This window comes from Pragia fontium DSM 5563 = ATCC 49100, assembly GCF_900112475.1.
Taxonomy (GTDB): Bacteria; Pseudomonadota; Gammaproteobacteria; order Enterobacterales; family Enterobacteriaceae; genus Pragia; species Pragia fontium.
Genome location: NZ_FOLW01000002.1, coordinates 115344 through 229986 on the forward strand (window position 1 = coordinate 115344; position 114643 = coordinate 229986).

General features: G+C 44.4%; 112 protein-coding genes, 1 tRNA gene, 1 other RNA gene and 3 pseudogenes (2 of these 117 only partly in view). 64 read left to right on the plus strand and 53 right to left on the minus strand.

Translation table 11 applies throughout. The annotated features are described in order from the left end of the window. On the plus strand, positions 1 to 1126 hold the 3' portion of the coding sequence (gene amtB / locus BMZ28_RS03610) for an ammonium transporter AmtB (protein ID WP_074820753.1). Its footprint begins 161 nt before the window's first position; only the last 1126 of its 1287 coding nucleotides appear in the window; its start codon lies beyond the left edge, outside the window; the stop codon is at positions 1124 to 1126. Between the two features lie 67 nt (positions 1127 to 1193). Here the strand turns inward: amtB and BMZ28_RS03615 are convergent, their stop codons facing one another. Beyond that, the gene (locus BMZ28_RS03615; RefSeq protein WP_083399628.1) at positions 1194 to 2495 is read right to left on the minus strand and encodes a serine/threonine transporter; all 1302 of its coding nucleotides are present in this window, start codon (positions 2493 to 2495) and stop codon (positions 1194 to 1196) included. A gap of 501 nt (positions 2496 to 2996) precedes the next feature. After that, the gene (gene tesB, locus BMZ28_RS03620; RefSeq protein WP_047780432.1) at positions 2997 to 3863 is read right to left on the minus strand and encodes an acyl-CoA thioesterase II; all 867 of its coding nucleotides are present in this window, start codon (positions 3861 to 3863) and stop codon (positions 2997 to 2999) included. A gap of 255 nt (positions 3864 to 4118) precedes the next feature. On the opposite strand from tesB, the gene BMZ28_RS03625 reads away from it, so the two are divergent. Next, positions 4119 to 4544: a YbaY family lipoprotein gene (locus BMZ28_RS03625; RefSeq protein ID WP_074820755.1), complete on the plus strand. Its 426-nt coding sequence runs from the start codon at positions 4119 to 4121 to the stop codon at positions 4542 to 4544. An 18-nt stretch (positions 4545 to 4562) separates the two neighbouring features. Here BMZ28_RS03625 and BMZ28_RS03630 read toward each other — a convergent pair whose 3' ends face one another. Then, positions 4563 to 4886, minus strand: coding sequence for an MGMT family protein (locus BMZ28_RS03630; RefSeq protein ID WP_047782547.1), 324 nt, complete (start codon positions 4884 to 4886; stop codon positions 4563 to 4565). Positions 4887 to 5061: 175 nt separating this feature from the next. Here BMZ28_RS03630 and ffs point away from each other — a divergent pair. After that, positions 5062 to 5158, plus strand: an RNA gene (gene ffs / locus BMZ28_RS03635) — signal recognition particle sRNA small type. 164 nt (positions 5159 to 5322) lie between these two features. On the opposite strand, the gene BMZ28_RS03640 is transcribed toward ffs, so the two are convergent. The 6 genes from BMZ28_RS03640 to BMZ28_RS03665 all read right to left on the minus strand — a co-directional run bounded on the left by BMZ28_RS03640 (position 5323) and on the right by BMZ28_RS03665 (position 14378). Continuing rightward, positions 5323 to 5829: a hypothetical protein gene (locus tag BMZ28_RS03640; protein ID WP_074820757.1), complete on the minus strand. Its 507-nt coding sequence runs from the start codon at positions 5827 to 5829 to the stop codon at positions 5323 to 5325. Then, positions 5816 to 6625 (minus strand): winged helix-turn-helix domain-containing protein, encoded by an 810-nt coding sequence (locus tag BMZ28_RS03645; RefSeq protein WP_074820760.1) that lies wholly within the window; start codon positions 6623 to 6625, stop codon positions 5816 to 5818. The genes BMZ28_RS03640 and BMZ28_RS03645 overlap by 14 nt, the downstream gene beginning before the upstream one ends. Before the next feature lie 282 nt (positions 6626 to 6907). Further along, positions 6908 to 8575: a GGDEF domain-containing protein gene (locus BMZ28_RS03650; RefSeq protein ID WP_074820764.1), complete on the minus strand. Its 1668-nt coding sequence runs from the start codon at positions 8573 to 8575 to the stop codon at positions 6908 to 6910. Between the two features lie 369 nt (positions 8576 to 8944). Continuing rightward, positions 8945 to 9901 (minus strand): iron exporter MbfA, encoded by a 957-nt coding sequence (gene mbfA / locus BMZ28_RS03655; RefSeq protein WP_047780441.1) that lies wholly within the window; start codon positions 9899 to 9901, stop codon positions 8945 to 8947. A gap of 120 nt (positions 9902 to 10021) precedes the next feature. Next, on the minus strand, positions 10022 to 13171 hold the full coding sequence (locus tag BMZ28_RS03660) for an efflux RND transporter permease subunit (protein WP_047780442.1): 3150 nt from the start codon (positions 13169 to 13171) through the stop codon (positions 10022 to 10024). Between the two features lie 19 nt (positions 13172 to 13190). After that, the gene (locus tag BMZ28_RS03665; RefSeq protein WP_074820766.1) at positions 13191 to 14378 is read right to left on the minus strand and encodes an efflux RND transporter periplasmic adaptor subunit; all 1188 of its coding nucleotides are present in this window, start codon (positions 14376 to 14378) and stop codon (positions 13191 to 13193) included. Positions 14379 to 14529: 151 nt separating this feature from the next. Between BMZ28_RS03665 and acrR the strand changes: the two genes are divergently transcribed. Genes acrR through BMZ28_RS03680 form a run of 3 tightly spaced genes read left to right on the plus strand, consistent with a single transcriptional unit; the run spans position 14530 to position 16144 of the window. Further along, complete coding sequence (gene acrR / locus BMZ28_RS03670; RefSeq protein ID WP_074820769.1) at positions 14530 to 15207, plus strand: multidrug efflux transporter transcriptional repressor AcrR; 678 nt, start codon at positions 14530 to 14532, stop codon at positions 15205 to 15207. A gap of 2 nt (positions 15208 to 15209) precedes the next feature. Further along, entirely contained in the window at positions 15210 to 15563 is a 354-nt protein-coding gene (locus BMZ28_RS03675; RefSeq protein WP_047780445.1) for a DsrE/DsrF/TusD sulfur relay family protein, read from the plus strand. A 35-nt stretch (positions 15564 to 15598) separates the two neighbouring features. Then, positions 15599 to 16144 (plus strand): hypothetical protein, encoded by a 546-nt coding sequence (locus BMZ28_RS03680; RefSeq protein WP_126467201.1) that lies wholly within the window; start codon positions 15599 to 15601, stop codon positions 16142 to 16144. A 1-nt stretch (position 16145) separates the two neighbouring features. Here the strand turns inward: BMZ28_RS03680 and BMZ28_RS03685 are convergent, their stop codons facing one another. Then, a complete protein-coding gene (locus BMZ28_RS03685; protein ID WP_047780447.1) occupies positions 16146 to 16307 on the minus strand; it encodes a DUF2496 domain-containing protein in 162 nt (53 codons plus the stop codon). Positions 16308 to 16645: 338 nt separating this feature from the next. Further along, on the minus strand, positions 16646 to 17182 hold the full coding sequence (gene priC / locus BMZ28_RS03695; RefSeq protein WP_047780448.1) for a primosomal replication protein PriC: 537 nt from the start codon (positions 17180 to 17182) through the stop codon (positions 16646 to 16648). Positions 17183 to 17382: 200 nt separating this feature from the next. On the opposite strand from priC, the gene BMZ28_RS03700 reads away from it, so the two are divergent. From BMZ28_RS03700 to hemH, 8 genes are all read left to right on the plus strand, one after another. Further along, positions 17383 to 17763, plus strand: a complete 381-nt coding sequence (locus tag BMZ28_RS03700; RefSeq protein ID WP_074820776.1) for a DUF454 family protein — start codon at positions 17383 to 17385, stop codon at positions 17761 to 17763. Between the two features lie 152 nt (positions 17764 to 17915). Continuing rightward, the gene (gene apt, locus BMZ28_RS03705) at positions 17916 to 18467 is read left to right on the plus strand and encodes an adenine phosphoribosyltransferase (RefSeq protein ID WP_047780450.1); all 552 of its coding nucleotides are present in this window, start codon (positions 17916 to 17918) and stop codon (positions 18465 to 18467) included. Positions 18468 to 18543: 76 nt separating this feature from the next. Next, positions 18544 to 20532 carry a DNA polymerase III subunit gamma/tau gene (gene dnaX / locus BMZ28_RS03710; RefSeq protein ID WP_074820780.1) on the plus strand — a complete coding sequence of 663 codons (1989 nt, stop codon included), beginning with the start codon at positions 18544 to 18546 and terminating at the stop codon, positions 20530 to 20532. Between the two features lie 72 nt (positions 20533 to 20604). Beyond that, entirely contained in the window at positions 20605 to 20934 is a 330-nt protein-coding gene (locus BMZ28_RS03715) for a YbaB/EbfC family nucleoid-associated protein (RefSeq protein WP_047780452.1), read from the plus strand. Continuing rightward, positions 20934 to 21539, plus strand: a complete 606-nt coding sequence (gene recR / locus BMZ28_RS03720; RefSeq protein ID WP_047780453.1) for a recombination mediator RecR — start codon at positions 20934 to 20936, stop codon at positions 21537 to 21539. Before BMZ28_RS03715 ends, recR begins: the two co-directional genes overlap by 1 nt. Positions 21540 to 21962: 423 nt before the next feature. Continuing rightward, positions 21963 to 23840 carry a molecular chaperone HtpG gene (gene htpG, locus BMZ28_RS03725; RefSeq protein ID WP_074821486.1) on the plus strand — a complete coding sequence of 626 codons (1878 nt, stop codon included), beginning with the start codon at positions 21963 to 21965 and terminating at the stop codon, positions 23838 to 23840. A gap of 258 nt (positions 23841 to 24098) precedes the next feature. Continuing rightward, on the plus strand, positions 24099 to 24743 hold the full coding sequence (gene adk / locus BMZ28_RS03730; protein ID WP_047780454.1) for an adenylate kinase: 645 nt from the start codon (positions 24099 to 24101) through the stop codon (positions 24741 to 24743). A gap of 444 nt (positions 24744 to 25187) precedes the next feature. Continuing rightward, complete coding sequence (hemH, locus tag BMZ28_RS03735; RefSeq protein WP_074820782.1) at positions 25188 to 26147, plus strand: ferrochelatase; 960 nt, start codon at positions 25188 to 25190, stop codon at positions 26145 to 26147. Between the two features lie 76 nt (positions 26148 to 26223). On the opposite strand, the gene ybaL is transcribed toward hemH, so the two are convergent. The 5 genes from ybaL to copA all read right to left on the minus strand — a co-directional run bounded on the left by ybaL (position 26224) and on the right by copA (position 34166). Continuing rightward, positions 26224 to 27918, minus strand: a complete 1695-nt coding sequence (gene ybaL, locus BMZ28_RS03740) for a YbaL family putative K(+) efflux transporter (protein WP_074820784.1) — start codon at positions 27916 to 27918, stop codon at positions 26224 to 26226. Between the two features lie 221 nt (positions 27919 to 28139). After that, on the minus strand, positions 28140 to 29360 hold the full coding sequence (locus tag BMZ28_RS03745) for an MFS transporter (protein WP_047780457.1): 1221 nt from the start codon (positions 29358 to 29360) through the stop codon (positions 28140 to 28142). Positions 29361 to 29647: 287 nt separating this feature from the next. Beyond that, positions 29648 to 30133 carry a Cys-tRNA(Pro)/Cys-tRNA(Cys) deacylase YbaK gene (gene ybaK / locus BMZ28_RS03750; RefSeq protein ID WP_074820787.1) on the minus strand — a complete coding sequence of 162 codons (486 nt, stop codon included), beginning with the start codon at positions 30131 to 30133 and terminating at the stop codon, positions 29648 to 29650. A gap of 26 nt (positions 30134 to 30159) precedes the next feature. Next, positions 30160 to 30996, minus strand: a complete 837-nt coding sequence (locus BMZ28_RS03755; RefSeq protein ID WP_074820789.1) for a TraB/GumN family protein — start codon at positions 30994 to 30996, stop codon at positions 30160 to 30162. A 233-nt stretch (positions 30997 to 31229) separates the two neighbouring features. Continuing rightward, positions 31230 to 34166, minus strand: a complete 2937-nt coding sequence (copA, locus tag BMZ28_RS03760; protein WP_074820792.1) for a copper-exporting P-type ATPase CopA — start codon at positions 34164 to 34166, stop codon at positions 31230 to 31232. A gap of 368 nt (positions 34167 to 34534) precedes the next feature. Here copA and cysJ point away from each other — a divergent pair, with 368 nt between their 5' ends. From cysJ to cysC, 9 genes are all read left to right on the plus strand, one after another. After that, complete coding sequence (gene cysJ, locus BMZ28_RS03765; RefSeq protein WP_074820794.1) at positions 34535 to 36343, plus strand: NADPH-dependent assimilatory sulfite reductase flavoprotein subunit; 1809 nt, start codon at positions 34535 to 34537, stop codon at positions 36341 to 36343. Continuing rightward, positions 36343 to 38052, plus strand: a complete 1710-nt coding sequence (gene cysI / locus BMZ28_RS03770; protein WP_074820797.1) for an assimilatory sulfite reductase (NADPH) hemoprotein subunit — start codon at positions 36343 to 36345, stop codon at positions 38050 to 38052. Before cysJ ends, cysI begins: the two co-directional genes overlap by 1 nt. A 9-nt stretch (positions 38053 to 38061) precedes the next feature. Further along, on the plus strand, positions 38062 to 38796 hold the full coding sequence (locus tag BMZ28_RS03775) for a phosphoadenylyl-sulfate reductase (RefSeq protein WP_074820799.1): 735 nt from the start codon (positions 38062 to 38064) through the stop codon (positions 38794 to 38796). Positions 38797 to 38915: 119 nt separating this feature from the next. Then, positions 38916 to 39233 carry a type II toxin-antitoxin system CcdA family antitoxin gene (locus BMZ28_RS03780; protein ID WP_373876060.1) on the plus strand — a complete coding sequence of 106 codons (318 nt, stop codon included), beginning with the start codon at positions 38916 to 38918 and terminating at the stop codon, positions 39231 to 39233. Positions 39234 to 39235: 2 nt separating this feature from the next. Further along, positions 39236 to 39544: a CcdB family protein gene (locus BMZ28_RS03785; RefSeq protein ID WP_074820802.1), complete on the plus strand. Its 309-nt coding sequence runs from the start codon at positions 39236 to 39238 to the stop codon at positions 39542 to 39544. A gap of 386 nt (positions 39545 to 39930) precedes the next feature. Further along, on the plus strand, positions 39931 to 41361 hold the full coding sequence (gene cysG, locus BMZ28_RS03790) for a siroheme synthase CysG (protein ID WP_074820806.1): 1431 nt from the start codon (positions 39931 to 39933) through the stop codon (positions 41359 to 41361). A 32-nt stretch (positions 41362 to 41393) separates the two neighbouring features. Next, positions 41394 to 42302 carry a sulfate adenylyltransferase subunit CysD gene (gene cysD / locus BMZ28_RS03795; RefSeq protein ID WP_047782550.1) on the plus strand — a complete coding sequence of 303 codons (909 nt, stop codon included), beginning with the start codon at positions 41394 to 41396 and terminating at the stop codon, positions 42300 to 42302. Positions 42303 to 42312: 10 nt separating this feature from the next. Then, positions 42313 to 43770 (plus strand): sulfate adenylyltransferase subunit CysN, encoded by a 1458-nt coding sequence (cysN, locus tag BMZ28_RS03800; RefSeq protein ID WP_373994767.1) that lies wholly within the window; start codon positions 42313 to 42315, stop codon positions 43768 to 43770. Positions 43771 to 43776: 6 nt separating this feature from the next. Continuing rightward, a complete protein-coding gene (cysC, locus tag BMZ28_RS03805) occupies positions 43777 to 44373 on the plus strand; it encodes an adenylyl-sulfate kinase (RefSeq protein WP_074820808.1) in 597 nt (198 codons plus the stop codon). 55 nt (positions 44374 to 44428) lie between these two features. On the opposite strand, the gene BMZ28_RS03810 is transcribed toward cysC, so the two are convergent. Together BMZ28_RS03810 and BMZ28_RS03815 are read right to left on the minus strand one after the other, a co-directional pair. After that, on the minus strand, positions 44429 to 47824 hold the full coding sequence (locus BMZ28_RS03810) for an autotransporter outer membrane beta-barrel domain-containing protein (RefSeq protein ID WP_074820811.1): 3396 nt from the start codon (positions 47822 to 47824) through the stop codon (positions 44429 to 44431). A 675-nt stretch (positions 47825 to 48499) separates the two neighbouring features. Continuing rightward, entirely contained in the window at positions 48500 to 48952 is a 453-nt protein-coding gene (locus tag BMZ28_RS03815; RefSeq protein ID WP_047780468.1) for an SgcJ/EcaC family oxidoreductase, read from the minus strand. Between the two features lie 379 nt (positions 48953 to 49331). Here BMZ28_RS03815 and tam point away from each other — a divergent pair, with 379 nt between their 5' ends. From tam to pcp, 7 genes are all read left to right on the plus strand, one after another. Beyond that, the gene (gene tam / locus BMZ28_RS03820; RefSeq protein ID WP_074820815.1) at positions 49332 to 50105 is read left to right on the plus strand and encodes a trans-aconitate 2-methyltransferase; all 774 of its coding nucleotides are present in this window, start codon (positions 49332 to 49334) and stop codon (positions 50103 to 50105) included. 463 nt (positions 50106 to 50568) lie between these two features. Then, entirely contained in the window at positions 50569 to 51225 is a 657-nt protein-coding gene (gene pxpB, locus BMZ28_RS03825) for a 5-oxoprolinase subunit PxpB (protein ID WP_047782552.1), read from the plus strand. Next, positions 51219 to 52148, plus strand: coding sequence for a 5-oxoprolinase subunit PxpC (gene pxpC, locus BMZ28_RS03830; RefSeq protein ID WP_047780470.1), 930 nt, complete (start codon positions 51219 to 51221; stop codon positions 52146 to 52148). The genes pxpB and pxpC overlap by 7 nt, the downstream gene beginning before the upstream one ends. Further along, positions 52138 to 52875 (plus strand): 5-oxoprolinase subunit PxpA, encoded by a 738-nt coding sequence (pxpA, locus tag BMZ28_RS03835; protein ID WP_047780471.1) that lies wholly within the window; start codon positions 52138 to 52140, stop codon positions 52873 to 52875. The genes pxpC and pxpA overlap by 11 nt, the downstream gene beginning before the upstream one ends. A gap of 92 nt (positions 52876 to 52967) precedes the next feature. Then, the gene (locus BMZ28_RS03840) at positions 52968 to 53696 is read left to right on the plus strand and encodes a DUF969 domain-containing protein (protein ID WP_047780472.1); all 729 of its coding nucleotides are present in this window, start codon (positions 52968 to 52970) and stop codon (positions 53694 to 53696) included. Beyond that, the gene (locus tag BMZ28_RS03845; RefSeq protein WP_047780473.1) at positions 53696 to 54706 is read left to right on the plus strand and encodes a DUF979 domain-containing protein; all 1011 of its coding nucleotides are present in this window, start codon (positions 53696 to 53698) and stop codon (positions 54704 to 54706) included. The genes BMZ28_RS03840 and BMZ28_RS03845 overlap by 1 nt, the downstream gene beginning before the upstream one ends. A 16-nt stretch (positions 54707 to 54722) precedes the next feature. Then, positions 54723 to 55370 (plus strand): pyroglutamyl-peptidase I, encoded by a 648-nt coding sequence (gene pcp / locus BMZ28_RS03850; RefSeq protein ID WP_074820818.1) that lies wholly within the window; start codon positions 54723 to 54725, stop codon positions 55368 to 55370. Between the two features lie 85 nt (positions 55371 to 55455). Here pcp and BMZ28_RS03855 read toward each other — a convergent pair whose 3' ends face one another. Further along, entirely contained in the window at positions 55456 to 56445 is a 990-nt protein-coding gene (locus BMZ28_RS03855; RefSeq protein WP_074820822.1) for a sulfate ABC transporter substrate-binding protein, read from the minus strand. Between the two features lie 177 nt (positions 56446 to 56622). On the opposite strand from BMZ28_RS03855, the gene BMZ28_RS03860 reads away from it, so the two are divergent. From BMZ28_RS03860 to cueR, 3 genes are all read left to right on the plus strand, one after another. Beyond that, entirely contained in the window at positions 56623 to 57006 is a 384-nt protein-coding gene (locus tag BMZ28_RS03860; RefSeq protein WP_047780476.1) for a hypothetical protein, read from the plus strand. 27 nt (positions 57007 to 57033) lie between these two features. After that, a complete protein-coding gene (locus tag BMZ28_RS03865) occupies positions 57034 to 57435 on the plus strand; it encodes a lysozyme inhibitor LprI family protein (RefSeq protein WP_074820825.1) in 402 nt (133 codons plus the stop codon). 106 nt (positions 57436 to 57541) lie between these two features. Then, positions 57542 to 57958, plus strand: coding sequence for a Cu(I)-responsive transcriptional regulator (cueR, locus tag BMZ28_RS03870; RefSeq protein ID WP_074820827.1), 417 nt, complete (start codon positions 57542 to 57544; stop codon positions 57956 to 57958). Between the two features lie 50 nt (positions 57959 to 58008). Here cueR and BMZ28_RS03875 read toward each other — a convergent pair whose 3' ends face one another. The 3 genes from BMZ28_RS03875 to BMZ28_RS03885 form a co-directional block, all read right to left on the minus strand. Then, on the minus strand, positions 58009 to 58476 hold the full coding sequence (locus BMZ28_RS03875) for an NfeD family protein (RefSeq protein ID WP_047780479.1): 468 nt from the start codon (positions 58474 to 58476) through the stop codon (positions 58009 to 58011). Next, entirely contained in the window at positions 58476 to 59390 is a 915-nt protein-coding gene (locus tag BMZ28_RS03880; RefSeq protein WP_047780480.1) for an SPFH domain-containing protein, read from the minus strand. Before BMZ28_RS03880 ends, BMZ28_RS03875 begins: the two co-directional genes overlap by 1 nt. Positions 59391 to 59488: 98 nt before the next feature. Beyond that, the gene (locus BMZ28_RS03885; RefSeq protein WP_136655852.1) at positions 59489 to 60091 is read right to left on the minus strand and encodes a hypothetical protein; all 603 of its coding nucleotides are present in this window, start codon (positions 60089 to 60091) and stop codon (positions 59489 to 59491) included. 446 nt (positions 60092 to 60537) lie between these two features. Here BMZ28_RS03885 and BMZ28_RS03890 point away from each other — a divergent pair, with 446 nt between their 5' ends. Beyond that, positions 60538 to 61749, plus strand: a complete 1212-nt coding sequence (locus BMZ28_RS03890) for an MFS transporter (RefSeq protein ID WP_071845547.1) — start codon at positions 60538 to 60540, stop codon at positions 61747 to 61749. Positions 61750 to 61912: 163 nt separating this feature from the next. Here the strand turns inward: BMZ28_RS03890 and BMZ28_RS03895 are convergent, their stop codons facing one another. From BMZ28_RS03895 to tesA, 3 genes are all read right to left on the minus strand, one after another. Then, positions 61913 to 62767: a co-chaperone YbbN gene (locus BMZ28_RS03895; protein WP_074820834.1), complete on the minus strand. Its 855-nt coding sequence runs from the start codon at positions 62765 to 62767 to the stop codon at positions 61913 to 61915. Between the two features lie 78 nt (positions 62768 to 62845). After that, the gene (locus BMZ28_RS03900) at positions 62846 to 63622 is read right to left on the minus strand and encodes an SDR family oxidoreductase (RefSeq protein ID WP_074820837.1); all 777 of its coding nucleotides are present in this window, start codon (positions 63620 to 63622) and stop codon (positions 62846 to 62848) included. A gap of 26 nt (positions 63623 to 63648) precedes the next feature. Further along, positions 63649 to 64299 carry a multifunctional acyl-CoA thioesterase I/protease I/lysophospholipase L1 gene (gene tesA / locus BMZ28_RS03905; protein ID WP_074820840.1) on the minus strand — a complete coding sequence of 217 codons (651 nt, stop codon included), beginning with the start codon at positions 64297 to 64299 and terminating at the stop codon, positions 63649 to 63651. Between tesA and ybbA the strand changes: the two genes are divergently transcribed. Together ybbA and ybbP are read left to right on the plus strand one after the other, a co-directional pair. After that, a complete protein-coding gene (gene ybbA / locus BMZ28_RS03910) occupies positions 64270 to 64956 on the plus strand; it encodes a putative ABC transporter ATP-binding protein YbbA (RefSeq protein WP_047780485.1) in 687 nt (228 codons plus the stop codon). The two genes, tesA and ybbA, sit on opposite strands and share 30 nt — an antisense overlap. Next, positions 64953 to 67388 (plus strand): putative ABC transporter permease subunit YbbP, encoded by a 2436-nt coding sequence (gene ybbP / locus BMZ28_RS03915; protein ID WP_074820843.1) that lies wholly within the window; start codon positions 64953 to 64955, stop codon positions 67386 to 67388. The genes ybbA and ybbP overlap by 4 nt, the downstream gene beginning before the upstream one ends. 77 nt (positions 67389 to 67465) lie before the next feature. Here ybbP and purK read toward each other — a convergent pair whose 3' ends face one another. The 4 genes from purK to ppiB all read right to left on the minus strand — a co-directional run bounded on the left by purK (position 67466) and on the right by ppiB (position 70514). Continuing rightward, on the minus strand, positions 67466 to 68533 hold the full coding sequence (gene purK / locus BMZ28_RS03920; RefSeq protein WP_074820846.1) for a 5-(carboxyamino)imidazole ribonucleotide synthase: 1068 nt from the start codon (positions 68531 to 68533) through the stop codon (positions 67466 to 67468). Further along, positions 68530 to 69039, minus strand: coding sequence for a 5-(carboxyamino)imidazole ribonucleotide mutase (gene purE, locus BMZ28_RS03925; RefSeq protein WP_074820852.1), 510 nt, complete (start codon positions 69037 to 69039; stop codon positions 68530 to 68532). The genes purK and purE overlap by 4 nt, the downstream gene beginning before the upstream one ends. A 229-nt stretch (positions 69040 to 69268) precedes the next feature. Continuing rightward, positions 69269 to 70003, minus strand: a complete 735-nt coding sequence (gene lpxH / locus BMZ28_RS03930; RefSeq protein WP_074820855.1) for a UDP-2,3-diacylglucosamine diphosphatase — start codon at positions 70001 to 70003, stop codon at positions 69269 to 69271. 10 nt (positions 70004 to 70013) lie between these two features. Then, positions 70014 to 70514, minus strand: coding sequence for a peptidylprolyl isomerase B (gene ppiB / locus BMZ28_RS03935; RefSeq protein WP_047780490.1), 501 nt, complete (start codon positions 70512 to 70514; stop codon positions 70014 to 70016). Positions 70515 to 71117: 603 nt separating this feature from the next. On the opposite strand from ppiB, the gene BMZ28_RS03940 reads away from it, so the two are divergent. Both BMZ28_RS03940 and cysS read left to right on the plus strand, forming a co-directional pair. Beyond that, complete coding sequence (locus BMZ28_RS03940; RefSeq protein ID WP_197723516.1) at positions 71118 to 71561, plus strand: RidA family protein; 444 nt, start codon at positions 71118 to 71120, stop codon at positions 71559 to 71561. 179 nt (positions 71562 to 71740) lie between these two features. Continuing rightward, complete coding sequence (gene cysS, locus BMZ28_RS03945; protein WP_074820858.1) at positions 71741 to 73132, plus strand: cysteine--tRNA ligase; 1392 nt, start codon at positions 71741 to 71743, stop codon at positions 73130 to 73132. Between the two features lie 70 nt (positions 73133 to 73202). Here the strand turns inward: cysS and folD are convergent, their stop codons facing one another. After that, positions 73203 to 74063, minus strand: coding sequence for a bifunctional methylenetetrahydrofolate dehydrogenase/methenyltetrahydrofolate cyclohydrolase FolD (gene folD / locus BMZ28_RS03950; RefSeq protein ID WP_047780492.1), 861 nt, complete (start codon positions 74061 to 74063; stop codon positions 73203 to 73205). 355 nt (positions 74064 to 74418) lie between these two features. On the opposite strand from folD, the gene BMZ28_RS03955 reads away from it, so the two are divergent. From BMZ28_RS03955 to BMZ28_RS03965, 4 genes and pseudogenes are all read left to right on the plus strand, one after another. Continuing rightward, a tRNA-Arg gene (locus tag BMZ28_RS03955) sits at positions 74419 to 74495 on the plus strand. A 135-nt stretch (positions 74496 to 74630) separates the two neighbouring features. Beyond that, positions 74631 to 75057: pseudogene (locus tag BMZ28_RS03960) on the plus strand (tyrosine-type recombinase/integrase); the annotation flags it as partial. 67 nt (positions 75058 to 75124) lie between these two features. Continuing rightward, complete coding sequence (locus BMZ28_RS17635; protein WP_261821613.1) at positions 75125 to 75253, plus strand: hypothetical protein; 129 nt, start codon at positions 75125 to 75127, stop codon at positions 75251 to 75253. Between the two features lie 152 nt (positions 75254 to 75405). Next, complete coding sequence (locus tag BMZ28_RS03965) at positions 75406 to 76191, plus strand: hypothetical protein (protein WP_074820865.1); 786 nt, start codon at positions 75406 to 75408, stop codon at positions 76189 to 76191. Positions 76192 to 76544: 353 nt separating this feature from the next. Here the strand turns inward: BMZ28_RS03965 and BMZ28_RS17325 are convergent. After that, positions 76545 to 76666, minus strand: a pseudogene (locus BMZ28_RS17325) (integrase); the annotation flags it as partial. 795 nt (positions 76667 to 77461) lie between these two features. Here BMZ28_RS17325 and BMZ28_RS03975 point away from each other — a divergent pair. After that, a complete protein-coding gene (locus BMZ28_RS03975) occupies positions 77462 to 78319 on the plus strand; it encodes a hypothetical protein (protein WP_074820868.1) in 858 nt (285 codons plus the stop codon). A 94-nt stretch (positions 78320 to 78413) separates the two neighbouring features. Here the strand turns inward: BMZ28_RS03975 and BMZ28_RS03980 are convergent, their stop codons facing one another. After that, positions 78414 to 78809, minus strand: a complete 396-nt coding sequence (locus tag BMZ28_RS03980) for a hypothetical protein (RefSeq protein ID WP_074820871.1) — start codon at positions 78807 to 78809, stop codon at positions 78414 to 78416. 259 nt (positions 78810 to 79068) lie between these two features. On the opposite strand from BMZ28_RS03980, the gene BMZ28_RS03985 reads away from it, so the two are divergent. After that, positions 79069 to 79779 (plus strand): hypothetical protein, encoded by a 711-nt coding sequence (locus BMZ28_RS03985; RefSeq protein WP_126467345.1) that lies wholly within the window; start codon positions 79069 to 79071, stop codon positions 79777 to 79779. Positions 79780 to 79982: 203 nt separating this feature from the next. On the opposite strand, the gene BMZ28_RS03990 is transcribed toward BMZ28_RS03985, so the two are convergent. Next, positions 79983 to 80297 carry a BON domain-containing protein gene (locus BMZ28_RS03990; RefSeq protein WP_047780568.1) on the minus strand — a complete coding sequence of 105 codons (315 nt, stop codon included), beginning with the start codon at positions 80295 to 80297 and terminating at the stop codon, positions 79983 to 79985. Between the two features lie 263 nt (positions 80298 to 80560). Next, positions 80561 to 80794 (minus strand): YnaE/YdfK family cold shock protein, encoded by a 234-nt coding sequence (locus BMZ28_RS03995; RefSeq protein ID WP_047780569.1) that lies wholly within the window; start codon positions 80792 to 80794, stop codon positions 80561 to 80563. Between the two features lie 121 nt (positions 80795 to 80915). Here BMZ28_RS03995 and BMZ28_RS17665 point away from each other — a divergent pair, with 121 nt between their 5' ends. After that, positions 80916 to 81080, plus strand: coding sequence for a YnfU family zinc-binding protein (locus BMZ28_RS17665; RefSeq protein ID WP_217639203.1), 165 nt, complete (start codon positions 80916 to 80918; stop codon positions 81078 to 81080). A 138-nt stretch (positions 81081 to 81218) separates the two neighbouring features. Here BMZ28_RS17665 and uspF read toward each other — a convergent pair whose 3' ends face one another. Next, positions 81219 to 81656 (minus strand): universal stress protein UspF, encoded by a 438-nt coding sequence (gene uspF / locus BMZ28_RS04000; protein ID WP_047780570.1) that lies wholly within the window; start codon positions 81654 to 81656, stop codon positions 81219 to 81221. Between the two features lie 322 nt (positions 81657 to 81978). Between uspF and BMZ28_RS04005 the strand changes: the two genes are divergently transcribed. Together BMZ28_RS04005 and BMZ28_RS04010 are read left to right on the plus strand one after the other, a co-directional pair. Next, a complete protein-coding gene (locus BMZ28_RS04005; protein ID WP_047780571.1) occupies positions 81979 to 82395 on the plus strand; it encodes a structural protein in 417 nt (138 codons plus the stop codon). Between the two features lie 618 nt (positions 82396 to 83013). Then, positions 83014 to 83202 (plus strand): hypothetical protein, encoded by a 189-nt coding sequence (locus tag BMZ28_RS04010; protein ID WP_047780572.1) that lies wholly within the window; start codon positions 83014 to 83016, stop codon positions 83200 to 83202. A gap of 266 nt (positions 83203 to 83468) precedes the next feature. Here the strand turns inward: BMZ28_RS04010 and BMZ28_RS04015 are convergent, their stop codons facing one another. Beyond that, complete coding sequence (locus BMZ28_RS04015) at positions 83469 to 83687, minus strand: hypothetical protein (RefSeq protein ID WP_047780573.1); 219 nt, start codon at positions 83685 to 83687, stop codon at positions 83469 to 83471. 973 nt (positions 83688 to 84660) lie between these two features. Here BMZ28_RS04015 and cspE point away from each other — a divergent pair. The 4 genes from cspE to alkB all read left to right on the plus strand — a co-directional run bounded on the left by cspE (position 84661) and on the right by alkB (position 86581). Further along, the gene (gene cspE, locus BMZ28_RS04020; RefSeq protein ID WP_047780574.1) at positions 84661 to 84873 is read left to right on the plus strand and encodes a transcription antiterminator/RNA stability regulator CspE; all 213 of its coding nucleotides are present in this window, start codon (positions 84661 to 84663) and stop codon (positions 84871 to 84873) included. Between the two features lie 170 nt (positions 84874 to 85043). Beyond that, entirely contained in the window at positions 85044 to 85241 is a 198-nt protein-coding gene (locus BMZ28_RS04025; protein WP_047780575.1) for a YgdI/YgdR family lipoprotein, read from the plus strand. A 387-nt stretch (positions 85242 to 85628) separates the two neighbouring features. Then, a complete protein-coding gene (locus BMZ28_RS04030; protein ID WP_047780576.1) occupies positions 85629 to 85889 on the plus strand; it encodes a putative hemolysin in 261 nt (86 codons plus the stop codon). Positions 85890 to 85927: 38 nt separating this feature from the next. After that, the gene (gene alkB / locus BMZ28_RS04035) at positions 85928 to 86581 is read left to right on the plus strand and encodes a DNA oxidative demethylase AlkB (RefSeq protein WP_047782566.1); all 654 of its coding nucleotides are present in this window, start codon (positions 85928 to 85930) and stop codon (positions 86579 to 86581) included. A gap of 109 nt (positions 86582 to 86690) precedes the next feature. On the opposite strand, the gene BMZ28_RS04040 is transcribed toward alkB, so the two are convergent. From BMZ28_RS04040 to copC, 5 genes are all read right to left on the minus strand, one after another. Continuing rightward, positions 86691 to 87938 (minus strand): c-type cytochrome, encoded by a 1248-nt coding sequence (locus BMZ28_RS04040; protein ID WP_074820877.1) that lies wholly within the window; start codon positions 87936 to 87938, stop codon positions 86691 to 86693. Then, complete coding sequence (locus tag BMZ28_RS04045) at positions 87935 to 88489, minus strand: (2Fe-2S)-binding protein (protein WP_074820880.1); 555 nt, start codon at positions 88487 to 88489, stop codon at positions 87935 to 87937. Before BMZ28_RS04045 ends, BMZ28_RS04040 begins: the two co-directional genes overlap by 4 nt. Beyond that, positions 88486 to 91275, minus strand: a complete 2790-nt coding sequence (locus tag BMZ28_RS04050) for a xanthine dehydrogenase family protein molybdopterin-binding subunit (RefSeq protein WP_074820883.1) — start codon at positions 91273 to 91275, stop codon at positions 88486 to 88488. Before BMZ28_RS04050 ends, BMZ28_RS04045 begins: the two co-directional genes overlap by 4 nt. A 113-nt stretch (positions 91276 to 91388) precedes the next feature. Further along, entirely contained in the window at positions 91389 to 92270 is an 882-nt protein-coding gene (gene copD, locus BMZ28_RS04055; protein WP_074820886.1) for a copper homeostasis membrane protein CopD, read from the minus strand. A gap of 3 nt (positions 92271 to 92273) precedes the next feature. Continuing rightward, on the minus strand, positions 92274 to 92663 hold the full coding sequence (gene copC / locus BMZ28_RS04060) for a copper homeostasis periplasmic binding protein CopC (protein ID WP_074820888.1): 390 nt from the start codon (positions 92661 to 92663) through the stop codon (positions 92274 to 92276). A gap of 394 nt (positions 92664 to 93057) precedes the next feature. Here copC and leuE point away from each other — a divergent pair, with 394 nt between their 5' ends. The 4 genes and pseudogenes from leuE to BMZ28_RS04080 all read left to right on the plus strand — a co-directional run bounded on the left by leuE (position 93058) and on the right by BMZ28_RS04080 (position 95159). Beyond that, the gene (gene leuE, locus BMZ28_RS04065; protein ID WP_074820890.1) at positions 93058 to 93702 is read left to right on the plus strand and encodes a leucine efflux protein LeuE; all 645 of its coding nucleotides are present in this window, start codon (positions 93058 to 93060) and stop codon (positions 93700 to 93702) included. A gap of 126 nt (positions 93703 to 93828) precedes the next feature. Then, a pseudogene (locus tag BMZ28_RS04070) lies at positions 93829 to 94140 on the plus strand (hypothetical protein). 168 nt (positions 94141 to 94308) lie between these two features. Then, the gene (locus BMZ28_RS04075) at positions 94309 to 94692 is read left to right on the plus strand and encodes a hypothetical protein (protein ID WP_074820893.1); all 384 of its coding nucleotides are present in this window, start codon (positions 94309 to 94311) and stop codon (positions 94690 to 94692) included. A gap of 233 nt (positions 94693 to 94925) precedes the next feature. Then, positions 94926 to 95159, plus strand: a complete 234-nt coding sequence (locus tag BMZ28_RS04080) for a YceK/YidQ family lipoprotein (RefSeq protein WP_047780584.1) — start codon at positions 94926 to 94928, stop codon at positions 95157 to 95159. A 164-nt stretch (positions 95160 to 95323) separates the two neighbouring features. Here the strand turns inward: BMZ28_RS04080 and BMZ28_RS17710 are convergent, their stop codons facing one another. After that, entirely contained in the window at positions 95324 to 95536 is a 213-nt protein-coding gene (locus tag BMZ28_RS17710) for an ECs_2282 family putative zinc-binding protein (protein ID WP_412178050.1), read from the minus strand. A gap of 376 nt (positions 95537 to 95912) precedes the next feature. Between BMZ28_RS17710 and endA the strand changes: the two genes are divergently transcribed. After that, positions 95913 to 96623, plus strand: coding sequence for a deoxyribonuclease I (gene endA / locus BMZ28_RS04085; protein WP_074820896.1), 711 nt, complete (start codon positions 95913 to 95915; stop codon positions 96621 to 96623). A 240-nt stretch (positions 96624 to 96863) separates the two neighbouring features. Next, on the plus strand, positions 96864 to 97178 hold the full coding sequence (locus BMZ28_RS04090; protein WP_074820899.1) for a hypothetical protein: 315 nt from the start codon (positions 96864 to 96866) through the stop codon (positions 97176 to 97178). Positions 97179 to 97324: 146 nt separating this feature from the next. Here BMZ28_RS04090 and prfH read toward each other — a convergent pair whose 3' ends face one another. From prfH to BMZ28_RS04105, 3 genes are all read right to left on the minus strand, one after another. Continuing rightward, positions 97325 to 97939 (minus strand): peptide chain release factor H, encoded by a 615-nt coding sequence (gene prfH, locus BMZ28_RS04095; RefSeq protein ID WP_074820903.1) that lies wholly within the window; start codon positions 97937 to 97939, stop codon positions 97325 to 97327. Then, complete coding sequence (locus tag BMZ28_RS04100; protein ID WP_074820905.1) at positions 97936 to 99075, minus strand: RNA ligase RtcB family protein; 1140 nt, start codon at positions 99073 to 99075, stop codon at positions 97936 to 97938. Before BMZ28_RS04100 ends, prfH begins: the two co-directional genes overlap by 4 nt. A 211-nt stretch (positions 99076 to 99286) precedes the next feature. Further along, complete coding sequence (locus tag BMZ28_RS04105) at positions 99287 to 99928, minus strand: YiiX family permuted papain-like enzyme (protein ID WP_083399630.1); 642 nt, start codon at positions 99926 to 99928, stop codon at positions 99287 to 99289. Between the two features lie 258 nt (positions 99929 to 100186). Between BMZ28_RS04105 and BMZ28_RS04110 the strand changes: the two genes are divergently transcribed. The 7 genes from BMZ28_RS04110 (at position 100187) to tatA (ending at position 106264) form a co-directional block, all read left to right on the plus strand. Further along, entirely contained in the window at positions 100187 to 100789 is a 603-nt protein-coding gene (locus BMZ28_RS04110) for a CDP-alcohol phosphatidyltransferase family protein (RefSeq protein WP_074820907.1), read from the plus strand. A gap of 15 nt (positions 100790 to 100804) precedes the next feature. Beyond that, on the plus strand, positions 100805 to 101725 hold the full coding sequence (locus tag BMZ28_RS04115; protein ID WP_074820910.1) for a phosphatidate cytidylyltransferase: 921 nt from the start codon (positions 100805 to 100807) through the stop codon (positions 101723 to 101725). A gap of 18 nt (positions 101726 to 101743) precedes the next feature. Further along, positions 101744 to 102382 carry a lysophospholipid acyltransferase family protein gene (locus BMZ28_RS04120; RefSeq protein ID WP_074820913.1) on the plus strand — a complete coding sequence of 213 codons (639 nt, stop codon included), beginning with the start codon at positions 101744 to 101746 and terminating at the stop codon, positions 102380 to 102382. Continuing rightward, positions 102379 to 104139, plus strand: a complete 1761-nt coding sequence (locus BMZ28_RS04125) for a bifunctional alpha/beta hydrolase/class I SAM-dependent methyltransferase (RefSeq protein ID WP_074820916.1) — start codon at positions 102379 to 102381, stop codon at positions 104137 to 104139. The genes BMZ28_RS04120 and BMZ28_RS04125 overlap by 4 nt, the downstream gene beginning before the upstream one ends. A 61-nt stretch (positions 104140 to 104200) precedes the next feature. Beyond that, positions 104201 to 105526: a phosphatase PAP2/dual specificity phosphatase family protein gene (locus BMZ28_RS04130; RefSeq protein ID WP_074820919.1), complete on the plus strand. Its 1326-nt coding sequence runs from the start codon at positions 104201 to 104203 to the stop codon at positions 105524 to 105526. Continuing rightward, on the plus strand, positions 105480 to 105944 hold the full coding sequence (locus BMZ28_RS04135) for a hypothetical protein (RefSeq protein ID WP_126467355.1): 465 nt from the start codon (positions 105480 to 105482) through the stop codon (positions 105942 to 105944). Before BMZ28_RS04130 ends, BMZ28_RS04135 begins: the two co-directional genes overlap by 47 nt. 122 nt (positions 105945 to 106066) lie before the next feature. Then, positions 106067 to 106264: a Sec-independent protein translocase subunit TatA gene (gene tatA / locus BMZ28_RS04140; protein ID WP_047780593.1), complete on the plus strand. Its 198-nt coding sequence runs from the start codon at positions 106067 to 106069 to the stop codon at positions 106262 to 106264. Between the two features lie 81 nt (positions 106265 to 106345). Here the strand turns inward: tatA and lipA are convergent, their stop codons facing one another. The 8 genes from lipA to mrdA form a co-directional block, all read right to left on the minus strand. After that, positions 106346 to 107311: a lipoyl synthase gene (gene lipA, locus BMZ28_RS04145; protein ID WP_047780594.1), complete on the minus strand. Its 966-nt coding sequence runs from the start codon at positions 107309 to 107311 to the stop codon at positions 106346 to 106348. Beyond that, positions 107304 to 107972: a lipoyl(octanoyl) transferase LipB gene (gene lipB / locus BMZ28_RS04150; protein WP_175474932.1), complete on the minus strand. Its 669-nt coding sequence runs from the start codon at positions 107970 to 107972 to the stop codon at positions 107304 to 107306. The genes lipA and lipB overlap by 8 nt, the downstream gene beginning before the upstream one ends. A gap of 157 nt (positions 107973 to 108129) precedes the next feature. Beyond that, complete coding sequence (locus BMZ28_RS04155; protein WP_047780596.1) at positions 108130 to 108549, minus strand: VOC family protein; 420 nt, start codon at positions 108547 to 108549, stop codon at positions 108130 to 108132. 274 nt (positions 108550 to 108823) lie between these two features. Further along, positions 108824 to 109087, minus strand: coding sequence for a DUF493 family protein YbeD (gene ybeD, locus BMZ28_RS04160; protein ID WP_074820925.1), 264 nt, complete (start codon positions 109085 to 109087; stop codon positions 108824 to 108826). A 125-nt stretch (positions 109088 to 109212) separates the two neighbouring features. Then, complete coding sequence (gene dacA / locus BMZ28_RS04165) at positions 109213 to 110439, minus strand: D-alanyl-D-alanine carboxypeptidase DacA (RefSeq protein WP_047780598.1); 1227 nt, start codon at positions 110437 to 110439, stop codon at positions 109213 to 109215. 130 nt (positions 110440 to 110569) lie between these two features. Continuing rightward, a complete protein-coding gene (rlpA, locus tag BMZ28_RS04170; protein ID WP_074820928.1) occupies positions 110570 to 111739 on the minus strand; it encodes an endolytic peptidoglycan transglycosylase RlpA in 1170 nt (389 codons plus the stop codon). An 11-nt stretch (positions 111740 to 111750) separates the two neighbouring features. After that, complete coding sequence (gene mrdB, locus BMZ28_RS04175; RefSeq protein ID WP_047780600.1) at positions 111751 to 112860, minus strand: peptidoglycan glycosyltransferase MrdB; 1110 nt, start codon at positions 112858 to 112860, stop codon at positions 111751 to 111753. Positions 112861 to 112880: 20 nt separating this feature from the next. Continuing rightward, positions 112881 to 114643 carry the 3' portion of a peptidoglycan DD-transpeptidase MrdA gene (mrdA, locus tag BMZ28_RS04180; protein ID WP_047780601.1) on the minus strand. It continues 139 nt past the right edge of the window, so only the last 1763 of its 1902 coding nucleotides appear in the window; its start codon lies off the right edge, out of view — the gene reads right to left on this strand; it ends in the stop codon at positions 112881 to 112883.

Sequence of the window (114643 nt, forward strand, 5' to 3'; positions counted from 1 at the left end):
TGGTGGTTTATTACGTTCAAAAAACGTGCTTTCTCTGTTAACTCAAGTGATGGCTACTTTCTCTTTAGTCAGCGTACTTTGGGTGATTTACGGTTATAGCTTGGCCTTTGGTGTGGGAAATGATTTTTTCGGTAATTTCAACGGACTATTGTTGAAAGATATCCACCTGACGGACGTAACCGGCACATTTTATAAACTCATTCACGTGGCTTTTCAGGGATCGTTTGCCTGCATTACCGTGGGATTAATCGTTGGTGGTTTTGCCGAACGAATCCGTTTTTCTGCGGTTATGCTGTTTGTATTTATATGGTTTACGTTGGCTTATTTACCGATGGCTCATATGGTCTGGGGCGGTGGATACCTATTTAAACTGGGCGCCATTGATTTTGCCGGTGGAACAGTAGTGCATATCAATGCGGCAATTGCGGCGTTGGAGGGTGCTTATATGCTGGGTAAACGTAGTGGCTTTGGGCGTGAGGCATTTAAGCCCCATAACTTGCCGATGGTTTTTATTGGGGCGGCTATTCTATACGTTGGTTGGTTTGGTTTTAACGCGGGCTCAGCCAGCGGGGCTAATGAAATTGCCGCTTTGGCATTTATTAATACCCTATCAGCAACGGCAGGTGCGGTATTGTCATGGTTAATGGCTGAATGGATGCTTAGAGGTAAGCCTTCACTTTTGGGAGCCTGCTCTGGTTGTATTGCGGGCTTAGTAGCTATTACGCCTGCTGCGGGGTCTGTCAGTATTGGGGGCGCGCTAATACTGGGGATTATTGCAGGTGTTGCCGGACTTTGGGGAGTTGTGGTTCTTAAGTCATGGTTGAAAGTAGATGACACCTGTGATGTGTTCGGAGTACACGGAGTTTGTGGCATTGTTGGCTGTATCGGTACCGGTATTTTAACCTCGGCTAGCTTAGGTGGGACGGGTTATGCTGAAGGTGTGACCATGCTAAAACAGGTCGGTATTCAGGCTGCCAGTATCGGTGTCTGCTTACTCTGGTCGGGGCTGGTGGCTTACGTTGCTTATAAAATGGCTGATTACTGGCTTGGTTTACGGGTACCGGAAGAAGTGGAACGTGAAGGACTGGATGTGAATAGCCACGGTGAGAGTGCCTATAACCAATAATCTGTCGCTCATTAGGTTAACAATAAAAAAGACGGCTTATGCCGTCTTTTTTACGAACATCAACTTATTAGGCAAACAGCGTGTAAAGAATCGCTGAAATGGCTATTAGTCCCATGATGACAACAAAGATATTGCTGAAATGGCCGCGATATTTTTGCATAGCAGGGATTTTATGAATGGCATACATCGGCATGATAAACAGAATCATAGCGATAACTGGGCCACCCAAGGTTTCGATAATACCCAGAATACTTGGATTTAACGTAGCGATAATCCAACAAGTAATAATCATGAAGACCGCGGTGATTTGCTCTAATCTCTTGACCTTAACGGGTTTACCTTTGGAACGCAGAGACTTAACCATTAGTCCTTGCATACCTTCGCTCGCGCCAAGGTAATGACCCAGAAATGATTTAGTGATAGCTACAAATGCAATAACCGGAGCAACATACTCAATTAATGGCGTTTGGAAGTGGTTTGCCAGATAAGATAGAATAGAAATATTCTGAGCTTTAGCTTCAGCCAGATTAGCCGGGCTCAGACTTAATACACAGCTAAATACAAAGAACATGACGGTAAATACCATCATCATATGGGCATAGCGCAAGATTCTGCCACTTTTCTCATCTGCATTTTTACCGTAGGTTTCTTTTTGGCTAACGGCAAAAGAGGAGATGATAGGGGAGTGGTTAAAGGAGAACACCATGGTTGGAATGATCAGCCATAAGGTTAACAGTAATCCTTTAATACTGGCAGCATCAAAAGTGGTATTCGCCTGCTCAAAGATTGCGCCACTCCACTGTGGAATCAGATATAAAGCCAGCAGCATAAGCACGACGACAAATGGATAAACCAGAATACTCATGGCTTTTACTATCATATCGCGACCGAAGTGAACAATCGTCATCAGACCAAGAATCAGGATGATTGACAATAACCAGCGCGGTGGTGCGGTCATACCCATTTGAACTTCGATAAAGCTGATGGTGGTATTGGTAATACCCACACTATAGACCAACAGAATAGGATAAATAGCCAGGAAATACAGTAAGGTAATTAATGCACCAGCAAATTTGCCAAAGTGTTCTTCTACCACCTCAGTGATATCACCACCTCGGGATGAACCGGATAATACAAATCGGGTTAATGCGCGGTGAGAAAAGTAAGTCATTGGAAAGGCAATGATCAGCATAATCATCAATGGCCATATGCCACCTAAACCAGCATTGATGGGCAGAAAAAGCACACCGGCGCCGATAGCCGTACCATAGAGACCCAACATCCACGTTGTATCTTGTTTTTGCCATGTTGATGCCTGAAGTTTTGAATCTGTATCCGGCATCGATACTGAGATGTCTTTGACCGACATTGATAACCCTCATCTGAGAAAAATAGAATATTGAAGCGTGCGTATTCTAGGGGGAGTTTCCATCAGAAGATATGCATTAGATCACAAATTTAGCACTTTAGTCGGTGGTTTGGGGTTGGATATAGAGTAATAGTTTATTATTTCAGGAAATATTGCTGGGATATTTTTGATTATATTTCATCCAGGGTATAAAAGGCTGCTGAAAATAGAATGGGGTTAGTTAAGTTTTATAGCAGCGAAAGTTTCGTCCACTATCAATACAGAGAATAAATTAATGTTGATGCACGTGGCCGAGCAGAGGGCGTTAGGGTTAACGCACCGGCGCTGATTTGCTCCCGGCAAAGCAGCGCCTCGCCCATCATCCTTGATGGGCGTGCTCCCTCACTCAGTTGTCGGCTGAATTCCAGCGCTCAATAGAAAGGGCGAAAGATAAAATTCACTTTTCGTATTTTCTTAACTAATCAGAATGATGCTAAAAGCATTCTTTTTAATTTATTGCTATTAATCATTATGATAACGGATCACGCCTTCCTGGGATGTTGAGGCGACGAGCAGACCATCTTGAGTAAAGAACTGACCGCGAACAAAACCACGAGCACCTGATGCTGAAGGGCTTTCCACTGAGTAAAGTAGCCAGTCATCCAGTCGGAATGAACGGTGGAACCAAATAGAATGGTCAATGGTTGCTACCTGCATACCCGGCTGTAGCAGGGCTACCCCGTGCGGCTGTAAAGCGGTGGGTAAAAAATTAAAGTCAGAGGCATAGCCCAGTAAATATTTATGAATGCCGGGGTCGTCAGGCATTTGACCGTTCGCCCTCAACCAGACATAGCGTACTGGCTCGTCAATGTCGGCCTGAAGTAAGTTGTGGAATTTTACCGGACGCATCTCAATCGGCATTTCATTACAGAAAATATTCTTCATGGGTGCCGGTAGGAGATGGGCTACTTTTTTAGCGATATCAGTTTCTGAAGGTAAAGTGTCTGGTTTAGGGACGACGGGCATGATTGCCGCCTGATGATTGAAACCTTGTTCATAGCTTTGATAAGAAGCGGTCATATAAAAAATGGTTTGGCCGTTTTGCAAGGCGCTCACGCGGCGGGTGCTGAAGCTATGCCCGTCACGAATAATCTCCACTTCGTACTCTACCGGCTGATGACTATCGCCAGGACGCAGGAAATAGCTGTGGCAGGAATGAGCATTTCTTTCCGGTGGCACCGTTTGTTTAGCTGCGGATAGCGCTTGACCAACAACCTGACCACCAAAAAGCTGCCTTAAGCCCAGATTTTGGCTTTGTCCGCGAAATCGGTTAGTGCCAATTTTTTCCAGATGGAGTAATGCCAGTAAATTCTGTAAAACTTCGCTCATTGTGCGAGGATCCTGTTCGATAATATATGGGTATTGATGCACCATATCATAAGCGGTTGGGCTCTATTTGTGCCAGTAATGCGTGGAGAGGGAAATTTATTAGAATATTTAATGACTTGGTTATAACTTCAATAAATCGTAAGAAAATAACCATATAGTTTGGTTTTACGATTTATGTTGGATAGCTAAACTGAGTTTTTAATATTTTTAAGCTAAAATACTTTTTCTTTTTTGTCAGTAGAGTCGGGAGTAACGATGAAATTCTTAACGCTGTTAAGCAATGCAGCAATGGTGGTTGCATTAGCCGGTTGCAGTAATGATCAACACAATAATGTGTTAGCTGAGAACGCCCTGACGGTGACCGGTAGCGTTATTTACCGTGACAGAATGGCGCTGCCAGACAACGCCCAGATTACCGTATTGTTGGCGGATGTTTCTTTGGCTGATGCGCCCGCTAAAGTTATTTCAACGGTAACTTTCCCGAGTAAAGGAAAACAGGTTCCGTTTATGTTTACACTGCCCTATAACGTTGAGCAGGTCAATGCGGCTCAACGGATTGCGCTATCGGCTTCTATTTCTATTGATGACAAGCTGCTGTATACCACAACCACCATGAATGAAGTTCTGACTAATGCTCAACCAGCTCAGATGGATCTGGTATTGGAACGCGTCAGCAACTGAGACAAATCTCTGGCATCGCTATGATGGCGGTGTCAGCCAGCCATAAATTTTGAAGTTAATTCTATCTGATGGGGTAAATAGTACGCCATCGGCAAGTAATGCCTGTTTTTGTCGGATATAGTCCGGACCGGTGAGTGAAATTTTACCCTGCGCATTGACCACTCTGAACCAGGGCAGTTTACTTCCTGCCGGTAATCGGCTTAATACAATACCGACCTGACGCGCAGCGCCCGCGGCTCCGGCGAGTCGAGCGATGGTGCCATAGGTTGTCACTTTACCTGCAGGTATGGAGGCAACAACCGTATAGATTCGGGTTGGGAGTGATGGCTCATGATTATCCATCTGTTCAGTATTATTCATTATTTGATGGCTGAAAGTTTGGATCGGCGCCCCCATTTTGCCATAAATGGCGAAATTGAGTAAGAAAACATCGCTTGGAGGATGGAGTCTTGCAATTACCCTATTCATACCGGATAATGCCTGCGCTTCAGTAGAACGAAGCCATCAATGGGGGCTCTGTTGGTTCTCCCGCAACACTAACTTGTGAACTCGGTCAGGTCCGGAAGGAAGCAGCCGCAGCAGGCGTCGTGTGTGCCGGGATGTAGCTGGCAGGGCCCCCACCCAATTCTGGGGCTCTGTTAATCTCTTCTTTTAGATCATCTTGCTATTAAACAATCTGAAGCTTGGCTAACTCAGTGATAAGAATTCAAGGCGATATTATTCTAAGCGTGATTAATTATTATCTTACATTTAAATTAACATGCTGATTTTAAAGTGTTTAATGATTTTTTGTTTTTTTACAATAATAGGTTCTGGTATCTGAGCCATACAAAAAGTATCCATTACTGTCAGCTTTACGGATTTCATAGCTATTATAATCGCCTAATTTATAGGATGAACGAGATAAGATCCGTTTTTCCAATTCTGGGGGTAAATTATCATCAGCGTTTTTAATGATTTGTGTGGCGCTAATTAAAAAGGTTTTGCGGTCAACAGTGGACGTGGTTCCATTGATGATTCTATCGATGTTAAATTCTTCTCCATTAGAAATAGCTTGTCCTTTCAAAGTGAAATAACCGGTACCATCACCATTTCGATTGGATATATATAACCGAGATTTGATTGAAAGATTGACCTTAGGCGGATAGAGAGCCAGCTCAGAAGTGGTATTGGTTTCACACATGATAGGGTCAGAGAAAGACCTATCTATAAAATATGCCGTACCAACTCCCATTATAGTTGCCGTAGCACAGGCGATAATCAATTTAGTTTTAAAGTTCATCATGATTTTTTTCAATGACATAGAGTGACTTACAGTTATGAGCATTAGTACTCTTCATTTCATCAGGGCAAAAAATAATGGATTTTCCCGGATTGGGTAATTTAGTGATGTAATATATTTTTCCTTTACTTCTAGCATCACAAGAATATGTCAGTTTATTCACATCGTTGATAATATACTTCATTGAAATACTACCTGGAGAGGAATATATTTCACAGTTTTTCATGATTCCACGAAAAGTAAAGTTATCACTATAATCATTACTGCGGTAAATGGATAATGATAGCCAGAGAGCGACGAAATAGGTAATCAGCATAGCCATACTAATCATCAATATGGTTTTAATTTTTTTCGGGTCATGCCTTCTTTTTCTTTCCATTTTGATATCATCTGATGCTTCTGTTGCCGTTTTATACTGACTGTCGGACGTATCTTCAGGCTTGAGAGCATTTGGATCAGAATATGCCTGTATATAAACACTTTGGCTTAGCTGTACCCCCTCACGAGGTATTGTGGTCAGCATGTCTTTTGGCAGACCTAAATCTGACAAAATACGCCGTAGCATATAGATATGTTGATGGAAGGTATTTGATGTGATCGGAAGATCTTTACTCAGCCAGACTTCCTGGAAAAAAAACTCCTTAGGAATGAGATTATGATTGCTGTTTAGCAGGATCGATAAACATTGGTTGCCTGGATTGGTTAGTGGAGCAGGGCTATCTGGTTCATCAAGTCGATAAAGAATTGCTTTATTTTTATCATAAATAACACAATTATTTATTAATAGTAGATCGCCCATTGGGGGTGTATATCTCCTGAATTCACTTAAATAAAATCAATAACTTACGATTTTAATCTCATAACCCTATGACTATAAAAAGTTAAAAGTATGATGGTGTTTGTGTTTTCTGTTTCATATTAACAGTCATTGATAATGTTACAAAAATAAAATCGCTGGTACGTCAGAGCACTGATAGAGGCTGATTAACAAAGCTGTGTGTATAGAATAGTTTATATATACTCTGATTAGTATAACTTTTCTTTGAAAAATAATCCTCATGCAAAGAGCTGTTTTTTCACATTAATAAACCGCCATATCGTGGGTGTATACCGTTACTCGATCTTTTCCTGTTGCTTTAGAATGATATAATGCTTTATCAGCATGAATAATGGTTTGGTCTATATCAAATTTGTTGTTCATTTCAGCGATACCAATGCTGATAGTAAAGTAAATTTTTTCCCCGCTGGGAAGAGCTACCGATAGATAGCGCACTTTAGTGCATAATTTTTCCAGAATTTTTTTGGCCAGAATATGGTCACAATCATGAAGTAAAATGGCGAACTCTTCTCCACCATATCGGCAAAATAAGTCATTTTTCCTGAAAAATAGGCTTAACAGCTGGCTAAATTTTATTAATACCTCATCTCCACTCGCGTGGCCAAATTTGTCATTGATCTGTTTAAAATTATCGATGTCAATAATAGCCAAAGATGAATGGTTAAAATACTCAGGAGAAGAGTGTTTGATTGTTTCCAGAAATGCTCTTCTATTTGAAATGCTGGTCAAATAGTCTGTGGTTGATTTTAACTTTAACTGATGAATTAATTGTTGATTTTTATTTTCCAGTAAGTGCTTTTCAATTTGAATATTCTTCAGTTTTATCAAGGAGCTAATTATGGCATCCAGTTCAAAGCTAAAACGACGCTGGTTCTCTTTAAGATTAATATTTAAGTCGTTATTAGAGAGTTGGAGAATAGCTTTCTGAATGAGTGAGAAGGCATCACTTAACTTGAATATCATCATGATAATAGGCAGTATGGAAAAAAGAAAAAATATAATCAGAAAGCACACCATAGTATATATTTTTATTTTTGAGGTGTTTATTTGATTGTTTGCTATATCCGTGGCTTGTTTTAGTAATAATTGACTTAATAATGAAATATGCTGTTTGTTTTGTAAGTAAAATACATTGATTTGCTGAATGTTAATGTCATTGTACTTCATGCTAACCAACTCTTTATAGATGGTTTTATTTGCTTTCTCACTGTTATTATTAAAGATTTCATTCACTAAATCATTGATTTTCTCAATTTCATTACTATTGTTTAAATAGAATTTTTGTATAGTAATTAGCCGGTCTTTAATTTCATCAATACCTCCAAGTAGCTTGATAGCCTTAATTTTGGAGTCGGTATCAGTATTATTCGATTTGCAAATATCAATTAATTGGTCAATCAGTTCTGTGAAAGAGGAATAGAGTCGGTTGGTTAACCTGATGCCCTGAACGGATATCATAAACTCAATTGAACTATTAGGGATACGAATCATCTTATGTTCAATAATCGTTGAAAGTCGATTAAATGAATAACTGCTGGATATAGAGTCATTTTTTCTTATTATATTTGATAAACGTTTGATTTCCAGTGCGGTATATTTATCCTGAAGAAAATGGCTTGATTTAGATTGTTTCTCAGAGAACGCGATTAGATTTTTCAGAGCAATATTAGCAGGGTTGTAATTGATTGGATCTGGATTATTATAAAGTTTTGATATATGAGATATCTGATGCTCATCGTAAATTTTTTCACTGGCAACAAGCAGCAGTTGAAGATACTCAATTCTATTTTGTTCTGCGATATTTAGTTGAAGTCTGGACCAATTATCTTGAATTGTCGAAATTGAAAGAATACTCAAAGATAAAATAATAAATAAGATAATAAGGGCAAAAAAGCTTCGAATCTTCATCATTAAGGTTCCATATAAAATTCACAACCTCAATGTCATGGCAATATCACCGTTGCATTCTAACATATTTTATCTGCTCTTCAATTTGCCATTGAATATAGTGATGTATCGGTTATGCAAGTAATAATGGAAAGTGTTGATAAATAATATTACCATTCGTCTATTTTTGGTTTTTTATTCTGTATTTATGTGAAATGGCATTGGATTGATTTGATGCTGAGGAGTGAAATAAATTTTTCTATAGTATAAAACGGGTTAGATGAGGAGTGTTTAATATTTATCCTATCAGGATAGGAGATATTCTTATTGAGCCTAATATTAACGGTACATTTAGTACCGTTAATATTGTTGCGACTCTATAGTTATCCGTTATCAGGCACTGCCAATAAATAGTCCTGTCGCAAATACCAGTAGTCCACCAACCACGACTTGGAATGCCGCTTGAAGTAATGGTGTGTCCATATAACGATTACGGATCCAGGAAATTGCTGCCAACTCAAACATCACCACAATGCCTGAGACAATCATGGCAGTCCAAAAGTCGCTAATCAGGAAGGGCAGGGTATGCCCCAAGCCACCTAGCGTTGTCATAACGCCACAGGAGGCACCCCGCAGCCAAGGATTGCCCCGACCAGTTAATGAGCCATTGTCTGATACAGCTTCGGCAAATGCCATGGAAATCCCGGCTCCAATGGAGGCTGCCATACCAACCAGAAAAGCCTGCCAACTATCTTTAGTGGCTAAAGCCGCTGCAAAAACCGGGGCCAGAGTCGAAACGGAGCCATCCATCAAGCCCGCAAGGGAAGGTTGGACTATCTGTAAGACAAACAGGCGATGGGCGGATTTTTTTTCTTTATCTTTCTCCGCCGGAGTCAGTAATTGTGATTCCAGCTGTTCGGCGCGTATTTGATGTCGATGCTCTTCTGCTGACAGGTCGTCCAATAATTGGCGAATCTGCGCATCGGTGGTTTTTTGAGCAGCCCGCTCATAGAAACGCTGGGTTTCTATTTCCATAATTTCAGATTGCTTACGAACCTTTTCGATCCCCAGTGGCCGACTCAGCCAGATAGGTTTGCGCTCTACAAATCCTTTCACGTCCTGACGACGAATCAGTGGAATATGATTGCCAAATTTTTCTTGATATAGCTTTAGGAGGCGATGACGGTGTCCATTCTCTTCCTTAGACATGATGTCAAAAACTTTAGCTGAATTGGGGTAGGTTTCACGCAGGCCTTCGGCAAACTCTATATATATTCGGTGGTCTTCTTCTTCCAGTGAAATGGCAAGCGCCAGAATTTCTTGTTCAGACAGTTCGGAGAAGTCTTTCATTATCCCTCCGGAAGGGTGGATATCTTCGGTTAGATAGAATATTAAACCCTTAATTGTATGTTGTAAAAGAATCAGGGCCGCATTATGCGGCCCTGAGAGGAAAGTTAAATGGTGATTAACTTATGATTCGTGTTTCACTTCGTGTGCATGTTCAATGTCTTCTCCGCGCTTACTGAAGCGACGACGAACCACAACAAAGAACACTGGTACAAAGAAGATGGCCAAGATGGTTGCACTAATCATACCACCCAGAACCCCGGTACCTACCGCGTTCTGAGAGCCGGAACCGGCACCACTGCTGATTGCCAGTGGCAATACGCCTAGCATAAAGGCAAGTGAAGTCATCAGGATTGGACGTAAACGCATACGTACCGATTCTAACGTAGCCTCAATCAGACCTTTACCTTCTTTGTCCATCAGATCCTTGGCGAATTCTACGATTAGTATTGCGTTTTTCGCCGACAGACCTACGGTGGTTAACAAGCCTACAATGAAGTAAACGTCGTTCTCCATACCGCGCATCGTTGTGGTAACCAATGCACCAATAACACCAAGTGGAACAACCAGCATAACCGAGAACGGAATTGACCAGCTTTCATACAGAGCTGCCAGACACAGGAATACCACAATCAGAGAGATGGCATAAAGTGACGGTGCCTGGTTACCAGACAAACGTTCCTGATAGGACATACCGGTCCAGTCATAGCCAATGCCCGTCGGTAGCTTAGCGGCCAGCTCTTCCATCAGGTTCATTGCGTCACCGCTACTTTTCCCTGGCGCTGCCTGACCTAGGATTTCCATCGAAGGTAGGCCGTTATAACGCTCCAAACGTGGGGAACCAAATTCCCAATGGGCGGTAGAGAAAGCGGACATAGGAACCATTTGGTTATTGGCGCCGCGAACAAACCAGTTATTGATATCTTCCGGCATCATACGGAATGGTGCATCAGCCTGTACGTAAACTTTCTTCACACGACCACGGTCGATGAAGTCGTTGACGTAAGAGCCACCAAGCGCTGTTGATAGCGTCTGGTTGATATCACTGATAGCAACACCTAATGCTTGGGCTTTCTCATGATCAATCGTTAGTTTGAACTGAGGTGTATCTTCCAGACCGTTAGGGCGTACGCCAACCAGCATATCAGGATGCTCAGCAATCATTCCGAGCAATTGGTTACGGGCTTCCGTCAATTTCTCATGGCCTAAACCAGCTTGGTCAATGAGCTCAAAGTCAAAGCCTGAAGCACTACCCAGTTCAACGATTGCCGGCAGGTTAAAGGCAAAGACCAGACCGTCTTTAATTTGTGAGAATGCCTGACTCGCACGTCCCACAATGGCTGGCACTTTATTCTCTTCACCAGAGCGCTGTCCCCAGTCTTTCAGACTGATAAACGCCAGACCGGTATTCTGACCTTGTCCACTGAAGCCGAATCCACCTACGGTAAACACAGAAACCACATTATCTTTCTCTTTGGTCGTAAAGTAGTTACTGACTTCATCGAGAACTTTCTGGGTTCTTTCCTGAGTGGCACCTTGTGGCATTTGTACTGCGGTGAGGAATACCCCCTGATCTTCTTCTGGCAGGAATGAAGACGGCAGACGAATAAACAGTAATGCCATGCCAACAACCAGCACCAGATAAATCAGAATATAACGACCAGTACTGCCTAAGATATTGGCAACGCTGTTGGTATAGTGGTGGGTGTTTTTTTCAAACATCTGGTTAAACCAACCAAAGAAACCAGTCTGAATGCCGTGGTCACCTTTTGGTACTGGCTTCAAAATCGTAGCACACAGGGCAGGGGTCAGAACCATTGCTACCAACACCGACAATACCATGGCGGAAACGATAGTAATGGAGAACTGACGATAGATAGCCCCGGTTGAACCACCGAAGAAAGCCATAGGTACAAATACCGCGGATAGCACCAGCGCAATACCCACCAGTGCACCCTGAATTTGCCCCATTGATTTACGCGTAGCTTCTTTTGGTGGCAAACCTTCTTCCACCATGATCCGCTCAACGTTTTCTACTACCACGATGGCATCATCAACCAGTAAACCGATGGCGAGCACCATGGCGAACATCGTCAGGGTATTTATCGAGTAACCAAAGGCCGACAGGATAGCAAAGGTACCTAACAATACGACAGGAACAGCCATTGTTGGAATCAAGGTGGCGCGCAGGTTTTGCAGGAACAGATACATAACCAGGAAAACCAGCATGATCGCTTCCAGCAACGTTTTTACTACTTCGCCAATTGAAATTTTAACAAAGGGTGTTGTGTCATAAGGGTAAACAATTTTTAGACCCGCTGGGAAGAATTTCTCCAGATTGGCTAACTCTGTTTTTACCCCTTTTGCTGTGTCTAGTGCGTTAGCACCGGTAGCCAGTTTAATACCTAAACCGGAAGCGGGTTTACCGTTAAAGCGGGCAACAATGTTATAGCTTTCACCACCCAGTTCAATGGTGGCGACATCTTTCAGGCGTACCTGTGAACCATCGGGATTGATTTTCAGTAAAATCTCACCAAATTGTTCAGGCGTCTGTAGACGGGTTTGTACAATGATCGACGAGTTTAACTGCTGACCTTTTACCGGTGGTGTACCACCTAATTGGCCTGCAGCAATCTGGTTGTTTTGGATTCTAATTGCATTATTTACGTCAATTGGTGTTAACGCATAATTGTTTAACTTATTAGGATCCAACCAAACGCGCATGGCATATTGTGAACCGAACAGTTGAACGTCACCTACGCCAGAACTACGGCTAATTGGGTCCTTAATGTTAGAACCTACATAGTCCGCGATATCGTCCTGATTCATTGAACCATCTTCAGAAATAAAACCGGCAACCATTAAGAAGCTGCTGGTAGCTTTCTGCACCCGGATCCCCATCTGCTGTACTTCTTGTGGCAGAAGAGGCGTTGCCAATTGCAGTTTGTTTTGCACTTGGACCTGAGCGATATCCGGATCGGCGCTTGAATCAAACGTTAGGGTAATTGATGCGTTACCCGCCGAGTCACTGGTGGAAGACATATACATCAGTTTATCGATACCGTTCATGTTCTGTTCGATAACCTGAGTTACGCTGTCTTGCACCGTTTTTGCATCCGCACCTGGGTAAGATGCAGAGATAGATACTGCCGGTGGTGCAATCGTTGGATATTGCGATACCGGTAGTTCTACAATTGCCAAGGCACCCGCCATCATAATAATGATGGAGATAACCCAGGCAAATATGGGGCGATCAATAAAAAATTTAGCCATCTGCTATACTCAATCTCGTTTATGATTTCGCCGCTGGTGCTGCTGCGTTAGATGCGTCATCTTTAGATTTTTCTACATACTCTTTAGCATTAACTGGTGCGCCCGGTCTGACTTTCTGTAAACCAGTAACAATCACGCGATCGCCCGGCTTCAGACCTTCAGTAACCAGCCAGTCACTGCCAATTGACTGATTTGTGACAATAATGCGAGCTTCAACTTTATTGTCTGTATCAACAACCAGCGTAGTGGCTTCGCCGCGTTGGTTACGCGTAATCCCTTGTTGAGGAACCAGCATCGCGTCAGGTTTAATGCCTTGCTCAACGCGAGCACGGACAAACATACCTGGCAGCAGCTCGTTATTCGGGTTAGGGAAAACGGCACGCAGAGTAATAGAACCGGTCGTTTCATCAACGGTGACATCTTCAAACTCTAATGTACCTTTTTGTTGATATTCCATACCGTTGTTGAGCAGCAGGGTGACAGCAGCCTTGCTCTCTTTCTTTAGTGAACCATTCGCTAACTGTTGCTTTAGGCTTAAGTAATCATTACTGGACTGAGTAACATCAACGTAGATCGGATCAAGCTGTTGTACTGTCGCCAGTGCAGTTGCTTGATTCGCGTTAACCAGTGCGCCTTCAGTGACGTTAGATTTACCAATTCGACCGCTGATAGGCGATTGAACTTTGGTGTATTCAAGATTAATCCGCGCAGTTTCTACTGCGGCTTTTGCCGCCTGAACCCCGGCATTGGCCTGACTGGCATTGGCGACAGCTGTATCGTAATCCTGACGGCTGATAAAGTTAGTACCAAGCAGTGGCTTATAACGTTTTACCGTCAGGTTCATGATATTGGCACTAGCCTGTGCTTTTGACAGCTCAGCTACCGCACTATCATAAGTTGCCTGATAGGTTGCCGGGTCGATCTGATACAGCGATTGATTGGCATCAATCATGCCGCCTTCAACAAACTGGCGTTTAAGTACAATCCCGCTTACCTGTGGACGAACTTCCGCAATGCGAAAAGCTGAGGTCCTTCCTGGGAGCTCTGTAGTGATATTGACTGGTTGTGTCTTAACTGTTACAACTTCAACTTCTGGAGCTGCTCGTTGGGCACCTTCATTGGATTTATTATCGCATCCTACGAGTACTAAACCGCTTGAAAGCATTAGCACCGCTGCCAGAGGCATAACCCCTCTGTTTCTACTCATAGATCAACCTCAAGTTTTCAATATCAGTTACCGTCATTGATAATACTTTGGTAACTACACAGTTTTTTCAAAATGTTAGCGTGCTATAATACAAACATTCATGTATGTATGTAAGCCATTACAAGACGCACCGCACATAAAGCATAAAATTATGGGTCGTAAAACTAAACAAGCATCCCTGGAAACTCGACAGCAAATTCTCGATGCTGCAATGCAAGAATTTGCCCGTAGGGGAGTATCCAGCACATCACTCAATGATATAGCCCTGGCAGCAGGTGTTACCCGGGGTGCTATATACTGGCACTTTAAAAATAAAGTCGATATTTTCAATGCAATGTGGACCCAAGTAGAGTCTAGCATTGATGACGTTGAGCTGCGATACAGAAATCAATTCCCGTCCGAACCGCTGTCAGCCTTACGTCAGACGATGATCTATGTTCTCCAAACCACGGTTACCGACCCGCGTCGCAGAACTTTGCTAGGGATACTATTTCACAAATGTGAGTTTGTCGGAGATTTAGTCTCATTACAACAAATTCATCAATCTTTATACCTTGAGAATTATGAGCGAATCGAAAAGATATTGCGCTTATGCATCGAATATAAGCAATTGGATAAAGATTTAGATATCCGTCTTGCTGCGATTACGTTACGGGCATATATTTGTGGCTTGATAGAAAACTGGCTTTTTATGCCAGAGGCTTATCCGTTAGAGACAGATGCCACCCGTTTGGTTGACGCTTTTATTGAACTGCTAAAGTATGGTTTGATGATGCGTAAAACGTGTCAGGTTCAGTCAGTGGAAGTCAGTCAAACAATAGGAAATTAGAGATGCAAAAAGTATTGGTTATTGCAAATGGTGCTCCCTACGGCAGTGAATTACTGTTTAACGCCTTACGGTTATCGATTGCTATCAGAGAGCAATCTGCGGATTGCGAGCTGAAGGTTTTTTTGATGTCCGACGCGGTGAGCGCTGGAATTCGTGGGCATAAACCACATGAAGGCTATAACCTACAGCAAATGTTGGAAATTCTGACTGCCCAGAACGTAGTGGTCAAACTTTGTAAGACCTGCACTGATGGCAGAGGAATCAGCACGCTTCCTTTAATTGACGGCGTTGAGATAGGAACGCTGGTTGAGTTGGCACAGTGGACTTTGGCGGCGGATAAAGTTCTGACTTTCTGATTAGTTAACCTACACCACAATCGCAGGGACTGCTGATGAAGAATGTATCAAGAGTTGGTAAATCGATAGTTAGCACCTTAATACATATGCTGATTGTGTTGTTAGTTGTGTTACCGCTGTGCAGTCAGATATTGGCGTTTTTTTGCCTGCTTCTTTTTGATTCCAGCAGTTGGTTTAGCCGCGATTTAACCTTTCACTCCAATCTTATGGTCAGCCGTGAAGGGTTATTAACTCTGACGCTTTGGTTTTGTTTAGCCGTTTTCTGTTTTGGCATGCTGATGATGGGAAATCTGTATGGTAAATATGCCGCATTACCCACCAACCAACGACTGCGCTATATCCCTTTCTTGATATTGATTGTTTACACTGTGGGTATTGGAGCCGTGATATTTTTTGCCTCGGGGGATAAGATTTTGGGGCATCAGCAGAGCGACTTTGTTTTTGTTGCGTTGATGCCTTTCTTTTGGATCGAAGCCTTTTTACGCCAACCCTATTGGCTACCGCTGATGGCTTTTCTAACCTACAGCCTGTTTACCGTTGGCGTATTTTCGGGGAGCCGACGGCAACAGGAGCCGAGATAGTTTATTGCTGGGGATTATCCAATGCATCGACTTTCTTAATAAAATCTCGTTCTACAATCTTCAACGCGGTTAATACTGTGCGTGGATCGATTTCGCTGGTCTCCAACAGGTAAATTAAATCAACCGCCAATGTGATTTCTACCGGTTCTTGTTCTTGTGCCATGATGAATACCTTAGTGGAATAATGTTGAATAGGGCATATTACCTGATTTATTGAATAACGGTCACTTCTTGATAGCGATAATTGACACCATGTAGAGGACGAATCAATACGGTGTAGTCAGGTTGAGCTCAATCATTTTACGTAATTTGGAAATATACCGATCCAGCGTACGGCTATTGGCCAGATGATCGACGTCCGAAATGGAGGCAAACAGCGTATCTCGGTTGACGACCTGATTTTTAGGTGGTGTTCCGTCATGATTGATGAATGACTTTTTGAGTCGTTTGTTAAATGCATAAACATATAACTTATATAACTGAACGTTGTTTTTGCCTTGGTTACATGCCAGTTTCCCGACGTTCTATTTGTTTCTCTATTCTTTTTAGTGCCTGTCGACAGCGCATTAAACGGCCTTCCAGCGCTGCCAGCTCTTTCTGTATTTGTTGTTGAGCCGTGAGGGTGGTTTGTTGAATCAACTGATGTTCTTTGTCGCGTAGCATTTCTTGTAACCGACGCTCGTAGTCCTGATGCTGGGCTAACGTCTGGTAAATATCGCTGCTGGATTTCACCACCGTGGTATTTTGCTCACGGATTTTGAGCGTCGCTAATTCACGCTGTAGGGCGGTAATTTGCGCCACAATACGTTCAGCTAAAAACGCCACCTGCTGCTGGCGTTGATTTTCTACTTCCTGTTTAAGCTGAATGAGATTTTTTTCTACTTCAGTCAGGTAATGACTCAGGCGAGAGTCACGCTGATTAAACAGCTGGCTGTCAAATCGCGGTTGCATAGCTGCGGTCGCTGGCGTGTTCGCTATGCTTTCCGCCAACTGTTGCACCTGCTGTTGTAAAACCTGTAATAAAGCGCCAGTGTTCATGGGCGTTCCTGATAAAGTAAAATTCTCAACGGAAAATCATTCCGGCGCTATTTGCCAGTGCATCTTATAACAGGCGGAGTTCGAATAGAAACGACAACGTCCGTTTTGCGGTGTGACTACCATTAAATGATTATCGTTATTAGCCACACAGGACTTTTTTTGATTACACTAACCAATAAGCTTTAACGGTGTGCGCTGCTATGTATAGATTATTACTTCTGGCTTTGGGATGGTTAGCGATGGCATTAGCCTGTCTGGGGGCGGTATTGCCCATTTTGCCGACGACGCCGTTTCTGCTGTTGGCTGCCTGGTGTTTTGCCCGTTCATCGCCGCGTTTTCATGATTGGCTGCTATATCGTTCATGGTTTGGTCCTTATTTGCGTCATTGGCAAACCTATCGTGGTTTACCACCAGGCGCGAAAAGCAAAGCCATTATTATGATTATTCTGACTTTTTCCCTATCGCTCTGGTTGGTGTCACTGCTGTGGGTGAGGGTTTTGTTGCTGGTCATTTTGTTGATTTTACTTATCTTTATGTTACGTTTGCCGGTTATTGATCCGCAGCAACAAAAGAAACAGTAATTCACTTATAGTGACAACTAGCGGTTGCATTTCTGGCGGGCTTTGCATAGATTTGAGCGTTTTTCGCTGGTGGCGTCGCGTTATTGCGTAAAGGAATAAACGTCAGGCATCTGCGTCTTGGAATAGACCCGTTGTTTAATCAGGTACACATTATGACTAATACAGAACAGCAGCTACAGTTAATTAAAGATAGTATCATTACTATCCCAGACTACCCGAAAGCGGGCATTCTTTTTCGTGATATCACGACATTACTGGAAAACCCGGCTGCTTTTTCTGCTTCTATCCAGTTGATGGTAGAGCGCTATAAGAATCAGGGTATAACCAAAGTTGTTGGTACTGAAGCGCGCGGTTTTCTGTTTGGCGCCCCGGTTGCGCTGGCTTTAGGGATTGGCTTTGTGCCAGTACGTAAGAAAGGTAAATTACCACGGGAAACCTTACAGGAAACCTACGATCTGGAATACGGTACTGACATATTAGAAATTCATACTGACAGTATTAACCAGAATGATAAGGTTTTGGTTATTGATGATCTATTGGCAACTGGCGGGACTATCGAAGCAACGGCAAAACTGATTCGCCGTCTAGGTGGAAATGTGGCTGATGCTGCTTTTGTCATTGAATTGCCAGAGCTTGGGGGGCGTGCACGTTTGGCTTCTCAGAATATTGAATGTTATAGCCTTGTCTCGTTTGACGGTCATTAATCCAGAACAAACATCGTCGCGAACCATTGGCTGTGATAAGATGCCTCCACTTTTTTAACCGACTTTTCTGGTACCAATGAGCTATCAAGTTCTGGCCCGTAAGTGGCGCCCACAAAGCTTTGCAGACGTTGTCGGTCAGGAACATGTTCTGACCGCCATCTCTAATGGTCTGTCTTTGGGACGGATCCATCACGCTTACCTGTTTTCCGGAACCCGAGGCGTCGGTAAAACCTCGATAGCCCGATTATTGGCTAAAGGTTTAAACTGCGAAACAGGCATTACGGCTACCCCCTGCGGTAAGTGCGGCAACTGTCTCGAAATCGAGGCCGGGCGCTTTGTCGATCTTTTAGAGATTGACGCCGCATCACGTACGAAAGTAGAAGATACCCGTGAACTGCTGGACAACGTGCAATATGCACCGGCTCGCGGTCGCTTTAAAGTTTATCTTATCGATGAAGTGCACATGCTCTCCCGCCACAGTTTTAATGCATTGCTTAAAACGTTGGAAGAGCCGCCGGAACATGTGAAGTTTTTGCTGGCGACCACCGATCCACAGAAGCTGCCGGTGACTATTCTGTCGCGCTGTTTGCAATTTCATCTGAAAGCGCTAGATGTCGATCAGATTAAAGGCCAGTTGGAAAAGATTCTACTGGCTGAACAGATTCAGTCTGAACCTCGGGCTTTACAATTACTGGCTCGTGCCGCTGAAGGCAGCATGCGCGACGCCCTAAGCTTGACCGATCAGGCGATAGCAATGGGTGATGGGGTTGTTGCTACAGACTCCGTCAGTATGATGCTGGGAACTTTGGATGACGAACATGCGCTGGCCTTGGTTGAGGCATTAACCCACGCCAATGGTGAAGCGTTAATGTCGCTGGTGAGTCAGGTTGCCGCCAAGGGCGTTGACTGGGAAACCTTGCTGGTGGAAATGTTGGCGTTGTTGCATCAGGTGGCGATGGTTCAACTGTTACCGACGGCACTGGATCCATTACAGCATAATGAACAGCGTATGCGTGATTTGGCCAGACAGATGTCGCCGCAGGACTTACAGCTTTATTATCAAACGCTGTTAGTTGGTCGTAAAGAATTAACCTATGCGCCGGATCGGCGTATGGGCGTAGAAATGGCTTTGCTGCGGGCGCTGGCTTTTCATCCCAAAATGGTGGTGAATACGCCAGCGCCCACTCCGCAGCCAACCAGCACACAACCTGCCTTATCAGCACCTGCAGGAGTTAGACCGGCTGCACCGGTTCAACAACAGCAAGCAGTTTCTGAGCCTCAGCCAACGGTAGTGCCCCCGCTTAGTCAGCAAAGTGCTAAAGCTGCTGATGAAGATATGACTCAGGGTTTGTCACAATCTACGGCTCAGATGTTACAGGCGCGCAATCAGTTGCGGCGTCAACAGGGGACATCCGACGCAAAAAAGAGTGATCCGGCGACGCCATCAAAAGTGAAGCCGGTATCTTCGGTGTTGGAGCGTTTAGCTTCAGCAACCGAAAAGAGTGCGGGATCGCGGCCAGCGAAAGCGCCTCAAGCCCCGGCTAAGAAAGAGAGCTATCGTTGGAAAGCCCAGAACGATTTTGAAGCGGTGAGTGAACCCGTTGCTACGCCGAAGGCGCTACGTTCAGCGTTGGAGCATGAAAAAACGCCGGAGCTTTCAGCTAAGTTGGCGGAAGAGTCTTTAAGCCGAGACACCTGGGCGGCGGAGATTAGTCAACTGCCGTTGCCTAAGCTGGTTCAGCAGTTGGCATTGAACGCTTTTAAACAACAATTGTCAGATAATGAAGTTTGTTTACATTTGCGTCCGTCTCAGCGCCATTTAAACTCGGAATCAGCGCAGAAAGTGTTAACTGATGCCATGAGTGAACATGCCGGGCAGCCGATTACGCTTACCGTCGTTGAAGATGAAGATCTATCGGTGAAAACGCCGTTAGAGTGGCGTCAGGCTATTTACGAAGAGAAGCTGGCGCAGGCCAGAGAATCGATAACTTCGGACAACAATATTCAAACGCTTTGCCGTTACTTTGAGGCCGAGCTGGATGAAGATAGTATTAGACCCGTATAAGCGATTACCGTTATTCCTTGATGAATGACGGTAATGATAACATTTTATTCTATAGCAAAGAGAGAGATAACCATGTTTGGTAAAGGTGGAATTGGTAACCTAATGAAGCAAGCTCAGCAGATGCAGGAAAAAATGCAGCAGATGCAGGAAGAGATTGCAAAAATGGAAGTGACTGGTGAATCCGGTGCTGGAATGGTTAAAGTCACGGTTAACGGTGCACATAACTGCCGTCGAGTTGAAATCGATCCTAGCCTGATGGAAGACGATAAAGAGATGTTGGAAGACCTGATTGCTGCGGCCTTTAATGATGCAGCTCGCCGCGTTGAAGAAACTCAGAAAGAGAAAATGGCTCAGGTTTCTGGCGGTATGCAGTTACCTCCTGGCTTTAAGATGCCGTTCTAATGCAAACCAGTCCTCTGCTTGAATCTCTGATGGAAGCGCTGCGCTGTTTACCCGGTGTCGGGCCAAAGTCAGCACAGCGTATGGCATTTCAACTGCTACAGCGCGATCGCAGTGGTGGGATGCGTTTAGCGCAGTCGCTAACTCGGGCAATGTCTGAAATTGGTCATTGCCGAGACTGCCGAACGTTTACCGAAGAAGAAGTGTGCACTATCTGTAGTAACCAACGACGTCAGAGCAGCGGTCAGATTTGTGTGGTCGAAAGCCCGGCTGACATCCATGCGATTGAGCAAACCGGGCAATTTGCCGGTAGATATTTCGTTCTGATGGGGCATTTGTCTCCGTTGGATGGCATTGGCCCTAACGATATCGGTTTGGATCGTCTGGAAGAACGCTTGGCATCAGAAAAGATGAATGAAGTGATTCTGGCCACCAACCCCACGGTAGAAGGGGATGCCACCGCCAACTTTATTGCTGAAATGTGCGCCATGTACGGCGTGATGGCCAGCCGTATCGCCCACGGTGTTCCCGTCGGTGGCGAACTGGAGATGGTGGATGGCACGACGTTGTCTCACTCTTTGGCTGGGCGCCATCAGATAAAGTTTTAAGTCAGTCAAGAAAACTCCATGAGTGAGTTTTCTTTTTTGCCCTTTTTATTAAGTGCTTGAATTCAGACGACAACTGAGTGAGGGAACACGTCCAGCATTCATGCTGGACGTGGCGCTCGCCCTAGTGCCTCTGCTCGGCCACGTGCGCTAACGTTGATTTATTCTCTGCATTGATAGTGGACGAAACTTTCCCCGTCATTAAACTTAACTGACTAACATTACATTAATATTCTCGCCATTTTTCATCGCTAAAAATCAGTTTTTCGCCGATTTTCAATACTTATTAGGTTTTTTTCGCTCATCTGAATTTTTATAGACTTGAAAAGCTTCAGGTTAATCCCCATCTGTTAACCATTCAGTCTTTGTGCGCTGCACACCCTAAACTGCCTACATGAAATCAAGATATTGAGGTAAGCAATGAGTATGAAAGGTCAAGAAACCAGAGGATTCCAATCAGAAGTTAAACAGCTTTTGCATTTGATGATCCATTCTCTCTATTCCAACAAAGAAATCTTTTTGCGTGAGCTAATATCTAACGCCTCCGATGCGGCAGATAAACTGCGTTTTCGCGCATTATCTAATTCTGATTTATATCAGGGTGACGGTGAACTTGGCGTTCGCGTGTCAATCGATAAAGAAAAACGTACCTTGACCCTGAGTGATAACGGCATTGGTATGACCCGTGATGAAGTGATTGATAATCTGGGGACCATTGCTAAATCAGGCACCAAAGCTTTCCTTGAGTCGATGGGTAGCGATCAGGCTAAAGATAGCCAGTTGATCGGCCAATTTGGCGTTGGTTTTTATTCAGCCTTCATTGTGGCGGATAAAGTCAGCGTACGCACCCGCGCAGCAGGTGCCGCAGAAGATGAAGCGGTATTCTGGGAATCAGCTGGTGAAGGTGAATACACCATTGCTGATATCAGCAAACCACAACGTGGTACTGAAATTACCCTGCATCTGCGTGAAGGTGAAGATGAATTTTTGGATGACTGGCGCGTTCGGTCGGTCATTGGTAAATACTCCGATCATATTGCTTTACCGGTAGAAATTCAGGTTAAAGAAGAGAAAGAGGGTGAAGAGCCGCAGCTGCGTTGGGAAAAAATCAACAAGGCTCAGGCGCTTTGGACGCGTAATAAGTCAGAAATTGCGGATGAAGAATATAACGAATTCTATAAGCACGTTTCTCATGACTTCAGCGATCCTTTGGCGTGGAGCCATAACCGAGTAGAAGGTAAGCAAGAATATACCAGCCTGCTATATATTCCTTCACAGGCGCCATGGGATCTGTGGAACCGTGACCATAAACACGGCCTGAAGCTGTATGTGCAGCGCGTATTCATTATGGATGATGCAGAACAGTTCATGCCAAACTATCTGCGTTTCGTACGTGGGTTGATTGATTCCAACGATCTGCCATTGAACGTATCTCGTGAAATCCTACAGGATAATCGTATTACCCAAAGTTTGCGTAATGCCTGTACTAAACGAGTATTACAGATGCTGGAAAAACTGGCTAAAAACGATGCTGATAAATACCAGCAGTTTTGGCAACAGTTCGGTCTGGTGTTAAAAGAAGGCCCGGCAGAAGATGGTGCTAACATTGAAACCATCGCTAGCTTGCTGCGTTTTGCATCAACCCATAACGAGAGTGATGCTCAGACGGTTTCTCTGGCGGACTATATCAGCCGCTTGCAGGAAGGACAGGACAAGATTTACTACATTACGGCTGATAGCTATGCTGCAGCGAAGAATAGTCCTCATCTGGAACTGTTCCGTAAGAAAGGTATTGAGGTTCTGCTGCTGTCCGATCGCATTGATGAGTGGATGATGAGCTATCTGACTGAGTTTGACGGTAAGTCATTCCAGTCGGTTAGCAAAGCTGATGAAGCGCTGGATAAGCTGGCTGATGCAGAAAGTGAAGAGCAAAAGCAGGCAGAGAAAGAGCTGGAGCCTTTTGTTGAGCGCACCAAGGCTTTCCTGGGCGAGCGAGTAAAAGAAGTACGTTTGACTCATCGTCTGACGGATACGCCTGCGGTAGTGACGACTGACACTGATGAAATGACTACGCAAATGGCGAAGTTGTTTGCCGCTGCTGGCCAGAAAGCGCCGGAAGTGAAGTATATTTTTGAGTTGAATCCTGATCACGCATTAGTGAAGCGTGCTGCTGATGTTAGCGATGATGCAACATTTGGTGAATGGATTGAACTGTTGCTGGATCAGGCTCTATTGGCGGAAAAAGGCAGTTTGGACGATCCAAACAGCTTTATTCGTCGGATGAACCAGCTACTGTTAAAATAACACCGATATACAGTCTGAATGAGCCGACTAGCCATGTCGGCTCATTTATTTCAGATTCCTTAATTGATTGAACCCGCGCTCAAACACCTTATTGATAGATGAATAGCAATTAATTTCAAACTGTTAGGTCGATTTTTTATGAGTGGTGTTACTGAGGCTATCGTTATCTACCCCTTGAGCATCATGGCGTAGGGTGATAAGGTTCGTTGGTTTTCCATCAATTTAATATAAAAGCTAAATTTCTAGGGGATTTACGCGATGCGTATCATTCTGCTTGGCGCTCCCGGCGCCGGTAAAGGCACTCAAGCTCAATTCATCATGGAGAAGTACGGTATACCGCAAATCTCTACCGGAGACATGCTGCGTGCAGCGGTAAAAGCGGGCTCTGAACTGGGTAAGCAAGCAAAGGAACTTATGGACGCCGGTAAATTGGTGACCGATGAATTGGTTATCGCTTTGGTGAAAGAACGTATCACTCAGCCGGATTGTGGTAACGGATTCTTACTCGATGGTTTCCCACGTACCATTCCACAGGCCGATGCAATGAAAGATGCCGGTATTCAGGTGGATTACGTGCTCGAGTTTGATGTTCCCGATGAGATTATTGTTGAACGTATCGTTGGTCGTCGAGTGCATGCTGCATCTGGCCGCGTGTATCACATTAAATTCAACCCACCAAAGGTTGAAGGTAAAGATGATGTGACCGGCGAAGAGTTAACTATTCGTAAAGACGATCAGGAAGACACGGTTCGTAAGCGTCTGGTTGAATACCATGCGTTAACCAAGCCTCTGGTTGATTATTACAGCGCAGAAGCGAAAAGCGGCAATACCAAGTACTTCAAACTGAACGGTACTCGTAAAGTATCTGAAGTCAGTGATGAATTAGCTAAAATTCTTGGCTAAACGAGCGGTACTATAATTTGCTAAACAAGGCGACCTTAGGGTCGCCTTGATTGTTTCTGGATAACCCTTTTTTATCAGCCGTATATAACTTGTTGATTGTTAATGCCATAAAAAATTGACTCAAAAAGGGTATATAAGCTACTGGGGTCAATAAAATGATTAACAACAGTAGCATAGTGGGTTATTGTTCTAGTTAACCGCCGTATAGGCGGCTTAGAAAGCTCATCATCAACCTTAGCCCTGCGCCCATCAGTTAACCGCCGCATAGGTGGCTTAGAAGCTATAGTTGCTGAATATCAAGAGTATGGCCTTTTGAACCGCTGTATAGGTGGCTTGAAAACAAGGTTAGACGCTGTCTGCAATAGGCCATGTAGGCAGCTTCCTCTTCTACTGATAAGATAGCGCCAATTGTTTTTAATACCTTGCACAGGCAGTTAGAAAACCATGTCTCAACTTAAAACCGGAATCCTGCTCGTTAACTTAGGTACTCCTGATGCGCCGACGGCGAAGGCGGTTAAGCGTTATCTTGCCCAGTTTTTACACGATCGCCGGGTGGTGGATACCAATCGATTTATTTGGTGTCCGTTGCTGCACTGGATTATCTTGCCGAGCCGCTCACCAAAAGTGGCTAAGCTGTATCAGGAAGTGTGGACTGACGAGGGGTCTCCTTTATTGGTTTATAGCCGTAAACAGCAACAGGCTTTGGCTGCGCGCTTACCGGATACACCGGTGGAATTGGCCATGACCTATGGTTCACCATCGGTTAATCAGGCGTTAGAACGTTTACAGCGCCAGAATGTGCAGCGTTTGGTGGTATTACCGATGTACCCCCAATACTCTTGTTCGACAACGGGGGCGGCCTGGGATGCGCTTTCCGCCGAGTTTAAAAAACGCCGTGATTTACCAGAAGTGGTTTTTATTCGTGATTACGCGCAACACCCTCAATATATTGCTGCGCTAGCCCAGTCAATTAAGGCTTCTTTCGTGCAGCACGGTCAGCCGGATCTGTTACTGTTTTCCTATCACGGTATTCCGCAGCGCTATGCGAATGAAGGGGATGATTACCCACTGCGCTGTGAGGCAACCACACAGGCGGTTGTGGCTGCGTTAGGATTAAGTGAATCTCAGTATAAAATGACTTACCAATCGCGCTTTGGTCGTGAAGCGTGGCTACAGCCTTATACCGATGAAACGTTGAAGGCATTACCTGCTCAGGGCGTGAAGCGAGTACAGGTGATTTGTCCGGGATTTTCCGCTGATTGTCTGGAAACCATTGAAGAAATTGATAAGCAAAACCGTGAGTTCTTTATGGCGCAGGGCGGTGAATCTTATCGTTATATTCCGGCGTTAAATGATAGTCCGGCTCATATTGATTTACTGCAGGCGTTGGTCACGGGAAAATAAATAAACGTCAGGCCCGTTATTCAGCTTCCTGATGGAGTGAATAACGGGCCTGAAAATACATCGAGGACATTGGTGATTAAATCGGGCAGCCTTCTGCTTTATTCGGATTTAACGACATATCCAGATGCAGCTCTTCCAGCATACTTTGGGCAATTTCTCTCTCGCCCATAATGACATGGTTTGCTCCACGTTCAGAGATATACTCCACCTCATCATCGTAGTGAGCTCGGGCAATAATCATCAGGTCTGGTCTTTGTGCGCGGGCGTAGGCAACAATTTCACCGGCCTCATAGCCGTTTGGCGTGGTAACTAACAGGCAGCGAGCACAATCCAGCCGGGCTAACGACATCATTTCATGGTTACCGGCATTCCCCAACACGGTGCTGATATCCCGCTCACGCAGCATTTCGACTCGTGATAGTGAGTTTTCTACTACCACTAAAGGAATATCCCGATCGTGAAGACGGCTGCCAAGGATGCTACCTACGCGGCCATAGCCAACCAGAATAACGTGATTACACATATCTACAGGTACCTGAGCCACTTCTTCTTCTACCACTTCTTCAATAATTTGATCTTCAATGGTTTCGGTTTTATTCAGGTATTTACCAATGAGGTTAAATACTAGTGGGTTCAGTAGAATAGACAGGATAGCACCAGCCAGAATCAGACTCTGACCTTCTTTATCCATTACCCCTAAGGCTATTCCCATGGTGGCCAAGATAAAGGCAAATTCACCGATTTGCGCCAAACTGGCAGAGATGGTTAAGGCCGTACGCTTGGAGTGGCCAAACAGGCGCACAATCAAGAATGCAGCAATGGATTTACCAAGAACGATAATCACCAGCGTCGCCATGACAGCCAGCGGTTGCTCCAGTAGCGTCATTGGCTCAAACAGCATTCCGACCGAGACAAAGAACAGAACGGCAAATGCATCTCGTAGCGGTAGGGTATTTTGCGCGGCGCGATGGCTGAGTTCAGATTCGTTTAGCACCATACCGGCGAAGAATGCGCCAAGGGCAAATGAGGCGCCAAATAGCTGTACAGAGCCGTAGGCGATACCCATAGCAATAGCCAGCACTGACAGGGTAAACAGTTCATTGGAGCCGGTACTGGCGCTTTTAGCCAGCAACCACGGTACGACCCGACGACCGACCACAATCATCAGGACGATAAAGGCAACTACTTTACCCAGCGTAATACCCAGCGAGATGGCCAGGCTAGCAAAATCGCTATGGCCCTGCTGTATAATTCCGGTAATGGCCGGTAATAAGACCAGCGCCAGCACCATCACTAAATCTTCAACAATCAGCCAGCCAATGGCAATTTTACCGCGTTGGCTTTCAATCAGTTGACGCTCTTCTAACGCACGTAGTAACACCACGGTACTTGCGGTAGAAAGACATAATCCAAAGACAATACCGTTAATCAGATCCCAACCCAGTCCATAGGCCAAACCCATACCGAGAAGCGTTGCGACGGCTATCTGGGTGATGGCGCCGGGAATGGCGATTTTTTTTACCGAGAGAAGATCTTTAAGGGAGAAATGAAGACCTACACCAAACATCAACAGAATAACGCCGACTTCAGCTAATTGGTTGGCCAGTACCTCATCAGCGACAAATCCTGGAGTGTGTTTACCTGCCACGATACCGGCAATCAGATATCCTACCAGTGGTGAAATACGTAGGCGATTGGCGATCAGGCCGAAAATAAAGGCCAGAACTAAGCCTCCGGCGATAGTGGTAATCAGTGGTGTAGAATGCTCCATCAACGTTCCTTCTTGTTGGGGGTGGACAGGGGACGTTTTAATTTTATGGTATTTACAACATTTTTGCTTGGAAAAATTTGCTATTTTTGAAAATAAGTGATGATTTCTTACTGAATCGATTTAAGAGCTGCATTTTTATAAGATTAGTTTCATATCATCACGCTCTGCAAGGCTTTTCCGGCAGGGGAAATATCTTTTCCTCTGTCGGAAGCGTGAGTTATTTACCTTTTGTGTTCAATATTTGGCAATAGAGCGGTAAGAATACCCAGTAGAGGAAGGAAAGCGCATATATGGTAAACCGTCTCGATGCTAGTATGGTCAGCAACATAGCCTAACGCCGCGGCACCTAGCCCACCCATGCCAAAGGAGAGTCCAAAGAATAATCCAGAAACCATACCGATTTTTCCCGGAATAAGCTCTTGGGCGTAGACTAAAATGGCCGAAAATGCCGAAGCCATGATAAGACCAATGATCACCGTCAAAATACCGGTCCAATAGAGCGATGCGTAGGGTAAAATAAGCGTGAAAGGAGCTGCGCCAAGTATAGAGGCCCAAATAACATATTTACGCCCAATTTTATCCCCCACTGGCCCGCCAATGATGGTTCCGGCTGCAACTGCAAATAGAAATACAAACAGGTGAACCTGAGCATTTTGCAGGGTAATACCAAACTTATGCATCAGATAAAAGGTGTAATAGCTACTAATGCTGGCCAGATAGAAGTATTTGGAAAAAATCAGCGTTAATAAAATAAATAGCGAGAAAGCCACCGTCTTGTTGGGTAAACGTTGAACGGTCGATGGCTTGAAAACCTTACCGCTATTACTGCGCTGTTGTGCTTGATACCAACGGCCAACCTGCAGTAATACCACAATAGCCAGTAACGGAGCGACAGCAAACCAGGTTAGGGTGCCTTTACCGTAAGGGGCAATAAAAGCCGCAGCGAGCAAGGGGCCCAGAGAGGAACCTAAGTTACCGCCAACCTGAAAGATAGACTGCGCCATACCGTGGCGACCACCGGATGCCATACGAGCAACCCGGGAGGATTCAGGATGGAATACGGAAGAACCGGTGCCGACTAACGCCGCCGCCAGCAAGACCATATGAAAACTGGACGCATAAGCCAGCAATATCAGACCAACTAGGGTAAAGCCCATACCGATCGGCAATGAAAACGGTTTCGGATGTTTATCGGTATACAACCCAATAAGCGGCTGTAGCAGTGACGCGGTTAGCTGATAGGTCAGGGTAATCAAACCTATTTGACCAAAGCTGAGGGAAAATTCACCCTGCAACATCGGGTAAATGGCAATAATTAGCGACTGGGTCATATCATTGAGCATATGAGAAACGCTAATTGCACCTAAAATGCGAAATGAGGTTTTGCGCGAATTATTGGCAACGGATGGCAGAGCGCTGCTATTGCTGGTTTGATTAGTCATAATAATTGTTTTTATCAGTAAAGTTTTGGGTTTTGGCGCGTATACCTAATCAAACATGCAACGGACAACGGTAGAAAAGGCATTGGTCTGCTGTCTTAAATGTTAATCAGGTGTTAATTCAGTATAGCGTGGCATTTGTTGATAATAAAAGCATTATTGTGTGTATTAAATCACCATTAGGGGGTTAATGAATTATATCTGATCGGGTCTTTTATCTAGGTCTCAGCTAGCTAATTAACCTAACGAAGACCTAGGCTCTGTTTTATTTCCGGCTGATGACAAGAGTTTTAATGGTTCTTTTCTGTCGCTATCGGGGCAAACGTTGCGGAGGTCAAACGGCACAGGTCGGCCGGATTCAGTTCGATATCCAGTCCGCGTTTACCACCGGAGACATACATGGTTGTAAAACCTTCTGCACCGGCATCAATCACCGTCGGCAACTTTTTTTTCTGTCCCAGTGGGCTAATACCGCCAACCAGATAACCGGTAACTCGTTGGGCCAGCATAGGATCGGCCATGTCTACTTTTTTGGCTGACAGGGCTTTAGCCATTTTCTTTAAGTCCAGCATACTGGCAACCGGTACGATCGCTACCGCTAAATGTTTACTGTCGCCATTAATACTTACCAGCAAGGTTTTATAAACACGTTCGGCTTCAAATCCCAGTTTTTTAACGGCTTCATCACCAAAATTTGTCTCATGAGGATCGTGGTCATAAGCGTGCAGAACATAGTCTACTTTTTGTTGTTTTAACAGTCTGACTGCCGGCGTCATAGCGAGTACCTTTAAATCGATAATTGTTATTGTATTATTCCATTATCATAACGCGTTGTTGCTTGATTTTCTTTCAGTAATTCGAGGAGATTGCTTTCGCCAAACAGGTGAAGTGCACCGACAACCACCACATAGTTACCTTTCGGTAAAGCCTGTAACTGGGTTGCCCAAAGGCGATTACGATTAGCGATCATCAACTGATAAAGGTCACCGCTCATGCCATAAGGAAGCGTTAGGTTTCTTTCTATAGGCCGCTGACTTAGCCACCATTTCACCATGATTTTTAATAACCGGTCGTTGTCTTGCCAGTGTTCCAGTGAATCTTTGAGCAGGGGAATGCCGTTATCGGGTATTTGTTGTAGCAAAGCGATTTGTTTATCGGCGCCTTCCAGTTCGATAATGGGAACAGCGGCTTTATTGGCTGCCTGTAATACTTGGTAATCAATGCCATATTCGCTTTTCAGGCCAGCTATATTGGCTTGCGTTGCCTGTAACACTAACGCAGCGTGCCAGCCGGGTTTCGTTGCGATGGTGTCAATATCTAATCCCAGTTCATCCAAACGTTGAATAAGCTGTTGGTATTCCTCTGTGGTGAGCCGCTGAGAAATATCGGGTAAGTTATCCGGGGTTTCAAAGGAAACAGGTTTGGAAATATCCACCTCTACAATCAGTGCATCGGCTTTTTTCAGGCGTTTAAGCAGATCGGCAGAGAAGGGCGCCATCTCTCGGGTACCCATATGAATACTGCCGACCAAATGCAACTGGCTACCGTTTTCGGTAACAAAATCATAGGCCGGATAGGCGCAGACTAAGGGAGGGGCGAATCCCAGAAAAATAGCGAGTTTTTTGAGTATATTGCTCATGAGACTCCGGTAAGTGAGGGGGATGTTGGAATAATCGCCGTTAAATTGAACAGAGTCAAATTGATGAGGTGAACTAAATGGTGATATCTTTTTATTGAGCGCTGGAATTTAGCCGACAGCTGAGAGAGGGAAAACGTCCAGCTCAGAGGCTGGACGTTGGTGCTGTTTTGCTGTCCCGTTAGGGGGATATTTATGCAATAAGGTGAATAATCGAATCAACGATCGTTCATTTGCTACTGCTTGGGTTTAAATCGCAATAGCCGGTTAGCATTGCCCACAACGGTAATGGATGATAATGCCATGGCTGCACCTGCCACCACCGGGCTCAGCAACGTACCAGTCAGTGGATAAAGTATGCCAGCAGCAATAGGGATACCCAGCGAGTTATAAATAAAGGCACCCAGCAGGTTTTGTTTCATATTGCTTAGCGTGGCTTTAGACAGCTCCAAAGCATCCGCTACGCCGTTCAGACTGTGACGCATCAGCGTAATCGCTGCGGTTTCAATAGCAATATCGCTGCCGCCACCCATGGCTATGCCAACATCAGCGCAGGCCAGAGCAGGGGCATCGTTAATGCCGTCGCCCACCATCGCCACCTTATGACCGGCGTTTTGCAACTGCTTGATGGCATCGGCTTTACCATCCGGCAGCACACCAGCAATGACTTTATCGATACCCGCTTCTTTAGCGATTGCCTTGGCGGTGATTGGGTTATCGCCGGTTAACATCACTAATTGATAACCTTGGTTATGCAGCCGCTTCAGTGCTTGAACGCTATCGCTACGTAGAGGATCGCGAATAGCCAGTACGGCGATCAGTTGGCCATTAGCCGCCAGTAGAACAGGCGTCGCGCCTTGCTCAGCCTCTTCGCGAATCGTCGATATTGTCATCGAAGTGTCTACTCGTTGTTCGGCCATCAGCCGTTCGTTACCGAGTAATAAGGTGGTACCGTTCACGGTGCCGCTAACGCCTAAGCCGCGCAAGGTGCGAAACTCACTAACGTCCGGCAGATTTAAGCCTTCGGCTTTCGCCATGATAGCGTGAGCCAGAGGATGGCTAGCCCCTCGCTCCAATGCCGCGGCCCATTCTACGATCTGCGTTTCTGTTGCCTGATTAAAGGTGTGAATCGCAGTAACCTGTGGTTTACCTTCAGTCAGAGTACCTGTTTTATCGAAGATGACCGTATCGATGCCATTGGCTTGCTGTAATGCATCCGCATCACGCACCAGAACCCCCAGTTCGGCCGCTCGACCAACGCCGGAGATAATCGACATCGGTGTTGCTAATCCAAGGGCGCAAGGACAGGCAATAATCAAGACGGTGGTGACAATAACCAGCGTATACACTAACTGAGGCTGAGGCCCGATTAGATACCAGATAAGCCCACTTATTAAGGCGATAGCCACCACCACTGGAACGAAGATAGCGGAAATGCGGTCGGCCATACGTCCGATCTCTGGTTTGCTGCTTTGTGCCTGACGTACCAGCTTGATAATCCGCGCTAGCGTGGTTTGATTACCAATGGCACCAGCACGGAACAGGGCACTACCATCCTGAACGACGGTACCAGCATGCAGCGGAGCTGCTACCGATTTTTGCTGAGGCATCGCCTCACCAGTAAGCATGGCTTCGTCCATCCAGACTTCACCTTGGGTGATTTCACCATCAACCGGCACGCGATCACCGGTAGTTAAGCGAACGATCATGCCGACCTGAACTTCCGATAGCGGAATGATTTGTTCGCCGTCTTCCGTTACCACTTTGGCCGTTGGTGGTGTTAAATCCAGTAAGCGCTCCAGCGCCTTAGATGAACGCTGGCGAGCCCGCTGCTCTAACGCATGGCCTAAGTTAATCAGACCGATAATCATGGCGCTGGCTTCAAAGTAGATATGGCGAGCCGCCATAGGGAAAATATCCGGCCAAATTGACACGCTCATTGAGTAGATCCACGCGGCACCGGTACCCAAGGCAATCAAGGTATCCATGGTGGCGCTGCGGTTCATCAGACTACGCCAGGCGTTGGTATAGAAATGTCCTCCGGCGGCTATCATTACCGCCAGCGTGACCAGACCCACAATAATCCAGTAAGGTTGGTTATCGGCGGTTACCATCATGGTGCCGCCAAACACTCCCCACAGCATTAACGGTACACCGAGTGCCAGCGCCAGAGCGGATTGCCAACGGAACTGTCGAATGCTCTGACGTGAGGTTTCATGTTGTCTGGCGCGGCGCTGTTCTTCATCCTGAATGATTTCAGCCCCGTATCCGGCTTTGGTCACTGCACCGATCAGATCCGCCTGCTGCGGGTGACCAAATACCATGGCGCTACGCTCGGCCAGATTAACGCGTGCCTGTTCAACCCCCGGCACGCTTTCCAGTGCTTTCTGCACTTTATTGACGCAACTGGCACAGCTCATACCGCTGAGCAGCAGTTGAACGCTGTCATCACTATCGTCTGGCTGAACCGTTGGCGCTTGCTCGACCGATGCGATAACTGGAGAGATATTTTCTGCCGCTGTCAGTGGCTCCGGTGTTTCTGATGGTGACAGCGGCTCAGTTTTTGGGTGAGGGAGGCCATCGGCTAAAGTAGCTTCATAGCCTGCTTGAGTTACCGCATCGATCAGACTTTGAACTGATACGCTGCCTGTTACTGTAGCGCTATCAATAGTGACATCTACCTGTTCTACACCGGGAACGCTTTCCAACGCTTTTTTAGTGTTGCCCACGCAATGATTGCAGGTTAAACCTGAGAGGTGCAGTTTATATTCATTATTATTAGCCAGAGTAGCTTCATAACCCGCTTGTTGAACCGCATCAATGAGTGCCTGTGCGGATGCCGTACCGTAGACCCGTGCTTTATCCAATGAGACTTCGGCAGCAAACACCCTTTCGACGGCTTCCAGTGCTGTGGTGGTACTTCCGGTACAGTGACCGCAGGACAAGCCGGACAGATTCAAGGTTACGTCCGCCGTTGCCAGTTTGGCTTGATAACCCGCCTGTTCAACGGCAGCCATTAAATCGGCATCGTTGACTTCGCTAACTACTTTGGCATGAGTCACATTAACGTTTGATGACTGAACGCCGGGTAGGGCATCCAGCGCTTTTTTAACTCGGCCAGCACAACCCATACAGGTCAGGCCGGTTAACTGTAGGATAGTGGTGTGTTGCATAATAGGCTCCTGAATATTGACTCAGATTTATGTTTAAATCGTTGGCTCTGATAGCTGTAATGGAGTTTAAACCTTCCAGCAACAGGAAGGTCAAGGCAAGATTGATATTTAGTTGGTGGCGTTAATCAATATACTGATTAATCAGCTGTTAATTGTTTTTGTGGCACTAAATTTATTATCAGATGTATTTTTAGTTTTAGGTTAATCATCAAATCGAAGCATTCATTGATCTTTTCCTTCTATCGCCTCTCTCATGCATCATCCATGCGCATATGCTTTTTTATTATTTGTTATGTCTATCGATTCTTTAATCTAAATAAACCAACGGGATACTCTTAGTCATAATAATTCTAAAGGATCTGCATATTATGTCTGAGAAGGTTATATCTATGCCCATTTTACCTTTGTCGCAGGAGCAATTGGCACATTTAAAGGCCGCGACCGCTGGTTTGGATTCGGTACAGATTGCCTGGGTGTCCGGCTATTTATGGGGGCTAACCAGCCAGAATACATCTGAAATATCCATTACGGCGGAGGGATCAGCATCAGCCTCTGCATCTGTTCGTCCAATAACGGTGCTATCCGCTTCTCAAACTGGTAACGCCCGACGTCTGGCGGTTCAGTTACGTGATGATTTAGTACATGCCGGTTTATCAGCCACGCTGGTAAACGCTGGCGACTATAAATTCAAACAGATCGATCAGGAAAGACAGCTGATTATTGTGGCATCAACTCAGGGGGAAGGGGATGCGCCAGAAGAAGCAATCGCCTTATATAAATATCTATTCTCGAAAAAAGCCCCGGCATTAAACCAGACTCAGTTTGCCATTTTTGGTCTGGGAGATACCTCCTATGAACATTTTTGCCAGACGGGTAAAGATTTTGATCATCGCTTGGCTGAGTTGGGGGCGATCCGCCTGTTAGACCGAGTCGATGCTGATGTGGATTACCAGCCGCTGGCTGAACAGTGGCGGCAAAAAGTCGTTGAGCGTCTGAAAGCTGAAGTTGCTGTTTCATTACCGTCATCCATTGCTCATGCGGCAATTACCGATGCAACCGAGACAAAATACAGTAAAGAGCAACCGTTGATTGCTTCTTTATCCGTGAACCAGAAAATTACCTCACGAAGTTCAGACCGAGACGTTCGCCATATCGAAATCGATTTGGGCAATTCAGGACTCAGCTATCAACCCGGAGATGCGCTTGGGGTGTGGTTTCAGAACGATGCTGAATTGATTGAACTGTTATTGACCGAACTAGGCTTGTCTGGCGATGAACAGGTTGAAGTGCACGGTAAAATAGAGCCTTTGCGGGATGCATTGAAATTCCATTATGAGCTGACGCAAAACACCGCGGCTATTGTCGAGTTTTATGCTAACCACACCGGCGATGCCCGTCTGACAGAACTATTAAGCGATAAAGCTGGCTTGCAGGCCTACGCTCACCACACGCCTATCGTGGATATGGTGCGGCGTAACCCCGCTAAGTTGGACGCTCAAACGCTATTAAGCATGCTACGCCCAATAACGCCGCGATTGTATTCCATTGCTTCATCTCAGGAAGAAGTGGGTAATGAAGCTCATCTTACCGTTGCTGTTGTGCGTTATGAGGTGGATGGTCAGGCGCGTACCGGTGGTGCTTCAGGTTATCTGGCCGACAGGCTAGAGGAAGAGGGGGATATTGCGGTATTTGTTGAACGTAACCCGAATTTTCGCCTGCCGGATAATCCGCAAACGCCGGTAATTATGATCGGCCCCGGCACAGGTATCGCGCCGTTCCGTGGGTTTATGCAGCAGCGGGAAGCGACGGGCGCTACCGGTAAAAACTGGTTGGTGTTTGGTAATCCTCATTTTACCTCTGACTTTCTCTATCAGGTTGAGTGGCAGCGCTATGCTAAAAGTGGCTTGTTAGACCGTATCGATTTGGCTTGGTCGCGCGATTTAGAACATAAGGTCTATGTACAGGATAAGCTGCGGGAAAACGGCAGCGAACTATGGCAGTGGATTCAGAGTGGTGCGCATCTCTATGTATGCGGTGATGCAAACCGTATGGCGAAAGATGTTGAACGTGCATTACTGGATGTTGTGTCAACGCATGGGGCAATGACCCCAGAGCAGGCCGACGAGTATTTAAGTGAATTGCGCCTCGAGAAGCGCTATCAGCGGGATGTTTACTAATGAGCAATCAACCGACACAAGCAGCGGAAGTTAAATTTTCCGATAATGAAAGAATGAAGCGCGAGAGTGATTTTCTACGCGGGACGATTGCCGAAGATCTGAAAGACGGTCTGACCGGCGGGTTTCGCGGTGATAACTTTCAGCTGATTCGTTTTCACGGCATGTATCAGCAGGATGACCGTGATTTACGTACTGAAAGAGCGGAGCAGAAGCTAGAGCCGCTGGTGAATGTGATGCTGCGCTGTCGTTTGCCAGGCGGCATTATTACCCCTCAACAGTGGCTAGGGATTGATAAGTTTGCCGAGGAAGATACCTTATACGGCAGCATTCGCCTGACCACTCGTCAAACCTTTCAGTTTCACGGTGTCTTAAAGAACGATATTAAACCGATGCACCAATTGCTGAATCGGCTGGGGCTGGACTCTATCGCCACCGCCGGTGACGTTAATCGTAATGTGCTATGTACCTCTAACCCGGTGGAGTCTGAACTGCATCAACAGGCGTACGAGTGGGCTAAAAAAATCTCTGAGCATCTGTTGCCGAAAACCCGTGCTTATGCGGAAATTTGGCTGGATGGGGAAAAGCTGGAGACCACCGATGTTGAGCCGATTTTAGGGGCGACTTACTTACCGCGTAAATTTAAAACCGCCGTGGTTATTCCGCCGGATAATGATGTTGATTTACACGCCAATGACCTCTGTTTTGTTGCCGTTGGAGAAAACGGACAATTAGTTGGTTTTAACGTATTGGTAGGCGGTGGGTTAGCGATGACCCACGGCGATAAGCTGACTTATCCTCGCAAAGCCTCTGAATTTGGCTATATTCCGCTGGAACATACTCTGGCCGTTGCCGAGGCGGTTGTGGCGACTCAGCGTGACTGGGGCAATCGCTCTGAACGTAAAAATGCTAAAACCAAATATACGCTGGAACGATTTGGGGTTGAGGCATTTAAACAGGAAGTGGAAAAACGTGCCGCGATTACTTTTTTACCCATTGTTCCTTATACCTTTACCCGCCGTGGTGACTATATTGGTTGGGTAAAAGGCATTGATAAACAATGGCACCTGACGTTGTTTATTGAGAACGGTCGTTTGTTGGATTATCCCGGTAGACCGCTAAAAACCGGCATGGCTGAGATTGCTAAAGTACATAAAGGGGATTTTCGTTTGACCGCCAATCAGAATCTGATTGTCGCCGGGGTTGCCGATGAAGATAAAGCACAGATAGAAGCTTTGGCACGCCAGTACGGTTTAATCAGCGATGGCGTCAGCGAACAGCGTAAAAACTCCATGGCCTGCGTCTCTTTTCCTACTTGTCCGTTGGCGATGGCGGAAGCTGAACGCTTTTTACCGGATTTTATTACCCAGATTGAGCAGGTGATGACTCGGCATCAGGTGGCAGAGGAACATATTATTCTGCGGGTTACCGGTTGCCCGAATGGTTGCGGCCGGGCGATGTTGGCGGAAGTCGGGTTAGTAGGTAAAGCGCCTGACCGTTATAACCTGCATCTGGGCGGTAACCGTGAGGGTACGCGTATTCCACGTATGTATCGGGAGAATATTACCTCAGCGGAAATTCTGTCTGAACTGGACAGTTTAATTGGCCGTTGGGCAATTGAGCGTCAGGAACAGGAAGGATTTGGTGACTATGTTATTCGCGCCGATATTATTAAACCGGTGATAGATTCCGCTCGGGACTTCTACGATTAAGGGGTAACCATGTCCAATTTTGACTTAACAAAATTGAATGCGCTGACGGCTGAAGAGCAAAAGGCTGAACTGGCATCAGTGAATCGGCATTTGGAATCGCTGTCTGCGAATCTGCGTGTGATATGGGGGCTGGAGAATTTACCGGAAAATCAGGTTCTGTCTTCCAGCTTTGGCATTCAGGCGGCGGTTTGTCTGCATTTAGTCAACCGCCAGCGACCCGGGATTCCGGTGATTTTAACCGACACGGGCTATCTGTTTCCGGAGACCTATCAGTTTATTGATAGCCTGACTGAACAACTTGGCTTAAATCTTAAGGTTTATCGTTCCCCTTATTCGCCAAACTGGCAGGAAGCGCGCTACGGCAAATTATGGGAACAGGGCGTTGACGGTATTGAACGTTATAATCAATTGAATAAAGTCGAGCCGATGAATCGGGCATTGGCCGAATTGGGGGCTCAAACCTGGTTTGCTGGTCTACGCCGTGAACAGTCCGGTAGCCGCGCGGCCTTGCCGGTGTTAGCGATTCAGCGAGGCGTTTTTAAGCTGTTGCCGATTATCGACTGGGACAATCGACAGGTTTACCAGTATCTGACGGAGAATGGTCTAAGCTACCATCCTTTGTGGGAACAGGGGTATTTGTCGGTAGGGGACACTCATACGACCCGCAAATGGCAGCCGGGCATGAGTGAAGAAGAGACGCGTTTTTTTGGATTGAAGCGGGAATGTGGGTTGCATGAGGGATAATGTTGCGGACTATTTCGCATATTTATTCAATGAGATAGATTGTTGGATAATTATCGGTTAGCGTCGTTTCATTATTTCAATTCGATCTAAAGGATATTCCAAACGCTATGGATAAAATAATGGCAGCTTTACATCTTCGTCTGAATCAACCATGCTATATGTCATTAGCACGTGTGATTCACAAGGGTGAGAATATGTCAGTAACCCATGCCAAAACAACTAAAAAGACAGTGAGTGTCACTTTAGATCCCGATTTATATCAACGGGCTCGCGATATGGGCATTAACCTCTCAGCATTATTAACTCAGGCCGTTGAGCAGCAATTGCAGGCGGCATCAAGGGCTCAGTGGCAACGAGATAATCAGCAGGCAATGGAAGAGCTCAATCGTATTACTGAACGGTGTGGGCTGCTCTCTGATGAATATCGAGCGTTTTAACGATGCAATATGCCGTTTATCGTCATGCTGGAAACAGTAAAGATTATCCCTATTTATTGAATATACAGAGCGACTTAATTGGTGCGCTTAATACTCGGTTAGTCATTCCACTTTTTCCACTAAATCGATTTACAGGAAACAGACCGCAACATCTGTGTCCTGTACTCCACATTGAAAATAGTGATTTTTTAGTGATGACCCATGAAATGGCCAGCGTAAGACAAACGATGCTTGGTGAAGTTGTTTGTCACGTTGATCATCACAGGGACGAGATTAAAGCGGCGATTGATTTTTTAATTGATGGCTTTTGATTGTTCAGGGTAAATTTTAAATTAATCTGTCTATCGTCCTAATGCTTGTCAGTTAAGCTTAATGACAGCGCTCAATATAAAGGTCAAAAGAAAGGTCAAAAGATAAAACTTACCGATCGCATTTTCTTAACTGACTGGCATTAGTCTATCGTCCGCCTTTTCGGCGTAAATATTCAATCATTTCGTTTAATAAATGGCTGAGCGTTTTGCCCGTTATCACCGTTTTTCGGCAAAATAAGCCATAAGAAGCGGTGACGTGCGCTAAATACAGGCTTTTCCTTCTTTCTATTCCATTCAGCTATATCAAATTCCTTTTCATCATTTCATTCGTTATCAGTGAGTCACTATAGTCAGGTTATTACTTTGTTAATTGCCTGAAGGTTAACGTGGACTATTTACCGATATTTGCTGATTTAAAACATCGCCCAGTGCTGGTTGTTGGCGGCGGAGAGATAGCCGCTCGTAAAATCGGGCTCTTACTCAGTGCTGGAGCAGAGGTATTTGTGGTAGCAAAATCTCTCGGCAATGAAGTGAGCCAATGGCACTTAACGCAGCGCATTCACTGGCTGGCTCAGTCGTTTGAGGTTAGCCAGCTTGATGACATTTTCCTGGTGGTTGCCGCGACCAATGATTCCACGCTAAATGCCAGAGTCTTTCAAGCAGCCAATCAGCGCCGTCGGTTAATCAATATTGTCGATGATCCGGCGCGTTGTTCATTTATTTTCCCTTCAATTATCGACCGTTCACCGTTGGTGGTAGCGGTGTCATCTGGTGGTAAAGCGCCGGTATTAGCCCGTTTACTGCGTGAGAAGTTGGAGGCGTTACTGCCCACCAGTTTAGGTAAAGTGGCACAGATTGCCGGTAACTGGCGCGGTCAGGTTAAGCAACATTTGAAAACGCTGGGTGAACGGCGTGGTTTCTGGGAGCGGGTTTTCACCGGACGTTTTGCGGCTTTAGTGGCGGCCAATCGCATTGATGATGCCGAGAAAGAATTAGAGCAGCAGCTTTATCACGCTGATGAACGTACCGGTGATGTCACGCTGGTCGGCGCGGGGCCGGGGGATGCTGGGCTATTAACATTGCGCGGTTTACAGGCTATTCAGCAGGCCGATGTGGTATTGCATGATGCGCTGGTAACTGAGGAGATTCTTGAACTGGTACGCCGCGATGCTCAGCTTATCAGCGTAGGTAAACGTGCAGGAGCGCATTCTGTTGCTCAAGAGGAAACCAATCGACTGTTGGTTGAATTAGCGCAGCAGGGTAAGAAAGTGGTGAGGCTAAAAGGCGGCGATCCGTTTATTTTCGGTCGGGGCGGTGAAGAACTGGAAGTTTTGGCTGACGCCGGTATTCCTTTTCAAGTCGTGCCGGGAATTACCGCCGCGGCAGGGGTGACGGCTTATGCAGGTATTCCACTCACTCATCGCGATCGGGCACAAAGTGTGACTTTTATCACTGGTCACTGTAAACCGGGAACGGATGGCCTTAACTGGTCACAGTTAGCGCAGGGTCATCAAACGCTGGCAATTTATATGGGCACGGTGAAAGCCAGTGAAATTCAACAGCAGTTAATACGCCATGGGCGAGCAGCATCAACGCCGATTGCGGTGATTGGTCGTGGGACTCGTGCCGATCAACAGGTGTTAAGTGGCACATTACAGCAATTAGATGAGTTGGCTAAACAGGCTCCGACACCAGCATTGCTGGTGATTGGCGAAGTGGCTGCATTACATCACAAGCTTAAGTGGTTTGGTGAATCGGTATCACAAACACCGCAGGATAACCTGACGCTATGGCCGTCAGTGGTCAATCTGGCCTGATGGCCCTTAGACAGAGAATCGAGGTATTGAACGTGGACGAGAAACGACTGACACATTTGCGTCAATTGGAAGCAGAAAGTATTCATATTATTCGCGAGGTTGCTGCTGAGTTTGCCAACCCGGTGATGCTTTATTCCATCGGTAAAGATTCATCGGTAATGCTGCATCTGGCGCGTAAAGCTTTTTACCCCGGTAACCTACCATTCCCGCTATTGCATGTGGATACCGGCTGGAAATTTCAGGAAATGTACCAGTTCCGCGATCGTACCGCAGAAGCATTTGGCTGCGAGCTGTTGGTACATCGAAATCCGGAAGGTATCGCGATGGGAATTAATCCGTTTGTCCACGGTAGCGCCAAACATACCGATATTATGAAAACCGAGGGCTTAAAACAGGCGCTGAATAAATATGGTTTTGATGCAGCCTTTGGCGGTGCGCGGCGTGATGAAGAGAAGTCGCGAGCTAAAGAGCGCATCTATTCCTTCCGCGATCGTGCCCATCGTTGGGACCCGAAAAATCAGCGTCCTGAGTTATGGCATAACTATAACGGTCAGGTGAATAAAGGCGAGAGCATCCGGGTATTTCCCCTTTCTAACTGGACTGAACTGGATATCTGGCAATATATTTTTCTGGAAAATATTGACATCGTACCGCTGTATCTGGCGAAAGAGCGGCCAATTTTGGAGCGTGACGGTATGTTAATGATGATTGATGACAATCGAATTGACCTGCAACCGGGGGAAGTGATTGTGAAGCGTAAAGTCCGTTTCAGAACGCTGGGCTGCTGGCCGCTAACCGGGGCGGTGGAGTCACAGGCAGAAACCCTGCCGGAAATTATCGAAGAAATGCTGGTTTCCACGACCAGTGAACGTCAGGGGCGGGTGATTGACCGCGATCAGTCAGGTTCGATGGAACTGAAGAAACGTCAGGGTTATTTCTGAGGAATATATTATGAATACCGTTATCGATCGTCCGTCCTCTATTAACGATGCAATGTCGCGACAAATTGCCGAGCAGGGCGGCGTTGAAGCCTATTTGTATGCCCAACAAAACAAAAGCCTGCTGCGTTTTCTGACCTGCGGTAGCGTGGATGATGGCAAAAGTACGCTTATTGGCAGATTGCTGCACGATACCCACCAAATTTATCAAGATCAGCTCACAACGCTGCATAGTGATAGCAAACGAATTGGTACCGCTGGCGAAAAATTGGATCTGGCACTGTTGGTGGATGGCTTACAGGCTGAGCGCGAACAAGGGATAACCATTGACGTTGCTTATCGCTATTTTTCGACGGAAAAGCGCAAGTTTATTATTGCTGACACCCCGGGGCATGAACAATACACCCGCAATATGGCCACTGGCGCATCAACCTGTGATTTGGCTATTTTGTTAATTGATGCGCGGAAAGGCGTATTGGATCAAACTCGCCGTCACAGTTTTATTTCCACGTTATTGGGGATTCGCCATCTGGTGGTGGCGATTAATAAAATGGATCTGGTGGATTATAGCCAGAAGGTGTTTGAGCAAATTCGTACTGATTATCTGGCATTTGCCCGTCAGCTTCCGGAAAACATTGATATTCAGTTTGTACCGCTTTCTGCATTGGATGGTGACAATGTGGCGATATCGACGGCCAATATGCCTTGGTATCGTGGAGCAACGCTGTTAGATATTTTGGAAACGGTGAATATTGTTAGCGATCGACAGCATCAACCGCTGCGTTTCCCGGTTCAATATGTTAATCGCCCTAATCTTGATTTTCGTGGTTATGCCGGAACTTTGTCATCAGGCGTTGTAGAAGTAGGTCAAGGGATCAAGGTCTTGCCTTCCGGAGTGACCAGTAAAGTTAAAGCCATTGTCACGTTTGATGGCGATCTGCAACGGGCTTATCCGGGGGAGGCTATTACGCTGGTGCTGGAGGATGAAATTGATATCAGCCGCGGCGACCTGTTGGTGGCTGATGATGATAACAGTTTACAGCCGACATATGGCGCAACGCTGGACGTGGTATGGATGGCGGAGCAGCCGCTTCAGGCCGGTCAACGCTATGACATAAAAGTCGCGGGTAAAAAGAGCCGACTCAGTATTAAAAAAGTATTGCATCAGCGCGACATCAATTCGCTGGAACAGCGTCAAAGCGATAGCTTACCCCTTAATGGAATTGGCGTGGTGGAGGTGGTATTTGATGAACCTCTGATTTTTGATCGATACCAAACCAATCAGGAGACCGGCAGCTTTATTTTTATTGACCGACTCAGCAATGTCACCGTTGGTGCCGGTCTGGTTAAGGCAACTGAAAGTGAACAACATCACTCACAGGTTTCTGGATTCAATAATGAGTTTGAACGTGAGCTGCATGCGTTAATTACTCGTCATTATCCGCACTGGGATATTACGGTAAAAGGCTGAGTCTTGATGGAAAATAATATTGTTTGGCATCAGCATCCGGTTACCCGCCACGAGCGAGAAAAGGTGAACGGGCACGGCTCAGCGGTACTGTGGTTAACCGGCCTTTCTGGCTCGGGGAAATCTTCGGTAGCCGGGGCACTGGAACAGGCATTGCATCAGCGAGGTATACATACCTATTTGTTGGATGGGGATAATGTTCGTCACGGTCTGTGTCAGGACTTAGGCTTTGCCGATCGCGACCGGCGCGAGAATATCAGGCGAGTGGGTGAAGTGGCCGGATTAATGATGGATGCCGGATTGTTGGTGATCACGGCGTTTATCTCTCCTTATCGGCAGGATCGAGAGGATGTGGCTTTGCGTTTGCCTGCCGGGCACTTTATTGAGGTGTTTGTTGATACGCCAATCGCCGTGTGTGAACAACGCGATCCAAAAGGTTTGTACAAGAAGGCCAGAGCAGGGGAGATTAAGCAGTTTACCGGTGTTGATTTACCCTATGAGGCACCGTTAAAGCCGGATGTGCATCTCAACGGTACGCTACCGATTGCTCAGTTGGTGGAACAGCTAATTTTAATGCTGCAAAGCCGGAAAATTATTGCGGCGTAGCGTTGATCGTTTCTATTTGGTAATGCCCCTAAAAATTTAGGGGCATTATCGTCAATTACCAGTGATATTTAAATCCGATATTTCCTCTTACGCCATTCTCTTTACCGCGATCGTTATTGAGAGAATGGGTATATCGGCTATCAATATACATATAAGCAGTTTTACCGATCGGTAGTTGTAATCCACCACCAATTTCACCGAATGAACGAGGGGCTTTGTCTTTGATTGAATCAGTACCGATTTTAGTGCTGTGATCGGTATTGACGAAATCATGTATCAAATTACCGACGAAGTAGACGGTGTTAGTTTTTAGTTCTGGCGTTCCTGCATTATAGGCTAAACGGAAACCAGCACGACCCCTTAAACCTTGTCGATCTTTTTGGTCAACGTTCACATCATGTTCAGTTTTGAAATCACTGAATGTTCTGTACTGATAAGTCAGTTGTGCTTGAGGTTCAATCAGCCACTGACTGGCAGCAATCGTATAAGGTTGTCCCACTTCTGCTGACAGAGCGACACCATAAGCGTCATTGGACGATTTGGAGTCTCGATTAGAGCGGTACTGATTATGGGAATAATCGAGGTTCCCCACTAAATCCAGATAACTACCAGATTGGCTGTAGTAGGTGGTATAGGCACCGAAGGCTATGGTGTCCGTTTGTCCCGTACCGGTACGCTGATTTTTTTCAGCATACTGGCCGCTGGTGGTATCAAAAAATACCGCACGACGGTCATTAAACTTCAGTTGGTCTTTGGCATAGGTCAGCATCACACCAGAATGCTGTCTTGAGCCATTCTCCGGGTTATCGTCGATGTCAAAGTCATAGCCAAATCGAACACCCCACATTTTAGAGCGATAGCCGTAACGATCTTGGCCGTCAACGCGTTCTAGATTACCCAGCATTTTGCCCCATACCTGACCATTGTTATGGCTGAGTTGACCTTGAGAACCATCATCCCAAGAGAAGGTTTGTTGTTCGCCGATGCGTTCATGCAGCGTACCGATCAGGCGATATCCCATCTCCATATTGGCGCGTGGCATCAGCGTAAATCCTGGAACCTCAGGTTTAGTCGGGCTAACGTCATTTGGCGTTACCGGTGGAGTTGGTTCTGGCTCAGGATCGGGTTTTGGGTCTGGATCCGGTTTTGGCTCTGGCTCAGGATCAGGCTCAGGTTCTGGATCCGGTGCGACTATTTTAGGGAGGTACCAGGCATAGCTATTGTCATCTTTTTGTACCAAGAGCGCCTGTCCGGCACCCAGCGTATCGGCAAAACCATAAAAGGCATTGGCACCCATTTGATGGTTACCAACGTTCACGACGGTAACGGAATATTTATCGTCATCATCATTGTCACGGGTGACGTTGCCGATAATACCGTTTTTAGTTTGTACCTGAGTGTATCCGCTGGCGGTACCGGCGATATCCAATAAGTCAGAAGAGGAATGATCGTTATCCCAAACGGTATTTACGATTAATCGTCCATTATTCGCGATATTCTTGACGCTATCGCCAGAATAGTTTCCGGTAACCGTCAACGTGTTGTACTGATTATTATCGCTGGTCAGATCAATAATTGAGTTAGCAAAGTTGGATAAATTCGAGACTTTGGATGATGACAGCATTTTCCAGTTGGCTGCGGTCAACTGCATATCAACAACGCTTTGTTTTGTAAAATCGACATTACCAACCAGATGTGTTCCACCGTCTGCGATTAGGCTGACATAGGTTGGTATGGTATTACCGGTAAAGTCATAGGCTTCAGCATAAATTAACCGCCCATTATCGGCGACTAATGATGAACCATTGGTTAAGTGAACATAAGCATCCACACCTTTTACATATAATCCATAACCATCATTGCTGGTGACCGCAGTATTACTCAGCGTAATATCGGAGCGATACTGATTGAGTGGCGTTGAATTATATTGGTTGATGGCCGCAATACCTGCGGCTCCCTTGCCTGATGCTGTAACAACGCTATCTGACAGAGAGATCCTGCTTTGCCGATCGTTATAAGCTGTTTTGGCAGATAATATGGCATGACTGTTGTCACCTGACGTGGTTGCGACAAGGTTATTGGCATCAATAGATGCCTCATTGGTTGCTTCTAAAGCGTAAGCGTTATTGCCGCGGGTACTAATCGTCGCATGGTTTATACCAACATGGCCTGTTTTACCGGAGAAAACAGCGGCAGCATTATTACCGATGGTGGCGATATTAACCTGTTCCGCAGCTATTTCTGCTTCTGAATACAGGGCATGAGCATCGTTACCGGCAGTGGAAATATCACTGTTTTTTACCGTAATGTTGCCATTACTTTTAATGGCAAAGGATTTGTCGGTATCAGTTTTGATGGAGGTCTTGAATAAAGAGATGGCAGAACTGTCATTCATGGCCGATACACCATGCTGTTCTATGCCTTTTGAGTAAAATGATCCCCCTTCAATAATGATGTTTGAAAATGCTTTACCATTAATCAGGGAAAAATTCTTTGTGGCTTCATAATCATTGCGAATAGCGCTAGATTCAGCGTGCACGTTATTAAGTTTAACCGTTGCAACTTCCTGCGCACCGGTTCCTTCAGCCAGTACAATAGCCCCTTCATCAAGAATGATCTTACCGCCATTGATGCTGGTATTGCCGCTTTGGTTTGCTCTCACAGCGACATTGACGTTGCCGGTGACCTCGAGGTCGGTCATATTGATCACGCCGCCACGATTGGCTTCAACCGCCGATTTTCCATGGGCGACGTAAATATGAGTATCGTCTAGCGTTAACGTTGAAGTGGTATTGGCTGAATTGCTGGCGGCATAAATCGCAGCCCATGATTGGACTGGGCCATCCATATTAATAATGTTATGGGCGCCGGATAAGTTTGAGTTGTTTTCCAGAATAATCCCATAATTCCCAATACTATCTATTTGGGTGCCATCGACGGTAATGGTGGCGCCTGCTGTTCCAGAGATAGCGTATGTGCCTACATTAAGCCGACTGTTAGTGATGGTGGTCACTGAATTGCTACCAATAGCTTTAATTCCTCCTGACCGATACGTCCCGGTGGTGAAATCAACGTTTGATAAGTTCAAACGACCATTGGTATTGGATATCAAGGTTGATGAACCATCGCCGAGCGCGGTAATCGACGATCCAGTTAGCGTTAAGCTACCGTTAGTGAGTGAAACGCCATTTCCTGGGCCACTTATCGCGATGGAGACATCATCACCACCGGTAACTGTGGTATTGGTGCCGGTAATTTTTACTGCAGACTGACTTTGTAACGTAGTGTCTAGCTCATACTGGCCGGTAAGCTGTGCCGTGCCATTAGATATCGTTGCTGTTTTGGCATTAACGATAAGAGGAAACGCGCTAATGTGAGATAAGAAGATAATACACAATGATTTTGAATACTTTTTAAAAGTCATTGGCTTAATACGTTGTTTGCGTTCCATGATTTAATACCATTCCATATCGGTTATAGATATTGGACGATGTGGGTAAAATAATGACACCACATAATATGAGTAACTATTAACCTGTGTTACGACGGCTAATCTTAGCTATTTGGTTACTCATTAAGATAACTGTCGTCCAATATTCTGGTTGGGGTAAAATACCCGTGAACACTGATATCCTTGTGTTATAGATTGCTATTCTACTAGAAAATTGAATGTAAAAAAACCTGCTTTTAATAGGTTTTGGCAATCGGTGATAAAATGATAATTATTGTTGTTGATAGGAATTCGAAAAAATATTATTAATCAATATAATAAATTAAAGCGGTGGAAATGATTAAATTTTTATTTTTTTGTAAATGTATTTTTTAATTATTTAATTTTTTATGATTTGTTCTTAATAAAAAACTGGAGGGGTTGGAATAATGTTATATGAAATGTTAAAGGTGTGTTACTTGAGGCGGTGTAGCATAGGTTAGTTGAGGGGGGCAGAATAAATTAATTTTAATCCTGTGGTTTTAATTGTGTCGTTGCCTATTTGGAATCTGTATCGTTTACTATTTCAATGATGACTTGAACCATTTCCTCGAAAAATACGCTGATGTGACAGCGTATCAAGTAGGCACTGGTAAAGCTGCCTACTTAATTACAGTGGGATATTTATTCCTGCCGTCAGCTCTCAGGCATGGCAGAAGAATGATGAGTGGATATTTTCCAGTGGCTACCGTCCCAGGCATAAGTGAAGGTATATCGCGCTGAAACCGAGGTCTTATCTGCAAAAGTGAAAGTGTATGTGCCAGTATCTATGGCTTTATTACAGCCAAGACGTATTGTTCGGCTATCGATTTTTCCGACCGGTCTTTTTTCCAGAAAATGCTCAAAATAATCAATACGTTCAGCTTCAGTCAGGCGCACTTTATTCGAGACGGTAGGGAGTAAGACGGCATCACTGAGATAATTATCAGTCACTTTCTTTGCATCCCCTGTTTGTAGAGCGCTGTTCCATTGTTCGAATAATTGTTCAATTTTAGTCTGATCGACTTTAACGCAGTCAGGAACCGTTGTGGCTAAAGCAGAACCAGAAATGAATACCAGTGAACCAACGACTCCAAGCAACTTTTTCATATCTATTCCTTTTCCTCTCATTAAGCGTGTTTTCTCTTATTAGGACTATCATTATTGATTGGTGTAAGCAATTGATTATTAATATAATTAACTTTTCTTATTATCTTATTAAATAACCTTATAAAATATATGGTTATTTAGTGTTTTATTTGAGTGAGGTGACACTTAAAAGAAAACGTTCAACGCTTATTCAGGTAGTGTTTTTTGTCGATTCTTTGTAGTGGGGCTTGTTATTTAATGGTCGAGCATGGCAAATGTTGTGTGAGGGAGACTTAATTATCGTCTCCATTGAGGGTATACTTTTTAGCCATTTTAATCCGTTTGTCGCGTGGTTTTTCCGCATCGGATTGTGAACATCAATTTGGCTAATAGGACAATGATGAAAGACTGGAATCCTGAACTCTATTTGCAATTTGAAGCGGAAAGAACGCGCCCGGCTCGTGAGTTGTTATCGCGTATTGTTCATCAGCAGGCCAATTATATTAGCGATCTGGGCTGTGGCCCGGGTAACAGTACTGAGCTGTTGCATAATGCTTACCCTGAGGCACGGGTTACTGGCGTAGACAGTTCACAGGCGATGCTTGAACAGGCAAAGCAGCGTTTGCCGGCTTGTCAGTTTCAACAGGCCGATATTGGTCACTGGAGACCGGAGAATCCGCAGGATATTATTTATGCGAATGCTTCCCTGCAATGGGTACCCAACCATAATCAACTGATGCTTCATCTGTTACGGCAACTGGCCCCCGGCGGTGTGCTGGCTTTTCAGGTGCCGGATAACCTTGAACAGCCATCCCATGCGTTAATGCGTAAAGTGGCAAGTGAGGGAACGTGGTTCGCTAAATATAGCCAGCAGCGATATCACGATAAAGTGTTGCTGACGACGGAAGGCTACTATGATTTGTTGGCCGAGGCAGGTTGTCAGGTGGATATCTGGCGTACTACCTTTTATCACGTCATGCCGTCGGTGGCCGCTATTGTCGAGTGGGTGAAGTCAACGGGTTTGCGCCCATTTTTGGCTCCGCTGGATGAAACTGAACAGCAGGCATTTTTACAACATTATTTAGCAGAACTGGAGAAGGTTTATTTACCGCGATCTGATGGTCAGGTACTGCTGGCTTTTCCTCGTTTATTTGTGGTTGCGACTAAGCCATAGTTTTTGTTCTAGCCTGGCGATAACTTGTCATCTATCTCAGGCTAGAAGTTTTACTCCCCCGTTATTGAACATTTTCCTGCCTAATCGAAGCCTTAGTCTGAATAGTGCTGGTAATAAATCAGCATTCCATTATTGATTTATTATCTGTCATTAGTGATTTTAAATTCATTTTCATGATGATGTTGTAGCAAATGATAAATTAAGGTGAACAGAAAAGATTTTATTACCCAGTGTATTGGTCCATCTTTTTTCAAAAATAGATAGGTTATTTATTTTTAAGCGGATTGCATCAAGATGAATATGCTGCCTTTATCATGAAAACCAGTTTTTTTGTGAGCTTGTTAACGTTTTTATTTTGATGGCAAAGTGTTCTAAAGCGTTGCTAAACATTGACAGCGATGTATTTAATCCTGCATAACTATTGGCTTGATTGATTTAATGCGATGGGATGTCAGGGGGAAATTTGCCACAACCACGATGTTATTTACTGGGAGAAAGTGCGGTTGTTTTGGAATTTGAATCACCCATTTTATTAGCAACTCAGCAGCGTATTTGGCAGTTGAATGCCCGTTTACGTGATAATGCGGATATTTTAGAAACGATTCCGGGCATGAATAATCTGACCGTATTGTTACGCGATCCACGTCGCACCGCAGCAGGTGCGGTGACGTTTTTACTTAATCTTTGGCAGGAAAGCCAAATGCTGATTCCTGAATCGCGTAAAGTTGATATACCAGTGACCTACGGTGGCGATGAGGGACCGGATTTAGCGGTGATTGCACAACATACCGGAATGACACCTCGCCAAGTAGTGGAGTGTCATTCTTCTGCCAGCTACGTGGTGTACTTTCTCGGATTTCAGCCGGGTTTTCCCTATATGGCGGGGTTAGATAAAGCGCTGGAAACACCGCGTCGAGCAGAACCAAGAATTCGAGTACCGGCGGGGTCGGTTGGTATTGGTGGTGCACAAACAGGCATTTATCCGCTGGCAACGCCGGGTGGCTGGCAACTGCTGGGGCGGACTGCTTTGACGCTGTTTGATCCTCAAGCCAAGTCTCCCACCTTGCTGTTGCCCGGTGATGAAGTGCGTTTTGTACCACAGCCGGAGGGCGTATGTTAAGAGTGATTCGAGCCGGTATGCATACATCCATTCAGGATGGTGGCCGAAATGGCTATCGTCAGTTAGGCATTAGCTTGGGCGGGGTATTGGATCAACCGGCCATGAAGATTGCGAATTTGCTGCTGGCCAACCCTCCAGAGGCGGCGGTGTTGGAAATCACGCTGGGGCAGTTTGTTGCCGAGTTTACCCGGGCAGGGTGGATTGCGCTGACCGGCGCTGACTGTCGTGCTGAATTGGATGGTCAACCGATATGGACCGGGTGGCGTTTTCCTGTACGGGCGGGGCAGCAATTGAAATTGAATGCCCCGCGTTACGGTATGCGCAGTTATTTGGCGGTAAGCGGCGGTTTTCAGGTAGCAGAGATTCTGCATTCATCGAGTACCGATTTAAAAGCCGGTTTCGGTGGGTTAGAGGGGCGACTATTGCGTGATGGCGATGTGCTGGAGGCCGGAACGCCTCAGCGTAAACTGACCCGATCCCGCGGTGTAAAACAGCTGCTATTTGCCAATCGGTTACGGGCTTTGCCTGGGCCGGAATATGACCAGTTCGCGGTTGATTCTCAACAGGCATTTTGGCAGGTGTCCTGGACGTTAAGCCCACAAAGTAACCGGATGGGCTATCGGTTACAAGGCGGGGAGTTAAAACGCACGGTTTCTACTGAGATGCTGTCCCATGGTTTATTACCGGGGGTAGTGCAAGTTCCTCATAACGGTCAACCTATCGTCTTAATGGCTGATGCGCAAACGACCGGCGGTTATCCGCGTATGGCTTGCGTGATTGATGCCGATTTGTTTCATCTGGCACAAATCCGCCTAGGTGAACCACTACATTTTGTTCAGTGCTCGCTGGATGAAGCGTTAGAAGCCCGATATCACCAACAGCAGTATTTGCAACAGCTGGCATGGAGGTTAAATGAAGATTGATTTAAATGCCGATCTCGGCGAAGGGATGGATAACGATCGTGAACTGTTGCAGTTGGTGAGCTCCGCCAATATCGCCTGCGGTTTCCACGCGGGTGATGCGCAGACCATGCTGAGAACCGTTCGTTGGGCAATGGAGTTCAATGTGGCTATTGGGGCTCACCCCAGTTTTCCCGATAGAGAGAACTTTGGCCGTACCGCGATGCAGCTACCGGTAGAGACTGTCTATGCCCAAACGCTGTATCAAATAGGTGCACTGGCGGCAATAGTGACATCTCAAGGGGGACGATTAGCCCACGTAAAACCTCACGGTATGTTGTACAACCAGGCCGCTAAAGATCCGGCGCTGGCGGATGCGATCGCTCGGGCAGTGAAAGATAGCGACCCGACATTACGTTTGATGGGCTTGGCCAATAGTGAGCTGGTGCGTGCCGGTGAACGTTATGGCTTATCTATCCGGCAGGAAGTGTTTGCCGATCGAGCCTATCAGCGAGATGGTTCATTAGTACCACGCAGTCAACCCGGCGCGGTGATTGACAGTGATGAGGCAGCGTTGGCTCAAACCTTAACAATGGTACAACGTGGCGAAGTTTGCAGCCTTGATGGTTCTTGGATAAACGTTCAGGCTGATACGGTTTGCCTGCATGGTGATGGTGCGCATGCATTGACTTTTGCCCGACGTCTGCGCGAGAGCTTTCTACAACACAACATCGATATCACTGCCGCTTAAAGGCGATAGTGCATTCCCGATAGTTAAATCATAAAAACAATAACAGACCGCTAAAACGGCGGCGTTAGATCTATTTCAGACAGGAGACAGGTATGGAGCAAGTGGTGAATTTATGGCCGCTTATCGGCATTGTGGCTATCGTGATTGGGTTTCTATTGAGGTTTAACCCAGTATTGGTGGTGATTATTGCCGGTATCATTACTGGCGTTGCTGCTTTTATGTCAATTGGGGATATTCTGGAAAAACTGGGTTCAGGTTTTCTGAGTACGCGTAATTTACCGCTGATTTTATTATTACCGCTGGCAGTTATCGGCCTGCTGGAGCGTCATGGCTTAAAAGAACGGGCACAGGAATGGATTGCTCATATTAAAACCGCGACGGCAGGGCGCTTATTGATTGTTTATCTGTTTGTGCGTGAAGCAGCTGCTGCATTGGGGCTAACCAGTTTGGGTGGGCATCCGCAAATGGTTAGGCCACTTTTGGCACCGATGGCTGAAGGTGCAACTGAAAATCGCTATGGCGAATTGCCGGACGATGTTCGCTATCGTTTGCGGGCTATGTCAGCGGCAACGGATAACGTTGGGCTGTTTTTTGGTGAGGATATTTTTGTTGCTTTCGGTGCCATTATCTTTATGCATAACTTTATGCTGGAGTCCGGCGGTATTCAAACTGAACCATTGCATATTGCGCTCTGGGGAATTCCCACTGCAGTTTGTGCCTTTCTGATTCACTCTTTTCGCCTGATTCGTTTGGATAAACGTATTGCCAGAGAACTGTCCGGTTTAAATAAAAGTGCATTGCAGAATCGGGAGGGGGCGTAATGTTTCAGCAACAATATCTTTATTGGTTCGCCGGCGTCATTCTGCTGATAGTGGCTTTGATGTCCTTACGTGACAAAGCTAATCCGCGTCGTTTTGCGACCGCGCTATTTTGGGGATTGTACGGACTGGTTTTTCTGGTTGGCGATTGGACCTACACCTTAATGAGTTCATTGACGGATAGCCAGAGTGGCACCCGGATATTAAATATTAGCGTGGGTGTCATTGTGGTTGTGATGGCGCTGATTGCTGGATTAGGCGGCGTTCGTTTGGGAAGTTACCATCAACGTGCGCCGGAGCAACGCAAACAGAGTGCGGCTCGCTTGGGGAATCGTTTGTTTCTGCCAGCGCTGGCTATTCCAGTCGTGACGGTGATTGGCGTGTTGCTGTTCAACAATATCCCCGGTTTACCACAAATCATGTTTGGTGAGGGCAATCACTCAACGCTGGTTACGTTATTCTCCATGGCCGTTGGTTGTCTGGTTGGATGGCTGGTCGCACTGCGTTTGACTCATGAAAAGCCTGCGCAGTCGGTTCAGGAAGCGCGTCGTCTGCTGGATGCTATTGGTTGGGCTTTCATTCTGCCGCAGATTCTTGCCACGTTAGGTTTACTGTTTACCACTGCGGGTGTTGGGGTGGCAATTTCTTATTTGACGGAACATTACTTAGCTGTTGATAATCGATTTATTGCGGTGCTGATTTATGCAGTAGGTATGGCGCTGTTAACTATGGTGATGGGTAACGCCTTCGCGGCATTTCCTATCGTGACCGCAGGTATCGGTATTCCGATTTTGGTATTGATGCACGGCGGAAATCCTGCGGTAATGGCAGCTATTGGTATGTTCTCCGGTTATTGTGGTACGTTAATGACACCCATGGCGGCCAACTATAATATTGTGCCGGCGGCGTTGTTGGAGCTTCCTGACCGAAATGCGGTGATTAAGGTACAGGTTCCAACAGGATTGGCACTATTAACGGTGAACGTTTTTCTGCTCTATTTCCTGATGTTTTAATAACTGAGGTGATTTTATGGCTAGCGTATTAATAACCGGAATTGAACCCTTTGATGGTGAACATATTAACCCTTCCTGGGAGGTTGTTCGCCAACTTAATGGCGTATATATCGCTAATACGCTGGTTGTTGCACGCCAGTTACCCTGTGAGTTTGGGCACGCATTGGATAAGCTGTATCAGGCAATCGATGAGTTGGAACCCACGCTGGTTATCTGCGTAGGTCAGGCTGGTGGGCGTGCAGAGGTTTCGATAGAACGGGTAGCGATTAATATTAATGATGCGCGCATTCCAGATAATCAGGGCTATCAACCGATTGATGTCCCGATTATTGAACAGGGGCCGGCTGCCTATTTTTCTACTTTGCCAATTAAAGCGCTGGTTCAGGGGCTACGGGATGAGGGTATTCCTGCCAGCGTCTCTCAAACGGCGGGAACCTATGTTTGTAACCATATAATGTATGGTTTATTGCATCACTTGAAAAAACAGGGTTCACCGGCGCGCGGTGGTTTTATTCATATTCCTTATTTACCTGAACAAGCGGTTAATCACTCAGGGGCACCCAGCATGTCAGCATCGACCTTAGTAAAGGCAATGGAGAAGATAATTGCTGTGTCGATCACAACACTGAAAGATTTGGTGGTCAGCGCGGGTGCAACCCATTAAATTCAGTTAGCGGAACAAGTGCCGATCTCTACTATTGTTATTTTGAATCAGGGCCGGAGAAATTACCGGCCTGATTATCGATTGATTACCGCTTACTGATTTGGTCAAAGGTTCCGTCGGTTGCGAAGTGGGTTTGCTGTGCTTTTTGCCAACCGCCGAAAATGCGGTCAACGGTAAATAAGGTTAACGGCGGAAAGGTGGAGGCAAACGCTTTTTGTACTTCCGGATCTCGTGGTCGATAGTAGTTTTTAGCCGCGATGGTTTGCCCCTGTTTAGAGTAGAGATATTTCAGGTAAGCTTCTGATACTTCGCGAGTACCGTTTTTATCAACGACGCTATCCACCACAGCGACGGTAGGCTCAGCTAAAATGGAAATGCTTGGGGTGATAATTTCAAACTGATCTTTTCCCAGTTGGTCAATAGCCAGTAAGGCTTCATTTTCCCAAGCGATCAACACATCGCCAATGCCTCTTTCAACGAAGGTGGTGGTGGAACCTCGGGCGCCAGTATCCAGTACTTGGACGTTGTTATATAAGGCTTTAACAAATTCTTGTGCTTTAGCCTGATCGTTATTGTTATGCTGTAATGCATAACCCCAGGCAGCCAGATAGTTCCAGCGCGCACCGCCGGAGGTTTTAGGGTTTGGCGTGACGACGTTAAGACCCGGTTTGATTAAATCATTCCAGTCGTGAATTTGTTTTGGGTTACCTTTGCGTACCAGAAAAACGATGGTTGAGGTATAAGGGGCGGAGTTATCCGGTAGGCGGTTTATCCAGTTTTTATCCAGCTTGCCGCGCTCGGCAATGGCATCAATATCATAAGCTAAAGCTAACGTTACGATATCGGCAGAAATGCCGTTAATCACTGATGAAGCCTGTTTTCCCGATCCGCCATGGGATTGTTTAATGATAATGTTGTCACCAGTTTTTTCATGCCAGTAGCTGGAAAATGCTTTATTGTACTGTTGGTACAATTCCCGTGTTGGGTCATAGGAAACGTTTAGCAGTTGAATATCTTTTGCTGCGGCGTTAGCCGTAGTTAGTAACAGTAGAACGCCGATTTTCCAATTACGCATATATACTCACCTTATTCTAATCTGATTAAAATAGTTAACGCAGTGAGATTGCCAGAAAAGCGTTCTAAGTAATAAAGAATAAAAAGATACTTTTTATGTTAATAAGTAATATATCATTTGTTTACTTTTAGCCTACGGGGTAACAAGGCCAAGTTTCAATTTTATAGGGATACAGTAATGAAAGGATGTCTAAAGTATTGGCGCTATCTGGTGCTGATTGTGGTTGTGGTGGCTGGCTTTTTTACCTGGCAATGGTATTCACTGAAAAAAGAGGCCGAGATTGCCTTTAATCAAAATTCGGTGGTGGCCCAATATCTGGGTAAGGTTAGCGTTGAAACAATTGGTTTGAGCGCGTTTGCGGCACAGTGTCAGGTGGGGTGTGAACACTATTTGGTTAAACTTCGGGGAGATAAAGCCAGTGCTATTGCGGTGGCTGATTTAACTAAAGGGAGCACCGAGCTTTCTTATGCCATTATGTGTTTGGATAATGGCGAAAATATTGCCCTTACCAGAGATGCTGAGCTGATTGTGGATAACAGTCGTGAAAGCTCTTGCCAATAATTTTATGTTTCAATCAGAGATTATTCGATGAAAAGATTAACTTTATTGTCCACTGCTTTTTTATTGGCGTTGAGTTTAAATGTTTCAGCAGAAGAACTGGACTGTAATAATGTAATCACAACTCCGGATATTAATGCTTGTGCTCAGATGGAATTAGATAAAGTTGAGAAACAGCTCAATCAGACTTATCAAAAAGTAATGGCATTAATTAATAAGCCGGATGAGGAAAGTATTCCTTATGCGGAAGTAAAAAGAAATTTGTTAGAAAGCCAAAGAGCCTGGGTAACCTTTAGAAAAAAGGATTGTGATGCGCTTTATGCGCTCTACTCAGGAGGAACGATACGTGGAGTGGTGTATTTAGGCTGTATGCGTGAACATGCGGTAAAGAGAACGGAAGACTTGAAAGGCTATATTTCCTATTTTGAGTGATAATGTTTTCTCTGTGGCTTGAGTCAGGACGTTTTGCCGCGCAGTTTCTATACCTTTGCGGCTGGTTTAATCCATTGTCGCCTAAGGACTAGGTAGAGGTAATATTATGAATATCAGTCAGGTCGCAGAAAAAACCGGTTTAACCAGCAAAGCGATTCGCTTTTATGAAGAGAAGGGGTTGATTACCCCGCCGAGTCGCTCACTCAACGGTTATCGTCAGTATAATCCAAAGAATGTGGAAGAGCTGACGCTGTTAAGGCAAGCGCGCTTGGTTGGCTTTACGTTGGAAGAGTGTAAAGAGCTGCTGGCGTTGTTTCATAATGCTGACCGTCGCAGTGCGGATGTTAAAGCCCGCACGCTGGAAAAAATTAGCGATATCGATCGTCATATTTCGGAACTGACGCAAATGCGTGGAAAGTTAGTTGAGCTGGTGGCGCTTTGTCCGGGAGATGATGGGGCAGAATGTCCGATCATGGATAGCTTTACCGGCTGCTGTCATCAGGTTGACGATAGTCATCAATAAAATTGCCGGCTGTTGGTGCCGGCAATTCAATGTGATGTTTACGCTTTACCTTATTGGTGTTTGCTGGAATGTACTGGCTTCACAATCAGCGTAATACTTTCTACCGCAGTAATGCGAATTTCCGTTCCTGCCGGCAGGTCTTCGGTACACTGGACCCGCCAGCTACCATCGGCCAGATTGATTCGGCCAATACCGTGAACAATGGGTTCAGTCAGTACCATTTTTTGGCCGATTAATAATTGATTTGGCTGGTTGAGATGGCTGTGTTCGCTAACGGTGCGAGTTTTCAGCCAATACCACCAAATAACGGCGGTGATCAAAGTGAGGATAGCAAAGTTCACCCATTGCCAGCTCCAGTCCATAGGAACCAACCAAGTAACTACCCCAATAATAATGGCCGATATACCACTCCAGAGCAGATAGCCATAAGTACCGAGCAGTTCGGCCGCCAGCAACAGGCCGCCGAATATTAGCCAGAAACGGTACGGATAAGCGATCAGATCCTCAATGATATCCATTATTTCTTGTTCTCACCTTTAATCAGTTCAGTAATACCGGCAATGCTGCCCATCAGGTTGCTCGCTTCTAATGGCATCATAATGACTTTACTGTTTTCTGCTGAACCAATGGCTTGTAGCGCATCAGTATATTTCTGTGCCACAAAGTAGTTAATCGCTTGAATATTACCAACGGAGATGGCTTCAGATACCATTTGGGTGGCTTTAGCTTCGGCTTCTGCCGCACGTTCACGAGCTTCAGCCTGTAGGAACGCGGCCTGTCTTTCACCTTCAGCCTTTAGAATTTCAGATTGTTTCTGGCCTTCAGCGCGTAAAATAGCGGCCTGACGGATACCTTCGGCTTCCAGAATATCGGCACGCTTGGTACGCTCGGCTTTCATTTGCGCGTTCATTGAGGAAATCAGCTCTGCCGGTGGTCGAATATCACGAATCTCAATACGGGTAATTTTAATTCCCCATTGATTAGTCGCTTCATCAACCACTTGCAACAGACGAGTATTAATGTGGTCGCGCTGGGAGAGCATTTCATCCAGCTCCATAGAGCCCAGAACAGTACGGATATTGGTCATGGTGAGGTTCAGGATCGCCATTTCCAGATTACTGACCTGATAGGCTGCCAGCGCTGAATCTCTGACCTGAATAAAGCAAACGGCATCGATGGTAACGTTGGCGTTATCTTTGGAGATGATTTCTTGAGAAGGGATATCCAGAACCTGTTCCATCACGTTGATTTTACGACCCACGCGATCCATAAATGGAATAATCAGGTTAAGACCGGGCATCAGGGTTTTGGTGTAGCGACCAAAACGCTCAATCGTCCACTGAAATCCCTGGGGAACAACTTTGATTCCGGCAAACAGTACGAAAAGAACCAGAAGAACCAAAATTGCAATAGCAATAGCTGGCGTTGACATAGCATCATCCTTTAAAGGTATTTATATCCAGTTTACTTGAAACCTGACATTAAGACAGCTTAAAAGGCATGATAGCTGATGTTTCGCCAGCGTTTGGTTTATTCCGGGTTGAACAGAATACCGGTATTATCCGGGCTTAATGGCGCAGCACGGCCGTTCTTTAAGGTACAATTGGTTTGCCATTTGCGTTCAAAGATGGCACTTTTGCTCTCTCTGGCGCTGATGTTCAGTGACGTGCCTTTTTCCAGAATAAATGGAAAATACTTGCCATTGTCCATTCTTGAGTTTTCTGGGCGCAGATGACCGCAGAGAATACGCTGATCGTCTTTACCGAATACGGTAATGTCACTGTAACGCAAGACCACCTCATCCTCAGAATCCGGCTTGGTTAAAAACAGGCGCGCGGTTTTGGACTGGATAGTTTCCAGCGCTGTGATGGTCCATTGAGCATCGTCTTCAGTAAATAGCGCTGCGTTAGGTGTTGTGACTTCTTCAGCGGATTCATCAATATCTTCATCCACCTCTTGGTCGTCAACTGCGGCCGGCTCTTGATCCTGCGGCGGTTCTTTTTCCGCTGTAGATTGAGAAGTTTTAGTGGGAGCAGATTCCGTTTGCTTGTTGCTTTCTGTTTTGAATCCATGACAGCCGGTAATTATCAGGCTCAGTAGGGCAATAGTGAATAAGTTATGACGGATTTTCATTTCAATTCTTTTCTTGATTAAAATAGTTAACAACCGAAATAGTATAGCATTTTTATTGTTATTCTCCTCCTGCACAAACGCGATTTTATTGTGGTTGATTTGTAACCAGATGAAAATCAGCCAGTTAATAATCGAAAAAAGACTATTAATAATATTTTTTCCTGATATAGTTAAAAGGTTTGGCCGCACTCTAGATAAAAATCAACAAATATATTTTGTTTCCTACGCCTTTGGTTTTATGACCAATCAGGTGGGTGTATTGCTACGCCTAAAATACGGCGAACAATGCGTTGGAGAGAGATGGGTTTTATTTATTGATTATATAAATCAATATGTTGTCTTGAGTTGGTAGTAAGGTGATTTTGCCGATAATAATTAAAAGCTAAATTAAGGTGGGGATGGTTGTGACCAAAGAGACGATAAATCTAACCGAGAATCAAAAAGTTCTGGTAGTTGAAGAGGCAAAAAGAAGGAAGTATGCCTATAAAGCGGTGATTGCTTCAACCGTGGGTTATGCAATGGATGGTTTTGATTTACTGATTCTTGGTTTTATTTTAAATGCCGTTGCCCTTGGCTTAGGGTTGACCACCAGTGAAGCGGGCTCTTTAGTCACCTGGACGCTGGTGGGTGCCGTGGTTGGTGGTTTATTTTTTGGCGTACTGAGTGATTATTACGGGCGAGTCAAGGTACTAACCTGGTCAATCGTGCTATTTGCTGGCTTTACCGGCATGTGTGCACTGGCTCAGGGCTATTGGGATTTACTGGTCTACCGTACCATTGCGGGTATCGGTTTAGGTGGTGAGTTTGGTATCGGTATGGCGTTGGCCGCAGAAGCCTGTCGGCCTAATGAACGCGCGAGGATGTCCTCCTATGTTGGTCTGGGATGGCAAGCAGGGGTTTTAGCCGCCGCACTGTTAACGCCAGTGTTATTACCGGTTATCGGTTGGCGGGGAATGTTTGCCGTTGGTGTGATTCCTGCGTTGGCTTCATTTGTTATTCGCCACTATATCGGCGAACCCGAAATTTTCGTTAAGAAAAGCAAAGAAAAGCGCAAAGGAAATCCTTTTAAAGCCTTGGTGGCAGATACCGAAACCATCAAAGCCAGTATTGGCATATCCATCCTCACTTCAGTACAGAATTTCGGTTATTACGGCATTATGATTTGGATGCCGTCCTATTTGAGTCAACAATTCAATTATTCACTCACCAAGTCAGCCATGTGGACCGCAGTCACGGTGGTCGGTATGGGCTTTGGTATCTGGCTATTTGGCCAACTGGCGGATCGCTATGGCCGTCGCCCGATCTTTCTGGTGTATCAGGTGGGTGCCGCGTTAATGGTGTTGGGATATTCCCAACTGACCGATCAGTATAGTCTGCTGATTGGCGGAGCTGTTATGGGGATGTTCGTTAACGGTATGATGGGCGGTTATGGGGCGTTAATTTCTGAAGTCTACCCAACGGAAGCTCGTGCCACGGCGCAGAACGTTCTGTTTAATATCGGTCGGGGTATCGGCGGTTTAGGGCCTTTGGTCGTAGGTATGGTGGTATCGATGTATTCTTTCCAACTGGCTATTGCCATGCTGGCATCGTTATATGTGTTGGATATTCTGGCGACCTTATTCTTAATACCGGAAAAGGCAGGGAAACCCTTAGAGTAATCGGTAACCGAATAAAAAAGAGCGCCCATGCGCTCTTTTTTATTGGGGCAAGACGAGAATTAAAGGAAGAACGAGATCCCGGTGAAAACCGGGATCTCGTTCTTAGGCCAAATACCATCAGTTAGTTATAACCTGACGTCTGGCTCTTCCCGAGCAACACTCATTAATACAGCATTGAATATAGCTGGCGTCTGAACTTCGCCGCTAATGCATCACCGGTTCCCAGAGCGGCAAGAATATCCAACAGGGTTTTCTTCGCGTTACCGTCTGCGGCATCAAGGCTGCGTTTCAGATGTGTCATCAGCAGCGTTAATGCTTCTTCATTGCGTCCTACGGTATGTAGTTGTAGCGCTAGTTGGACGGCTAATTCGGCATTGTCTGGTTCAGCGTCAACCTGCTGCTGTAGCTGTTGAATCTCTGGGGTATCAGCCGCCTGTTTTAATAGTTCAATCTGCGCCACCAAACCTTGATAGCGAGTATCGCGGTCCTGTAGCGGGATTGTTGCCAGAACAGCTTCAGCATCTTCGCTACGGGTCAGGGCAATTTGGGTTTCGGCCAGTAATAAACCAATATCACTGCGCTGATTGCTTATCTGCCAGGCTTCTTTCAACAGAGGCAAGGCATCAATATATTTGCCTTCACGCATTAACTCTTCGGCCTGAGCCGCTTTCAATTCCTCTTCCTTAGGCAGGAAGCGGTTTAATAGTTCGCGGATAGCTTCTTCCGGCTGGGGGCCTTGAAAACCATCAGCGGGTTGGCCGTCTTTAAACAGGTAAACGGTAGGAATAGCGCGGATACCAAACTGAGAGGCGACCATTTGCTGCTCGTCACAGTCGATTTTAGCTAAGACAAATTTTCCGTTATATTCCGCGACCAGTTTAGCTAACAGTGGATCCAGTTCCTGGCAGTGTTGACTGCGGGCAGACCAAAAGTAGAATAGAACCGGAGCCTGGGACGACTGTTCCAGTACCTGTTGAAAGTTGGATTCGGTCACATCAACAATAAAATTAGCGTTCATCACAAGTTCTCTTTTATCAGCTTCTTATAGCATTATGTTAGGTATATGTGGGTTTATTTCACCGACTTCAACCTTACACTAACCTTTATTCCTTAAAATTTTATCCATTAAACGGTCTGGTAAGAAGCGTTTACAGATAGCCATAACTTTAGTGACCAGCGTGACCCGATAGCGAATTTTGGCTTGGCGGCTTTCCAAAGCATGTCGAACAATGGGGATTAATGCTTCGGGTGGCAGGGTAAAACGTTTGGCAATTGGCGGGTTTTTTACCAGATTATCACTTTGGGTTTGGTTAACGTTGTTGGTAAACGAGGTGCTGATAGGGCCTGGTTCAATCAAGCTAACCTGAACCCCGGTGCCATCAAGCTCAAGGCGTAAGGCATCGGACCAGGCTTCAAGGGCATATTTACTGGCGGCATACAAACCACGACCTGGCGTTGAGATAATGCCCATAACCGAACTGGTTTGGATAATTCGGCCCGTTCCCTGTTTAATCATGGCGGGCAGCAGCAGCATGGTCAGCTCATGAGCACCAAACAGGTTAGTTGAGAATTGTCGTTCAAACTGCTGACGTGAAATCGTCTCTAATCGCCCATAAACACCAAACCCACCGTTGTTGAATAGGGCATAAAGTTGACCGTTAGTCATGGCTAAGACTTCAGCCGCAGCCTGTTGAATACTGTCGCTGTCATCCAAATCAAGGCGAACAACTTCAAAGCCTTTTTGTTGCAGTATGGCTACATCTTCTGGTTTGCGGCAGGTCGCAATAACCCGATAGCCTCGCTGTTGAAGATCGGTCGCGGTGACTAAGCCAATGCCGCTAGAACAGCCGGTGATTAAAATCGCCTTTTGCATAACTTTACATTCTCCCCGTTAAAGGCTTATTCGGCCGTTTTTTGTACATTAAGACCCACGTAAGGCGCCAGCGCTTGTTCCATAAGATCGGTGATAAATGGCTGAGCTTCAGCCGTCGGGTGCAGACCGTCAGACTGCATCCATTCTGGTTTTATGGCGACTTTTTCCATAAAAAAAGGCAGCAGGGGGAGCTGGTTTTCCTGAGCTAGCTTAGGGTAAATTGCTGTAAAGGCATCAGTATAGCGGCGGCCATAGTTTGGCGTAATACGTATTTGCATTAACAGTGGCTGTGCATTAGCTTGTTTAACTAATGTAATAATTTGTGTTAAATCCCTTTCTATATCCGCCGTTGGAAAACCACGTAACCCATCGTTGGCGCCCAGTTCAATCAGAACCCAGCGTGGTTGGTGCGTTTTTAGCAATTCAGGTAAGCGAGCAAGACCTTGCGCAGCGGTATCTCCACTGATGCTGGCGTTGATGACTTGTGGGGCGTTAGGGATATTTTTCCAGCGTTCAGATAACCGCGTTGCCCACGCCTGCTGAATAGGTAATTGATAACCGGCGCTTAAACTGTCGCCCAGAATAAGTAGCGTATCTGCAGCCGCAATGCGCATTGATGACAATCCCAGTAATAAAAGGATCGGGATATGCCTGAAAATAATGTTCTTGAAGTTCATCATTTAAATAAATTCGTTGGTGAAGGAGAGCATAGGCTCAACATCCTTACCGGAGTTGAGTTAGTTGTCAAATCTGCGGAAACAATAGCATTAATTGGTGAGTCAGGCTCGGGTAAATCGACTTTACTCGGGATACTTGCCGGTTTAGACGACGGTAGCGATGGGGATGTCAGGCTATTGGGGCAATCACTGCCCGGTATGGATGAAGAGGCCAGAGCGGCTCTGCGGGCCAGTAATGTTGGCTTTGTTTTTCAATCATTTATGCTGGTACCTACCTTGACTGCGTTAGAAAACGTTCAGCTCCCCGCATTGCTGCGTGGTGATAATGAACGGAGCAGTAAAGCGCAGGCGATGGAACTGCTTGAGCAGCTTGGTTTAGGGCAGCGTATTGATCATTTACCGGCACAACTTTCCGGAGGCGAACAGCAACGTGTGGCAATCGCTCGGGCTTTTATCGGTCGTCCGAAAATCCTGTTTGCTGACGAGCCAACCGGTAATCTCGATCGCCAGACCGGGGTGAAAATTGCTGATTTACTGTTCTCTCTGAATCGCGACTATGCCACAACGCTGGTATTAGTCACTCATGATGAAACGCTGGCCGCCCGCTGCCAGAGAAGGCTGCGCTTACGCGACGGTAAGCTGTGGGAGGAGTCATGATCTGGCGTTGGTTTTGGCGAGAGTGGCGTTCTCCTTCACTCTTGATCGTCTGGTTTTCTCTTACGTTGGCGGTGGCCTGTGTATTAGCGCTGGGTAACGTTAGCGATAGGATGGAGCAGGGGCTGAATCAGCAAAGCCGGGATTTTATTGCTGCGGATCGGGTTTTGACGGCCAGTCGTCCAGTACCGGTGGCGTGGTTACAGCAGGCAGAAAAAGAGCAGCTTTCCGTTAGCCGTCAGCTCTCTTTTATGACGATGGCTTATGCTAACGATATTCCGTTGCTGGCTTCAGTTAAAGCAGTGGATACTAATTATCCGCTGTATGGTGCACTGGAAACCTCACCTGAAAATATCAAACCGCAGTTAGGCACGGTGCTGGTTGCGCCGCGTTTGCTAGCGCTGTTGAATAGTAAAGTGGGGGATATGCTGGAAGTCGGTGATGCGACTTTACGCATTGCCGGGGAGATTATTCAGGAGCCTGATTCTGGTTTCAATCCATTCCAGACCGCGCCCAGAGTGCTGATCAATTATGCGGATATTGATAAAACCGGAGCGGTTCAACCGGGAAGCCGCTTAACCTATCGCTATTTGTTTGCCGGTGAGGAAGACAATCTTAACCAGTTTGGTGAGTTTATTACTCCACAGCTTCAAGCAGACCAGCGTTGGTTTGGCATGGAGCAGTCCGGTACCGCGGTGGGGAAATCTTTGCAAAGGGCGCAAAATTTCTTACTTTTATCGGCTATTTTAACGTTGTTACTGTCCGTCGCTGCGGTGGCTGTTTCTATGAGTCACTATTGTCGTAGCCGCCATAATCTGATTGCGGTGCTTAAAACGCTAGGAGCTGGTCGGCATTCCCTGCGTAAATTGATTATTGGTCAATGGTTATCGGTGCTAACGCTGGCCGCCGTTGTCGGCTGCACAATGGGGCTGTTATTTGAGAAAGGATTAATGGTTCTACTGGCGCCGATTCTCCCGAGAGCGTTACCACCGGCAGGAATATGGCCGTGGTTCTGGAGCCTGGGCGCATTACTGTTTATTTCACTGATTATTGGGTTACGGCCTTATAAACAGTTATTAGCGACCCGCCCATTGAAAGTGCTGCGTGAAGATACTGTATCCAATATCTGGCCGCTGAAGATTTACCTGCCAATAGTTCTCGGTATAGTGTTATTGCTGCTGGCGATATTAGTGGGCTTTAATCCTATGTGGTGGGGTGCGCTGCTAGGCATTCTCGTTCTCTCCCTGGCCTTAGGGGCGTTGGGCTGGTGTAGCCTACTGTTGCTACGCCGTATTACGCTAAAAAGTTTGGCATTAAGGCTGGCCGTTAATCGGCTGTTGCGTCAACCGTGGGTAACAACCAGTCAGCTATCGGCGTTTTCCTTCTCTTTTATGCTGTTAGCACTACTGTTTATGTTGCGAGGTGAATTGCTCGATCGCTGGCAGCAGCAACTGCCACCCGGTAGCCCAAATTATTTTGTGATGAATATGACGAAGGAGCAGCTACCGGAGCTTAAACAGTTTTTTGTTGAGCATGATATTAATCCCGGTGAGTTTTATCCGATTATTCGCGTGCGCTTAACTCAGATTAATCAGCAGGAAGCCACTAAACTGGTTAAAGAGGACGATCCCGGTAGTGAAGCGGTTAACCGTGAATTGAACTTAACCTGGCTGGCAGCAGATAAAGATTCACCTAATCTGGTCACCAAAGGAAATTGGCCACCGAAGGTAGGGGAAGTGTCCATCGATCAGGGATTGGCTGAACGGTTGGGAATAACTATTGGCGATAGGCTGACGTTTAGCGGTGATACACAGGTGTTTGACGCCACGATATCCAGTTTTCGACGGGTAGATTGGGAAAGTTTGAAGCCAAATTTCTATTTTATCTTCCCTGAAGGGGCATTGGATAACCTGCCGCAGACGTTTTTAACCAGCTTTCGTTATCAGCAGGAAGGACCCGCTTTAGTCCAGCTTAATCGTCAATTTCCAACCTTAAGTCTGTTGGATATTGGTAGTATCCTTAAGCAAATATCAACGGTGTTTCAACAGGTTGGACGGGCGTTGGAAACGATGGTGGCGTTGGTCATCGTTTGTGGTGTGCTGTTGTTGTTAGCACAGGTTCAGGTCGGGATGCGTCAGCGGCGGCAAGAGCTGGTGGTGTACCGCACTTTAGGGGCGGGAAAACGATTATTACGCAATACCTTATGGAGTGAGTTTGCTTTGTTGGGGCTGGCGGCGGGTATTACCGCGGCGATCGGTGCTGAGGTATCTCTGTGGTGGCTACAGTATAAGGTGTTTGATTTCCCATGGCAGCCGAATGTGCTGATGTGGGTGACGCTGCCTCTGATTTGTGCGGCTTTACTTTCGCTGTGTGGAGGATGGCTGGGTATTAGCTTGCTGAAAGGACAGGCTTTGTATCGGCGCTATCAGGAGTAATTGAATCAGAAGTTAGCAAGATTGTGGTGTCGGCTTATCCCTGTTTCTTGCGGGATAAGCCGGATAACTGCATCAGCCTAGCTTAGTTTATCGCTAGCCCAGTCAATGCCTGAGTAATAAACGTCTTCCATCATCGGTTTTAACTGGCTTAAGGTTTGTTTTAATACCTGCTTATCCGGATGATTTAAGTTCAGATGGCCGACCTTACGCCCCTCACGCACTTCTTTATCATACCAGTGCAGGTGAATCAGCGGCAGAGAGAGCCACTGTGGATTCAGCTCGGTACCAATAAGATTAATCATCACTGAAGGTGAAGAGACATCAGGTTGTGGCATTGGCAAGTCGAGAATGGCACGCAGGTGCAGCTCAAATTGACTGACAGAAGCCCCATTTTGTGTCCAATGTCCGCTGTTGTGCACACGTGGTGCCAGTTCATTAATCAACAGCTCGCCATCCACAATAAAGCATTCCATGGCCATCACCCCAATATATTTTAGCTTATTGAGTATGGCGCTCAGCATGGTTTCAGCTTGACGCTGTAAATGGGCATCCGTTGTTGGCAGAGCAACGCTGGTGCGCAGAATACCTTCTTCATGCAGATTATGGGTCAGAGGATAAAATACGCACCGTCCATCGTGGCTGCGAGCCCCAATTAATGAAACTTCCCCACTAAAGTTAATGCCCTGTTCAACGATACATTCACCATAGGCTTGGTTGGGTAAACTTTGTGTTTCATCAACACGGATGCGCCATTGGCCCCGACCGTCATAGCCACCCACACGTCGTTTTACAATCGCCAGTGCGCCTAAACGTTGAAAAATGGATGGCCATTCATCAGCGTGACTTAATGGCTGCCAAGGTGCTGTTGCCAGTTGCAATGAGTCGAGCAGCTGTTTTTGCGTCAGGCGATCGGCCAGAATTGGAAAAATATCCCGATTAATAAAGCTAGCGTGACGAGCGAGAGCCTGAGTTAGCGGGGTTTCCGGCCAACGTTCAATTTCAGCGGTGATAACCGCATGTTGATAGGGAACGGCTTCCGGTTCTGCATCCAGTCCGATGGGATAAACTGCAATGCCTAAGGGTTCACCGGCCTGACGTAACATACGGCCTAACTGTCCGTTACCAAGTACACAAACTGGTTTCATGCCTGTTCCCTCGGATCGGGATTATCCAGCACTTCGTCCGTTTGGTTTTGACGCCATGTCACTAAGCGGGCATAGACCTCTTTATCGTGCAGAGCCAGTATTTGAGCCGCCAGCAGGGCGGCATTTGCCGCGCCAGCTTTACCAATCGCTAACGTACCGACCGGAATGCCTCGTGGCATTTGAACAATCGAATAGAGGCTGTCTACGCCATTAAGGGCAGCACTTTGTACCGGTACGCCAAGAACGGGTACCAGCGTTTTCGCGGCCAGCATCCCAGGGAGATGAGCTGCACCACCGGCGCCAGCAATAATCACCTCGAAACCGTTATTGTGTGCCTGTTCAGCAAAACTGAACAGCTTATCCGGTGTTCTGTGAGCTGAGACAACTTCGGTATGGAATGGAATATTCAGGGCGGTCAGGATGTCTGCGGCGAATTGCATGGTTGCCCAGTCGCTTTTCGATCCCATAACAATAGCAATTTTGGCCTTGGCAGCATTGGCTGGCATAGGTGTGATGCTCCTGTGTTCGTGCAGGTTAGTTAAGATCTTAATACCAAACATGGCATTACGCTATAAAGCCATATTTTGTCAGATCATCACCATGTTGGTATTTATAAACAGAGGATGGAGAGAATACCATGGCTAAACGGTAAGGAAAACGTTTGCGTCACTATCAATGATGAAAAATGAGTGAAGAAACACCGAAAATAAACTCAACGCTGGCGGGAGAACGTGGTTAATCTTCCTGAAGGGGGAAGCTGATTAGCTCGATATTGTTATCAGCATCGATTTTAAACACGGAACCGGTATCATGCCAAGCGCCTAAAACAGCCCGTTTGGATACTTGGCCATCCATCGTTAGATCGTGGATAGCTGGGCGGTGTGTGTGTCCGTGCACCATGTAAATAACATTATGATCTTGTAGCTTTTTAATCACTGCTAGCTGGTTTACATCCATCATGACCGATGATTTGGTGCGATTGCTTAATTTACTTTGGCGACGCAGCTTATTAGCAATTTTTAGTCTTAGGAACAGCGGAAGTGAGAGAAATATTTTTTGAATCAGTGGATTACGGATATATTTACGAAAGCGCAGATAGCCAGGGTCATCAGAGCAGAGCGTATCACCGTGCAGAATCAATATCTTCTCACCATAAACATCAATAACCAATTCTTCTGGTAACAGCGTCATCTTGCTTTGTTTTGCAAAACGCTTACCGATAAGAAAATCACGATTACCATGGATAAAGTAGCAAGGAACGCCCTTGTCATGTAATTCGGACAAGGCCTGTGCAACTTGAGTATGTAGCGTATTCGGCTCGTCGTCACCTATCCAAAACTCAAACAGATCGCCTAAGATATAAAGAGCATCAGCATGAATGGCTTCACGCTGGAGAAAGGCGAGAAAACCGGCAGTAATTGCCGGCTCATTTTCGCTTAAGTGTAGATCGGCGATAAATAACGTAGTCATCTAATATCAATTATTCTTGATCGTTGATAGTAACGCTTTTTACGATAACATCTTCAACAGGAACATCCTGATGCATACCGCTTCGGCTGGTCTTAACGCTCTTGATCTTGTCAACAACATCCATGCCTTCTACTACTTCGGCAAACACGCAATAGCCCCAACCGTCAGCACTTTCAGAACGGAAGTTCAGGAAGTCATTATCAACGACGTTAATAAAGAATTGTGCAGTCGCGGAATGCGGAGCGGAAGTCCGCGCCATCGCTAATGTACCACGGGTATTTTTTAAACCATTATTGGCTTCGTTTTTGATGGTTGCATTAGTTTCTTTTTGATCCATACCTGGAACAAAGCCGCCACCTTGAATCATAAACCCATTGATAACACGGTGAAATATCGTGCCGTCATAGAAACCGCTGCGGCAATAGTCTAAAAAGTTTGCTGCTGTAACGGGAGCTTTATCGCTGAACAGTTTAATAACGATATCGCCATGGTTGGTATGAAAAGTGATCATTGAATATCCTGCAAGTAGTTATATAAAACAAAGCCTAATTGTATATGAAGGCGAGTGCGGCTGCACCTATTGCTTTATTATGTCTAAATCTAGTATATCAGAATTTTATCCTATTTTTATGGTAAAGAGTGAATTATTCATTCATTTATTGGTGATTAGTACGGACAGCTTCGGCTACAGGCTTATCAAGAAGTTAAAAATAATAGAATGGAGTCATCGGTTTTAATCGGTATTTGGTTATGTTTTATTCGATTGTTAATCGTATTGTTGTCTATTTTATGGTGTAGAGGAGTATCACAAGTTGTAATGGTTTTTCATTTTTCATCTTGTGTTGTGTGTTTGAATATTGAGTGCCGATTGAAAGGATAATAACCGACAGAACCTCGGCTTAATATAATTAAGCATTTTATTAACGGTAGTACTTATTTTAATCGTGATAATGTGGAATTGTCCGAGTGTTAATACTCAGGGCAGAATGCTGGCCAATGCTATTACGGCTTTGGGGCGGATAATCGGCAGGCTGATTATCGATACCGAGCTGGATTAGCATTTTCAATCAATGTCATTTGTTAGTGTGGCAAATAAATAGTGAGGATTTTATTTATGTTAGCTAAACCCTATGCGATCGTGATATTAAGTGCTGCATTGTTTTTTACTGGCCTGTCCCAGGCCGCGGAACGTAAAGTTATTATGCCAAAAGGTGATGAACCTTCTCGGTTATACTCTCCGGGTATTGAGGCTAATGGCTTTATTTTTACTTCTGGGCAACTGGCGATTGATCCGACTAGCGGTAAACTGGTTGAAGGGATTGAAGCCCAAACTCGATTGGCACTGGCTAATTTACGTCGCGTGCTGGAAGCCGGCGGTTCATCAATGGATAAGTTGGTGAAAGTGAATGTTTATCTTAGCAACATTGATGATTATGCTGCGATGAATAAGATCTATGCTGAATCTTTTAACGGTGCTCCTCCAGTGAGAACAGCCTTGCAGGTGGGTAAAATTCCTTTAGGCGCGCTGATTGAAATTGAAGGAATCGCGTTAAAATAAAGCTCGTTAAACCTTAGTTGTTTTTCATTATGAAACCAGTTTGCAGGGTTTCATAATGAAATATGTTATCTATCTATCAATATATACCTCATGAATCATGGGGTTCCTCTTGCAATGCCCTGATAATCAGGTTTCAATATATCCATCCATTTCATTTATCAAACGGTAACAGGCTTCCAATGCTAAAGATTTTTAATACCCTGAGCAGACAAAAAGAAGAATTTAAACCCATTCATGCTGATAAAGTAGGTATGTATGTGTGCGGGGTAACCATTTATGACCTGTGTCATATCGGGCATGGACGGACTTTTGTTGCTTTTGATGTTGTTGCCCGCTATCTGCGTTTTTTAGGTTATAACCTGACCTACGTGAGAAACGTGACCGATGTGGATGATAAGATTATCCGTAGAGCAGCAGAGAATAATGAAAGCTGTGAGCAACTGACCGAGCGTATGCTGGCTGAAATGCATGCGGATTTTGATTCACTGAATATTGCTCGTCCGGATATAGAGCCACGTGCTACCCACCATATTGCTGAAATTATTGAAATAGTCGAACTGTTGCTACAGCGTAACCATGCTTATATTGCAGATAATGGCGATGTCATGTTCTCGGTAGAAACTGATGCGGATTACGGTTTGTTATCTCGCCAAAATCTGGAGCAGTTACAGGCTGGGGCAAGGGTCGAGATTGCTGATGTGAAGCGCAATCCTATGGACTTTGTGCTATGGAAAATGTCTAAGCCAGGTGAACCAAGCTGGGAATCACCGTGGGGGGCAGGGCGCCCGGGCTGGCATATTGAATGCTCTGCGATGAACGGCAAGCAGTTGGGCGATCATTTTGATATCCACGGCGGTGGTTCTGACCTGATGTTCCCCCATCACGAAAATGAAATTGCACAGTCAACCTGCGCCCATGATGGCCCGTATGTGAACTACTGGATGCATTCCGGTATGGTGATGATTGACCGTGAGAAAATGTCGAAGTCATTAGGTAACTTTTTTACCATCCGTGATGTGCTACAGCATTATGATGCAGAAACGGTGCGCTACTTTTTGATGTCCGGTCATTACCGCAGTCAGTTGAACTACAGTGAAGAGAATTTAAAGCAGGCAAGAGCGGCGCTGGAACGTTTTTATACCGCGTTACGTGGTACTGATGAGTCGGTTAAGGCGCAAGGTAATACTGAGTTTGAAGCGCGTTTTCGTGAAGCGATGGACGATGATTTCAATACGCCAGAAGCTTACTCAATCCTGTTTGATATGGCGCGAGAAGTTAACCGCTTGAAGTCAGAAGATATGGTTGCTGCTAATCAATTGGCGGCAGAGTTACGTCGTCTGGCGGCAGTATTAGGGCTGCTTGAACAGTCGCCGGAAGCCTTTTTACAAGGGGCTGGGCAAAATGCTGCGGACGGTGACGAAGTCGCTGAAATTGAAGCACTGATTAAACAGCGTAATGATGCACGTCAGGCTAAAGATTGGGCACAGGCTGATGTTGCCCGTAATCGATTGACCGAGATGGGAATTATCCTGGAAGATAGTTCTGAGGGGACGACTTGGCGTCGTAAATAGTATTGAGTCAGAGATAAAAAAAGCGCCATTAGGCGCTTTTTTTATTTACGTTGACCCGTCCTGAATAGAGTTATAGCGGGTCGTGGTAATCCTGACAGGCTTGCAGAGTATTTTGCATTAAAGTTGCTACGGTCATCGGGCCGACACCACCGGGTACTGGCGTGATCCAACTTGCGCGTTGAGCAGCAACGTCATATTCCACATCACCTACAACTTTACCGTTTTCTAACCGGTTAATACCCACATCAATCACAATTGCGCCGGGTTTTATCCATTCCCCACGAACAAAACCAGGCCGACCTACGGCGGCAACAATTAAATCAGCAGCCCTGACTTTCTGTTCCATGTTTTGCGTAAAGCGGTGAGTGATGGTGGTTGTACAGCCTGCGAGCAGCAGTTCTAATCCCATTGGACGACCAACGATATTCGATGCACCAATGACTAATGCATCCAGACCATAGGTATTGATTTCACAGCGCTGTAGCATGGTGATAATACCACGCGGCGTACAAGGACGCAGTTTAGGCGTGCGCTGGCACAAACGGCCAATATTATAGGGATGGAAGCCATCGACGTCTTTCTCTGGCGAGATGCGCTCCAGAATTTTGATATTATCAAAGCCTTGAGGCAGCGGCAGCTGAACCAGAATGCCATCAATCAGCGGATCGTTATTCAGTGAATCGATCAGTTCGAGCAGTTCATTCTCAGTACAGGACATGTCCAGATTAAACGAACGTGATAGGAATCCGACTTCCTCACAAGCGCGGCGTTTACTACTGACATAAATTTGCGATGCTGGATTCTCGCCCACCAGAACAACGGCTAAGCCAGGGGCGCGTTTGCCCGCCTGAATACGTTGCTGAACACTTGCGGCAATTTCAGTTCTGAGTTGCTGAGCAATCGCCTTACCATCAATAATCTTTGCTGACATCTGAGAATAGATCCATTTTTTAACGACGGGGCTCATATTCTGTCAGAAGCAAAGCGTTCTGTCAGGGGTAAGTTATGATTAAATATCAATTAGGCAGCTTTTTGAGTAAAAAAACGAATGCAGGCTTAATAAGCGGTGGAAGCAGAGCTTAAATTGCGTTGTGAATAGGGCAACAAAAAGCGATATTCAATAATGAAAGTAATAACAAGTGCTTAAGTTATGTCCAGTGAAGCACTGAAATACATGTGTCAGCCTAATTAACACGTAAAAGCCATTGACTGAGGACAGAAGAGCCGTATAATTCGACCCCATCAAGAAATCCCGCGCTAAGCCGGTATCTTGGTATCACTTCAACGCTCCCATAGCTCAGCTGGATAGAGCAACGGCCTTCTAAGCCGTAGGTCGCAGGTTCGAATCCTGCTGGGGGCGCCATTTTAAAGTATCTAAAAGTCTTTTAACGTCTACAAACTCCTTATAAAAGCACTATCTCAGCGATATTTCATTATCTCAACGTCAACTCACGTCTATTGAAATCTACCTACAAACATGAAGCTAAATGCCCGCTAGATCAAGGTTAGTAAACCTAAAGAAAAAGCTTATAAATTATCTGATGGTGGCTTATATCTGCTCATTAATCCTAATGGTTCGAAATACTGGGGCCTGAAATATCGAATTGCCGGTAAAGAAAAGTTATTGGCGATGGGGGGATATCCTGCGGTTTTTTTAGCCAGTGCCAGGAAGAAAAGAGATGATGCACGTGAAATTATTGCTGCTGGTGGTGATCTTAATGAGACAAAAAAGACCGAACGGGCTGAACTAAAAGCGACTATAGAGAATACGTTTGAGTCCGTTGCTCGGGAGTGGCATGAGTACAAATGTCCTAACTGGACTAAAGGGTATGCTAGTGAATTACTAGAAGGCCTCCAGAAGGATATATTCCCTCACATTGGTAGAGCCCCGCCCAGTTGCAGAGATAAAACCTCTAGAAATGCTTAAGATTCGCGAGAGTGAATTTATTATCTTAAGAGAGCTAATCACACGCATCCGTTTACAGCAACCGCATGTTAGTGAGTCTCAAGTTGCCGATTTTTTATATTGAGAATGAAAATAGTGGGCTTCCTGAATGGGTTAAGCAAGGAATAGCTAAATCTATCGAAGTCATTGATGGTGGATATGGACTGACCCCATAAAGTTGGACTCCCAACTGAGTAAGGTGAAGTTCACACAAGGCGGTTTTTTCATTTGATATTATTGGTATTAATACTAGTTTTCATTTTAGGTTATTTATAACTATCTGTAATATAGTAGAATAATGTAACTAAAATTACAGATGGTGAGTGGTATGAAATGGAAATTATGTCCTCTAGAGCAAGGGGAAAACTACATTAGTCAGGTTTTGCATGTTACAGAATTACCTGAAATGGCAGTACAGCTTTCATCGGGGTTCAGTTGGGAGACAATTCTTGCATCATTAATTGCTGGGTGTATCCCCGCTTTTATCTCATATCAAGCGATTAAAAACACTTCTAAAAATATCAATATGACAATTGATAGTCAGAATAAAAATCTGGTGGAAACGATAAACTCACAAGAAAACATAGCTGCAAAAAGTATGAAGGTTGAGGTTTTATCTAAAAACCGGCAATCATGGATTAATGAATTAAGAGATAACAGCGCGAAATACCTATCGCTTGTCATAAAGGTTGCTCTTATAAGGTCAGGTATAAGTATTAATTCATATAAACATGATGAGTTACTAGAACAGTTTGAGTTGATAAAGAGCAATTCTGCACACCCAGAAAGTGAACAGTACATTTGTGCTGAGAAGGGTTTAGATGGATTTTTAAAAGCGATAGAGCGGGATCAGGTTCAAATAAGAATAAATCAGTCAGAGCTATCTTTAGTAGTATATAAAATAAGACTTTTGTTAAACCCATCGGAAGAAATATCTCAGAAAATTATATATAATATGATGTCGACAGTAAAAGAGTTAGGGGCTGTGACTTTGAAAAATGAGAAGGAGGGGGTGAATTATATCAGTAAAATCGAAATGGTTAGTGAGGATTTTACTGCATTAATTCAATTATGCCTGAAAGATGAGTGGGAAAGAGTAAAAAAGATAGCATAATCTGTACAGACCCGAGCTGATGCATAGTTATCAACTGGGGTTTTATTAAAAGACTAAATTCTATTTACAGATACGGAAACTTATACCCAAGAATGGGCGCGCCAGCTTACCAACGGAAGAGGCCTAGACCAAAAGGTAATTACTGGAGAATGAAAAACAACCAAAACACTGATTATCGTGGTTAAGGAAAATATGTATAGCTTCTGTTTTTGAACAATGACAAACTCAGTATTAAAGCAGTAATGACTGTTTATATTCACTCCTGCTGGGGCGCCATTAAACTCAATGAGTTATCCAAGATTTACCATCCTTTAATTTTCTCCTTGTGCCTTATTTGTGCCATTAACATAAATTTACGAGTCCAATTTCTTCGCATGTTCAGTTAAATGATTCGGGGATAATTGAGCATATCGACGTATCATCTCTATGCTTTCTACCTTCCCATTTCTTGAAGTGCTGATAATGGAACGCCAGCCAGGTTTCTTGATGTCCCGCACGTTGAGAGACCGGCATAATTAACATTAAATTAATTGTCCTATCCGTCGAGATCGCGGCTTTTTTGCGCTCTGTTTATTCCTGAGTAGTTCCATGAACGAGAATCATAGATTACCTACAAAATTACCTTACTAAGGTCTGTTTTTCAGAGTAGGAAAGATTGTCGATTTTTTTTATTGGTAGCGTCCTTGCAAAATTGAATAATCAGCTATTATGTATATATAAAGACTAAGAAAATACAAACAGAATCAACCCGACAAGGTGATAAGCAGCAGTGCGGTAAGAAGATTGTTCAACCCCAGAGGGAGGTGGTCCAATATCTTCGATGGCCATAACTGGCAAGTTAGCTAGCAACTCAGTAATGCGTGGCAAAGCTGGCGAATAGTACCAAAACGGGAATTCCAACTTCAACAACAGCTCAACTCCGGTTGGGCTTTTTTATTCCCGAAATCCAAGTTATTTCTGGCTTGTTCGTATAAATACTGGAAGCTTCTTTCACAATGGTTTTTATTACAAATTTCATTCAATGAGTGGGCTTGATAATGATAACTCCACACCGAAGAGGGGATAGGCGGAATGTTACAAAGTAGAGAGTGAGTGATGAGTATATTGTACTGACTGAGTAAGGATGGTGGTTCAATCTTGCTGGCAGGTAATCCGTCTTAGCAACTAGGTGTGAAGAAAGTATATTTTTGCCAATGCCCTTATTTACTATGATAAGGTGCTAAAACCGTTGTTAACTTTACAATAAATTAAAAATTAAAAGGGATATTTTATGTTGAAAGAAGCGCTAGTTTTTATCGCGTGCATTGGTTTAGCTGGTTGTTTTGGTGGAAGTAAGGAGTTTTCAATTGATAACCCTACCGATAAGCCGCTGTCTGTTTTCATTGATAATAAAGAAATCACCATTCCAGCAGGAGAAATGCAAAACATTACTCTGAACGCAGGTCCTCATCAGATGACCCTACCTAACGGTGAAAAAGTTAAGTTCAGCGTACTTGGTGCATATGGAGACTCCGAGCGTTCAGGGATAATTAATCCAACTCAAACTCGCTACATTTATGTTATACAAAAATATGTCGCTGATGGTGTAACTCCTTTTACTGAAAATGGCGATGTACATGTGTTAAAAATTAACGGGGAAGAATTTACTGGGCCATTTATCGATTTAGGTAGTGAACTCTTCATTGATAGTTTTAATAAAGACTGGAATTTTGGCCCTACAGAGTCCTTTCCTGAAACAACTTTTGCTAACAGCCATGACACCTACAAAACCAAACTATTCAGAGCTAACGATTTTATCCATTATTACAAGACTGACTTCTCACCTTCGGGAGATTATAGCACCCGCATTAGTATTCTTGAGTCGGTTTATAAAAAACCGGAGTTGTCCTATAATTTTTCCGAACCAGAACTTCAGCAAAATATCTCAGAAGCACTAAAAATCTATAATCAGTTCATCCATGCAGACTCAGCCAGCAAGCAAAAGGATCTAAAAAAGAAGTTTGAACAACAAAATCGTGCTAAATGGCGAAATCCTCAAACCAAATCCCTTGAAAATGCCCATTACTATGAGGTGATGAGCAATATCAACCATATATTTTGGAGTTCTGTTATTGAATTAAGCGACTAATATTATGCCACCTCCTGCTTTTCTTATCGCAGAGTAATCAACTTTATAGCGGCTTTCATTACAAAGCCTACTACTCAGTAGAGAGTAGGCTTTTTCACTTAGATATACACATTGATTGCCAACTTTGTTCGAAGCAACTTTTGCAAGAACGGGAATCTTTAGGCTCAAAATCAAGGCCAGAAGCTATGCTTCTTTCGCCGTTTTCATAGGTTGAAATCTCAATAAAAAATCGGGTGAAATCGGTATATGTTCCTGTTGGGTCATTAAACTTCACCTCTCCGCAAACATTACCTTTAAGAGAATCGGGATTTTTGTCGTCAGATGGTGTTTGTATAAAGATAACATTTCTAAACCGCGGTTTACTGCTTTCATGTACTGAAAGCCTTTTGGCTGCTGCAATGGCTTTTTCTTCACGACTATCTTCACAACTAATAAGGGTGAATGTTATGGGAATGATTAAAAGGCATTGCAATTTACTTTTAATTTTCATTGAGTATAAGCTTCAGCTATTAATCGGGTAACAATAACAACTTAATGATTATCTGTATATGGGCTACTTATTACCCCCACGAGCTTGATAATGACACTTCCGTTTATTTTATATGATAGTTTTTAATTGTAACTATTTGATTAGTATTAAATAAAGATAAAAATAAATCGCCTGAAAATTAGGTGTGCTATTCCTCTTTTAGTATACTGTGTATCCAGACAGTAGTTTGGATAAGCATAATAATAAAAATGAGGAAATAATGATGACAATAAAAAATCCAGTGGTTTCTTACGGTACGGCTCATGATGAGTTAAAGAATGGTGATTTGATCTCAGGTAAATCGGTTCAACTCTCTACAGATATTGATAATGCATTACATCTTGGGAGTGACAATGGATTATTTTCTAAGAAACCTACATCATCAATTGTTGGATTTGGTTTCCAATTGACAGAAAGAGAAGTTGAACACACTTATTTAGGTAACGATTTTTGCTCAATGAATTTTAAATTGTTTCCACACATTAAGTATACGCCTGAGGAGCTAAGGAATAAGCGATTTATTGTCGAGGGGACTGTTTATACGGGGTTTGAATACAATCAAAAACCATTTAATGTAAAAGGGAGTACATATGTGCAAGTTAGTAGAGGTAGCGGTGTTGAGACTAACTACCCTTTAATTACGGATGGAGATATTGATTACCCAGAGTTATTTTCTAATTATGAGTGTATTAATAATGAAGATAATAAACTAGAGAAATTACCTGAGTACATTAGAGTTAATAGTAAATATTATGCTATTGCGAATAAATATGATTTTTCTTGTTATCCATTGGTTTATCCACATGTGGCCGCTCTTCCTGGTAGACAGGATTATATAAGTGCAGACATTCGCTTTACATTATCAATTAGTCGAGTAGAACCTGTGAAAATAGCTCATGTAGTTAAATATACGCTATATGAGATTTTATAAATCCCAATTTGATTGGTATGAATAAAATTAATTAAAACAGTTGAATCATATAGCTCAACTTCGGTTGGGCTTTTTTATGTCCGAAGTTCTAACTTCGAAAATGCATAATATAATAATTCTTATTACAACACTGATTATCTGATTAGACTTGATAATATCATTTTCTCTGAAATAATAGAGGAGTGATCTCCTCTATAGATAATTTACTTAATTTGCATATCATCTCTAATCGCTTTAACGCCATTAATTTTAGAGGTAACATCGATCGCTTTGTAAATAGAATCTCTGGAACTGACAAACCCACTTAGCTGTACATTCCCTTTGAATGTTTCAACATTAATTTCAGACGATTTTAATGAAGGTTCATTGAAAATAGCCGCCTTTACTTTAGTGGTAATCAGTGTGTCATCAAAGTATTCACCAGTGCCTTCATGTTTTGGTGTTGGTGCACAGCCGAGCATTGCAACCAGTACAAGAGCCATTAAAGATGCACCAATGTATCTATTGAATGTTTTCATAATAATCTCCTGAGGTTTTTAAGTGGTTTGCTTTTATCAATGACTAGGGATTGTGAAAGGATAATTAAAAAAGCTCCCCCAATAATTTAACGGGGGAAAGCAATAAATGGTAGGTCATACATTAATACAAGAAATAGGATTGCATTAATATTAATATACTCTGCTCATTTGAGATTTATGCAACCTTTTTATTTTATTAATTTTATTTTATGAATAGTTAAAATAAAATTACTGCCTGAATTAAGTATCTATTCCCTTTTAGATCAAATATGTCCGTGTTTATTTTGATTGTCGGTTAGTACAGAAATAGCTGTTTGCAGAGCAATTCTGTCATCTAACTTCATTTTTTTAGCTTGAACGACATATAAATACTCAATTAAGGTTCTGGCATTGATCGGACGGCCTTGCTTTTCAACGGCAATAATTGCTGCACCGAGTATCCGTTTAACTGCTGGTAATTGAGAAGGGTACCAGTTTAAAGTATCAGAGGATTTCATTTGATGCTCCTGCATAGGGCATTAAATATAGCATAATAGGATTGTTTATTCATTGTATAAAAAATAATCGGCAGCGATATCGTGGTATAATAAGCCTCATTCACCAAATAGGTAGAATATCATGTCTTATCTTAATGAATTATTGAAGAAGGTAAGGGAACGAGTTTCTATAGTGGAATGTCCTGTCTGTAAAGAGACATCAAAACAATTGATGAGCAAAGTGTCTCAGGGGCTTGTTTTATGTTGTCCTCACTGTCGTGCTTTATTTGTTATAGAGCATAAGTAAAGCTTTTATCCCAATGACGGAAATCCGCTTCGGCTTTTTTATGTCTGAAGGAAAGTGGTTATATCGCCTGCTTTTATCTTACAGGACATGATATGTGGCATTTAAAAATAGCCCATATTAAATGGGCTATAGATATTATTAACGGATTACCAGGACTGAGCATTTTGCATAGCGAACTATTGCCGCAGCATTGGATCCTAAAAGATAAGTGGTTATGCTGGGGCGATGAGAAGCAACAATGATGATATCTGCCTGAATTGATTCTGCCAGTTTCAATATCCCATCTTTAGGCGCTCCGGTCGCCAGATGCTTTTCTATTCTGTCTTCTGGAATGTTAAAGTCTTTTATTGCTTCAGTCAGTTGCAATAATGCTTCGCTTTTTAATTTATCTTTATCAAACAGCTCTCCCGAGTAACCTAAACCCAGAGATGAATAATATGGAAAAATTGGGATAACCGTCAGGAAATGAACGCGAGCCGTACTATTAAGACTAACCTGAGCTTCAACATGTGAGATAACCAGTTGAGTTAGCTCTGGATTGGAAATGTCGATGGGTACCAGGATTGTATGATACATAGCGCCTCCGATTTGTTTGGCCCTCAATGTAAGTGTAGCTACTATTTCCGACGACAAGAGTGTAATTGTAGTGATAAAAATTAGTGTTAATGGATAAAGAGAAGGTGGGGGTTATTTGGGTATCGAAGAATTCATTATCTTATCCATATTCGTTCCTCTTAATGTTCGGTTAAGCTGGTTTTGGTCGTTTACTTAGATGACTGGCTCATTTTTTATTAGTCATTAAGCTCTTGTATGATATATGTTAGTTCAGAAGTCTGTGGTGTTATAAGGAACATTACATTGGCGTATTTCTGGAAATATTTAACAGGAGTTAATCATCATGGCTAGCCAACCACGTGGAATCAGAAACAATAATCCAGGCAATATTGACTATAATCCGAGGAATCAATGGAAAGGTCAGTTATCGTATGACCCGGTTCTTGAAAAACGGTTTTGTCGGTTTGAATCACCGGAATATGGTCTTCGTGCGCTCATGTCATTACTGGGGACTTATCAGCGCAAGTATCGACTAAAAACAGTAGCAGGGCTAATTAATCGTTGGGCACCGACTAAAGAAAACAATACTAGTGCCTATGTTAATGCGGTTGCTAAACAATTGGATGTTCAACCGACAGAGCCTATCGACGTCAGCGATAAGAAAACGGTTATTGGACTGGCAAAGGCAATTGTACGTCATGAGAATGGCACACTACCTTACTCTGATGAAACGTTTGAAAAGGCATTTAGCTTATTGTGAATGAGTGAATGTACTATCGAGAGCCGCAATAGCGGCTTTTTTTGTGTCAGGATTTTATCGCAATGTATTGAACTGGATTCAGGCATGTTACTTGCTATCTAATCGTTGCGGAATTAAATAAGAAGGGGAAGGTTAGGCAATCAATGACTAAAGGAGGTGTAATAGGTTATGTCATGTCTTTATAGCAGTAGTTTGTGGTATGAAAAAACTGATTATATATGTAAAGATAAACATTAATATAATATTGGTTTGATTTTTTCTTAATGTTGTTTATCTAAAATCAATGAGTGATTTCTATAGCTAAGAGAAATTTATTGGTCATGTTAATCATGATGGTATTCATCATCTAGATGAATAACTCAGGACATCTGGCAACTAAAGTTTTATTGAGAAGGCTTATTAAGTTTGCTTTTAATTAATTCATATCCGTGTAAATTGAATGGTTTAATTTTACCTTTACTTATTTAAAATTAATAATATGAATTTATATGTAAATAGGATTTTATTTTTCAAAGTTATTAGGGGTTATGTGTTGATTAAGATTTAATTATACGATTAAAATTATTGTGCCTTAAGGCATAGTAATTTAAAATTTAAACATTAAAAGGATGTATCGTTATGCGTAAATTAGAATCTCACGAAATTGAAGCTGTAAATGGTGGTTGCTCTTTTATTACGGATTTATTCAAGAAAGACAAAACCGAAGATGGTAAGAGTAGTGGTGGTATTTTAGATAAGTTATTTGGTGGCGATTTTCTAAAAAATATCGGTAACATATTTACTGGCTTATTTGGTAAAAATAAATAAGTTTTGCTTTGGAAAAGGAAAGGGATCAAATCCCTTTTCTTTTTACTCAACATCATCATGGTTCACTTTTTACAATTTAGTAAAAGTGTTGACGCCTTGCTAATCATCAAGGAATCGTTACTATCCGATGTCAGTCAATAGACATAATCCGCCAGGCTATCTTATACTCAATCAGACTAAAGCTATTCATCGAGTTGCATGACTAACATATCAAAAAACAGAAAACAGGCTATAAATATATAGCCTGTTTCATTATTCAATAACGGTTATTTTGCCGTATCTTTGAATGCGCCAAATGGGTCTTTCAGCAGGTTGATAAGGCTGCTACCCACTAGTGGTATTTTTCCCAGAGTGAATTCGATGATTTTATTTTCGAAATCATTAACTTTTTTGCCAACGGTTTTGAATCCAAAAGCACCTAGAGCTGAGCCAAACAGACCTGCGCCACTAACTTGTTGAATTTCTGTTTCTGATAATACTTTCATGTGAATTTTCCCTAATAATATTGAAATAGTTAAATATACGGGTAAGTTTAATTAAATTAACATTTACCTTTCGTAATATTTGATTATTGTCGCAGATTTAATTTCTGCTGGGCTATATTTGCATGGGTATTTATTCCTAGTCAATGGTGTATTTAGTTTAATTAGATCATTTATTTATTTATTTATCCACTTAATGGATCTTTACTTATTTGTTTATAAGTTAATATTTATTTTAATTAATGTTTTTGATTATTTTTAGGTAAGATTGTATCGATTTGTGACTACTGTTATTATTGTTTTTCTCTATAGTTTCTTTGTTTCACTAAAAATATTCTTCAAATCGTGGGGGATAATTAAGTTATTCGTCATAAAACTTATCTTAATCTCTAGGTTATTTCCGATTTGCTAACGTAATGATTAACGCCGTAAGGCAGATAGTCATCATAATTTAACTTGGTGGTTGATATTTGTTAAAAAATGACATGTTGGATGACGCTTTAAATAGTCGACTCAGGGAGAATAGAGGCATCACCCATATTTTTTGCAACGTTAGCGATGTTTGACACATTTTCTTCATGTATAGGATGAGTACGATAGCATCGAGATGCTAATCATTTCTGGTGACTAAGAAGCAGAGGACGAAGGGAACGGATAGATGTTGGTGGCGGCCATGGACATTCGCATTAAAGTGTAGTCGTATCGAATACAGGTTATCCATTGAAAATCCATAAAATTAGGGCAGACAAAAATAAACATGAAATAATGTTTGCTTAATTTTTCTGGTTATGACTTAATGGCGTCCTGGTTTGTGGGTACAGACCTATTTATGTAAAGCAATTTAAAGCAGTTCGCCATTTAGCGTTATCTTCAGATATCACTTCTTCAAGAATTCCTTCTAATTAGTTCCCATAAGTAAAACTGCCAAACAGACCTCAAAACAATTTTTGGTATCTAATAATTAGAGGAATATTCAATGTCAGGTTCAATGACTGGTTTAGTAAAATGGTTTAACAGCGATAAAGGTTTTGGCTTTATCTCCCCTAAAGATGGCAGCAAAGATGTGTTCGTTCACTACTCTGCTATTCAGGGCACCAATTTCAAAACTTTAGAAGAAGGTCAAGAAGTTTCATTTTCAATCGAAAATGGCGCGAAAGGCCCAGCAGCAGTAAACGTTGTTGCTATCTAATTTTATTGAGTTAATTGTCTTCTGTTGATTAACTGTTTAGTTAGAACAGATGCATAATTAAGTTGATATAAAGAGCCTGAGTTTAAATACTCGGGCTTTTTTATATGCATTATTTGTACGGCAACAGCACAAAAAATTCAAAATCCCCCCTAAACTCCCTCGTTTAGCACCTGAATGGCTTTAGTTGGTTTGGTTATGGTCTCACCGCATGTGCCAGTGATTATGTGACGACAACAAGCGGCCAGATAATCGTTGCTAAAGGTAAGCTTGAACTTGATAAAGCAACAGGTATGACAAGGTATGTAGATCAGGATGGTAATGAGTATGAGATTCATCCCGAGCAAATTTCTGAAATGCTAGAGAAGTAAGCTTTAATATTATTAGCTAAATTTGTTTTTCAAGATTGCCTCAGTCAATACTGGGGCGTTTTTATGCCTGCTGATTCCTTAACTTATCTTTATTTATCTCAATAACGTTGCAGTGAGCTTACTTTTTTCCTGATTATTCTTCATGATGACTGCAATTATCCGTTGGTAATACCTATATTAGCCAAATATTTCGACTAACAGATTGCGACATTATATATAACTGTAATCGAATATTCAGTTAAAGTGTGGGATACACGAAATCGAGGTTCTCTATTTATACACGGGTAACTATGGGGTTTTCCATGTGAACTATGGTTATAGAAGCTCGGGAGAATCAAGCTGGTTGTTTGCCCATTTTTTCGATTCCGATAAATTAGGAGTATATTGATGAGTAATCAGTTAAAGGTGATATGTGTTTTTCTAGGGGCGCTGGGTCTTGGATTACTTCAAGGCTGCGCAGTAGAAAAAAATACCCGAGATGTCTCTACTATTGGTGGCAAAGGAAATCCGGCCGATGTCTATTGCTCTAGCGTTGGTGGCAAGGTGCAGGCCAAACAAAATGTTAAAGGCGCTTATTCAGTATGTTCATTTTCGGATGGCTTACAGGTTGATACTTGGGAGCTATATCGGGCTAATCACCAGAGTTAATCACGCAATCAGACACATTTAAAACAGTCCTATCTATGATGAACTTTGAGTTATTCGACGAATCAGAACCGCCAGATACTTTTTGTCAAATTCTCGCCTCAGGTGCGGTAATTCTGCGCCATTTTGCTTTACATCAGGCAGAACAGATTTTGTCTGAAGTTTCAACGGTCTCAGAACAGATGCCGTTTCGTCATATGATAACGCCGGGTGGTTATGAAATGTCAGTGGCAATGACTAACTGTGGGCGTTTCGGTTGGGTCACCGATCGCTCTGGTTATCGCTATAGTGAATTAGATCCCTTAAGTGGCAAAGCATGGATTTCCATGCCACCAATCTGCTATCAACTGGCGGTAGAGGCGGCATCTCAGGCTGGGTTTAATGATTTCCAACCGGATGCCTGTTTGATAAATCGTTATGATATTGGGGCAAAAATGTCATTACATCAGGATAAGGACGAGCCTGATTTAAACCATCCCATCGTTTCAATGTCATTTGGACTACCGGCAAAGTTTCAGTTTGGTGGGCTATCTCGCAGTGATAAGACTCAGAACGTAATGTTGACCCATGGCGATGTTGTGGTCTGGGGCGGGGAGTCACGTTTAGCCTATCATGGCATTTTACCAATACGGAAAGGCTATCATCCGGCAACGGGTGAGCATCGTATTAATTTAACTTTTCGTCAGATTAAATAAATATTGGTCTAGGATGAATGTCGATATTCCAACCGAAAACACCATGGATGAATTTCACCGGTGTTTTCGGTCGAAAGACTACGCGTTTCCGGTAATGAAGAACGCAGGATTATTTATTTTCTCCACTCTGGCGTAGCGCCTTAACCTGTGTCTCGGTTACGTTCTCCGGTTGTCCTCCCCATGTTACCCGAAGGTAATTAACCAACGCGGTAATGTCATTGTCGCTTAACCGTTCAGCGAATCCAGGCATCGCCTGCATACTTTCTCCATTTGGGAAATCCTGGGCTGGAAGACCATCAAGTATTGAAACGATAAGATTATTAGCATCGGTCAAACGCAGGGTGGAGTTATCTTTCATCGCTACGGCTACATGAGGCTTCCCTTCGCCATCACGGGAGTGGCATCCGGCACATTGATTCAAATAAATCAGTCGGCCATTTTCGTTTCCTTGCCCGGCCTGATATTGAGTCGCTGTTGGCGGGTGGTCTCCCATCAGATAGCTTGCCATAGCTTTTTTATCATCATTGTTTAAGTAGCGGGTGCTGAGATTAATTACGGTATGCATATCAGCAAATGCGCTGGTTTGTGGTGTGATGCCATAACCTATAAATTGGCTCAAACTTTCCGGCGTCCATCCTCGTTGAGATAGACCTTCCGGTGTAATATCCGGAGCGAGAATTCTGCCTAAGGTTCCGCCTTGCATAGGTTTATCCTGATTAACCTGCCCCAGTATGCCTCTGGGGGAATGGCATTCACCACAATGACCAAGCGCGTTACTGAGGTATTGTCCACGCAGCCATTGTTCTGAAGCACCGATTGACGCTGGTTTGATTGGGGCGCTGTTTAAAAACAGCATATTCCAGCCAATTAATGCCATTCTCTGATTATAGGGGAAGGACAGTTGATTTTCTGGTGCTGGCTGTGTTACTGCGCTACGAGTCATAAGAAATGCGTAGATATCATCAGCATCTTTACGCGTTATTTCTTTGTACGAGGTGTAGGGCATGGCTGGATAAAGATGGCGTCCTGAAGGGGTGACCCCTTTAGTTATTGCCGAGTAAAAATCATCGCTAGTCCAGCGTCCGATACCAGCATCTGGATCCGGAGTAATATTGGTACCATAAATTGTACCGAAAGGCGTATCTAAAGCCACCCCCCCAGAGAACGGCGCTCTACCGGGACCAGTATGGCAGGCTTCGCAGTCGGCGGCTCTGACCAGATACTGACCTCGACTGATTTGCTCTTCGCTGGCTTTTACATGTTGAACCGGGCCATTGTAGGTTCGGTTTTCTCGCCACCATAACAGGGCAACAATCATCAGTAGTATGATGACGCCCCAGAGTAACAAACGTTTCATTTAGCTTCCTCCGTGAGCAATCCCGGCGTTTTTTCTATTACCTCTTTAACAGCTTGGTAATAACGGACATAGCCGGTACAGCGGCAAATATGATTCTCTAGCGCTTGGCTAATCGCTGTTTCCAGATCTTCAGCTTTGATGGGCTGCTTATGTAAGCGTTCGATAAGTAGCGTTGCTGCGGTGACGAATCCAGGTGTGCAATAGCTACACTGAAAGCTGTAGTGTTCAAGAAAGGCTTGCTGCACCGGGGTGAGTTCGGTGGCCTGACCAGCATCATCGACGGTAGCATATCCTTCAATGGTGCGAACTTTTTTACCATCAAAATAATGGGCTCCGGTGATACAGGTACGTACTTCCTCACTGACGCCGCTATCGTGATCGACAATAACTACGCAGGCATGGCAAATTCCCTGACCACAGCCTAGACGGGAACCCGTCAGGTCAAGGTATTCGTGCAGAAAATCAATCATCATCAACCCTTCTGGAACGTCTATTGGGCCATATAGCTGATTGTTGATAGTCAGGGTTAGAGGGCGGTTTTTCAGGCTCATGATAATACCTCACGAATATTTTCAGCGCGTACCGGCAGATCGCGGAAACGATGTCCGGTGGCATGGGCTATAGCGTTGACCAGTGCGGCGACTACTGGAATCATGACGACTTCAGCCATGCCTTTGGGAGGATCGGTTTCTGACAGAGCCGGAAGAATTTCTTCGCTCTGTTTCCAGACGGCAACGTCGCTGGCTCGAGGCAAATGGTAACGGTTAAAGTTCCAGGTGCCATTGCCCGGTCCATCTTCATATAGCGGTAAATATTCATGCAGAGCATGGCCAATACCCATAGCCAGACCACCCTGTAATTGACCAGAGACCAGTTCGGCAACAATCAGGTTTCCACACTCCATAATAGAGTGATGAGTGAGTAGTTCTACTTGCCCGGTGGCAATATCAACGGCCACTTCCGCCAATGTTCCAACGGCGCTGTAATAAGTGACCGCGGCATTGTTTCGCTGTACCGGAGGGTAATAAACCTGTTGACGTATTTGAGGTTCAAATTGGCCGTTAGCATGGCGAAGTGCCAGTCCATCGATGGGCAAGCGTAGTGTTTGATTACTGATGGTGAAATCGGCTTCTGCCCACTGCCAACGGTTAAATACGTGAACAATAGCACCGGTTATTGCTCCCATTTGATGTGCTTTCTGCGCCAAAATTTCCAGGCTCAGCACTTGCATACCGTTAGCGGTTAATCCTCCTTCAACCCAACGGGCATCTTCTTTACGAATAATATAGGGAGCCGCTTGGCCACCACCGATTCCCGTTTGCCAGATAGCCATAGCGGCAGGCCAGATCCCCTGATCAAAAATCAGACGGGCGGCTTCCCCAGTGCTATGGGAAAAATAATAGGCCGAGTTACTGGCGCTGGAAGGGGAACAGTAAGAGGGGGACCATTTGGGGTTCGTCTGTAACTTATCCTGTTCTTGCTGTGACATCTGGTAAGGATCACCGCTGGTTTCCACCGGTAATAGGGACCAGTCCGTCACGGAAAAATGGGCTTCATCGGCGGGTTTACCCAACCATTGGGCACAGATCACGGATTGAGAGGTTGACATGCCGGTGCCCATTTCTGCACCGCTATGATAGAGCGTTATTCGTCCATCTTCTGTCAGTTCAACCCGGGCGAACGAGGTTTCGGCCCCGGTACCGAAGTCTTTTTGTACGCAGCCAAAACCGACGCCGTAGCGTTTGCCGGGATGTTGGAACTCATAAGCTTGCTTATTCTGTTGACGCTGAAGCCAGAGTGGATGTTGTGCTGCTTTCTCTAACACTTCATCAGCTCGGATAGCACCTGCGGGAATGGCGCCTTGAGTGTTTTTCATGCCTGATTTCAGCACATTGCGTAAACGGAATTCAATGGGGTCGAGTTTGAGTTCTGCGGCAAGCTCATCCACCATCATTTCTGTTGCCGCCATGCTTTGCAGTGTGCCATATCCACGGGCTGAGCCGGCATCAAGCGCCCGTGAGGCAATACCAATGGAAGACAGATCGCTTTTTGGAAAATAGTAGATTGATTGCGCTGCGGTAGCGCCAACCATGACAACAGACGGCGTGAAATTGCTCCGCCCACCGCCGTTAGCCACCATTTCGGCTTTTATGGTTTGCATCATGCCGGACTGGCGGTTGACGGCGACAGTGTAATCTATGTCGAAAGCATGACGCTTTAACGACGATTGGAACTGTTCATAGCGATCGTTAGCCAGACGTATTGGATAGCCATCACCATAAAGTGAGGCCACAGTGCCATAATAGGGGAAATTATAGTGATCTTTAGAACCGTAGCCCACGGTATAGCAAGGGTGCAGAAAAACCTGCTTTATCGGTAGAAGGCTTTTGCTGGCCATTTGCGAAAGGCTTTCAACTACTTCTTGTGGTGACTGGGTCGGGATAACCAAATGTAGGCTCTGGCTTTCGGAATCGTACCAGCCGTTAGCATTATCGGGTTCTAATGCGGCGGTATCGATTGACTGAGTGGTGTAGCGCCGCGACATGACCAGCCAGTCCGTTGGTGGAGTTTGGAGTTCATCGGCAATATTTTGGGCGTAGAACATTCCTTGCTGATCTAATTTACCGCCTTGCTGCCCCTCAGGCCATACGGGTAGATGCTTTTTCATAGCGGAAGGAAATATCGGACTATCTTTCAGGCTGGAGAACAGATCATCATCGTTTGATGTTGTTCCACCCACGCGCACATAGCGAAATATTCCCCAAGGATCGCGTTCTAGTGGACCAGTTTTTTTACCGGAAAGAATCACTTCATTATGGAATTTCAGTTTATCTTTAGCAAAACGGAAGCGGGCGAAATCGTGATATATCAAGATAGCGACCGCTTGCCCCAAATAAGCGGGTGTTTTGCCTATCGGTAGCAACATGTCTTCGCCATAGAATGCCGGGAAAGCCAGACCATCCCGCATCAGATCTTCGGCCGTAACCAGTCGATCGGGGTAGAGGTCTTCTCCTAATAAGGAGAGGTCGAGGCCCTGATACAAACTATCCGCTTGGGTGACGCGTAAGATAAAAGCATGACCTTGTTTTTGAGGCCAGTGGGGCATATCTCTGGCACGAATATCTCGGGCGAAGACCTTTTTGCCCATGACTTTGGATTGTCCATCGATGCGAAAACGAATGCGTTTATCTTTAGCGTCCCATATCGGGGATTGCAGGATCTTATTTTCGAACAGTGCGGCATAGGCCCGGCTATAGAGCGGAGCCAGATAGACCGTTACGCCAGCAATAACTGCCATTTTGATAAAACTTCGCCTTGATGTACTGAAATTGCTCATCAGAAGTCTTTCCTTTTTATTGTGATTTTAGGAATAAGTATGGGTCAGTAAAGACAAAATGGCCTGTTTTCAGTGTGAAAAATATTGAATGAATTGAAAGCGGAAGGTTTAAATCAGACGGGAGAAAGGGTCGCAAATAGACTCACTAATGACAGTACTACAAATCCAAGAGCTATCTCTATTGTGGTTAAGAGAGTAAACCAACTTAATATACGGGGAGTACTTGATTTCATTCGGGGGACTAGCTGATAGCGGTTAAACAGCGCGATGGCAATCATTATTGCGACAATGGCGATTTTAACGCAGAGCAATAACTGATAGTAAGAGGACCAATCTAGCGGCCAGCGTTGCAGAATTAAACCACTATTGATGATGCCGCTGACAACAACCAATAACACAGCCACATGACCCAGATGCGAAAATCGTACCATCGACTTTACGGCATCAGCATGTAGTTCGGTGCTTGCCAGATAACGCAGGCAGACTAAGAGCGGAATTAATGTTCCTAGCCAGTATCCACCGCTGAGGAGGTGAATGGCGTGATTAATACGGTGTAACCAACCCAATAGCCCACTATGTAACGTTACATGGCCGACAAAACCAAGATTAATCAGCAGTAAGGTAGAAAACAGCAGGCTCAGGTTAAATCGATATTGAGGTTTTAATCTTAGGCATAGTATCGCAGCTGCAGAAAATATAATTTGCCAACGCCAAGCCTGTCCAAACGCGGTATCCAGTACGGCACTCAAGATGGAGAGATTAAGCATATCTGACCAGCCATCCCCCATCAGTCCCGCCTGAACAGAGATCATGTCTACTGACGTCAGCATTAATGTCAGTATTGAGGCTATTAAAGTAGTGTTGAGTTGCGTGCTTAATACTGGTCTGAGTGTTTGTGTGCTGAGACACACTACGAAGATACTGATGCCAAACATCAGTATCACCATAGAAAAATGGAGTAACCTTAGCAGAATATAGAGGGTATCCAGGCTCATTTATCAGGGCTTAACAGAAAAGTGATAGCTACCCTTAGTTTTATGACCATCAACGGAAACGACTTGCCAATCCACGGTATATTGACCAGCACTCAGTGGCTGTTTTATTGTCGTCATAATACGTGTGTTGTCGTTAGTATCAAGGGCGAGAGTGCCTGTTTCTATTGCTTTTTTATCTGAACCTATTAGGGTGATTTTGCTGAATTTAAGCTCAACACCTTCAGAAAATGTGAGTGAAATATCGACAGGTGAAGAAGATACGGTGGTATCGGCTTCAGGTGATTGCAGTTTAAGGTGAGCGTGAGCCATTGCTTGCTGGCTGGTTAAACCAAATATAAATATTAAGGCAATGGAAAATAGGTGAAATACGTTACGTAATTGTGGCATAACCATAAAGCGATATCCTTGTGGCAATGATGTAAGAATTTACTGTTGGAACAAAATGTTAACATTCATTATTCATCTTGTATACAATTGATAACTGTTCTCATTGGTTGATAAATGAGTAAGACATAAAGCCCTTCACTATTCATCTATAAAAATTTAGTTATTCACTAAAATCTGACAATTACTCCTGTTTTATCTGATAATTTATTTTTATTGAAATTTAATTTCATTTAAATGGTATTTGCTTGGTGTTAAGTGTTGTGTTTTTGTTTTTGTGTAGTTTTATTAAGAGTTTTGTTGGTTTGATTTTAGTTTATTTATCTGTATATTTTCATGCATTATTAGAGATGAATAATTCTGATTGTTAAACTGGTTATGTAGGGGCGTAGGGTGGGCGAAAATGCTTGAAAGCTTTGGTGTGATTAATCTCTGGACTTATATTATTGGTGTCACTGTTCTTACCTTGATTCCGGGCCCAAATTCAATTTTTGTGCTGACCAGTAGCGTGAAACATGGAGTGAAAGAGGGATATAAAGCTTCTTTCGGCGTATTTCTGGGGGATGCGGCTCTGATTTTTTTAGCATTTATCGGTGTGGCGTCATTAGTCCGTACTTCCCCGCTATTTTTTGACGTAGTGAAATATGCCGGGGCGGCATATTTATTGTATCTTGGTGGACGGATTCTCTATACCACTCTGATAAAGAAAGAACATCATCCTGTGGATGATATGCCAAAAGCGACCAAAGACCATATTTTTCGAAAAGCGCTACTGCTGAGTTTAACGAATCCTAAAACCATTATTTTTTACGTTTCTTTTTTCGTGCAGTTTGTTAATCCTGATTATCCAAATACGGCGGTGCCTTTCTTTATATTGGGAAGTATTCTGGAAACATTCAGTATGATCTATCTATCCGTGTTGATTTTCAGTGGTGCAACGCTGTCCTCAATGTTTAAACAACGCTATGGCTTGGCTAAATTATCGAATGGGTGTGTTGGTGCATTGTTTTTGGCTTTTGGTTTAAAGCTGGCTCTGGCAACCTCATAACTTTTTAGCACTGGAAAAAACCACCTTAATTTATAAAGGTGGTTTTTTTATAGCTGCATTATCAAAAAATTGTTATATACATGGAAAATAGTGCAACTCGATAAAGTTTATAGCGAGAGAAACATGATTATTGCTCGTACCTGGCATGGCTGTGTCCCTCTGAAGTACCGGGATGGATTTGCCGCTCATTTACAGTTGACGGGAGTTCAGCATTCGTAATCAGTTAATGGCAATTTAGGGGCTTTTGTGCGACAAGAAATACAGGAAGGATGGGCGCATTTTTTTCTGGTTACTTACTGGGATTCCTATGACAGCATAAAGGCCTTTGCCGGAGATAATTATTCTATTGCAGTGACTTACCAGGATGATGAAGTGTTTGAATTACTATCCGATCCTTTTGTATTTCATCATGAAGTTAGTCAAGTTAACCCCATCTAATCCTTTAAATGAATATTGTTTTGTTAACATAGTGAAAGCTTGCTTGAGATAGCTTGAATAACCTGATATTAAATAAAATATTATTGACGGTAGGCGTTGTTTAAACGACAGCCTGAATCATTTATTATCCGCTTGTAAGGGATTTGATATAAAAGGGAAGTATTGGTCATGGGAAAAAAATTGCTGGCGTTATTGATGGTCGGTGGATTAGCCAGTGCATTGGGTATATCCATTGTTCACGCTGAGAGCTATGAGGTCTGCTACCAAAAATATACCGACTCGTTTGGTCATCGCGCCGTTTCTCTTACTGACTGTCAAGGTAATGATTATGTCGTACGTCCGCAGTCAGCGCGTTCTAACTCGGTCGTTTCAGGTTCAGAACGACGGATGTATTCCCGTGGTCCAGAGCCATCGTCAAGAAGCCAAGTACAAACTGATGAGTCGACTTATGCCCGAGAGCGCTGGTGTGATGATACCGGCTGCTATCGTATTAGAAATAAACCTGACCTATGCATACTAGAAGTTACGGGTGAATTAGTTGACTGTAACTGAGGTTATTATCGATCGACTATTAGATTAAAGCGTATTTTTTAGATTAAAAATACGCTTTAATGCGTGTTATTACTATTTTTTATCTTTTCTTTGGTTTGATATTGCACAGTTATTTCCATTATTTTTGCGCTCTTTCATTTTAAGTTAAAACTGCTGGATTGCTGAAATAAGTCATTTCATTATTTATCACGCTCGGATTAACAGAGTATGGCGAGTTTAGAGGTGGGTTGGTGATGTATAGTAAAATAGCTATTTTTGTTTTGTTCTGTTCATTGTTGTCTGGGTGCGGTAGCTTCGCCAGCCGCTTTGAAGGGGGATATCATGATGAATATTATTCAGGAATAAAGTACTCTTTAAGCCAAGCAGATAGTGGAGATGGTCTGTATTATATAGATGTGCCGTTTTCTTTTATTTTTGATACCGTTATGTTACCCGTTGATGCTATCCGTATCGAATCGAGTCGATAATTATCGTTTTTCATTTCTTGATATCGCGTTAATATTTTTATTAGCATAAGAATGAGTTGGTTACATTGTTAATAATATTTTAAAGATTAGCTCCTTATTAAATAGCCTCTATCGATGAGGCCAGGTAAGAGTGTGATAATATGTAGTTAGAAATATACGGAATATCAACTTACAGTCATGCTGCCAAGTATTTTTCTCTGTATAATCAGTTGGATACGCCTGATTTTGTGTTCGGTGATATCACGTAGAGCTACGGGGTTATAGCATCGTGAACAGATGGCACCATGAATATCATTCAGGGCGTTAATCTGATGGCTTGAGCGGAAAGAATCATTGCCACACTTTGAGCATTGGAATGTAAAATCAGGATACATCATAACCTCTTTATGTGTGATTAAATATAAAACGTATGGGTAAGTTATACCATAGATAATATTTAAATATAGATGTTCTTTAGTACACTTAATTTGAGATTGTTGTTTCAGTTTTATTTTTTGTTATATTTTTATCGATAACTAGTGGGTTTTTCATATGTTAATTATCATTTTTAATGTGACATTTATTTAACATTTGAAATTATATTAAATGTAATTGACTGTTATTAGTATAATATATTTTCATTGTTTATAGTTGCGTTGTTTATTATATGTTGCCGGTATTATCTGGTGTTCCTTTGTTCTCAGTGTTGTCATGGTAGAAGGTATCCGTTAATCTTTAAGCTGTGGTATCAAAATTTTTTAGATTTTTGGTAATATGAATCGTAATATTTTTTTATTTTCTGTTTGTAGTTTATTTTTTTTTCCAGAGTATATATTGGGTGCTACATCCCCTAAACCGATTAGCTTTAGCAAGGCTAAACAGCTAGCTATTGAAATTCATCAAAATAAAGCTCGATCGTTTTATTGTGGCTGTAATATCCAATGGTTAGGTAAAAAGGGGATTCCAGATTTAAAAAGCTGTGGTTATCAAATAAGGAAGAATGAAGTAAGGGCTAAGCGCATCGAGTGGGAACATGTTGTTCCTGCCTGGCAATTTGGTCATCAGCGTTTATGTTGGCAGCAGGGTGGAAGAAAAAACTGCAGTAAAGATCCTATTTATAATGTGATGGAAACGGATTTACATAATTTGCAGCCCGCAATAGGTGAAGTTAATTACGATCGTTCGAATTTTCAGTTTGGGCAATGGAATGGGTCGGCAACACAATACGGGCAGTGCCAAATGAAAATTGATTTTAAAAATAAAAGCGTCGATCCTCCTGAAAGAGCGAGGGGAAGTATCGCCAGAACCTATTTCTATATGCGGGATCGCTACCGCTTACGCTTGTCAAAGCAGCAAACAGAGTTATTCAAAGTTTGGAACCTGTTTTATCCGGTGAACCATTGGGAGTGCGAAAGGAATAACAGAATTTTAAAAATACAGGGCAACGATAATCCGTATGTCACTACATTGTGTAATAAAATTTAAAGATAATATTTAATGATAGTATTTAGTTTTTAAAACTATAGTTTTTTTCTTTATTAGTTTTTGTCTCTGAATTATAGAAAAATAACATAGTTTATAGATTTCTAACTTTATATGATTTAATTAAATCATATTGTTAAAACTACTCAATAAAAATATTTGATGTTATAATTTTTTCGAACAATCATAATATTGTTCTAAGTTGTTGTTTAATTTTAAATTATATTTCAAGGAAATGAATAAATGAAATCTTCCCGCGTTCTTCTTTCTACTGTTGTCGCTTTTTCTTTATTAGCTTTAAGTGGTTGTGGTGAAAAAGAGCCAGCTAAAGCGGCAGATAATGGTTTACCAGCAGAGTGTAATGAGTACGTAACTACAGTGACGACTTGTGTGAACAAACTGGGTAAAGACAATAAGGCTATGGCCGATCAGTTTAAAACTCAAATGGATGCTGCGACTGAGTCTTGGAAACAAATGAGTGATAAAGAAGCGCTGAAAAACAGCTGTAAAGCTGCAATGGACGCGTTTAAACCAGCGTTGTCCCAATTAGGTTGTTAATCTAATAATTACGCCGTAATGATATTTTATGGTTATTACGGCGTAGTATTTTCTAAGTTTTATTTAGATTTATTTTTGAAATATTTAGATTAACTTACTTTCATATCAATAACGGAATAACGTCTTATCCCGCTATTGTCCAAGCGTTATATCATTTTAAATCCAATATCTTTAAATATCAGTTGGGGATTTCCTCGCTCAATTTGGTGATGAAACATTCTTCGTTCCGATTTCAATTCGGCATCGGCTTGTTGCTTCAGCTGATCCAGCCGATGACTAATTAATAAAATTGCTAATCGCTTATTAGCATGCTGACTTCTCTCCGACTGCACTTTTACACTTATTCCTGTGGCAACATGTGTTGCTCGGATAGCTGAGTCGGTTTTATTAACGTGTTGTCCACCGGGGCCTGATGAACGCAAGGATTCAAAATGAATTTTGCTTTCCAGTTCCGGGTCTGGCTGTGAGAAGCGGGCAATACCAATAAACCAATTTTTTCGCTTATAGTTTGGACGATAAGGACTGCTACAGACCCAAAGTAGTGAGCCACACCAGCGTTCAGCCAGTGCTTCTGCTCCATGCCCATTAAGAGACACTAAAGCGGAACGTAGTCCATCAGGTAATCTGGCGGGTTCTGATTCCAGGCAATTAACTTCAATACCAAGAAGATTGGCTTCTTTTATCAATTGCTTTAATGCCTTACTAACGGCCAGACAGCATTCATCTGGCCCCTGAGCTGAGGAAAATTGCAAGAGTATCATTCGCTTTTTCCTCCGCTGGTTTTATAAGTTAAAACCGGTTTTAGACGGGCCAGCACCACAATGAGTTTGGCTCCGACCAGGCTGTCAATTACGCTACTAATAGATTTATAGGCTTCAGGCGCTTCTTCATAAATCAGTTGACGATCCTGACAGATAACCCGGCCACCCATTGTGGTTCGTTTAAGCTGCAATGGCGTAAAGCGCGACGATAAGCGACTTTTACATTCAGAACGCATCCATTTTCTACCTGCGCCATGTGCCAAAGAATACAGACTGTGCTCTGAGGCGATTGGCATAACCAGATAACTATAATCTCCACGAGAGCCAGGAATAATGACCGCGCCGCGGTTAGATGGCGTTGCACCTTTACGATGTAGCCAACCTTTCAATCCACTAATTTGGCAAGGTTCAACCAGATTATGATTAATATCTATCAGGCATTGACCATCGGTTTTTATTTGGTCAAGCAAGCGCTGTGCAATTAGCTGTCGATTCAGTTCGGCGAAGTGCAGGGCCTGATTGTGTTCGGTCATATAAACATCAGCATCTGCTGAGTTTTCCGTTAAGCCACCATGATTAAATTGATCGACGTGACGGCGCAAAATTGCCTGACCTAATCCCCGTGAGCCACTATGTACCAGCAGTAACAGGTTATGTTTATCCAAACCAAGTTGGTCGGTTATATCATGATGATAAATCTGATCTAATTGCTGTAATTCAGCAAAATGATTACCGCCGCCGATCGAGCCGAGGGAACCAGCAAACTCATGCTGTAACATATCAGGAGCAAGGCGCTCTGCCAGCCATTCTGGTTTGGCAAAATCTCCCATTCCCTGTACTTTTTTCTCTAATTTATCCAGCTGTAGCCGTTTGGCATCAATGCCGGTCTGCCAGAGGCTCATTCCGCAGCCTATATCATTGCCAACCAGAGCCGGATAAAAACGATTTACCGAGAAAAATGCCGCGCCAATGGGGTAACCTCGACCGGGGTGCAAATCAGGCATCCCGACAACATAGGTCATATCCGGCAGCGCTGCCGTTGTGTTTAATTGTTGGATCGCACTACCTTCGATCCAAGTGTCATCTGATGCGATATAGGAAACGCGATCAGATAAAGGACGAATAAAATTGCCCATATACCAATCCATATTGGAGAAAACATAAAAGTCGAATTGGCAGGCCGAAGCCGAGGGATAAAACGGGAAGGACTAACCCTGGATACGCCTGCAAAGGGTACTAATTTCAAGTTGTTGCATGATATACCTCCTTTGCCGCTGAAAAGTGAATTGAGTGAAAAACGGGCGCATCATAGGCTTGGATAAAATAAAATGCAATACGGCCAGTGAATTATTTTTGTCCGACAGCGGTTAAGAGCGGTGAGTCAAACATAGACTTAGGGGAAATAACCGTTTCATTATAAGGGATAGTCGTGCCGTAGCGTTCAGTCAGTTTGGCCTTTACCGCTGGTGACGTTAAATTAAATTCCCTGAGTTTTTGTTGTTGTCCAATCTTTAAACCCAATGCATTGAAATAGATTTTCCAGACCAGTTCTGAACAGTATTGTCGGTCATCAGACCAAGAAAAGGTAAGATCGTAGGGGCGATTAATGTAGTTTTGTGAAATTGACCATATTCGCTGCTTTTCCTTATTAGTTAGCATTTTTTTTAGTCTTTTGGCGACAAATTTCCCATCGACACCTCGCGTAATCCACGCCTCCAATGGCGTGAACTTCACACGATTTGACGCTTCAAAAACATAAGGTTGATTATTTTTAAACAGAATAATCCCCATATGGCTATAAATAGAATGAGTCGCTTGTTGTATAGCCAGACTCTGGGATGAGCGAGAGGTTTGAAAAATGATATCGCCCTGTTGAGGTTGATAGCCATAGCTTTCAGGAATAATAACTAACCATGAAGTGAGAAAAATAATGCTAATAAGGGCGATTTTTATTAGCCAACGAGATGAGGAGTTTGATGTAGTAGGCATAAGGGAAAGTGCTCTGATAAAGGAATTATGCGGTAACAATAATTTATTACGGTGAAGTTGCGGTGAAGTGTTAGGAATTGATCGTAATTAGCCATCATGTTGGCTAATATCAGCCAGTTAAGTAGGTAAACGTTATCATTAAAACCAAAGTGTTAAGTGAAGAAGGGGTGTTTTTAGTTGATTAGATAAATGGGGTGCTGTAGCGTGAAGCTATTATAGTGATAGGTATTTTTGATTATTGATGCTTCACAGGGAATTATGACTGTATACGATCTTAAGCCTCGGTTTCAGGCTTTATTAAGACCTCTGTTAAAACGCTTATACCGTGCAGGTGTGACGGCAAATCAGGTCACATTAGCGGCGTTGGTGGCATCCATCTTGATTGGTGGGTTGTTAACCGTTTTTCCTCTTGCTTCACTGTATCTTATTCTGCCCATTTTCCTGTTTATTCGTATGGCGCTTAATGCGATTGATGGCATGCTGGCGCGTGAGTTTAATCAACAATCTAAATTAGGCGCTCTGCTAAATGAAACCGGTGATGTTTTGTCGGATGTCGCGCTCTATTTGCCTTTTATGCTGTTACCAGGGGCCACGCCTTGGTTAGTGATATTGGCGGTTTTTTTATCCGCTTTTACCGAATTTTGTGGTGTTTTAGCACAAACGATCGGGGCTTCACGCCGCTATGATGGTCCAATGGGCAAAAGCGATCGCGCGTTTATTTTTGGTGCTTATGGACTGGCTATTTTTATCTGGCCGGTATTACAGCAATGGAGCTGGCTGGTGTTTGGGCTGGTATCGGTTTTACTAATATGGACCTGTCTGAATCGCTGTCGTCGAGCGCTGGCAGAAGTTTGCTCATAGTCAGGGAGTCGTTATATGAGTCCGATATTAATTCGTGCACTAGTGATCATGTTTACTTTGCTGATAGTAGCCAGTATCACTATTCGGGTTTTATCTCTTAGATCGCCAGATAAAGACTGGACGGAATTACGCCAACGGATTACGACTTGGTGGTGGATTGTGATTGTGTTTGCGCTGGCGATTTCCACGCCAAGGGCTATTTCACTCACCATTTTTGCCATTATCAGTTTTCTGGCACTTAAAGAGTATCTCACGCTTATCCCAACCCGCCGTTCTGACCATATGCCTCTGTTATGGGCCTATATTGCTATTCCGATTCAGTATTATTTTATTGGTATTGAGTGGTATAGCATGTTTTTGGTGTTTATCCCGGTTTATGTCTTTCTGTTTCTCCCGATGCGCATGGTGCTGATTGGTGATAACAAATCGTTTTTGCATTCGGCCGCCATGTTGCATTGGGGGGTAATGACCACGGTTTTTGCCATTAGTCATGTGGCTTATTTAACCGTGCTGCCTGACTCAGCGCCGGAAACCGGTCCACTGCTGGTGATTTTTTTGGTTGTCCTGACGGAGTGTAACGATATTGCCCAATATCTTTGGGGTAAGTCGTTTGGCCGGATTAAAGTGATTCCGAAAGTGAGCCCCAACAAAACGTTAGAGGGATTATTTGGCGGCGTTGCTACCACCATGTTTTTAGCTTGGTTGTTAGGCGGTATTTTGACGCCGCTTAACGGTTGGGAGTCAATCTTGGTTGGTTTGCTGATTGGTGTCGCTGGCTTTATTGGTGATGTGGTGATGTCGGCAGTGAAACGCGATATCGGGGTCAAAGATTCCGGGAAGCTACTACCGGGTCACGGTGGTATTCTCGACCGATTGGATTCCCTCATCTATACCGCGCCGTTGTTTTTCCATGTGCTGTATTATCTGCATTACTAATTGATTGGAGAAGGCGGGATGAACCGACTGTTACGTTTGCTGTTTGTCATATTGGTGGCATATCCGGTGGTTTTAGCGTGGTTAGGTGTTTCAGTGGTTAACCGCAAACGCCTGCCGCATAAAGGACCGGCAATTATTATTGCGAATCATAATAGCCATCTGGATTTACTCACCTTGTTAACGCTGTTTCCATTATCGATGGTACACAATGTGCAGCCAGCAGCGGCAGCCGACTACTTTCTGAAAAATCGTTTTTTAGCCTGGTTTGCTACCCGAGTGGTGGGCATTATTCCGGTGATCCGTGGCGGTAATGCCCAGCAGAATGATCCACTGGCTGGCTGTGCTCAGGCATTGCAGCAAGGAAAAATATTGATTCTGTTTCCAGAGGGAACGCGGGGTGAGCCTGAACGGCTATCTGAATTCAAATCCGGGCTATGGTTTTTGTGCCAAAAGTTTCCAGACGTGCCGGTCATGCCGGTGTTTATGCATGGATTAGGCCGGGCAATGGGAAAAGGGCAGTGGATTCCTGTTCCATTTTTTATCGATGTGCATGTTGATGAGCCGGTTTATTGCCGTTCAGATAAAGCAGCATTTATATCGGATATACAGCAGCGGTTTGAGTCGCTGCAAAATAGTGCACTAGGGAGAGAGCAATGAGTTTAGCTGAACCACGTATCGCCACGGAGAATGGGTTTACAACGTCTGATGGAACGGAGCTGTTTTATCGCTGTTGGCCTCAGAGAGAGGGTGTGGCGGATAAAGTGATCGTACTTTTCCATCGCGGACATGAACATTCCGGACGATTGCAGCATATTGTCGATGAGCTCAATATGCCTGATGTGCCGATGTACGCTTGGGATGCTCGCGGGCATGGTAAAACATCGGGAGCAAGGGGATACAGCCCGAGTCTGGGGACTTCCGTTAGGGATGTCGATGAGTTTGTTCGCTATGTCTCAGAACAAAGCGGCGTACCTATGGAAAATGTCATTGTCATCGCCCAAAGTGTTGGCGCGGTATTGGCTGCAACCTGGGCGCATGATTATGCACCGAAAATTCGTGGTCTGATTCTGGCTTCACCGGCCTTTAAAGTGAAACTGTATGTGCCGTTTGCTCGTACTGGGCTAGGATTAATGCAGAAGTTTCGCGGTCTGTTTTACGTTAATTCCTATGTGAAAGGTAAATATCTGACCCACGACCGGCAGAGAATAGCGTCTTTTAATCAAGATCCGCTGATTACGCGCGCTATTGCGGTCAATATTCTGCTGGAACTGTATAAAACCTCTGAACGTATTGTGGCGGATGCTTCGGCGATTACGATACCAACTCAACTGCTGATTTCGGGTGATGATTATGTTGTGCATCATCAGCCCCAGCATCAGTTTTACGCGGGTTTAAATACGCCGATTAAAGAAAAGCATGTATTGGGTGGTTTTTATCACGATACGTTAGGTGAAGAACATCGACATATCGCGTTTGAAAAAATACGTGCCTTTATTGATAAGCTGTGTGCTATGACTCCGGTGAGCCATGATTATTCTGAGGAAGATCGCTGGAGTTTTACTGCGGATGAGTTCCGGGAACTGCAAGCGCCATTACCTCATTATTCAATCAAACGTTATTACTATCAGGGGCTAACCCACGGCATGGCTACGCTGGGCAAAGCATCAAAAGGAGTCAGCGTTGGTTTTGAAACCGGCTTCGATTCAGGCAGTACGCTGGATTATGTTTATCGTAATCGCCCTGAGGGTAATAATGCTTTTGGCCGTTTTGTTGATAAACAGTATCTGAATAGCATTGGTTGGCGCGGTATTCGTCAGCGTAAGGTCAATATTGAAACGTTAATTCGTCAGGCTATTCAGGAACTGAAAGATCGTGATATGCCAGTGCGTATTGTTGATATTGCCGCAGGGCATGGTCGCTATGTATTAGACGCTATCGGGGATGCTCAGGATATTGAGTCAATTTTATTACGTGACTACAGTGAACTGAACGTTGAGCAGGGTAAGAAAATGATTGCTGAACGTCATCTATCCGATAAAGTGGATTTTGTGGTGGGTAATGCTTTCGATCGTCAAAGTCTGGCAGAGATTAATCCCAACCCGACGTTAGGTATTGTTTCTGGTCTGTATGAGCTATTTCCTGAAAATGAAGGCGTTCAGGCTTCGTTAATGGGGCTGGCGGATGCCATTCCGGTTGGCGGGATATTAGTGTATACCGGACAGCCATGGCATCCGCAGTTGGAAATGATAGCCCGTTCACTCACCAGTCATCAAAGTGGTAAGCCTTGGGTGATGCGCCGCCGTACGCAAGGAGAGATGGATAGCATGGTTGAACGCGCCGGCTTTGTGAAAAGGGTGCAGTTAATTGATGATTGGGGAATTTTCAGCGTATCCATTGCTGAAAGAGTAAAATAGGCTTATTAGAGTATTGGCGATAGGTGCTGAATAACGGCACCTTATGGATTGAGTACGTCGGATGAATAATCACTTACCACCAACGCCAGACTCCCGCCGCCAGATTTGGCTGCGGGGCTTTATCTGGTTACTTTTTTTGGCTCCCTATTTTTTTCTGACCTATGGGCAGGTCAACCAGTTTACCGCTACGCGTGATGATATCGGCATATTGGTTTTTAGCTGGGAGTCTTCTATTCCATTTTTACCGTGGACGATAGTGCCTTATTGGAGTATCGATTTACTGTATGGCATTTCGTTGTTTATATGTACGACTCGCCGTGAATTAACGATACACGGTTGCCGATTAGTATTCGCTTCCGCAGTGGCCTGTGTGGGTTTTTTACTGATTCCTTTACGCTTTAGTTTTGTTCGTCCGGTGAGTGATGGGGCTTTCGGCTGGCTGTTTCAGCAGTTAGAGATGTTTGATCTACCCTATAATCAGGCGCCGTCATTGCATATTATTTTGCTTTGGCTACTGTGGCTGCGTTTTTATCCTCACGTTGCGGCAAAATGGCGCTGGTTATTGCATAGCTGGTTTGCCTTAATTGGTCTTTCGGTGTTAACCACTTGGCAGCATCATTTTATTGATGTGGTCAGTGGATTATTTGTTGGTGTGGTAATTAGCTATGCTTTACCGATTGCGTCTCGCTGGCGTTGGCAGCCAAGTGAGGATCCGTTTTCCCGGCGTTTAGCTGTTTACTATGCGACGGCAACGCTGGTATTAGTCACGCTAGCCGTTGCTTTAGGCGGTGGCTCTTGGCTGCTGCTCTGGCCAGCTTTCGCTTTATTTATGGTGGCGTTAGGCTATTGTGGTTTAGGTGATTCGATTTTCCAGAAAACCCCTTCCGGTGAGATATCTCCCTCGGCACGCATCTTATTGGCACCTTATCAAATTGGGGCGTGGTGTTCATTCCGTCACTTCAGTGCTAAATACGATCCGTACAATGAAATTGTTCCCGGCATTGTGTTAGGCAGCTATCCACGTAAAAATTTGCAGGTGAAAGCGGTGCTGGATATGACTTCGGAGTGGCAGAAAAGTCGTTATACTGGCAGTTTGGCGTATGCCGCTTGCCCACAGCTAGATTTATTAGCGCCAAGCGTAGCTGAGTTACAGCGGGCGGTTCAGGAACTCAATCAATTACACACTCAGGGCGATGTGCTGGTGCATTGCGCTCTTGGGCTGTCACGCAGTGCCACGGTGGTTGCGGCATGGCTGCTTCAACAAAATAAAGTATCCAACATTTCTCAGGCTATTGAGGTGATTCGTCAGGCTAGACCCGGTGTAATATTAAGGGAATCTCATGGCGATGTGCTGGAACAATGGGCCAGACAATATTTATCGAGGTAGCGTTATGCCAGAGCATCCGGTAGCAGGCAAAGTATTAATAGCGACGTTGGGCAGTTGGCGTTACTTTTCAGCATTGTCTGGGATGGCAATGTTATTCGTTTTGGTGATGTTATTGAGCAATAGCTATTCATTAGTTGTACTGGCTGTTGCAGTGGTGCTTGGATTGGTTTGCCAATATTATTGCTGGCGGCTTTGGCTGGACTGCCGTCTGTTTCAGATTTTTTATCAATATCCAGAAAAAAGTGATGTTTTTGATACGGCGATCAATATGTGTTGGGGGCGAGAGGGGGAAAATATCCGTAGTTTGGCTTCTCGTTGGTCTGGCGCACGTCGGTTACTGTATTTGGCCGCTGGTTGGATGCTAGTTCAATGGGGAACGATCCTGTTGTCGCTGGTGGTGTATGGTCTTCAAGGCTGATTACAGCGGCTGTTTTAATCTGTTACATTTCAAAAATTGTGATTGCATAATATTTATCGTACAAAGATAGTAGGGTTAATTACGTCGAGTTAATCGACAGCGGATAAAGTAAGAAGGTTCACATGGCTGGTATAAGCATTACTAAATTGTTGATCATTGGTGCACTGATCGTGCTGTTATTCGGTACGAATAAGCTTCGTTCGTTAGGGAGTGATTTAGGTGCAGCTATTAAAGGATTTAAGAAGGCGATGGACAACGATACCCCGCCAGCAGAAGCGAATACTGAAGCTCATGCTCCTCAGGTAGAAGATAAGAAGTAATTGATAAATTAGATTGGCTCTGAGGGTTGGTCTGATTAATCACAAAGGCGTGTAAAAACACGCCTTTATTGTTTCTGGCGTTTATTTGACTTCTTCGCCTTTCGCCTGCATATCTGCATGGTAGGAGGAGCGAACAAACGGTCCACAGGCTGCATGGGTGAACCCCATTGCCATAGCTTCCGCTTTCATCTCATCAAATTCAGCTGGACTGACATAGCGCTGAACGGCAAGGTGATGACGACTTGGCTGTAAATATTGACCCAGTGTCAGCATGGTGACGCCGTGGGCGCGCAGATCGCGCATCACTTCAATAATTTCCTGATTGGTTTCACCTAACCCGACCATTAGACCCGATTTGGTTGGGATGTCAGGATGTGCTTGTTTAAAACGCTCAAGTAGTTTCAGTGACCAGTTATAGTCAGCACCGGGGCGAACCTGACGGTAAAGGCGAGGAATATTTTCCAGATTATGATTAAACACGTCCGGTGGGGTCGCGGTTAGAATATCAAGTGCACGATCCATCCGACCGCGGAAATCGGGAACCAGCGTTTCAATCTTAATGGTCGGATTCTTTTGTCGAATCGCGCTAATACAATCAGCAAAATGCTGAGCACCACCGTCGCGCAGGTCATCACGATCGACAGAAGTGATCACCACATAGCGTAGCCCCATATCTTTAATGGTTTGGGCCAGTTTTTCGGGCTCATTAACATCCGGCGCCGTTGGCCGACCGTGGGCGACGTCGCAAAATGGACAGCGTCGGGTACAAATAGCCCCGAGTATCATAAAGGTGGCGGTGCCGTGGTTAAAACACTCTGCCAGGTTAGGGCATGAGGCTTCCTCACAAACGGAATGGAGTCCATTCTTGCGCATGGCGGCTTTAATACCCTGAATTCGGCTGGAGTCGGCAGGTAACTTTATTTTCATCCATTCAGGCTTGCGAAGCATTTCCTGACGATCGGTTTCTACCGACTTCACTGGAATAAGGGCCATTTTGTCTGCATCGCGATACTTAATGCCGCGTTCCATTTGAATTGGTTTACTCATAATCGTTAAGATTCCAATAACCTGGCTCGGGTTGCTGATAACCGAGCAATTGAATGAATTCCTGTACCAGGACGGGGTGAACTTGGTCAAAATTAGTTGCTGTAGCCAGCTGTTTAACCTGTGTCATCGGCATTCCGGCGTAGCCACAAGGATTGATGCGGTTAAAAGGCTCAAGATCCATATCGATATTTAGTGCCAACCCGTGAAAGGAACAGCCTTTGCGAATTCGCAAACCTAATGAACAGATTTTACTGCCATCAACGTAGACACCAGGGGCATCAGGTCGAGCTATGGCATTGATATTAAAACGCGATAGGGTATTGATTACCGTTTGTTCTATCGCCGTGACCAATTCGCGAACGCCTAGTTTCTTCCGCTTAAGGTCGATCATAACATACATTACTTGCTGACCGGGTCCATGATAAGTGACCTGACCACCACGATCGCTCTGAATTACCGGTATATCGCCCGCCGCGAGAACGTGCTCGGCTTTTCCCGCCTGACCCTGAGTAAATACGCGAGGATGCTGAACCAACCACAGTTCATCAGCGGTGCTGCTATCACGGCGATCGGTAAAATTATGCATAGCATGGGATACAGGTAGATAGGGCTGTAACCCCAGTTGGCGTAATATAATGGTGTCTTGTTGCAAGTAGGTCATCATAACGTTACGGAAATGGTGTAAGCATTATACTCACCGTTTTACCAGACCACCAGATGAAATCGGCATATTCAATCTATTAAAGTCATCGCTATCACTGCCTCCAAAACTGAAGGCAGTGATAATGGATGAAAATAGTGTATCTGGAATAGGGTGATTAGGTATCAGTATCGCTCATTACCATCCAGCCGACGCCGAAACGGTCAGTCAACATACCGAACCCACTTGACCAGAAGGTGCGTTGAAAAGGCAAATTGATTTTGCCACCGGCTGACAGTGAGCGAAAGAGTCGTTCGGCTTCAACTTTACTTTCCGCATGTAAGGACAGACTAAATCCACTGAATGATGCATGATTTTTATCACACTGACCATCTGAGGCCATAAACTGAGATTGTCCGACAGTAATATTGGCATGCAAAATTTTATCCTGCCATTCGTCGGGTACAGGAATGGTTAAGGCATCAGGAGACTCGCAGTAGCGCATCAGTACCGTAACTTCTGCACCGATACTTCGTTGGTAAAATTCCAACGCTTCTTCACAGTTACCGTTGAAAAACAGATAGGGTTGAACTTCCATAGCAATATCCCCCTTTGATTTACCATCAACAGAACCAACATTTGCCGCTCTGATCTCAAGAATAGTTCTGAGGGGCTAAATCTGCCATTGTTGTTCATTGTGGAGTTTTTCAGGTAACTATTTGTTTAACATATAAATTAATCAGGTGGGTTGGATTTGGTTACAGGGTTTTACATATTTATCTGCGAGAGGGAAAGCGTTGACCTTAATATAAGAAAAAACCGGATAGGGAGACTATCCGGTTTTTCAGGGTATAACCTTTTGCTGGTGCTAATTACAGCACCATGCGTACGATTTCGATATTACCCAACTCTTCATATAAGGTCTCAACCTGATCGATATGCGTTGCATTAATCGTGATTGAAACGGAGTGGTAGTTACCTTTGCTGCTAGTCTTAACCTGTGGGTTATAGTCACCGGGCGCATGGCGTTGTACCACTTCCACTACTTGGTCAACTAACTCAGGTTTCGCCTGGCCCATCACTTTATAAGTAAAAGAGCATGGGAACTCGAGTAGTTCGTTCAGTTTAGTTTTCATGGTTACTCCAACAAAATTAAAAAATAATATTGCCTATAAAAAGTATAGCTCCCTGAGTAAAGGGAGCTATAGCAATTTTGGGCTTATTGACTATATGGGGCCAGAAAATTATTTTTCAAGGGTGATTAACCAAACCAGCGATGGAACATCAGTTTGATATGGTCAACCATACGGCTGAAGAAACCACCTTCTTTCACTTCATTTAACACCACTAATGGGCGTTGTTCGATAGTTTTACCATCCAGTTGGAAGTTAATTGTTCCAACGGCTTGCCCTTTCACCAATGGAGCATTAATTTCGCTATTGGTCAGGGTGTAGCTGGCTTTGAGATCGTTCAAACGACCGCGTGGAATGGTTAAAGAGGCATTTTGGTCAACGCCCAACTGTACACGATCGGTATCACCAAACCATACTGGCTCAGAGGCAAACTCTTTTCCTACCTGTAGTGGTGTCACTGTTTCAAAGAAGCGGAAGCCCCAGGTTAATAGCTTTTTACTTTCGGCTTCACGGCCTTTAAAAGTACGTCCGCCCATCACCACCGAGATCAGACGCATATTACCTTCGGTCGCCGAGGCAACCAGATTGTAACCTGCCGCAGAGGTGTGGCCAGTTTTAATACCGTCAACGTTCAGGCTGGTGTCCCACAGGAGACCGTTACGGTTAGGTTGTTTGATATTATTAAAATAGTACTCTTTTTCTTTATAGACCAAGTATTCTTCTGGAACGTCACGAATCAATGCTTGACCAATCAGCGCCATATCGCGAGCTGAACTATATTGACCCTCAGCATCTAAGCCATGAGCCGTTTGAAAATGGGTATTTTTCAGGCCTAGCGCGTTAACGTAGTTATTCATAATGTTAACGAAAGCATCCTGACTACCGGCAACGTGCTCAGCCATCGCAACACAGGCATCATTACCTGATTGAATGATGATGCCACGGTTCAGGTCAGAGACTTTAACTTGCATCCCAGGCTGTAAGAACATCAGTGATGAGCCTTTGAATACAGGGTTTCCAGTGGCCCATGCCTCTTTGCTGATATTCACGTTGTCATTTAGACTGATCTTTCCTGCCTTAATGCTTTGCCCGATGACATAGCTGGTCATCATTTTAGTTAGGCTGGCCGGATCCCGGCGCGCATCGGCATTCATTTCTGCCAAGACCTTACCTGAGTTGTAATCAATCAGGATGTAGGCTTCAGCGTCAATTTGAGGAACCGCAGGAATAATCGTGGTTAGATTTACATCATCAGCGCTAACGACCGATGTGCTTCCTAAAGCGATTAAAGCACCCAAAGTTAGGCTTTTAAGCAGGGTATGACTGAACGTTTTTGAGGAAAGAGTCTGTTTCATAAGCGGGACAACAATATCCGTAAAAAGTTAATAACAGCCACAGTATAGCAGGTGGCGAGCTTAGGGGTATCTGAGATGTATTGTAAAATATGTCAGATACCGTTGAAATTTATTCCTATCGTAACGACAGTTATAACGATGTCGTCATAATAAAGCTGTTTGGCTGTCCCTGGCCTGATAAACGCTGTTGTAACTCCTGTGCTTGCTGTCTGGTGCTAAATGGCCCAAGCTGGATACGATAAAGCGCGCCAGCGCTGGAGACTTTTCCCGGCACATTCAACTGACTGCTTAATTTCGTTTGTAAATCTACAGCTCGTTGACGATCGTTTACTGCGCTGACTTGAACCATATAGCTTGCACTTGCTGAGGATGCGGTTTGGGCATTATCGGCATTGAGCGGCGCAGGAACGGTTACCGTTGAGTTGGGTGCCGCAGGGATATTGACTTTATCACCTTGCTGCGGCGCATTTAGCGTCAACGATTGATTATCCGGCGATGGAGTCGGGATCGTGGTTGCGGTTTGCTGCGCGGCTGGCACATTTACTTTCTCTGATTGTGGTGCATTCAGAATGAGTGAATGGTCATTAGCCGTAGGAGACGACAGGGTTAAATTATTATCTGGTTGAGCCGGAATATTCACGGGTTCATCCTGCTGAGCACTAAGCTGAGATGCGTTGGCTGGAGCAGCATTCAACATCGTCGGTGAGCCGATGGTTGGTCTATCGGGCAAATTATAGCTTCGTTTAGCAACCGTAGAGCCGATAGTACCGGGGCCGGAGAGCGTACCGTTTGGCGCAACGACAATAACATCCAGACGAACTTTGGTTTGATTGGTGACATTCAGGCGTTCTGCTGCTGCTTTAGAAAGGTCAATGATACGCCCTTTAGTGAAAGGACCGCGGTCATTCACTCTGACGATTAACTGCCGCCCGTTACTCAGGTTTGTTACCCGCACATAGCTGGGAAGAGGTAAAGTCGGATGGGCTGCCGTCAGTTCGTTAGCATCAAAAATTTCACCGCTAGCGGTTCTATTGCCGTGTAACTCTTTGCCATACCAAGTCGCCAGACCAATTTCGCTGAAGTTCTCTGGTTGAGTAACGATACGGTAGTTTTTACCGTTAACTTTATAGTCTTTTAAGGTGCCAACATTGTAAGGTTCATAGCGCGGTTCCACACCACTGACTTCTGTTGCCGGCCCGGTTTGAGGGAGTGGCGGTAGGGTAGTCATTGGCGGCGGCGTTGATTCACAGGCTGTCAGCAATAGCCCCATAATACTTATCCATAGCCACTGTTTACGCATTCAAGCAATCCTCAGACGTTTTTCGAAAGTAATTTTCTGTGGGTATGTATTGACATGATAATACCCAATCCAGCCATTAGCACAATTAAGGCGGAACCGCCGTAGCTGATAAACGGTAACGGTACGCCAACTACCGGCAAAATTCCACTCACCATACCGATATTGACAAAAACATACACACAGAGAATCATCACAATACCGCCAATTAATACCCGGCCAAAACTGGTTTGGGCATGTGCTGCGAGTACAAAACCGCGGATGATGACGCACAGATAAAGCGCTAGTAATACCAGTACGCCTACCAGTCCAAGCTCTTCGGCGAGCACGGCAAAGATGAAATCGGTGTGGCGTTCAGGTAGAAACTCTAATTGTGACTGGGTGCCATGCAACCATCCTTTTCCCCACAGTCCACCTGAGCCGATAGCAATTTTAGACTGAATAATATGGTAGCCAGCACCTAGCGGATCAGTCTCAGGATCCAACAGCATCATGACTCGGCCACGTTGATAGTCATGCATCAGAAAGAACCACAGTATAGGAATAAATGCGGCTAGTGCGAGTAGCGCCACCAGAATCAACCGCCAGCTCATACCCGCTAAAAACAGGATAAATAATCCTGAGGCAGCAACTAAAATCGAGGTACCAAGATCGGGCTGAGCAGCAACCAAGAAGGTCGGGAAGAAAATCAGCACCAGAGCAATACCGGTATTTTTCAGCGAAGGGGGACAGGAGTCACGGTTAATATAACGGGCAACCATCAGTGGAACTGCAATTTTTGCAATTTCAGACGGTTGAAAGCGAACAAAGCCTAAGTCCAGCCAACGCTGAGCCCCTTTACTTATCTGACCAAAAACATCGACTAAAATTAATAGGATAACGCAGAAAACATACAGATAAGGCGCCCAGTTTTCATAGACACGGGGCGGTATTTGCGCCATAACCAGCATGATAGTCAGGCCAATAACGGTTTGGCTGACCTTACGCTCCATCATATCAATATCCTGCCCGCTGGCGCTCCACAGTACAAAAAAGCTGTAGGCCAACAGCAGCAGTAAGAAGAATACCATGATGGGGTCAATATGGATTTTGGTCCAAATTGTGGGTTTTTTGTTATCGCTCATTCGCTATTTATCTGTCACTGTCAGTCACCCTGATTAGGTAACGCATTAAGTTCCGGCATTACAGTATTCTGATCGTCCAACAAAATATGGTCGAGAATTCGGCGTACAATTGGGCCGGCATTACCGCCACCTCCACCGCCGTTTTCCAGAATCATTGAAACTGCCACTTTAGGATTATCATACGGCGCGAAACCAACAAACAGGGCATGGTCCCGCAGGTGTTCAGATATCTTTTTAGCGTTATATACTTCATTTTTCTTCAAACCAAATACTTGTGCGGTACCTGATTTACCAGCGGCTTTATAAGGCGTGCCGGCAAATATGCGGCGAGCAGTACCGTTTGGTCTGGACACTACGCCATACATGCCATCTTTGGCGATCTCCCAATAGCCGGAGTGGATATCACCAATATGGATATTTTCTTCTTGCTGATAGGGAATCAGCTTACCGTTAATTTTAGTCGCATTAAGTAGATGAGGGGTTTTAACTAACCCATCATTAATTAACGTAACCAGCGATTTTGACATTTGAATCGGGGTCGCAGTCCAGTAGCCTTGTCCAATACCAACAGGGATAGTATCCCCTTGATACCATTGTTTTTTATGGCGCTTCATTTTCCATTCGCGCGTTGGCATTACGCCCGGATACTCTTCTGCAATATCAATACCGCTATATTCACCATAGCCAAATTTTCTCATCCAGCTGGATAAACGGTCGATACCCATATCGTAGGCAACCTGATAGAAGAAGGTATCCGCCGACTCTTCTAAAGAGCGAGTGATGTCTAACTGACCATGGCCGGAACGCTTCCAGTCACGATAACGTTTGTCGGTATTGGGTAATTGCCACCAGCCCGGATCGTAGAGGGTAGTTTTCTTGGAAATAACACCTTCAGTCAATGCCGCCACGGCAATATAAGGTTTTACCGTTGATGCCGGAGGATAGGTGCCTTGTGTCGCCCGGTTAATCAGTGGCCGATCGGGATCTTGTAATAATTTTTGGTAGTCAGTATAAGCAATGCCATCAACAAACATATTGGGGTCATAGCTTGGGCTGGAAACCATGGCCAGAATACCACCATCCCTTGGATCGCTAACGACCACCGCCGCCCGGCGGCTACCCAGTAGCTCTTCAATATACTGCTGTAATTTCAAATCAACCGTCAGATAGATATCTTTACCAGCCTGCGGCGGTTGCTCATTCAGTTGGCGAATGACCCGACCACGGCTGTTAACTTCGACTTCTTCGTACCCAGGCTTACCGTGTAGAACTTCTTCATAGTATTTTTCAATACCCTGTTTACCGATATCGTGGGTCGCTGAATAATTTTGTAGTTGATCGTTGGCCGATAAGCGTTCTAAATCTTGGGTGTTAATTTTAGAAACATAGCCGACAACATGAGTCAGGGCTGAACCGTAGGGATAATAACGGCGCTGATAGCCTTTGATTTCTATTCCCGGAAAACGGTATTGGTTAACGGCAAAATGAGCGATTTGCAGTTCGGTAAGCTTGGTTTTTAACGCTATCGGGGTGAAGCGGCGTGAATTTTTACGCTCTTTTTCAAAACTGGCAATATCATCGTCATTGAGGTCAACAATAGAACGCAATTGCTGAATAGCATCTTTTAGATTACTGATTTTTTCCGGCACCAATTCTAATTGATAAATGGTACGGTTTTCTGCCAGCACAATGCCGTTACGATCGTAAATCAGGCCGCGGCTTGGGGCGATAGGCACCAATTTGATGCGATTATCGTTGGAACGCGTCTGATAGTCTTCAAATC

Excerpts from the sequence above, each read along its gene's own strand:
- BMZ28_RS03615 (WP_083399628.1), bottom strand. The coding sequence starts at position 2,495 with ATGTCGGTCAAAGACATCTCAGTATCGATGCCGGATACAGATTCAAAA.
- tesB (WP_047780432.1), bottom strand. The coding sequence starts at position 3,863 with ATGAGCGAAGTTTTACAGAATTTACTGGCATTACTCCATCTGGAAAAA.
- BMZ28_RS03625 (WP_074820755.1), top strand. The coding sequence starts at position 4,119 with ATGAAATTCTTAACGCTGTTAAGCAATGCAGCAATGGTGGTTGCATTA.
- BMZ28_RS03630 (WP_047782547.1), bottom strand. The coding sequence starts at position 4,886 with ATGGATAATCATGAGCCATCACTCCCAACCCGAATCTATACGGTTGTT.
- BMZ28_RS03640 (WP_074820757.1), bottom strand. The coding sequence starts at position 5,829 with ATGATGAACTTTAAAACTAAATTGATTATCGCCTGTGCTACGGCAACT.
- BMZ28_RS03645 (WP_074820760.1), bottom strand. The coding sequence starts at position 6,625 with ATGGGCGATCTACTATTAATAAATAATTGTGTTATTTATGATAAAAAT.
- BMZ28_RS03650 (WP_074820764.1), bottom strand. The coding sequence starts at position 8,575 with ATGATGAAGATTCGAAGCTTTTTTGCCCTTATTATCTTATTTATTATT.
- mbfA (WP_047780441.1), bottom strand. The coding sequence starts at position 9,901 with ATGAAAGACTTCTCCGAACTGTCTGAACAAGAAATTCTGGCGCTTGCC.
- BMZ28_RS03660 (WP_047780442.1), bottom strand. The coding sequence starts at position 13,171 with ATGGCTAAATTTTTTATTGATCGCCCCATATTTGCCTGGGTTATCTCC.
- BMZ28_RS03665 (WP_074820766.1), bottom strand. The coding sequence starts at position 14,378 with ATGAGTAGAAACAGAGGGGTTATGCCTCTGGCAGCGGTGCTAATGCTT.
- acrR (WP_074820769.1), top strand. The coding sequence starts at position 14,530 with ATGGGTCGTAAAACTAAACAAGCATCCCTGGAAACTCGACAGCAAATT.
- BMZ28_RS03675 (WP_047780445.1), top strand. The coding sequence starts at position 15,210 with ATGCAAAAAGTATTGGTTATTGCAAATGGTGCTCCCTACGGCAGTGAA.
- BMZ28_RS03680 (WP_126467201.1), top strand. The coding sequence starts at position 15,599 with ATGAAGAATGTATCAAGAGTTGGTAAATCGATAGTTAGCACCTTAATA.
- BMZ28_RS03685 (WP_047780447.1), bottom strand. The coding sequence starts at position 16,307 with ATGGCACAAGAACAAGAACCGGTAGAAATCACATTGGCGGTTGATTTA.
- priC (WP_047780448.1), bottom strand. The coding sequence starts at position 17,182 with ATGAACACTGGCGCTTTATTACAGGTTTTACAACAGCAGGTGCAACAG.
- BMZ28_RS03700 (WP_074820776.1), top strand. The coding sequence starts at position 17,383 with ATGTATAGATTATTACTTCTGGCTTTGGGATGGTTAGCGATGGCATTA.
- apt (WP_047780450.1), top strand. The coding sequence starts at position 17,916 with ATGACTAATACAGAACAGCAGCTACAGTTAATTAAAGATAGTATCATT.
- dnaX (WP_074820780.1), top strand. The coding sequence starts at position 18,544 with ATGAGCTATCAAGTTCTGGCCCGTAAGTGGCGCCCACAAAGCTTTGCA.
- BMZ28_RS03715 (WP_047780452.1), top strand. The coding sequence starts at position 20,605 with ATGTTTGGTAAAGGTGGAATTGGTAACCTAATGAAGCAAGCTCAGCAG.
- recR (WP_047780453.1), top strand. The coding sequence starts at position 20,934 with ATGCAAACCAGTCCTCTGCTTGAATCTCTGATGGAAGCGCTGCGCTGT.
- htpG (WP_074821486.1), top strand. The coding sequence starts at position 21,963 with ATGAAAGGTCAAGAAACCAGAGGATTCCAATCAGAAGTTAAACAGCTT.
- adk (WP_047780454.1), top strand. The coding sequence starts at position 24,099 with ATGCGTATCATTCTGCTTGGCGCTCCCGGCGCCGGTAAAGGCACTCAA.
- hemH (WP_074820782.1), top strand. The coding sequence starts at position 25,188 with ATGTCTCAACTTAAAACCGGAATCCTGCTCGTTAACTTAGGTACTCCT.
- ybaL (WP_074820784.1), bottom strand. The coding sequence starts at position 27,918 with ATGGAGCATTCTACACCACTGATTACCACTATCGCCGGAGGCTTAGTT.
- BMZ28_RS03745 (WP_047780457.1), bottom strand. The coding sequence starts at position 29,360 with ATGACTAATCAAACCAGCAATAGCAGCGCTCTGCCATCCGTTGCCAAT.
- ybaK (WP_074820787.1), bottom strand. The coding sequence starts at position 30,133 with ATGACGCCGGCAGTCAGACTGTTAAAACAACAAAAAGTAGACTATGTT.
- BMZ28_RS03755 (WP_074820789.1), bottom strand. The coding sequence starts at position 30,996 with ATGAGCAATATACTCAAAAAACTCGCTATTTTTCTGGGATTCGCCCCT.
- copA (WP_074820792.1), bottom strand. The coding sequence starts at position 34,166 with ATGCAACACACCACTATCCTACAGTTAACCGGCCTGACCTGTATGGGT.
- cysJ (WP_074820794.1), top strand. The coding sequence starts at position 34,535 with ATGTCTGAGAAGGTTATATCTATGCCCATTTTACCTTTGTCGCAGGAG.
- cysI (WP_074820797.1), top strand. The coding sequence starts at position 36,343 with ATGAGCAATCAACCGACACAAGCAGCGGAAGTTAAATTTTCCGATAAT.
- BMZ28_RS03775 (WP_074820799.1), top strand. The coding sequence starts at position 38,062 with ATGTCCAATTTTGACTTAACAAAATTGAATGCGCTGACGGCTGAAGAG.
- BMZ28_RS03780 (WP_373876060.1), top strand. The coding sequence starts at position 38,916 with ATGGCAGCTTTACATCTTCGTCTGAATCAACCATGCTATATGTCATTA.
- BMZ28_RS03785 (WP_074820802.1), top strand. The coding sequence starts at position 39,236 with ATGCAATATGCCGTTTATCGTCATGCTGGAAACAGTAAAGATTATCCC.
- cysN (WP_373994767.1), top strand. The coding sequence starts at position 42,313 with ATGAATACCGTTATCGATCGTCCGTCCTCTATTAACGATGCAATGTCG.
- cysC (WP_074820808.1), top strand. The coding sequence starts at position 43,777 with ATGGAAAATAATATTGTTTGGCATCAGCATCCGGTTACCCGCCACGAG.
- BMZ28_RS03810 (WP_074820811.1), bottom strand. The coding sequence starts at position 47,824 with ATGGAACGCAAACAACGTATTAAGCCAATGACTTTTAAAAAGTATTCA.
- BMZ28_RS03815 (WP_047780468.1), bottom strand. The coding sequence starts at position 48,952 with ATGAAAAAGTTGCTTGGAGTCGTTGGTTCACTGGTATTCATTTCTGGT.
- tam (WP_074820815.1), top strand. The coding sequence starts at position 49,332 with ATGAAAGACTGGAATCCTGAACTCTATTTGCAATTTGAAGCGGAAAGA.
- pxpC (WP_047780470.1), top strand. The coding sequence starts at position 51,219 with ATGTTAAGAGTGATTCGAGCCGGTATGCATACATCCATTCAGGATGGT.
- pxpA (WP_047780471.1), top strand. The coding sequence starts at position 52,138 with ATGAAGATTGATTTAAATGCCGATCTCGGCGAAGGGATGGATAACGAT.
- BMZ28_RS03840 (WP_047780472.1), top strand. The coding sequence starts at position 52,968 with ATGGAGCAAGTGGTGAATTTATGGCCGCTTATCGGCATTGTGGCTATC.
- BMZ28_RS03845 (WP_047780473.1), top strand. The coding sequence starts at position 53,696 with ATGTTTCAGCAACAATATCTTTATTGGTTCGCCGGCGTCATTCTGCTG.
- pcp (WP_074820818.1), top strand. The coding sequence starts at position 54,723 with ATGGCTAGCGTATTAATAACCGGAATTGAACCCTTTGATGGTGAACAT.
- BMZ28_RS03855 (WP_074820822.1), bottom strand. The coding sequence starts at position 56,445 with ATGCGTAATTGGAAAATCGGCGTTCTACTGTTACTAACTACGGCTAAC.
- BMZ28_RS03860 (WP_047780476.1), top strand. The coding sequence starts at position 56,623 with ATGAAAGGATGTCTAAAGTATTGGCGCTATCTGGTGCTGATTGTGGTT.
- BMZ28_RS03865 (WP_074820825.1), top strand. The coding sequence starts at position 57,034 with ATGAAAAGATTAACTTTATTGTCCACTGCTTTTTTATTGGCGTTGAGT.
- cueR (WP_074820827.1), top strand. The coding sequence starts at position 57,542 with ATGAATATCAGTCAGGTCGCAGAAAAAACCGGTTTAACCAGCAAAGCG.
- BMZ28_RS03875 (WP_047780479.1), bottom strand. The coding sequence starts at position 58,476 with ATGGATATCATTGAGGATCTGATCGCTTATCCGTACCGTTTCTGGCTA.
- BMZ28_RS03880 (WP_047780480.1), bottom strand. The coding sequence starts at position 59,390 with ATGTCAACGCCAGCTATTGCTATTGCAATTTTGGTTCTTCTGGTTCTT.
- BMZ28_RS03885 (WP_136655852.1), bottom strand. The coding sequence starts at position 60,091 with ATGAAAATCCGTCATAACTTATTCACTATTGCCCTACTGAGCCTGATA.
- BMZ28_RS03895 (WP_074820834.1), bottom strand. The coding sequence starts at position 62,767 with ATGAACGCTAATTTTATTGTTGATGTGACCGAATCCAACTTTCAACAG.
- BMZ28_RS03900 (WP_074820837.1), bottom strand. The coding sequence starts at position 63,622 with ATGCAAAAGGCGATTTTAATCACCGGCTGTTCTAGCGGCATTGGCTTA.
- ybbA (WP_047780485.1), top strand. The coding sequence starts at position 64,270 with ATGCCTGAAAATAATGTTCTTGAAGTTCATCATTTAAATAAATTCGTT.
- tesA (WP_074820840.1), bottom strand. The coding sequence starts at position 64,299 with ATGAACTTCAAGAACATTATTTTCAGGCATATCCCGATCCTTTTATTA.
- ybbP (WP_074820843.1), top strand. The coding sequence starts at position 64,953 with ATGATCTGGCGTTGGTTTTGGCGAGAGTGGCGTTCTCCTTCACTCTTG.
- purK (WP_074820846.1), bottom strand. The coding sequence starts at position 68,533 with ATGAAACCAGTTTGTGTACTTGGTAACGGACAGTTAGGCCGTATGTTA.
- purE (WP_074820852.1), bottom strand. The coding sequence starts at position 69,039 with ATGCCAGCCAATGCTGCCAAGGCCAAAATTGCTATTGTTATGGGATCG.
- lpxH (WP_074820855.1), bottom strand. The coding sequence starts at position 70,003 with ATGACTACGTTATTTATCGCCGATCTACACTTAAGCGAAAATGAGCCG.
- ppiB (WP_047780490.1), bottom strand. The coding sequence starts at position 70,514 with ATGATCACTTTTCATACCAACCATGGCGATATCGTTATTAAACTGTTC.
- BMZ28_RS03940 (WP_197723516.1), top strand. The coding sequence starts at position 71,118 with ATGTTAGCTAAACCCTATGCGATCGTGATATTAAGTGCTGCATTGTTT.
- cysS (WP_074820858.1), top strand. The coding sequence starts at position 71,741 with ATGCTAAAGATTTTTAATACCCTGAGCAGACAAAAAGAAGAATTTAAA.
- folD (WP_047780492.1), bottom strand. The coding sequence starts at position 74,063 with ATGTCAGCAAAGATTATTGATGGTAAGGCGATTGCTCAGCAACTCAGA.
- BMZ28_RS17635 (WP_261821613.1), top strand. The coding sequence starts at position 75,125 with ATGTTAGTGAGTCTCAAGTTGCCGATTTTTTATATTGAGAATGAAAAT.
- BMZ28_RS03965 (WP_074820865.1), top strand. The coding sequence starts at position 75,406 with ATGAAATGGAAATTATGTCCTCTAGAGCAAGGGGAAAACTACATTAGT.
- BMZ28_RS03975 (WP_074820868.1), top strand. The coding sequence starts at position 77,462 with ATGTTGAAAGAAGCGCTAGTTTTTATCGCGTGCATTGGTTTAGCTGGT.
- BMZ28_RS03980 (WP_074820871.1), bottom strand. The coding sequence starts at position 78,809 with ATGAAAATTAAAAGTAAATTGCAATGCCTTTTAATCATTCCCATAACA.
- BMZ28_RS03985 (WP_126467345.1), top strand. The coding sequence starts at position 79,069 with ATGATGACAATAAAAAATCCAGTGGTTTCTTACGGTACGGCTCATGAT.
- BMZ28_RS03990 (WP_047780568.1), bottom strand. The coding sequence starts at position 80,297 with ATGAAAACATTCAATAGATACATTGGTGCATCTTTAATGGCTCTTGTA.
- BMZ28_RS03995 (WP_047780569.1), bottom strand. The coding sequence starts at position 80,794 with ATGAAATCCTCTGATACTTTAAACTGGTACCCTTCTCAATTACCAGCA.
- BMZ28_RS17665 (WP_217639203.1), top strand. The coding sequence starts at position 80,916 with ATGTCTTATCTTAATGAATTATTGAAGAAGGTAAGGGAACGAGTTTCT.
- uspF (WP_047780570.1), bottom strand. The coding sequence starts at position 81,656 with ATGTATCATACAATCCTGGTACCCATCGACATTTCCAATCCAGAGCTA.
- BMZ28_RS04005 (WP_047780571.1), top strand. The coding sequence starts at position 81,979 with ATGGCTAGCCAACCACGTGGAATCAGAAACAATAATCCAGGCAATATT.
- BMZ28_RS04010 (WP_047780572.1), top strand. The coding sequence starts at position 83,014 with ATGCGTAAATTAGAATCTCACGAAATTGAAGCTGTAAATGGTGGTTGC.
- BMZ28_RS04015 (WP_047780573.1), bottom strand. The coding sequence starts at position 83,687 with ATGAAAGTATTATCAGAAACAGAAATTCAACAAGTTAGTGGCGCAGGT.
- cspE (WP_047780574.1), top strand. The coding sequence starts at position 84,661 with ATGTCAGGTTCAATGACTGGTTTAGTAAAATGGTTTAACAGCGATAAA.
- BMZ28_RS04030 (WP_047780576.1), top strand. The coding sequence starts at position 85,629 with ATGAGTAATCAGTTAAAGGTGATATGTGTTTTTCTAGGGGCGCTGGGT.
- alkB (WP_047782566.1), top strand. The coding sequence starts at position 85,928 with ATGAACTTTGAGTTATTCGACGAATCAGAACCGCCAGATACTTTTTGT.
- BMZ28_RS04040 (WP_074820877.1), bottom strand. The coding sequence starts at position 87,938 with ATGAAACGTTTGTTACTCTGGGGCGTCATCATACTACTGATGATTGTT.
- BMZ28_RS04045 (WP_074820880.1), bottom strand. The coding sequence starts at position 88,489 with ATGAGCCTGAAAAACCGCCCTCTAACCCTGACTATCAACAATCAGCTA.
- BMZ28_RS04050 (WP_074820883.1), bottom strand. The coding sequence starts at position 91,275 with ATGAGCAATTTCAGTACATCAAGGCGAAGTTTTATCAAAATGGCAGTT.
- copD (WP_074820886.1), bottom strand. The coding sequence starts at position 92,270 with ATGAGCCTGGATACCCTCTATATTCTGCTAAGGTTACTCCATTTTTCT.
- copC (WP_074820888.1), bottom strand. The coding sequence starts at position 92,663 with ATGGTTATGCCACAATTACGTAACGTATTTCACCTATTTTCCATTGCC.
- leuE (WP_074820890.1), top strand. The coding sequence starts at position 93,058 with ATGCTTGAAAGCTTTGGTGTGATTAATCTCTGGACTTATATTATTGGT.
- BMZ28_RS04075 (WP_074820893.1), top strand. The coding sequence starts at position 94,309 with ATGGGAAAAAAATTGCTGGCGTTATTGATGGTCGGTGGATTAGCCAGT.
- BMZ28_RS04080 (WP_047780584.1), top strand. The coding sequence starts at position 94,926 with ATGTATAGTAAAATAGCTATTTTTGTTTTGTTCTGTTCATTGTTGTCT.
- BMZ28_RS17710 (WP_412178050.1), bottom strand. The coding sequence starts at position 95,536 with ATGATGTATCCTGATTTTACATTCCAATGCTCAAAGTGTGGCAATGAT.
- endA (WP_074820896.1), top strand. The coding sequence starts at position 95,913 with ATGAATCGTAATATTTTTTTATTTTCTGTTTGTAGTTTATTTTTTTTT.
- BMZ28_RS04090 (WP_074820899.1), top strand. The coding sequence starts at position 96,864 with ATGAAATCTTCCCGCGTTCTTCTTTCTACTGTTGTCGCTTTTTCTTTA.
- prfH (WP_074820903.1), bottom strand. The coding sequence starts at position 97,939 with ATGATACTCTTGCAATTTTCCTCAGCTCAGGGGCCAGATGAATGCTGT.
- BMZ28_RS04100 (WP_074820905.1), bottom strand. The coding sequence starts at position 99,075 with ATGGGCAATTTTATTCGTCCTTTATCTGATCGCGTTTCCTATATCGCA.
- BMZ28_RS04105 (WP_083399630.1), bottom strand. The coding sequence starts at position 99,928 with ATGCCTACTACATCAAACTCCTCATCTCGTTGGCTAATAAAAATCGCC.
- BMZ28_RS04110 (WP_074820907.1), top strand. The coding sequence starts at position 100,187 with ATGACTGTATACGATCTTAAGCCTCGGTTTCAGGCTTTATTAAGACCT.
- BMZ28_RS04115 (WP_074820910.1), top strand. The coding sequence starts at position 100,805 with ATGAGTCCGATATTAATTCGTGCACTAGTGATCATGTTTACTTTGCTG.
- BMZ28_RS04120 (WP_074820913.1), top strand. The coding sequence starts at position 101,744 with ATGAACCGACTGTTACGTTTGCTGTTTGTCATATTGGTGGCATATCCG.
- BMZ28_RS04125 (WP_074820916.1), top strand. The coding sequence starts at position 102,379 with ATGAGTTTAGCTGAACCACGTATCGCCACGGAGAATGGGTTTACAACG.
- BMZ28_RS04130 (WP_074820919.1), top strand. The coding sequence starts at position 104,201 with ATGAATAATCACTTACCACCAACGCCAGACTCCCGCCGCCAGATTTGG.
- BMZ28_RS04135 (WP_126467355.1), top strand. The coding sequence starts at position 105,480 with ATGGCGATGTGCTGGAACAATGGGCCAGACAATATTTATCGAGGTAGC.
- tatA (WP_047780593.1), top strand. The coding sequence starts at position 106,067 with ATGGCTGGTATAAGCATTACTAAATTGTTGATCATTGGTGCACTGATC.
- lipA (WP_047780594.1), bottom strand. The coding sequence starts at position 107,311 with ATGAGTAAACCAATTCAAATGGAACGCGGCATTAAGTATCGCGATGCA.
- lipB (WP_175474932.1), bottom strand. The coding sequence starts at position 107,972 with ATGACCTACTTGCAACAAGACACCATTATATTACGCCAACTGGGGTTA.
- BMZ28_RS04155 (WP_047780596.1), bottom strand. The coding sequence starts at position 108,549 with ATGGAAGTTCAACCCTATCTGTTTTTCAACGGTAACTGTGAAGAAGCG.
- ybeD (WP_074820925.1), bottom strand. The coding sequence starts at position 109,087 with ATGAAAACTAAACTGAACGAACTACTCGAGTTCCCATGCTCTTTTACT.
- dacA (WP_047780598.1), bottom strand. The coding sequence starts at position 110,439 with ATGAAACAGACTCTTTCCTCAAAAACGTTCAGTCATACCCTGCTTAAA.
- rlpA (WP_074820928.1), bottom strand. The coding sequence starts at position 111,739 with ATGCGTAAACAGTGGCTATGGATAAGTATTATGGGGCTATTGCTGACA.
- mrdB (WP_047780600.1), bottom strand. The coding sequence starts at position 112,860 with ATGAGCGATAACAAAAAACCCACAATTTGGACCAAAATCCATATTGAC.